Source organism: Sphingomonas sp. LT1P40 (assembly GCF_036663835.1).
Lineage (GTDB): Bacteria > Pseudomonadota > Alphaproteobacteria > Sphingomonadales > Sphingomonadaceae > Sphingomonas.
Map to the genome: position 1 here is coordinate 1,072,245 of NZ_JAXOJT010000001.1, position 114,322 is coordinate 1,186,566.

General features: G+C 64.2%; 113 protein-coding genes, 1 other RNA gene and 1 pseudogene (2 of these 115 only partly in view). 47 read left to right on the forward strand and 68 right to left on the reverse strand.

Annotated features, from left to right (window positions below):
* Positions 1-245, reverse strand: the 5' portion of a protein-coding gene (locus U1702_RS05275; protein ID WP_332724579.1) for a TIGR02300 family protein. The gene continues 70 nt to the left of window position 1, outside the view; only the first 245 of its 315 coding nucleotides appear in the window; its start codon is at positions 243-245; the stop codon falls past the left edge of the window.
* A gap of 137 nt (positions 246-382) precedes the next feature.
* Between U1702_RS05275 and aroA the strand changes: the two genes are divergently transcribed.
* The gene (gene aroA / locus U1702_RS05280) at positions 383-1,696 is read left to right on the forward strand and encodes a 3-phosphoshikimate 1-carboxyvinyltransferase (protein WP_332722696.1); all 1,314 of its coding nucleotides are present in this window, start codon (positions 383-385) and stop codon (positions 1,694-1,696) included.
* Positions 1,693-2,331: a (d)CMP kinase gene (cmk, locus tag U1702_RS05285; protein WP_332722697.1), complete on the forward strand. Its 639-nt coding sequence runs from the start codon at positions 1,693-1,695 to the stop codon at positions 2,329-2,331. Before aroA ends, cmk begins: the two co-directional genes overlap by 4 nt.
* On the opposite strand, the gene U1702_RS05290 is transcribed toward cmk, so the two are convergent.
* The 8 genes from U1702_RS05290 to rpmE form a co-directional block, all read right to left on the reverse strand.
* Entirely contained in the window at positions 2,332-2,985 is a 654-nt protein-coding gene (locus tag U1702_RS05290) for a tetratricopeptide repeat protein (RefSeq protein WP_332722699.1), read from the reverse strand. It abuts the gene before it with no gap.
* Complete coding sequence (locus tag U1702_RS05295) at positions 2,982-3,359, reverse strand: cytochrome c-type biogenesis protein (RefSeq protein ID WP_332722701.1); 378 nt, start codon at positions 3,357-3,359, stop codon at positions 2,982-2,984. Before U1702_RS05295 ends, U1702_RS05290 begins: the two co-directional genes overlap by 4 nt.
* A complete protein-coding gene (locus U1702_RS05300) occupies positions 3,356-3,883 on the reverse strand; it encodes a DsbE family thiol:disulfide interchange protein (protein ID WP_332722703.1) in 528 nt (175 codons plus the stop codon). Before U1702_RS05300 ends, U1702_RS05295 begins: the two co-directional genes overlap by 4 nt.
* Positions 3,880-5,811 (reverse strand): heme lyase CcmF/NrfE family subunit, encoded by a 1,932-nt coding sequence (locus U1702_RS05305; protein WP_332722705.1) that lies wholly within the window; start codon positions 5,809-5,811, stop codon positions 3,880-3,882. The genes U1702_RS05300 and U1702_RS05305 overlap by 4 nt, the downstream gene beginning before the upstream one ends.
* Complete coding sequence (gene ccmE / locus U1702_RS05310) at positions 5,808-6,242, reverse strand: cytochrome c maturation protein CcmE (RefSeq protein ID WP_332722707.1); 435 nt, start codon at positions 6,240-6,242, stop codon at positions 5,808-5,810. Before ccmE ends, U1702_RS05305 begins: the two co-directional genes overlap by 4 nt.
* Before the next feature lie 138 nt (positions 6,243-6,380).
* Positions 6,381-7,097, reverse strand: a complete 717-nt coding sequence (gene ccmC / locus U1702_RS05315; protein WP_332722708.1) for a heme ABC transporter permease CcmC — start codon at positions 7,095-7,097, stop codon at positions 6,381-6,383.
* 60 nt (positions 7,098-7,157) lie between these two features.
* A complete protein-coding gene (locus U1702_RS05320) occupies positions 7,158-7,487 on the reverse strand; it encodes a PilZ domain-containing protein (protein ID WP_332722710.1) in 330 nt (109 codons plus the stop codon).
* Positions 7,488-7,542: 55 nt separating this feature from the next.
* A complete protein-coding gene (gene rpmE, locus U1702_RS05325) occupies positions 7,543-7,773 on the reverse strand; it encodes a 50S ribosomal protein L31 (protein WP_332722711.1) in 231 nt (76 codons plus the stop codon).
* Between the two features lie 137 nt (positions 7,774-7,910).
* Here rpmE and U1702_RS05330 point away from each other — a divergent pair, with 137 nt between their 5' ends.
* Positions 7,911-8,351 carry a hypothetical protein gene (locus tag U1702_RS05330; protein ID WP_332722713.1) on the forward strand — a complete coding sequence of 147 codons (441 nt, stop codon included), beginning with the start codon at positions 7,911-7,913 and terminating at the stop codon, positions 8,349-8,351.
* On the opposite strand, the gene fabZ is transcribed toward U1702_RS05330, so the two are convergent.
* The 12 genes and pseudogenes from fabZ to rpsB all read right to left on the reverse strand — a co-directional run.
* The gene (gene fabZ, locus U1702_RS05335; protein WP_332722715.1) at positions 8,352-8,831 is read right to left on the reverse strand and encodes a 3-hydroxyacyl-ACP dehydratase FabZ; all 480 of its coding nucleotides are present in this window, start codon (positions 8,829-8,831) and stop codon (positions 8,352-8,354) included.
* Complete coding sequence (locus U1702_RS05340; RefSeq protein ID WP_332722717.1) at positions 8,828-9,448, reverse strand: OmpH/Skp family outer membrane protein; 621 nt, start codon at positions 9,446-9,448, stop codon at positions 8,828-8,830. The genes fabZ and U1702_RS05340 overlap by 4 nt, the downstream gene beginning before the upstream one ends.
* The gene (gene bamA, locus U1702_RS05345; RefSeq protein ID WP_443026804.1) at positions 9,448-12,216 is read right to left on the reverse strand and encodes an outer membrane protein assembly factor BamA; all 2,769 of its coding nucleotides are present in this window, start codon (positions 12,214-12,216) and stop codon (positions 9,448-9,450) included. Before bamA ends, U1702_RS05340 begins: the two co-directional genes overlap by 1 nt.
* Positions 12,217-12,289: 73 nt before the next feature.
* Entirely contained in the window at positions 12,290-13,429 is a 1,140-nt protein-coding gene (gene rseP / locus U1702_RS05350; RefSeq protein ID WP_332722719.1) for an RIP metalloprotease RseP, read from the reverse strand.
* A complete protein-coding gene (locus U1702_RS05355) occupies positions 13,426-14,583 on the reverse strand; it encodes a 1-deoxy-D-xylulose-5-phosphate reductoisomerase (protein ID WP_332722721.1) in 1,158 nt (385 codons plus the stop codon). The genes rseP and U1702_RS05355 overlap by 4 nt, the downstream gene beginning before the upstream one ends.
* Entirely contained in the window at positions 14,580-15,329 is a 750-nt protein-coding gene (locus U1702_RS05360; RefSeq protein WP_332722723.1) for a phosphatidate cytidylyltransferase, read from the reverse strand. Before U1702_RS05360 ends, U1702_RS05355 begins: the two co-directional genes overlap by 4 nt.
* Positions 15,330-15,373: 44 nt before the next feature.
* A complete protein-coding gene (locus tag U1702_RS05365) occupies positions 15,374-16,114 on the reverse strand; it encodes an isoprenyl transferase (RefSeq protein WP_332722725.1) in 741 nt (246 codons plus the stop codon).
* Positions 16,111-16,668 (reverse strand): ribosome recycling factor, encoded by a 558-nt coding sequence (gene frr, locus U1702_RS05370; RefSeq protein WP_332722726.1) that lies wholly within the window; start codon positions 16,666-16,668, stop codon positions 16,111-16,113. The genes U1702_RS05365 and frr overlap by 4 nt, the downstream gene beginning before the upstream one ends.
* Positions 16,669-16,681: 13 nt before the next feature.
* Positions 16,682-17,416, reverse strand: a complete 735-nt coding sequence (gene pyrH / locus U1702_RS05375; protein ID WP_332722728.1) for a UMP kinase — start codon at positions 17,414-17,416, stop codon at positions 16,682-16,684.
* A 107-nt stretch (positions 17,417-17,523) separates the two neighbouring features.
* The gene (locus U1702_RS05380; protein ID WP_332722730.1) at positions 17,524-17,976 is read right to left on the reverse strand and encodes a hypothetical protein; all 453 of its coding nucleotides are present in this window, start codon (positions 17,974-17,976) and stop codon (positions 17,524-17,526) included.
* A 123-nt stretch (positions 17,977-18,099) separates the two neighbouring features.
* The gene (gene tsf, locus U1702_RS05385; RefSeq protein WP_332722732.1) at positions 18,100-19,026 is read right to left on the reverse strand and encodes a translation elongation factor Ts; all 927 of its coding nucleotides are present in this window, start codon (positions 19,024-19,026) and stop codon (positions 18,100-18,102) included.
* A gap of 327 nt (positions 19,027-19,353) precedes the next feature.
* Positions 19,354-20,103, reverse strand: a pseudogene (rpsB, locus tag U1702_RS05390) (30S ribosomal protein S2); the annotation flags it as partial.
* Positions 20,104-20,385: 282 nt separating this feature from the next.
* On the opposite strand from rpsB, the gene U1702_RS05395 reads away from it, so the two are divergent.
* Complete coding sequence (locus tag U1702_RS05395) at positions 20,386-20,604, forward strand: hypothetical protein (RefSeq protein WP_332722734.1); 219 nt, start codon at positions 20,386-20,388, stop codon at positions 20,602-20,604.
* A 13-nt stretch (positions 20,605-20,617) separates the two neighbouring features.
* Here the strand turns inward: U1702_RS05395 and U1702_RS05400 are convergent, their stop codons facing one another.
* Genes U1702_RS05400 through U1702_RS05410 form a run of 3 tightly spaced genes read right to left on the reverse strand, consistent with a single transcriptional unit; the run spans position 20,618 to position 22,895 of the window.
* The gene (locus U1702_RS05400; protein ID WP_332722735.1) at positions 20,618-21,424 is read right to left on the reverse strand and encodes an energy transducer TonB family protein; all 807 of its coding nucleotides are present in this window, start codon (positions 21,422-21,424) and stop codon (positions 20,618-20,620) included.
* A gap of 2 nt (positions 21,425-21,426) precedes the next feature.
* Positions 21,427-22,164 (reverse strand): CDP-diacylglycerol--serine O-phosphatidyltransferase, encoded by a 738-nt coding sequence (pssA, locus tag U1702_RS05405; RefSeq protein ID WP_332722737.1) that lies wholly within the window; start codon positions 22,162-22,164, stop codon positions 21,427-21,429.
* A 2-nt stretch (positions 22,165-22,166) separates the two neighbouring features.
* Entirely contained in the window at positions 22,167-22,895 is a 729-nt protein-coding gene (locus U1702_RS05410) for a phosphatidylserine decarboxylase (protein WP_332722738.1), read from the reverse strand.
* Positions 22,896-23,188: 293 nt separating this feature from the next.
* Here U1702_RS05410 and U1702_RS05415 point away from each other — a divergent pair, with 293 nt between their 5' ends.
* Positions 23,189-24,412 (forward strand): NADP-dependent isocitrate dehydrogenase, encoded by a 1,224-nt coding sequence (locus tag U1702_RS05415; protein WP_332722740.1) that lies wholly within the window; start codon positions 23,189-23,191, stop codon positions 24,410-24,412.
* A 97-nt stretch (positions 24,413-24,509) separates the two neighbouring features.
* Here U1702_RS05415 and U1702_RS05420 read toward each other — a convergent pair whose 3' ends face one another.
* On the reverse strand, positions 24,510-25,712 hold the full coding sequence (locus U1702_RS05420; protein ID WP_332722741.1) for an FAD-dependent oxidoreductase: 1,203 nt from the start codon (positions 25,710-25,712) through the stop codon (positions 24,510-24,512).
* Between the two features lie 48 nt (positions 25,713-25,760).
* Here U1702_RS05420 and U1702_RS05425 point away from each other — a divergent pair, with 48 nt between their 5' ends.
* Positions 25,761-27,533, forward strand: a complete 1,773-nt coding sequence (locus U1702_RS05425; protein WP_332722743.1) for a cation:proton antiporter domain-containing protein — start codon at positions 25,761-25,763, stop codon at positions 27,531-27,533.
* A 3-nt stretch (positions 27,534-27,536) separates the two neighbouring features.
* Here U1702_RS05425 and U1702_RS05430 read toward each other — a convergent pair whose 3' ends face one another.
* The 8 genes from U1702_RS05430 to recA form a co-directional block, all read right to left on the reverse strand.
* Entirely contained in the window at positions 27,537-29,348 is a 1,812-nt protein-coding gene (locus U1702_RS05430) for a DUF885 domain-containing protein (protein WP_332722745.1), read from the reverse strand.
* A gap of 18 nt (positions 29,349-29,366) precedes the next feature.
* Positions 29,367-29,732 (reverse strand): hypothetical protein, encoded by a 366-nt coding sequence (locus U1702_RS05435; protein WP_332722746.1) that lies wholly within the window; start codon positions 29,730-29,732, stop codon positions 29,367-29,369.
* A complete protein-coding gene (gene alaS, locus U1702_RS05440; RefSeq protein WP_332722748.1) occupies positions 29,719-32,373 on the reverse strand; it encodes an alanine--tRNA ligase in 2,655 nt (884 codons plus the stop codon). Before alaS ends, U1702_RS05435 begins: the two co-directional genes overlap by 14 nt.
* Positions 32,374-32,422: 49 nt before the next feature.
* Complete coding sequence (locus U1702_RS05445; RefSeq protein ID WP_332722750.1) at positions 32,423-32,956, reverse strand: hypothetical protein; 534 nt, start codon at positions 32,954-32,956, stop codon at positions 32,423-32,425.
* Positions 32,953-34,200, reverse strand: coding sequence for a M24 family metallopeptidase (locus U1702_RS05450; protein WP_332722752.1), 1,248 nt, complete (start codon positions 34,198-34,200; stop codon positions 32,953-32,955). Before U1702_RS05450 ends, U1702_RS05445 begins: the two co-directional genes overlap by 4 nt.
* Entirely contained in the window at positions 34,200-35,507 is a 1,308-nt protein-coding gene (locus U1702_RS05455; RefSeq protein WP_332722753.1) for a dicarboxylate/amino acid:cation symporter, read from the reverse strand. Before U1702_RS05455 ends, U1702_RS05450 begins: the two co-directional genes overlap by 1 nt.
* A gap of 25 nt (positions 35,508-35,532) precedes the next feature.
* A complete protein-coding gene (locus U1702_RS05460; RefSeq protein ID WP_332722755.1) occupies positions 35,533-36,174 on the reverse strand; it encodes a glutathione S-transferase family protein in 642 nt (213 codons plus the stop codon).
* Positions 36,175-36,404: 230 nt separating this feature from the next.
* Positions 36,405-37,478, reverse strand: a complete 1,074-nt coding sequence (gene recA / locus U1702_RS05465; RefSeq protein WP_332722757.1) for a recombinase RecA — start codon at positions 37,476-37,478, stop codon at positions 36,405-36,407.
* A 139-nt stretch (positions 37,479-37,617) separates the two neighbouring features.
* On the opposite strand from recA, the gene U1702_RS05470 reads away from it, so the two are divergent.
* The 3 genes from U1702_RS05470 (at position 37,618) to U1702_RS05480 (ending at position 40,061) form a co-directional block, all read left to right on the forward strand.
* The gene (locus tag U1702_RS05470; RefSeq protein WP_332722759.1) at positions 37,618-38,175 is read left to right on the forward strand and encodes a DNA-3-methyladenine glycosylase I; all 558 of its coding nucleotides are present in this window, start codon (positions 37,618-37,620) and stop codon (positions 38,173-38,175) included.
* A 354-nt stretch (positions 38,176-38,529) separates the two neighbouring features.
* Entirely contained in the window at positions 38,530-39,543 is a 1,014-nt protein-coding gene (locus U1702_RS05475) for an adenosine deaminase (protein ID WP_332722761.1), read from the forward strand.
* On the forward strand, positions 39,543-40,061 hold the full coding sequence (locus tag U1702_RS05480) for a phosphoribosyltransferase (RefSeq protein WP_332722762.1): 519 nt from the start codon (positions 39,543-39,545) through the stop codon (positions 40,059-40,061). Before U1702_RS05475 ends, U1702_RS05480 begins: the two co-directional genes overlap by 1 nt.
* Here the strand turns inward: U1702_RS05480 and U1702_RS05485 are convergent.
* The 6 genes from U1702_RS05485 to dapA are packed head-to-tail and all read right to left on the reverse strand — an operon-like array spanning position 40,058 to position 46,963.
* Entirely contained in the window at positions 40,058-40,408 is a 351-nt protein-coding gene (locus U1702_RS05485) for a response regulator (RefSeq protein WP_332722764.1), read from the reverse strand. The two genes, U1702_RS05480 and U1702_RS05485, sit on opposite strands and share 4 nt — an antisense overlap.
* A 40-nt stretch (positions 40,409-40,448) precedes the next feature.
* Positions 40,449-42,833 (reverse strand): response regulator, encoded by a 2,385-nt coding sequence (locus U1702_RS05490; protein WP_332722766.1) that lies wholly within the window; start codon positions 42,831-42,833, stop codon positions 40,449-40,451.
* 38 nt (positions 42,834-42,871) lie between these two features.
* Complete coding sequence (locus U1702_RS05495; RefSeq protein WP_443026805.1) at positions 42,872-44,926, reverse strand: M13 family metallopeptidase; 2,055 nt, start codon at positions 44,924-44,926, stop codon at positions 42,872-42,874.
* A 56-nt stretch (positions 44,927-44,982) separates the two neighbouring features.
* Positions 44,983-45,507 carry a DUF2062 domain-containing protein gene (locus tag U1702_RS05500; RefSeq protein WP_332724585.1) on the reverse strand — a complete coding sequence of 175 codons (525 nt, stop codon included), beginning with the start codon at positions 45,505-45,507 and terminating at the stop codon, positions 44,983-44,985.
* A gap of 43 nt (positions 45,508-45,550) precedes the next feature.
* Complete coding sequence (gene smpB, locus U1702_RS05505) at positions 45,551-46,033, reverse strand: SsrA-binding protein SmpB (RefSeq protein ID WP_332722768.1); 483 nt, start codon at positions 46,031-46,033, stop codon at positions 45,551-45,553.
* A gap of 48 nt (positions 46,034-46,081) precedes the next feature.
* A complete protein-coding gene (gene dapA / locus U1702_RS05510; RefSeq protein WP_332722770.1) occupies positions 46,082-46,963 on the reverse strand; it encodes a 4-hydroxy-tetrahydrodipicolinate synthase in 882 nt (293 codons plus the stop codon).
* A gap of 70 nt (positions 46,964-47,033) precedes the next feature.
* Between dapA and U1702_RS05515 the strand changes: the two genes are divergently transcribed.
* Genes U1702_RS05515 through U1702_RS05530 form a run of 4 tightly spaced genes read left to right on the forward strand, consistent with a single transcriptional unit; the run spans position 47,034 to position 50,294 of the window.
* Positions 47,034-49,034: a lytic transglycosylase domain-containing protein gene (locus U1702_RS05515; protein WP_332722772.1), complete on the forward strand. Its 2,001-nt coding sequence runs from the start codon at positions 47,034-47,036 to the stop codon at positions 49,032-49,034.
* Positions 49,031-49,447, forward strand: a complete 417-nt coding sequence (locus tag U1702_RS05520) for a GNAT family acetyltransferase (protein WP_332722774.1) — start codon at positions 49,031-49,033, stop codon at positions 49,445-49,447. The genes U1702_RS05515 and U1702_RS05520 overlap by 4 nt, the downstream gene beginning before the upstream one ends.
* A complete protein-coding gene (locus tag U1702_RS05525) occupies positions 49,444-49,938 on the forward strand; it encodes a GreA/GreB family elongation factor (protein ID WP_332722776.1) in 495 nt (164 codons plus the stop codon). Before U1702_RS05520 ends, U1702_RS05525 begins: the two co-directional genes overlap by 4 nt.
* A complete protein-coding gene (locus tag U1702_RS05530) occupies positions 49,935-50,294 on the forward strand; it encodes a DUF2200 domain-containing protein (protein ID WP_332722778.1) in 360 nt (119 codons plus the stop codon). Before U1702_RS05525 ends, U1702_RS05530 begins: the two co-directional genes overlap by 4 nt.
* A 22-nt stretch (positions 50,295-50,316) precedes the next feature.
* On the opposite strand, the gene U1702_RS05535 is transcribed toward U1702_RS05530, so the two are convergent.
* Together U1702_RS05535 and aspS are read right to left on the reverse strand one after the other, a co-directional pair.
* Entirely contained in the window at positions 50,317-51,708 is a 1,392-nt protein-coding gene (locus U1702_RS05535; protein WP_332722780.1) for an L-serine ammonia-lyase, read from the reverse strand.
* A 6-nt stretch (positions 51,709-51,714) separates the two neighbouring features.
* Positions 51,715-53,511, reverse strand: a complete 1,797-nt coding sequence (gene aspS / locus U1702_RS05540; protein ID WP_332722782.1) for an aspartate--tRNA ligase — start codon at positions 53,509-53,511, stop codon at positions 51,715-51,717.
* A 101-nt stretch (positions 53,512-53,612) separates the two neighbouring features.
* On the opposite strand from aspS, the gene rnd reads away from it, so the two are divergent.
* On the forward strand, positions 53,613-54,791 hold the full coding sequence (gene rnd / locus U1702_RS05545; RefSeq protein WP_332722783.1) for a ribonuclease D: 1,179 nt from the start codon (positions 53,613-53,615) through the stop codon (positions 54,789-54,791).
* Positions 54,788-55,078: an I78 family peptidase inhibitor gene (locus tag U1702_RS05550; RefSeq protein ID WP_332722784.1), complete on the forward strand. Its 291-nt coding sequence runs from the start codon at positions 54,788-54,790 to the stop codon at positions 55,076-55,078. Before rnd ends, U1702_RS05550 begins: the two co-directional genes overlap by 4 nt.
* On the opposite strand, the gene U1702_RS05555 is transcribed toward U1702_RS05550, so the two are convergent.
* From U1702_RS05555 to U1702_RS05570, 4 genes are read right to left on the reverse strand one after another with little or no spacing between them, the layout of a single operon-like run.
* Positions 55,075-56,574, reverse strand: coding sequence for a Ppx/GppA phosphatase family protein (locus U1702_RS05555; RefSeq protein WP_332722785.1), 1,500 nt, complete (start codon positions 56,572-56,574; stop codon positions 55,075-55,077). The two genes, U1702_RS05550 and U1702_RS05555, sit on opposite strands and share 4 nt — an antisense overlap.
* Before the next feature lie 2 nt (positions 56,575-56,576).
* Positions 56,577-58,745, reverse strand: a complete 2,169-nt coding sequence (locus U1702_RS05560) for an RNA degradosome polyphosphate kinase (protein WP_332722787.1) — start codon at positions 58,743-58,745, stop codon at positions 56,577-56,579.
* 10 nt (positions 58,746-58,755) lie between these two features.
* Positions 58,756-59,379 carry a P-loop NTPase family protein gene (locus U1702_RS05565; protein WP_332722789.1) on the reverse strand — a complete coding sequence of 208 codons (624 nt, stop codon included), beginning with the start codon at positions 59,377-59,379 and terminating at the stop codon, positions 58,756-58,758.
* Positions 59,376-60,671, reverse strand: a complete 1,296-nt coding sequence (locus U1702_RS05570; protein ID WP_332722791.1) for a heavy-metal-associated domain-containing protein — start codon at positions 60,669-60,671, stop codon at positions 59,376-59,378. The genes U1702_RS05565 and U1702_RS05570 overlap by 4 nt, the downstream gene beginning before the upstream one ends.
* Before the next feature lie 63 nt (positions 60,672-60,734).
* Here U1702_RS05570 and purM point away from each other — a divergent pair, with 63 nt between their 5' ends.
* From purM to U1702_RS05650, 16 genes are all read left to right on the forward strand, one after another.
* Positions 60,735-61,829 (forward strand): phosphoribosylformylglycinamidine cyclo-ligase, encoded by a 1,095-nt coding sequence (gene purM / locus U1702_RS05575; RefSeq protein WP_332722793.1) that lies wholly within the window; start codon positions 60,735-60,737, stop codon positions 61,827-61,829.
* Positions 61,822-62,388 carry a phosphoribosylglycinamide formyltransferase gene (gene purN / locus U1702_RS05580; RefSeq protein ID WP_332722795.1) on the forward strand — a complete coding sequence of 189 codons (567 nt, stop codon included), beginning with the start codon at positions 61,822-61,824 and terminating at the stop codon, positions 62,386-62,388. Before purM ends, purN begins: the two co-directional genes overlap by 8 nt.
* Positions 62,373-62,762, forward strand: a complete 390-nt coding sequence (locus tag U1702_RS05585) for an MmcQ/YjbR family DNA-binding protein (protein ID WP_332722797.1) — start codon at positions 62,373-62,375, stop codon at positions 62,760-62,762. The genes purN and U1702_RS05585 overlap by 16 nt, the downstream gene beginning before the upstream one ends.
* 109 nt (positions 62,763-62,871) lie before the next feature.
* Complete coding sequence (locus U1702_RS05590; protein ID WP_332722799.1) at positions 62,872-63,069, forward strand: hypothetical protein; 198 nt, start codon at positions 62,872-62,874, stop codon at positions 63,067-63,069.
* Between the two features lie 40 nt (positions 63,070-63,109).
* Positions 63,110-63,805 (forward strand): endonuclease/exonuclease/phosphatase family protein, encoded by a 696-nt coding sequence (locus U1702_RS05595; RefSeq protein ID WP_332722801.1) that lies wholly within the window; start codon positions 63,110-63,112, stop codon positions 63,803-63,805.
* 4 nt (positions 63,806-63,809) lie between these two features.
* Positions 63,810-66,104, forward strand: a complete 2,295-nt coding sequence (locus U1702_RS05600; protein ID WP_332722803.1) for a patatin-like protein — start codon at positions 63,810-63,812, stop codon at positions 66,102-66,104.
* 62 nt (positions 66,105-66,166) lie between these two features.
* A complete protein-coding gene (locus U1702_RS05605) occupies positions 66,167-66,499 on the forward strand; it encodes a lipopolysaccharide assembly protein LapA domain-containing protein (protein WP_332722805.1) in 333 nt (110 codons plus the stop codon).
* Complete coding sequence (gene pyrF / locus U1702_RS05610; RefSeq protein ID WP_332722806.1) at positions 66,496-67,167, forward strand: orotidine-5'-phosphate decarboxylase; 672 nt, start codon at positions 66,496-66,498, stop codon at positions 67,165-67,167. The genes U1702_RS05605 and pyrF overlap by 4 nt, the downstream gene beginning before the upstream one ends.
* 429 nt (positions 67,168-67,596) lie before the next feature.
* Positions 67,597-68,103 carry a GNAT family N-acetyltransferase gene (locus U1702_RS05615; protein WP_332722808.1) on the forward strand — a complete coding sequence of 169 codons (507 nt, stop codon included), beginning with the start codon at positions 67,597-67,599 and terminating at the stop codon, positions 68,101-68,103.
* Between the two features lie 74 nt (positions 68,104-68,177).
* Positions 68,178-69,737, forward strand: a complete 1,560-nt coding sequence (locus U1702_RS05620; protein WP_332722810.1) for a leucyl aminopeptidase family protein — start codon at positions 68,178-68,180, stop codon at positions 69,735-69,737.
* 39 nt (positions 69,738-69,776) lie between these two features.
* Positions 69,777-70,415 carry a phosphoribosylanthranilate isomerase gene (locus U1702_RS05625; RefSeq protein WP_332722812.1) on the forward strand — a complete coding sequence of 213 codons (639 nt, stop codon included), beginning with the start codon at positions 69,777-69,779 and terminating at the stop codon, positions 70,413-70,415.
* 40 nt (positions 70,416-70,455) lie between these two features.
* Complete coding sequence (gene trpB / locus U1702_RS05630; protein ID WP_332722814.1) at positions 70,456-71,685, forward strand: tryptophan synthase subunit beta; 1,230 nt, start codon at positions 70,456-70,458, stop codon at positions 71,683-71,685.
* Between the two features lie 100 nt (positions 71,686-71,785).
* A complete protein-coding gene (gene trpA, locus U1702_RS05635) occupies positions 71,786-72,589 on the forward strand; it encodes a tryptophan synthase subunit alpha (protein WP_332722816.1) in 804 nt (267 codons plus the stop codon).
* Positions 72,586-73,446, forward strand: coding sequence for an acetyl-CoA carboxylase, carboxyltransferase subunit beta (accD, locus tag U1702_RS05640; protein WP_332722817.1), 861 nt, complete (start codon positions 72,586-72,588; stop codon positions 73,444-73,446). Before trpA ends, accD begins: the two co-directional genes overlap by 4 nt.
* An 11-nt stretch (positions 73,447-73,457) precedes the next feature.
* A complete protein-coding gene (locus tag U1702_RS05645; protein ID WP_332722820.1) occupies positions 73,458-74,774 on the forward strand; it encodes a bifunctional folylpolyglutamate synthase/dihydrofolate synthase in 1,317 nt (438 codons plus the stop codon).
* Between the two features lie 67 nt (positions 74,775-74,841).
* Positions 74,842-75,279, forward strand: coding sequence for a DUF6628 family protein (locus U1702_RS05650; protein ID WP_332722822.1), 438 nt, complete (start codon positions 74,842-74,844; stop codon positions 75,277-75,279).
* Here the strand turns inward: U1702_RS05650 and U1702_RS05655 are convergent.
* From U1702_RS05655 to U1702_RS05665, 3 genes are all read right to left on the reverse strand, one after another.
* A complete protein-coding gene (locus U1702_RS05655; RefSeq protein WP_332722823.1) occupies positions 75,276-76,028 on the reverse strand; it encodes a hypothetical protein in 753 nt (250 codons plus the stop codon). The two genes, U1702_RS05650 and U1702_RS05655, sit on opposite strands and share 4 nt — an antisense overlap.
* On the reverse strand, positions 76,028-77,713 hold the full coding sequence (locus tag U1702_RS05660) for an MFS transporter (RefSeq protein WP_332722825.1): 1,686 nt from the start codon (positions 77,711-77,713) through the stop codon (positions 76,028-76,030). The genes U1702_RS05655 and U1702_RS05660 overlap by 1 nt, the downstream gene beginning before the upstream one ends.
* Positions 77,714-77,794: 81 nt before the next feature.
* Positions 77,795-78,229 carry a response regulator gene (locus U1702_RS05665; protein WP_332722827.1) on the reverse strand — a complete coding sequence of 145 codons (435 nt, stop codon included), beginning with the start codon at positions 78,227-78,229 and terminating at the stop codon, positions 77,795-77,797.
* A 105-nt stretch (positions 78,230-78,334) separates the two neighbouring features.
* Here U1702_RS05665 and U1702_RS05670 point away from each other — a divergent pair, with 105 nt between their 5' ends.
* The 5 genes from U1702_RS05670 to U1702_RS17100 are packed head-to-tail and all read left to right on the forward strand — an operon-like array spanning position 78,335 to position 80,435.
* On the forward strand, positions 78,335-79,426 hold the full coding sequence (locus U1702_RS05670; RefSeq protein WP_332722828.1) for a pseudouridine synthase: 1,092 nt from the start codon (positions 78,335-78,337) through the stop codon (positions 79,424-79,426).
* Between the two features lie 11 nt (positions 79,427-79,437).
* Entirely contained in the window at positions 79,438-79,977 is a 540-nt protein-coding gene (gene rsmD / locus U1702_RS05675; protein WP_332724587.1) for a 16S rRNA (guanine(966)-N(2))-methyltransferase RsmD, read from the forward strand.
* Between the two features lie 17 nt (positions 79,978-79,994).
* Positions 79,995-80,168, forward strand: coding sequence for a type II toxin-antitoxin system RelB family antitoxin (gene relB, locus U1702_RS05680; protein ID WP_332722830.1), 174 nt, complete (start codon positions 79,995-79,997; stop codon positions 80,166-80,168).
* Positions 80,158-80,367, forward strand: coding sequence for a type II toxin-antitoxin system RelE/ParE family toxin (locus U1702_RS05685; protein ID WP_332722832.1), 210 nt, complete (start codon positions 80,158-80,160; stop codon positions 80,365-80,367). Before relB ends, U1702_RS05685 begins: the two co-directional genes overlap by 11 nt.
* Positions 80,368-80,375: 8 nt before the next feature.
* The gene (locus tag U1702_RS17100; RefSeq protein ID WP_443026829.1) at positions 80,376-80,435 is read left to right on the forward strand and encodes a hypothetical protein; all 60 of its coding nucleotides are present in this window, start codon (positions 80,376-80,378) and stop codon (positions 80,433-80,435) included.
* 40 nt (positions 80,436-80,475) lie between these two features.
* On the opposite strand, the gene U1702_RS05690 is transcribed toward U1702_RS17100, so the two are convergent.
* The 3 genes from U1702_RS05690 to U1702_RS05700 all read right to left on the reverse strand — a co-directional run bounded on the left by U1702_RS05690 (position 80,476) and on the right by U1702_RS05700 (position 84,189).
* Complete coding sequence (locus tag U1702_RS05690; RefSeq protein ID WP_332722834.1) at positions 80,476-82,578, reverse strand: catalase; 2,103 nt, start codon at positions 82,576-82,578, stop codon at positions 80,476-80,478.
* Between the two features lie 97 nt (positions 82,579-82,675).
* Positions 82,676-83,950 carry an MFS transporter gene (locus U1702_RS05695; protein ID WP_332722836.1) on the reverse strand — a complete coding sequence of 425 codons (1,275 nt, stop codon included), beginning with the start codon at positions 83,948-83,950 and terminating at the stop codon, positions 82,676-82,678.
* A 35-nt stretch (positions 83,951-83,985) separates the two neighbouring features.
* A complete protein-coding gene (locus tag U1702_RS05700) occupies positions 83,986-84,189 on the reverse strand; it encodes a hypothetical protein (protein ID WP_332722838.1) in 204 nt (67 codons plus the stop codon).
* Between the two features lie 76 nt (positions 84,190-84,265).
* Here U1702_RS05700 and U1702_RS05705 point away from each other — a divergent pair, with 76 nt between their 5' ends.
* Positions 84,266-86,551, forward strand: a complete 2,286-nt coding sequence (locus U1702_RS05705) for an ATP-dependent helicase (RefSeq protein WP_332722840.1) — start codon at positions 84,266-84,268, stop codon at positions 86,549-86,551.
* A 68-nt stretch (positions 86,552-86,619) separates the two neighbouring features.
* On the opposite strand, the gene U1702_RS05710 is transcribed toward U1702_RS05705, so the two are convergent.
* Both U1702_RS05710 and U1702_RS05715 read right to left on the reverse strand, forming a co-directional pair.
* Positions 86,620-86,931 (reverse strand): type II toxin-antitoxin system RelE/ParE family toxin, encoded by a 312-nt coding sequence (locus U1702_RS05710; RefSeq protein ID WP_332722842.1) that lies wholly within the window; start codon positions 86,929-86,931, stop codon positions 86,620-86,622.
* Entirely contained in the window at positions 86,928-87,224 is a 297-nt protein-coding gene (locus U1702_RS05715; protein WP_332722843.1) for a ribbon-helix-helix domain-containing protein, read from the reverse strand. The genes U1702_RS05710 and U1702_RS05715 overlap by 4 nt, the downstream gene beginning before the upstream one ends.
* 203 nt (positions 87,225-87,427) lie before the next feature.
* Here U1702_RS05715 and U1702_RS05720 point away from each other — a divergent pair, with 203 nt between their 5' ends.
* From U1702_RS05720 to U1702_RS05745, 6 genes are all read left to right on the forward strand, one after another.
* Positions 87,428-87,613 carry a hypothetical protein gene (locus U1702_RS05720; protein WP_332722844.1) on the forward strand — a complete coding sequence of 62 codons (186 nt, stop codon included), beginning with the start codon at positions 87,428-87,430 and terminating at the stop codon, positions 87,611-87,613.
* A gap of 122 nt (positions 87,614-87,735) precedes the next feature.
* Positions 87,736-88,605 (forward strand): CDP-alcohol phosphatidyltransferase family protein, encoded by an 870-nt coding sequence (locus tag U1702_RS05725; protein WP_332722846.1) that lies wholly within the window; start codon positions 87,736-87,738, stop codon positions 88,603-88,605.
* A complete protein-coding gene (locus U1702_RS05730) occupies positions 88,602-89,693 on the forward strand; it encodes an inositol-3-phosphate synthase (protein ID WP_332722848.1) in 1,092 nt (363 codons plus the stop codon). Before U1702_RS05725 ends, U1702_RS05730 begins: the two co-directional genes overlap by 4 nt.
* A gap of 7 nt (positions 89,694-89,700) precedes the next feature.
* Positions 89,701-90,414, forward strand: a complete 714-nt coding sequence (locus U1702_RS05735) for a phosphocholine cytidylyltransferase family protein (RefSeq protein WP_332722850.1) — start codon at positions 89,701-89,703, stop codon at positions 90,412-90,414.
* Between the two features lie 228 nt (positions 90,415-90,642).
* Positions 90,643-92,226, forward strand: a complete 1,584-nt coding sequence (locus U1702_RS05740; protein WP_332722852.1) for a YadA-like family protein — start codon at positions 90,643-90,645, stop codon at positions 92,224-92,226.
* 3 nt (positions 92,227-92,229) lie between these two features.
* Positions 92,230-92,778 carry a hypothetical protein gene (locus tag U1702_RS05745; protein ID WP_332722853.1) on the forward strand — a complete coding sequence of 183 codons (549 nt, stop codon included), beginning with the start codon at positions 92,230-92,232 and terminating at the stop codon, positions 92,776-92,778.
* Positions 92,779-92,865: 87 nt separating this feature from the next.
* Here the strand turns inward: U1702_RS05745 and U1702_RS05750 are convergent, their stop codons facing one another.
* Genes U1702_RS05750 through U1702_RS05760 form a run of 3 tightly spaced genes read right to left on the reverse strand, consistent with a single transcriptional unit; the run spans position 92,866 to position 95,138 of the window.
* Entirely contained in the window at positions 92,866-93,087 is a 222-nt protein-coding gene (locus U1702_RS05750) for a DUF2061 domain-containing protein (RefSeq protein WP_332722855.1), read from the reverse strand.
* 60 nt (positions 93,088-93,147) lie between these two features.
* Positions 93,148-94,152: a ferritin-like domain-containing protein gene (locus U1702_RS05755; protein ID WP_332722857.1), complete on the reverse strand. Its 1,005-nt coding sequence runs from the start codon at positions 94,150-94,152 to the stop codon at positions 93,148-93,150.
* Between the two features lie 29 nt (positions 94,153-94,181).
* Positions 94,182-95,138: a ferritin-like domain-containing protein gene (locus tag U1702_RS05760; protein WP_332722858.1), complete on the reverse strand. Its 957-nt coding sequence runs from the start codon at positions 95,136-95,138 to the stop codon at positions 94,182-94,184.
* A gap of 192 nt (positions 95,139-95,330) precedes the next feature.
* Here U1702_RS05760 and U1702_RS05765 point away from each other — a divergent pair, with 192 nt between their 5' ends.
* Positions 95,331-96,077, forward strand: coding sequence for a Crp/Fnr family transcriptional regulator (locus U1702_RS05765; RefSeq protein ID WP_332722860.1), 747 nt, complete (start codon positions 95,331-95,333; stop codon positions 96,075-96,077).
* A gap of 17 nt (positions 96,078-96,094) precedes the next feature.
* On the opposite strand, the gene U1702_RS05770 is transcribed toward U1702_RS05765, so the two are convergent.
* The 10 genes from U1702_RS05770 to U1702_RS05815 all read right to left on the reverse strand — a co-directional run bounded on the left by U1702_RS05770 (position 96,095) and on the right by U1702_RS05815 (position 109,609).
* A complete protein-coding gene (locus U1702_RS05770; RefSeq protein WP_332722862.1) occupies positions 96,095-100,651 on the reverse strand; it encodes a CHAT domain-containing protein in 4,557 nt (1,518 codons plus the stop codon).
* Between the two features lie 71 nt (positions 100,652-100,722).
* Positions 100,723-101,107: RNase P RNA component class A (rnpB, locus tag U1702_RS05775), an RNA gene on the reverse strand.
* A 22-nt stretch (positions 101,108-101,129) separates the two neighbouring features.
* Complete coding sequence (locus U1702_RS05780; RefSeq protein WP_332722864.1) at positions 101,130-101,762, reverse strand: DUF2306 domain-containing protein; 633 nt, start codon at positions 101,760-101,762, stop codon at positions 101,130-101,132.
* The gene (locus U1702_RS05785) at positions 101,759-102,163 is read right to left on the reverse strand and encodes a hypothetical protein (protein ID WP_332722865.1); all 405 of its coding nucleotides are present in this window, start codon (positions 102,161-102,163) and stop codon (positions 101,759-101,761) included. The genes U1702_RS05780 and U1702_RS05785 overlap by 4 nt, the downstream gene beginning before the upstream one ends.
* Positions 102,150-103,871 carry a dihydroxy-acid dehydratase gene (gene ilvD / locus U1702_RS05790; protein WP_332722867.1) on the reverse strand — a complete coding sequence of 574 codons (1,722 nt, stop codon included), beginning with the start codon at positions 103,869-103,871 and terminating at the stop codon, positions 102,150-102,152. Before ilvD ends, U1702_RS05785 begins: the two co-directional genes overlap by 14 nt.
* Before the next feature lie 8 nt (positions 103,872-103,879).
* Complete coding sequence (locus U1702_RS05795; RefSeq protein WP_332722869.1) at positions 103,880-104,611, reverse strand: N-formylglutamate amidohydrolase; 732 nt, start codon at positions 104,609-104,611, stop codon at positions 103,880-103,882.
* Positions 104,608-105,336 carry an enoyl-CoA hydratase/isomerase family protein gene (locus U1702_RS05800; RefSeq protein WP_332722871.1) on the reverse strand — a complete coding sequence of 243 codons (729 nt, stop codon included), beginning with the start codon at positions 105,334-105,336 and terminating at the stop codon, positions 104,608-104,610. Before U1702_RS05800 ends, U1702_RS05795 begins: the two co-directional genes overlap by 4 nt.
* A 187-nt stretch (positions 105,337-105,523) precedes the next feature.
* Positions 105,524-106,351 (reverse strand): 4-(cytidine 5'-diphospho)-2-C-methyl-D-erythritol kinase, encoded by an 828-nt coding sequence (locus tag U1702_RS05805; RefSeq protein ID WP_332724589.1) that lies wholly within the window; start codon positions 106,349-106,351, stop codon positions 105,524-105,526.
* The gene (locus U1702_RS05810) at positions 106,351-107,913 is read right to left on the reverse strand and encodes a tetratricopeptide repeat protein (protein ID WP_332722873.1); all 1,563 of its coding nucleotides are present in this window, start codon (positions 107,911-107,913) and stop codon (positions 106,351-106,353) included. The genes U1702_RS05805 and U1702_RS05810 overlap by 1 nt, the downstream gene beginning before the upstream one ends.
* Positions 107,914-107,947: 34 nt before the next feature.
* Positions 107,948-109,609 carry an electron transfer flavoprotein-ubiquinone oxidoreductase gene (locus U1702_RS05815; RefSeq protein ID WP_332722874.1) on the reverse strand — a complete coding sequence of 554 codons (1,662 nt, stop codon included), beginning with the start codon at positions 109,607-109,609 and terminating at the stop codon, positions 107,948-107,950.
* 135 nt (positions 109,610-109,744) lie between these two features.
* On the opposite strand from U1702_RS05815, the gene U1702_RS05820 reads away from it, so the two are divergent.
* Genes U1702_RS05820 through moaB form a run of 3 tightly spaced genes read left to right on the forward strand, consistent with a single transcriptional unit; the run spans position 109,745 to position 112,735 of the window.
* Complete coding sequence (locus U1702_RS05820; RefSeq protein ID WP_332722876.1) at positions 109,745-110,458, forward strand: uracil-DNA glycosylase family protein; 714 nt, start codon at positions 109,745-109,747, stop codon at positions 110,456-110,458.
* Complete coding sequence (locus tag U1702_RS05825; protein ID WP_332722878.1) at positions 110,455-112,221, forward strand: lytic transglycosylase domain-containing protein; 1,767 nt, start codon at positions 110,455-110,457, stop codon at positions 112,219-112,221. Before U1702_RS05820 ends, U1702_RS05825 begins: the two co-directional genes overlap by 4 nt.
* Entirely contained in the window at positions 112,211-112,735 is a 525-nt protein-coding gene (gene moaB, locus U1702_RS05830; RefSeq protein WP_332722880.1) for a molybdenum cofactor biosynthesis protein B, read from the forward strand. Before U1702_RS05825 ends, moaB begins: the two co-directional genes overlap by 11 nt.
* Positions 112,736-112,849: 114 nt before the next feature.
* Here the strand turns inward: moaB and U1702_RS05835 are convergent, their stop codons facing one another.
* Both U1702_RS05835 and U1702_RS05840 read right to left on the reverse strand, forming a co-directional pair.
* Entirely contained in the window at positions 112,850-114,046 is a 1,197-nt protein-coding gene (locus tag U1702_RS05835) for an MFS transporter (protein ID WP_332722882.1), read from the reverse strand.
* A protein-coding gene (locus U1702_RS05840; protein WP_332722884.1) for a MarR family winged helix-turn-helix transcriptional regulator crosses the window boundary here: on the reverse strand, positions 114,043-114,322 show its 3' portion. It continues 86 nt past the right edge of the window; 280 of the gene's 366 nt are visible here — the last part of the coding sequence; its start codon lies off the right edge, out of view; the stop codon is at positions 114,043-114,045. The genes U1702_RS05835 and U1702_RS05840 overlap by 4 nt, the downstream gene beginning before the upstream one ends.

Consider the following 114,322-nt stretch of genomic DNA (forward strand, 5'->3'; position numbering starts at 1 on the left):
TCGGGCGAACCCTCGGCATCCTCATCGACGTCCAGATCGTCGTCGCCCAGATCCGAATCGTCCTTCTTCTTCTCGACTTCCTTGACCGCTTCAAACGGCAAAGGCTGTTTCGATTTCAGAATCGGTTCCGGGTTCCAGTTCACGCCGCATGCGACGCAGGTCACCGGCTCGTCCTTGGTCAGGTCGTAAAAGCGCGTCGCGCATTTCGGGCAGGTCCGTTTCGTGCCCCATTCCGGCTTCGCCATAGTGCCGCTCATGCCTTTTCTTCGATTTTTAAAGGATATTCGGAGAGCAAACTCCCCGTCTGAAGTGGCGCGCGCATTGCCATAGCGCAAGGCTGCTGTCAAAGCCGCCGCCGATGCATGCCTCCCTTCCTCAGCAGATGTCCGTCCTCCCGCGTGGCCCGCTACGCGGCACCGTCACCGTGCCGGGCGACAAGTCGATCAGCCATCGCTCGCTGATGTTCGCCGGCCTTGCCGTCGGCGAAAGCCGGATCGAAGGCCTGCTGGAGGGTGAGGACGTCCTTGCCACGGCGGCTGCGATGCGGGCGATGGGCGCGACGATCGAGCGCCGCGACGATGGCGTATGGCACGTCTGGGGTGTCGGTGTCGGCGGGCTGCTCCAGCCGGAGGTTGCGCTGGAGATGGGCAATAGCGGCACCTCCACCCGCTTGCTGATGGGCCTCGTCGCCAGCCATCCGATTACCGCCACCTTCACCGGTGACGCGTCGCTGTCGAAGCGCCCGATGGGCCGGGTGATCGATCCGCTGTCGCAAATGGGCGCGGACTTCACCGCCAGCCCCGGCGGCCGCCTGCCGCTTACGATGCGCGGCCTGTGCCCCGCTGTGCCGATCGAATACACGCTCCCCGTCGCCTCGGCTCAGGTCAAGTCGGCGGTGCTGCTCGCGGGCCTGAACACCCCCGGTATCACGCGCGTCATCGAACCCGTGCCCACGCGCGATCATAGCGAGCGGATGCTGGCGGGATTCGGCGCGGACCTGACCGTCGAGGAGACGCCGCAGGGCCGCATCATCTCGATCCGGGGCGAGGCCGAGCTGAAACCGCAACACATCACCGTCCCTGGCGATCCCTCCTCCGCTGCCTTCTGGATGGTCGCCGCGTCGATCGTGCCGGGGTCGGACATCCTGATCGCCAATGTCGGCCTCAACCCCACGCGCACCGGCCTTATCGCCGCGCTGCGCATGATGGGTGCCGACATCACGGACGAAAATCCCCGAATCGTCGGGGGCGAGCCAGTCGCCGACCTGCGCGTTCGTCACGCCCCGCTCACCGCGATCGAGGTGCCGCACGACCTCGCGCCCAGTATGATCGACGAATACCCCGTGCTGTTCGTCGCCGCCGCCTTCGCACAGGGCCGTACCGTCGCGCGTGGCGCGGAGGAGCTGCGCGTCAAGGAATCGGACCGCATCGCCGCGATGGTCGCGGCGCTCGGCGGCAACGGCGTGCCGCTGGAGGAATTTGAGGACGGCCTCGCCATCACCGGCACCGGCGGCAATCCCATTCCCGGCGGCGCTCCAGTCGGCTCGAAACTCGATCATCGCATCGCTATGAGCATGGCCGTGGCTGGACTTGGCAGCCGCGCTGCTGTGAAGATCGACGATGTAAGCCCGGTCGCCACCAGCTACCCCGGCTTCTTCTCCACCCTCGACTCCTTGACCGACCGGACACCAGCATGATTATCGCCGTCGACGGCCCCGCAGCATCCGGCAAAGGCACCATCGCCCGCGCCCTCGCCCGCCATTACGAACTCCCGCATCTCGACACCGGCCTGCTCTACCGCGCCGTCGCAGCCACCGTGCTGCGCGAGGAGATGAACCCGGAGAAAGAGGCCGACGCCGTCGCCGCGTGCGGGTTCGACGATCTGCTGCTCGCCGACGAATGGCTGCGCACCGATGACGTGGGGAAGGTCGCCTCGATCGTCTCCGCCCACCCGCTGGTCCGTGCAGCGCTGCTTCAGCGCCAGAAGCGCTTTGCGCTTCAACCCGGCGGCGCGATCCTCGACGGGCGTGACATCGGCACTGTCATCGCGCCCAAGGCCGACGCCAAGCTGTTCGTGAAGGCGACCCCCACGATCCGCGCCCAGCGCCGCCATGCCGAACTCAAGCGTAACGGCACGATGGTCAGCCTCGACAAGGTTCTCGCCGATATCCGCGCCCGCGACGACCGCGATACCAAACGGTCGGAAGCACCGCTGATCGCCGCGCCGGATGCCGCCGTACTCGACACCAGTTTCCTGTCGATCGACGCCGCCGTGCAAAAGGCGATCCAGCTGGTCGAGGCGCAGCGCGCCAAAAAAGCCGCGACGGCCTAATCAGCGCGTCGGCGGTGCTTTCGCCGCCTCGGCCTCCAGCTTCAGAAATTGCTCCAGCAGCGCCAGCCGTACCGCGATATCGCGTCGATACGGTGCCCCAACCGGACTGAGTGACAGCGCCTTGCGCCACCACGGACGCGCGGCGGCGTAATCGCCCGCGCGGACATGCGCCAGCCCATAGAAAAAGGCGGGTCCCGGATGCTGCGGGGCCAGTGCCACTGCGCGCCGGAACGCAAGGCCGGCGGCGGGCGATACCGTGCGCTTGTCCGCCTCGACCATCGTCATGCCCAGCCAAGTCCACATCGCCGCATCGCCCGGCGACGACCGCACGCCGCCCAGCATCAACCGCGTCGCCTTGTCCGGATCGCCGCCGCGCACCAGCGAATCGGCGGCAAAGAAATAGCTGTCGAGATAGGAGAACCGCCCGAACATCGCGCCGCGCAGGTCGCGCAGCGCGGCATCGTCTTCCTGCGCCTTCTTCACCGTGGATACCGGTGCCCCGGACAATCCCGGATTGGCCTGCAACGCATAGCCCGCCGCGCCCAGCATCAGCGCGGCACCCGAGAACGACCCCAGCGCGCGTGGCATCCCGAACAGCCACAGCAATCCAAATGCCACGGCACCGATTGCGGCGAGCGCGATCCAGCCCATCATCGCTTCCTCCGCTTCAACGTGCCGCGCGCCAGCAACAGTCCCGCCGCAAGCAACAGGAACGGCGTCAGCCACAAGGGCGCGGTCGCCCAACTCAACGGTGGGTCATAGGTCACATAGCTGCCGTACCGCTCGATCAGCCAGTCACGCACCGCGTCCGGCTTTTCGCCCGCCGCGATCTTCTGGCGCACCACGCGGCGCATGTCGGCCGCCATATCGACATCGCTGTCCGCGATCGACTGGCCCTGACACACCAGGCAGCGCAGCGTCATCATCAGCTCCGCCGCCTCGGCTTCCTGCGCGGCATCCGGCAGCTGCGAATAGCCCAGATCAGCGGGCGCAGCCGCCGCCAGCGCAAGTGCGAACAACAGGCTCACTTCGCCGCCGCCAGCGCCGCGAGCAGCTTGGGCACATCGTCATCCCGGATATCGCCGATATGTTGCGCCGCGATCCGTCCCTGCCCGTCGATCACGAATGTCTCCGGCACGCCCGACGAACCGATCCCGATCTGCACCACGCGCTGCGCATCGTCACCGATCCGCGTATAGGGATCGCCATGCCGCGACAGGAACGCCGTGACAGCCTCGGGCGTATCCCGAATCGCCACCGCGTCGATCTGCGCGCCCGCCGCCTTCAGCTTCATCAACTGCGGCGCCTCGGCGATGCACGGCACGCACCAGCTGGCAAACACGTTGAGCAATCGCGGCTTGCCCGTCGCCAGATCGGCGCGGGTCAGGCCCGGCTTGCCCTGAACGATCCCCGGCAATGCAAACTCCGGCAACGGCTTGCCAACCAGCGCCGACTTCACCTGGGTATCCGGCGGCACGATCAGCCGCGACCCGACCAGCCCGAGCAGTGCCATGAACGCGATCAGCGGCAGCCACAGTTTCCAGCGCGTCACCACGCCTCCTCCCACCGCTTCACATTGCGCCGCGCACGCCGCACCCGCCCGATCAGCGACAACGCCCCGCCCAGCGCGATCAACCCGCCGCCGAACCAGATCAACGTTACGAACGGCTTCCACCACAGCCGCAGCTGCCAGCGCCCCTCGGCATCTTGCGTGCCCAATACTGCGTAAAGCTGCCCGTCCACCCGCGTCGCAATCGCCGCCTCGGCGGTATCGGTCGGCGGCGAGGAATAAAAGCGCCGCTGGGGTCGCAGCAAAATCATCGGCCCGTCGACCGGACCGCGCGACGCGGTCACCCGGCCCTCGACCGCCGACCAATTCTCACCGATCGTCGGCGCAACGCCGTTCAGCACTACGCGATACGGCCCGACATAATAGGGTTGCCCATAACGCGCCGCGACCAGCCGCTCGCTGGTGAACGCGCTGTCCGCCGCCATCCCCGCCAGGCTCACCGCCACGCCGAAATGCGCGACCATCATGCCCCAGGTGAACATCGGCGTGCGCAACGGATTGCGTTTCCACACCGGCGCGAAACTCGCCACCGCCAGCCCCGCCGCCAGCCCCAGCCCGACCAGTTCCATCCACCCGATCGACCCCGCGATCACGAACGTCAGCGCCATCGTCACCGCACTCACCGCCACTGGAACGGTAATCTTGCCGAGCAGCGCATTGGCATCGTCGCGCCGCCACTTCAGCAACGGCCCGACCATCATCGCCGCGACCAGTGCCAACGCAATCGGCCCCGCCGCCTTGTTGAAGAACGGCGGCCCAACCGACAATTGCTGCCCCATCGCCTGCGCCAATATCGGATACAGCGTCCCGATCAGCACGATACCCAGAATGACGGACAGCAGCAGATTATTGAGTACCAGCCCGCCCTCACGGCTCAGCAAGTCGAACCCCTGCCCCGCCTTCACCCGCCCAACGCGTGCGCCGTAAAGCACCAGTGCCCCGCCGATATAGATCGCCAGCAGCACCAGGATGAAGCTGCCCCGCGTCGGATCGACCGCAAATGCATGCACGCTGGTCAGAATGCCGGATCGGACGAGAAACGTTCCCACCATCGACATCGAAAACACGACCACCGCCAGCATCAATGTCCACGCGCGCAGCCCGTCGCGCGCCGCCAGCACGTTCACCGAATGCAGCAACGCTGTTGCCGCCAGCCACGGCATCAGCGATGCGTTCTCGACCGGGTCCCAGAACCACCAGCCGCCCCAGCCCAGTTCGTAGTACGCCCAGTAACTCCCCGCCGTGATCCCGATCGTCAGGAACACCCACGCCGCCAAAACCCACGGCCGCATCGCCCGCGCGAACACCGGCCCCACCTCGCGTGTCACCATCGCGCCTACGGCGAACGAAAACGCAATCGAAAGTCCGACATAGCCGAAATACAAGGTCGGTGGATGGAACGCCAAACCGGGATCCTGTAACAGCGGGTTCAACCCCATCCCGTCCGCCGCCGCCGGACTCAACCGCGCAAACGGATTGGAGGCGGTCAGCAGAAACGCGTAAAACCCAATCGCAATGAATGCCTGCGCGCCCAATGTTGCGGTCAGCGTCGCCCGGTCCAGCTTGCGCTCGATCAGCCCGATCGCCGCCCCGGCCAGCGCCAGAACGGTAACCCACAGCAGCATCGACCCTTCATGGTTGCCCCACGCACCGGCGAATTTGTACAGCAACGGCTTGGCCGAATGGCTGTTCGTCGCCACCAGCAGCACCGACATGTCGCTTTGCAGAAACAGGGTGACCAGCAACCCGAACGACAGCGCCGCGAGCAACCCCTGCACGATCGCGACGGGCCGCACCGCCGCGATCAGCTCATCCTGCTTCAGCCACAGCCCCAGCCCCGCCATCGCCAGCTGCAACAGCGCCAGCGCGGCGGCGAACCACAATGCGGCCAGTCCGGCTTCGGCAATCATTTCGTCAACGTTTCCGGCGCAGGCATTTTCGCGGCAATCTCCGGCGGCATGTAGCGCTCGTCATGCTTGGCAAGCAGGTTGGTGGCGACGAACCCGCCATCGCCGGTAAAGCTGCCCTCGGCGACGACGCCCGACCCTTCCTTGAACAAGTCCGGCGCCACGCCCTTGAACTGCACCGGCACGGTCGCCGTCGCATCCGCCACGACAAACCGCATCGTCACGCCGTCTGGCAAATGCTTGAGCGACCCCTTTTCGACCATCCCGCCCAGCCGCGCGGCCTTGCCGATCTCCGGCTTCCCCGTCGCAACATCGCTCGGTGTGTAGAAGAACGCCGCCTGATCCTGCAGCGCGGACAGCGCCAATGCGCTCGCCCCGCCGATCGCGACGAGTGCGGCAAGGCCCAGGAACAATCGCTGATGCTTGCGCTTCATTTCCGCTCTCTCAGCGCATCGGCCGCAGCTTCCGCGCGCCGCATAGCGACAAAGCTCGCCAGTGACAGCGCGCCAACGCCAATCACGACGACAGCATAAGCAGCGATAATGAACGGCCAGTGGTTCACGTTATCATCTTCATTGGGCCATCCGCCGCATTCGCGCCTCGACCCGCTGGCTGGCCAGGGCTGAGCGCATCCGCATCAGCATGATCCCGCCGAACAACAGCGAAAACCCCGGCAGCGTCAGCAGCAGCGGCCACAGCATCGAATCGTCGATCGTCGATTGGGTCAGCGTCAGGCTTTGTCCCTGATGCAGCGTGTTCCACCACACCACTGAGTAACGGATCACCGGCAACAACACCGTTCCCGCCATCCCGAACAGCGCCGGAATGCGCCCATCCCCGCCGCGCTCGCGGTCCGCCCGTTCCAGCGCGATCCACGCGATATAGACGAAGAACAGCAACAACATCGACGTCAGCCGCCCGTCCCATTGCCACCACGTGCCCCAGGTCGGCCGACCCCAGATCGATCCCGTAATCAGACACAATGCGGCAAACACTGCCCCCACCGGCGCAATCGAGCGTGCGGCGATGTTCGCCAGCGGATGCCGCCACACCAGAAACGCGAAACACGCGATGGCAAGGCTGCTCCATCCCCCCATCCCCAGCCACGCGGCGGGGACGTGGATATAGAGGATGCGAACGCTTTCCTTTTGCAGATAGTCCGGCGGCGTCTGCGTCAACCCGCCCCACATGCCGACAAGCACCAGCAACAGCCCGCTCCAGAACAGGATCGGGGTCAACGGGCGCGCGATCTTCAGGAAGCGCGTGGGATTGGCGAGAGCATGGATCACGGCGTTAACGTGGCCTTTAGGCGGAAACCGCGCCCAAGTCCAAACCCGTGTTAGCCCAACTTAATGTTCGGCGAGTTGCTCGAAATCCGCCTCGCTCAGCGGAATCTGGAACGCCAGTCCAGCCTCGAAATCGCTCGACCACACCACGCGCGCGGCCCAGTGGCCGACATGCGGCAATGTCAGCCAGATGACGCTGTCCTTGCGCAGTTCGGAGAAGATCGAGATTCGCGCACCGCCCAGCGACAGGTCGGTGACCTTGCACAGTGCGCGATCGAGTCCGCCGCGACCCACCTTGGCGTCCAGTGACACCGGCGCACGCGGACTGCTCCGCCGTCCGAGGACGGCGGGTTCGAATTCCGCGGCGAAATTGATTTTGCCCGATTGCATCATCTGGCAAATCTATCCGGAGATGGCTAACGGCGCATTAACGCCGTCAGCCCTCACCTCACTTCTTGCCGAGGCTGAGGCCACCGAAGCGCTTGTTGAAGCGCGCGACCTGACCACCGCTGTCGAGCATCTGGCCACGGCCACCGGTCCATGCCGGGTGCGCCAGCGGATCGATATCCAGCGTCATCGTGTCGCCTTCCTTGCCCCAGGTGGAGCGGGTTTCGTACACGGTGCCGTCGGTCATCTGCACCTTGATCATGTGATAGTCGGGGTGCGTATCTTTTTTCACGGATCGATTCCTTGGGATAAGCCACCGGTTTCCGACCGGCAGCGGACGCGGCGCAGTACACAGGAGCAGCGCGCGAGGCAACCCTCCGCTTCCCGATGCATAACGCGATATGCTATGCGGGCTCCAGGAGAGGTTGAATGGCGCATTGCCCGCAAATTGCCAGCCCCTGCCCCGTCGCCGATCGCCTGGATCGGGTGATGGACGGCAACTTCTGCAATCAGTGCCGTAAAACCGTGTTCGATCTCGACACGATGAGCAATGCCGACCGCTATCGACTGATGGCCGAGGTAGAGGAACCGTGCGTTCGTTACCGGCTGCCCGCAAGTCGCGCCTCGCTCGCGGCAGCAATAATGATCGTCGCCAGCGTCGGCGCTATGCCGGCCTTGGCGCAAGACGCGCCGGTTGCGACATCGGTCGCGGTCGATGACGGCGCCCTTGACGAGATCATTGTCGGTGGTGCCCGCAAACTCACCCGATCCGAACAAATCCAGATGCAGCGCGAGTTGCGCCGGGAAGAAAGGCGCGAACAAAGGAAGCGGCGAAAAGCGGAGAAAGCCGCTCGCACGCCGGCCACCTAATCACGCGCTCGGCGGGTCCGCGATCATCGCGGTAAACTCGCATTCGGTCGCCAGTTCGTCGCCCAGATACGCCTTGCCAGCAAACTTGCAGATGCGCGACCGCTTCTGGATGAACGATACCTCCAGCCGAAGCAGCACGCCCGGCTCCACCGGCTTGCGGAACTTCACGCCGTCGATCGACATGAAATAGACCAGCTTGCCAGAGCCAGCGAGGCCGAGGCTTTCGACCGCGAGCACGCCCGCAGCCTGCGCCAGCGCCTCGACCTGGAGCACGCCGGGCATGATCGGCCTTCCGGGGAAATGCCCCTGAAAGAACTCCTCGTTGATCGACACCGCCTTGATTGCGACGATCCGCTCGTCGATGACGAGTTCCTCGACGCGATCGACCAGCAGCATCGGGTAACGATGCGGGAGCGCCGCCATGATCCGCCCGATATCGAGCGGACCGATGGCGGTCCCCGTCTTTACCTCGTCGGTCACCGGCCCTGTGGTGCGGGGGTCGGTGCAGGTGCGGGCTGGCCCGGCTGCGCTGCTGGCGGCGGCGCGGTCACGCTGACGCTTGGCAACTGGCTGTTCAGCGTGGTCAGCACCGCAGGGGTAATGTCGATCGTTGTCGCCGCGAACAGCACGCTGTCACGCGCCACGGTGATCGATGCACCGCGCTGCTGCGAGATCTGCTGGATCACCGGGACCATCTTCTGTGCAACCTGCTGCTGCACATATTGAACGTTGCGCTGGAAGGTCTGCTCACGTTCGGACACCTGGCGCTGCGCGGTCTGCGCGCGGGTCTGGAACGCCTGCGCACGCTGTTGCAGCGCGGCGTCGGGCTTGCCCGCTGCGGCCTTGATTGCGGCTTCCAGCGCGGTCTGCTCGGTCTGCAGGGGCGCGCCCTGCTGGGATGCGAACTGCTGCAACGCAGTGCGCTGTGCCTGAAGCTGGGTGTTGGCTGCGACGCATGCGGTGCATTCGCGCATGATGCGCTCGACATCGACGACCGCGACCTTGGCATCGGTCAGCGCCTGTGCAGCGACGGTGCCGGCGCCAAGCGTGGCGCCCGCCACCGCAAGCGCGGCGAGAATGGTTTTGGTGTTACGCATCAGAAGGACGTCCCTACGTTGAAGCTGAAGAGCTTGGTGTCATCGCCTTTCTGCGTGAGAAAGGCCTTGGCAAGATCGAGCCGAAGCGGCCCGAATGGCGAGTTCCAGTTGACCCCGATGCCGACCGACAAACGCGGCCGCGGCGAATCGCCCAGGAAGCGTTCGACGAACGGATCGGTCTGGATATTATAACGGTCGTTGATCGACGTGCCGCTGCACGCGCCGCCGGCAGTGGTCGAATAGCCGACATTACACGTGGTCAGCTGCCCCGGTGCCACCGCGTCGCTGACGGGCACCTGATATATCGGGCGACCATCCGCATCGAACTGCGGCGTCTGGATCGGCAACAGCGACGGCGATCCGTCGGCGTTGAACAGGGGTACCCCGGTCGAACTGGTCGCCTGAGTGAACACCGCCGTCGGGTTCGGCCGCTTGATGTTCCAGTTCGCGCCCGCCATCACAAAGATCGACGGTCGAATCCCCATTTCGCGCGCACCGGCGCCCAGCGGGATTTCCAGCTCGAGCTTGGCCAGATAATAAGCGCGGCCACCGATCGCATCGTCGAAAATCTGCTCTTCGTCGGTAATCAGCGTCTGATTGCCGCCAGCCACGCTGCCGGTATAGCCGATGCGCTGAATGCGCGGGCCGACGCCGCGAATATCGAATCCGCGAAACTGCGGCTCGCCCAGGAAGAAGCGGTCGGTAATCCGCACCGCGTCGATGCCCGGACCGACATCGCCCTCAAGGCTGTGGATATAGCCACCCTCGGCACCGGCGGAGAAGATGAAGCCGCTGCCGATATTCCAGTATTTGTCGCCGTCGAACCGCGCGCGCGCATATTTCACGTCGCCGCCCAGACCGGCAAAGTCGCCGCCCAGCACGATCCGCTGACCCGCACTCGGGCGCACGCGATTGTTCAGGCTGTCATAGATCAGCGAGATGCCGACGCTCGACGTCCAGCGCTTGCCCAGCGATTCGCACAGGTAGCGTCCGGCCTTCAGCGGATCGCACGCGCCATTGGTGAAGAACGTGCTCTCGTCCAGGCCCACCGAATCATGGACCAGCGAATATCGCGCCGACGCCGTCCAGAATTCGGTCAGCGGGATGCCCAGCACCAGCTGTCCGCCGGTCGAAACCTGCTCGTAAGTGGTGCGACGATCGGCGCCGAGATAGTTGAACGAGTTATAGTCGCGGCGGAAGATGGTGCCGCCCAGCGCAACGTTCTGGTCGAACAGATATGGCTCGGTAAAGCCGACCTCGACCGACTTGGAATAGCTCGAATAATCCGCCGACAGCCGCAGATCCTGCCCCTTGCCGCGGAAGTTGCGCTGGCGGATCGAACCCTGGAAGATGAACCGCTCAAGGCTGGAGAAACCCGCCGAAAGCGTCAGTTCGCCGGTCGACTTCTCCTCGACATTCGCGGTCAGGATCACGCGGTCGGGAGCTGAACCCTCCTTCTGCTCGATCTCGAACTTCTCACCGAAATAGCCCAGCGAGTTGATGCGATCCTGCGACCGCTTGACCAGGAAGGTGTTGAACGCGTCGCCCTCGGCGATGCGCATTTCGCGGCGGATGACCTTGTCCTGCGTCTGCGTGTTGCCGACGATGTCGATCCGCTCGACATAGGTCCGGCGCGCTTCCGCAATGTTGAAGTTGAGCGTCATCGTCAGCGTTTCGCGGTCGCGCCGGAATTCGGGGCTGACATTGGCAAAGGCATAGCCGAACGCACCCGCCGTCTCGGACAGCTGATCGACCGTGTCCTCGACCATCTTGGCGTTATACCATTGGCCCTCCTTCATCGGCAGGTTCGCGGCGAGCGCCTTGTCGTCGAAATCACGGATGCTGCTGTCGACGGTGACCGGGCCGAATTTGTAGCGCGGCCCTTCCTCGACGACATAGGTGATGATGAAGTCTTTTTTGTCCGGGGTCAGTTCGGCCACGGCGGAGACCACGCGGAAGTCCGCATAACCCTCGGTCAAATAGAATTGACGCAGCTTTTGCTGGTCATAGGCCAGCCGATCCTGGTCATAGCTGGTGTTCGAGCTGAAAATGCTGGTCAACCGCGCCTGCTTGGTCGCCATCTCGCCACGCAGCTTGCCGTCGCCGAATTGCTCGTTGCCGATGATGTTGATCTGGCGGACCTTGGATTTCGGCCCTTCCTTGATCTCGAAGATGATATCGACGCGGTTCTGGTCGAGGCTGACCATCTTCGGCTCGACGCTCGCGGCAAAGCGGCCCTGGCGGCGATACAATTCGACGATCCGCGCGACGTCCGCGCGCACGGCGGTACGGGTGAACAACTGGCGCGGGGCCAGCTTGATTTCCTTGACGATCTTGTCGTTCTTCAGCCGCTTGTTGCCCTCCAGCACGACGCGGTTGATGACCGGGTTCTCGCGGATACGCAGTACGATATCGCCGCTCTCGACGCCCTCGATCGTCACGTCGGCCAGCAATTCGCTGGTCAGAACGTCGCGGATCGCCTGATCCAGGCTCTCGGTGGTGTAGCTCTGGCCAACGCGAAGCCGCGTGTAGGACAGCACCGTCTCCGGCTCCAGCCGCTGCGCGCCCTCGACTCGCAGCGTGCGAATCGTGCGGACGGTCAGCGGCGCCAGGGCGACCGGCGCGGGCTGTTGTGCCGCAGGCGCGGGTTGTTGAGGTGCGGGCTGCTGCTGCGCATGCGCGGCAGCCGCCAGCCCCGACAGCATCGTGCCGGCCATAAGCAATGCCGTGGCGCGCACGCCGATTTTGGTAACCTTGATCGCAGTCACATCCCACCCCAGTCGGATTTGAGAATATTCTGGCCGAAACACGGGCAGTTGCACTGCCCCTGCCCCAACCGCGTCAGCCGATCAACCCGGCCAGATTTCTCCACACGCCAAAGGCGCCCAGATCGTTAAACGTCACCAGCAGCATCAGCGCCAAAATCGCCATCACACCGCCGCGAAACGCCCATTCAACAACCTGCGGATTCACCGGCTTCCGCCGTACCGCTTCGATCGCATAGAACATAAGATGGCCGCCATCCAGCACCGGGACTGGCAGCAGGTTGATGAACCCCAGATTTATCGAGATGAACGCGACGAGTTCGATAAAGGCAGGCCATCCCAGCGCTAACCGTTCTCCGGAAACCTGCGCGATTCGCAACGGACCGCCGAGTTCCTCGACCGAACGCCGCCCGGATATGATCTGGCCTAGCCCGTCAATTGTCGCTCGAATTATCGTTCCGGTCAGCCGCACACCCTCGACGGGCGCCTCCAGAAGGGAAACTGGCGCATATACGCGCTGGTCGGGCGACGCACCTACGCCTAGCCTGCCCAGTCTGGTTTCATTGCCGAACCGGTCGCGCTCGGTTCGTACCCCGATCGTCAGATCCACACTTGCGGGCCGGCTATCCCGAACCAGATCGACTTTCACCGCCTCGCCTGGGCGCATCACGGTGAATTGCGCAAGCTGGTTGAAGGTTTCGATAGAGCGCCCGTCGATTCCGACGATCCGATCGCCGGGAACAATCCCGGCCTGGGCGGCAGGCGATCCAGGTTGGACGATCCCGATCGTCGCTGGTGTCCGATCGACGCCATAGATCGCGGCGAATCCCGCCAGAATCAGGATCGCTACAACGAAGTTCGTCAACGGCCCCGCCGCGACGACGATCGCGCGTTGCCACAATGGTTTTGCCTGAAAGGTCTGCGCGCGCTCTTCTGCGGGCAGGTGCAGCCATTCCGGGTCAGGCTGGCTCGCCGGGTTCATGTCCCCGGCGAACTTTACATAGCCGCCCAACGGCAGCCATCCGAATTTCCAGCGCGTCCCGCGCTTGTCGGTAAATCCGCCAACTTCGCGCCCGAAGCCGACCGCAAACACTTCGGCCTTAATCCCGAACCACCTTCCGGCTGCGTAATGACCCAGCTCATGGACGAAGACCAGCGGCCCGATCGCTAGGAGAAAGGCGAGTATATACAAAAAGAAACCGGGGTTATCGGTCAAACTAGGCAGTCCTTCACACGCTCGCCCGCAATGGCCCTGGCTTCCGCATCGATCGCCAACACATGATCGAGCGTCTCCGGGGCCGCCGGATCATAGCATGCCAGCGTATCCGCGACGATTGCGGCAATTTCAAGAAACCCGACACGCCCTTTCAGAAACGCTTCAACCGCCACTTCATTGGCCGCGTTCAGGATCGCCGGCCGTGCCCCACCCGCCGCCAGCGCCTCGCGCGCCAGCTTCAGGCAGGGGAAACGCTCAGTGTCCGGTGCCTCGAAATCAAGCCGCCCGATGGTGGCGAGATCAAGGCGCTGGCACGGCGTTTCCATCCGCCGCGGCCAGGCCAGCGCATGCGCGATCGGTATGCGCATGTCGGGCGATCCCAGCTGCGCCAGCACCGATCCGTCGACATATTCGACCATCGAATGAATGACCGACTGGCGATGCACGATCACGTCGAGCTGTTCGACCGTCACCGGGAACAGATGGAACGCCTCGATCAGCTCCAGCCCCTTGTTCATCATCGTCGCCGAATCGACCGAGATTTTGGCCCCCATCGACCAGTTCGGATGCGCCACCGCCTGCTCGGGCGTGATCCCGCGCATCTCCTCCAGACTGCGCTCTCGGAACGGCCCGCCGCTCGCGGTCAGAATGATTCGTGAAACTCGGTCTGCGTTCTGTTGTTCAAGACATTGAAAAATCGCGTTATGCTCTGAATCGACCGGGAGCAGCTTCGCTTTATGCCGTCGCGCCACGTCGGTCACCACGCTGCCTGCGGACACCAGCGATTCCTTATTGGCCAGCGCCACTGTGCCGCCCGCTTCAAGTGCCGCCAGCACCGGCTTCAGCCCGGCGGTCCCGACGATCGCTGCCATCGTCCAGTCCGCGCCCATTGCCGCTGCTTCGCATACGGCCCCGGCACCCGCCGCCGCCTCGGTCCCGGTCCCAGCCAGCGCGTTACGCAGCGCGCTCAGACAGCTTTCATCCGCAACCACCGCCCGCTGCGCACCAACCCGCCGCGCCGCTGCCGCCAACCCAGCGACATCGCAATTCGCCGTCAACGCAATCACCCGAAACGCGTCCCGCTCCCGCTCGATCAGATCGAGCGTCGAGGTGCCGACCGATCCGGTCGCACCCAAAATGGAAACCGTTTTCATCGCGCGATCAATAGCACAAGCAGCGCCGCAACGGGCGCCACCGGCACTAGCCCGTCGAGCCGGTCGAGCACACCGCCATGTCCAGGCAGCAAATTCCCCGAATCCTTGACCCCCGCGCGCCGCTTCAGCCAGCTTTCATAGAGATCGCCGGCCTGCGCCAGCACCGCCAGGAACGGGCTCGCCACCGCCAGCTGCCACGGCAGGCCCCAGCGCATCAGCACCCAGCCGAACAGCGCCGCCGCAATCACGCCGCCGCCAAGGCCCGCCCAGGTCTTGTTCGGGCTGACCTTCGGCAGTAATTTCGGCCCGCCGATCGCGCGCCCGGCGAAATACGCCCCGATGTCGCATGCCCACACCAACGCCATCGCCCAGAATGCCAGCAACAGCCCGGAATCCTGTTCACGCAACAGGACCAGCGCCAGCACCGGCAGCCCGACATAGACCGCGCCCGCGCCCAGCATCCCGTTGCGCGTCACGATCGCCGTGAAAAATCCTGCGCCCAAAATCAGCCCGAATGCGAAAAACCCCGGCCCGGCAGCCAGCGACGACATGATCGCCAGCGGCACCATCAACGCATATTGCGCCAGTTTTCGCTGTCCCACGGTGGCCCCGTGCAACCCGCCCCATTCATACAACATGATGAGACCGGCCACCGTCACCAGCAGCCAGAACGCAAATCCGCCCCACCACAGCGCCAGCGCGGCGACCGCGATCAGCGCTATCCCGACCACGGCGCGTGTCGGCAAATCGGCATTCTTGCGGGGCGGGACGCCGGATGGATTATCGGGATTCACAGCCCGCCGAACCGCCGCTGCCGCTGCCCGAACACCGCCACCGCCTCCGTCAGCGCCGCGCCATCGAAATCGGGCCACAGCGTATCGACGAACAGCAATTCGGCATAGGCCGCCTGCCACAACAGGAAATTGGACAGTCGCTGCTCGCCCGACGTGCGGATCAACAGGTCCAGTGGCGGCAGATCGCTGGTCGTCAGCGCCGCGTCGAACATCGCCTCGTCGATCGCCGCCGGGTCCAGCTCGCCCGCCTGCGCCGCTTTCGCAAAACCCCGCGCCGCCGCGATGATCTCCGCCTGTGCACCGTAATTCAGCGCAATCACCAGCTTGGCTCCGGTGTTCACCGACGTTCGCGCAATCGCATCGTCGATCATCGCCACCAGATCGCCCGACAGCTTGCGGTAATCGCCGATCACGCGCAGCCGGACATTCTCGTCCACCAGATCCTGGATTTCGTTCTTCAGGAAATGGCGCAGCAGTCCCATCAGGTCGCTGACCTCCTCCTCCGGCCGCCGCCAGTTCTCGGACGAAAAGGCATAGAGGGTGAGCACTTCCACACCCATCTCGCGCGCCGCCTTCGCCACGCGCCGCACCGCTTCCACGCCCTTTTTATGCCCAGCCAAACGCGGCAGCCGCCGGGCCTTCGCCCAGCGCCCGTTGCCGTCCATGATGATTGCGACATGTCTGGGGATCGCCCCGCCTGCCGGATTGGCCGGCGCGGGCGCGGGAAGCGCGGTCACTTGCCCAGAATTTCCTTTTCCTTCGCCGCCGACAGCGCGTCGATCTCGGCGATAGTCGCGTCGGTCAGCTTCTGGACTTCGGTCTCGTGCCGCTTGCGCTCGTCCTCTGAATAGACGCCCTTCTTCTCATCGACCTTCAGGCTGTCATTGCCGTCACGACGCACGTTGCGTGCGGCAATGCGAGCGTTCTCGGCATATTTGCCCGCCAGCTTGGCCAGTTCCTTGCGGCGCTCCTCGGTCAAATCGGGGATCGGCAGGCGCAAAGTCTGTCCATCGACGATCGGGTTCAGGCCCAGCCCCGCCGACCGGATCGCCTTGTCCACTGGCCCGACATTGGACTTGTCCCACACCTGAACGCTCAGCATGCGCGGCTCCGGCACCGACACCGTCGCCACCTGAACGATCGGCATGTGTGCGCCGTAAACCTCGACCGTCACCGGATCGAGCAAGGTGGTGCTCGCCCGCCCGGTGCGCAGCCCGGTCAGATCGTGCCTCAGCGATTCGACCGCGCCCGCCATGCGGCGTTCCAGGTCGGCCTTGTCGTAAGCGGCCATGGTCAGGCTCCTCTTAAACTTCTGCGGTTTGTTCGTTGCGGACGATCGTGGAGGTGCCCTCGCCCCGCAGCACGGCGGCCAGATTGCCCTCGTCGCGGATGTTGAACACCACGATCGGAATGTCGTTCTCGCGGCACAGCGCGATCGCGGTCGCGTCCATCACCTTCAAATGATCGCCCAATACGCGGTCATAGGTCAATTCGTCATAGCGCGTCGCGGTCGGGTCTTTCTTGGGATCGGCATTATACACGCCGTCGACGCTGGTCCCCTTGAACAGCGCGTCGCAATTCATCTCGGCGGCGCGCAGCGCGGCGGTGGTGTCGGTGGTAAAGAACGGCAGCCCGGTCCCGGCGGCAAAGATCACCACCCGCCCCTTCTCCATATGCCGCTCGGCGCGGCGGCGGATATAGGGTTCGCAGACCGACGCCATCGGGATCGCCGACTGCACGCGCGTATCGACGCCCAGCCGCTCCAGCGTGTTCTGCATCGCCAGCGCGTTCATCACGGTCGCCAGCATGCCCATATAATCCGCGCTCGCCCGCTCGAACCCTTGCGCTGCCCCGGCCAGCCCGCGAAAGATATTGCCCCCGCCCACGACCATGCAGACTTCCAGGCCCGTCTCCGTCGCCGCCTTCACCTCGCGCGCCACGCGCTCGCAGGTGGCGGGGTCGATGCCGAACTGGCCCTGCCCCATCAACACCTCGCCCGAGAGTTTGAGGAGGATACGTTTGAAGCGTGGCGCGGTCATCTGGCCCTTGATTCTGTTGGCTTATGGGAGCGGCGCGGACCTTAGGGGCGGCGTGAGGCGGGGACAAGCGGTGATGGGCGTGAATGACGAGCCGACTGCGGTTGCCACTAGTCGAGCAGCATATTCACATTTTCCTCTGTGTCGACAAACCTGCGCGCCACTTCAGGTTGATTCTCGACACTTAGCAATCGCTGCTCACGATAACGGAATGCGCCATGATAGGCGTCTCCCCCGTCGCCCTTGATGACATATAGTTCACCCGATTGCAGCGGCTTCGCAGCAACAATCGCCTTCCAGCCCTTCGGTAAGGAACCATAGGCAACAGGAAATATCTTGCAGTCCACGGGGCCGTTATCCGTTTCGATCTGCCAAACGATGTCGCCCGTTTCCGTCCAGACTTTAAGATACGATGGGCAAAATCCGGTTTTGCCAAAGAACCAGTCCTTGCCGTCACCATCAAAGTACAGCTTTCCCGCTTTGAAATAGGCTTTGAGCGGGTAGTCCGCTGAGCAAGCGGCAAGTGCCGGAAACGTTAAAATGAGAAATAGCCAACGCTTCATGGCTAGATCATGCGTTACCTACACAATCAGCGCAACCGACAGCCGGCTTGCTGAACCAAACAAAAAAAGGGGCGACCACCTCTCGGCAGCCGCGCCCTCTCTCTGTCAGTCCGAAAGAAAAGCCTACAGCCCAGCCGCCGTCGCCGCGACCTCAGCCGCGAAATCGCTCTCTTCCTTCTCAATGCCCTCGCCCAGCTGGAAGCGGACATAATCCGTCAGCGTGATCGTGGCACCGGCATCCTTCGCCGCCTTGGCGATGACGTCGGCGACCGGGGTCTTGTCGTTCATCACGAAAGGCTGGCTCAACAGCGCGTTTTCCTTGGCGAAGCGCTTGACCGCGCCTTCCACCATCTTGGCGACGATATCGGCTGGCTTGCCGCTCTCGGCTGCCTTTTCGGTCGCAATCGCGCGCTCGCGCTCGATCACGTCCTGGTCCAGCCCGCTCTCGTCCAGCGCCAGCGGGAATGCCGCCGCGATGTGCATCGCAATCTGCTTGCCCAAAGGCTCCAGCACATCGACACCCGCATCGCTCTCCAGCGCGACCAGCACGCCGATCTTGCCCAGGCCCGGAGCCGCAGCGTTATGGACGTACGGGATCACCGCGCCATTGGTCACTTCGACCTTCTTCGCGCGACGCAGCACCTGATTCTCGCCGATCATCGAGATGTTCGCGGTCAGTACTTCCTCGACCGTGCCGCCCTGCGCCATCGCCGTCGCCTTCAGCGCGTCGATGTCGTTGCCGGTGTCGAGCGCAAGCGCCGTCGCTTCACGAACGAAACCCTGGAAAATCTCGTTCTTGGCGACGAAATCGGTCTGCGAGTTGACTTCGACGGCCACGCCCTTGGTGCCAGCGACGGCAACGCCGACCAGACCCTCGGCCGCGGTGCGGCTCGACTTCTTGGCGGCGGCGGCCAGGCCCTTTGAGCGCAGCCAATCGCTCGCCGCTTCCATGTCGCCATTGTTCTCGGTCAGCGCCTTCTTGCAATCCATCATGCCGGCGCCGCTCTTTTCGCGCAGTTCCTTGACCGCTGCTGCAGTGATCTCTGCCATGTCTAATTCCTCGATCTGGTCTGAATATTCTGAATATGGTTCGGGCGGAACAGTGCTTCATGCCCTGCCCCGCCCGAATTACGTGTTCGTGACGGCTCAGGCGTCGATCTGGCGCTCGCCCTCGGCGGCCGTTTCCGGCTCGGTCGAGGCGGCAGGTGCCTCCGGTTCAGCCGCAGGTGCTTCCGGTGCCGCTTCAGCGACAGGCTCGGGAGCAGCTTCAGCAGGTGCCTCGGGCGCAGGCGCTTCAGCAGCAGGTGCTTCAGCGGCCGGAGCAGCTTCAGCAACCGCCGCCGCAGCAGGTGCCTCGGCAACCGGTGCCGGAGCTGGCTCGGCCAGCGCCGCTTCGACCGGCGGCACTTCGGCTGCGCCGAAATCGCCACTGCTCATCTGCGCATTCTGGTTGCCGCGCGTCGCCGCGATAGCGATCGCTTCGCAATACAGGCGGATTGCACGGCTGGCGTCGTCGTTCGCCGGCACCGGGAACGCGATACCGTCGGGCGAAACGTTCGAATCGAGGATCGCCACAACCGGAATACCCAGCGTGTTGGCTTCCTTGATCGCCAGCTCTTCCTTGTTCGCGTCGATCACGAACATGATGTCCGGCACGCCGTTCAGGTCGCGGATGCCGCCGAGCGACAGCTCGAGCTTGTCCTTCTCGCGCGTCAGGTTCAGCACTTCCTTCTTGGTCAGGCCGTGCGTGTCACCCGACAGCTGCTCTTCCAGCGTCTTCAGGCGCTTGATCGAACCGGAAATGGTCTTCCAGTTGGTGAGCATGCCGCCCAGCCAGCGATGGTTGACGAAATGCTGACCCGACTTGCGAGCGCTTTCCGCGATCGCGTCCTGCGCCTGGCGCTTGGTGCCGACGAACAGGACCTTGCCGCCACCGGCGACGGTCGATGCCACGAATTCCAGCGCGCGCGCGAACAGCGGCACGGTCTGCGACAGATCGATGATGTGGACGCCGTTACGATCGCCGAAGATGTACGGCTTCATTTTCGGGTTCCAGCGATGCGTCTGGTGGCCGAAATGCGCGCCCGATTCGAGCAATTGCTGCATGGAGACGACAGGTGCCGCCATAGGGATAAATCCTTCCGGTTGTTCCTCTGGGAAGCGAGTGACCGATAAGCCTGATGGCCTGCGGCACCGGGTTATGATGCTTCCCATGTGGGGTTGAAGCCGCGCCCTCTAGTCGAGAAGCGGATTGGGCGCAAGAGAACAAAGGCGGAAAACGCCGCTTGACAGAAGGAACGTTAATGGAACATAAAGCGATCACAGGGCGGACAGGGAACCAAGTCTCCGCTCGGGCGTCGCGGAACCTCAAGGATTCCAGTCGCTTAGATGAATCCGGGAGACTTTGTGATGGTTGCGATGTTGACTGCCCTGCTCTTCTCCGCCGCGTTCGTGGCGTCGGTCTGGTCGATCTGGATCACGGTTGCGCCGCGTCTAGGTTACATGCGCGCGTTGATCCACGCCGAAGCGATCCCGTCGATTGCCCCCTCCGTCGCCCTTCGCACCCGCGCGATCCGGCGGGCCGCAGTCACCAAGATGGGCACCTGCGCGCTTCAGGTGGCAGCCTGATCGCTCCGACGGATCAACCTGGCGTCATTACCGTGGTAACGCGAATACGCACATGCTCGAACTTCGGCGCGCGTATTGGCTGACCGGTCGAGGTTCGTGCTGGCTTAAATTTCGCCTTGGCGATAATTTTGTCGCAGAGCTTGTCGACGCGCGGATCGCCACTCTGTTTTAGCATTTCGCATTTATCGACACGACCTTCCGCCGTGATCCAATAAAGAAGCGCGAAATCCGCCTCGCCGCCCGGATATTCTACTGTATCGAACAGAAAGCCCTCTGGCTTCGTAGCGATCTTTGCGACCTCCGCTTCGTCGATGCCAAGCTTGACATACAGGTCCGACAGGCACGCTTGCGTCCTTTTCCACGCTGCAGGAAACCCGCCAAGCTGCAATTCGAAATCGCCCGCTCGCCGCGTCCAAAACCGCATCGTCCGCTTCACATCGCTCAACTTGTGCCGGTCGAGGTTGAGCATGTATTCGCGCCGTCGCTCATTCTTGTCGGGCTTGAGATTATAGTGCAGCGTGCCCGGGACGCGCTGACCGTCGATCGTCATGACCGCATCGCCGTCATTTCGCGCCCCGCCACCGCCCGCAATCGTCATGTGCAGCCAGACCGTCGGCTCTAGCGGCTCCAATATCATCTCGAATCTGGCGGGCGCACCGTTGGCGATGAGCTTTCGATGCAGGACGCACCGCCAGCTGTCATACTCGATTTCCCAACCACCATTGCTCGTGACGACGCTGGCCGGTGCCGTTGGGATGTTTTGCGCTGCCGCCGGTTGTATCAGCGTCGATGTCGCGGCGAGTCCGATCGCCCAACGCATTTCTATTTCACCCGCCGAAACGCGGCGATGCTAAACGGTATCGTCGCCAGATAACCGATGCATATCACAGTCAGCGTCTGCCACGGCGCAGTCACCAGCGCGGCGGCGAGTGCGACCACCACCACCATCGCCTCGAACCGCATATTGCGCCGCAGCCGCAGCGATTTCCAGGAATAGGTCGCAATGCTCGACACCATCAGGAACGCGATCAGCGCGACCCATGGCGTGACGATCCACGGCGAACGCGCCAGTTCCTCGCCGCTCCACAGCCAGATATACAACGGCAACATCGCCAGCCCTGCGCCCGTCGGCGCGGGAATCCCGGTAAAGAAGCCGGCCGTCTTGCGCGGCTGCTCGGCGCTGTCGATCTGGGCATTGAAACGCGCCAGCCGCAGCGCGCAGAACACGGCGTACAGCAGCGCCACGATCCAGCCGACCTTGGGAACATACATCAGCGCCCATAGATACAGGATCAGCGCGGGGGCGACCCCGAACGAGATCGCATCGGACAGGCTGTCCAGTTCCTGCCCGAACTTGCTTTCGCCTCGCACCATCCGCGCGACCTGCCCGTCGACGCCATCGAGCACGCCCGCGACGATAATCATCAGAACGGCGCGCTCCCACTCGCCCGCAATCGCAAAGCGCACGCCGGTCAGCCCGGAACACAGCGCCAGCGCGGTAATCGCATTGGGTGCAATGGTGCGTAACGGAATGCCGCGGCGCAGCGGTCGCGGCCTCATGCTCACTGCGATACACCCGTCGCAGTGGTGCCGCCTTTCAGGCCGACCAGCGTCTCGCCCGCGATGCAGCGCTGGCCAAGTGCCACTTGTGGAGCGTAATCATCGGGCAGGAACACGTCGAGACGGCTCCCGAAACGGATCAGGCCAATGCGCTGGCCACCCGCGACGATGTCGCCGGGCTTCACGAACGTGACGATCCGCCGCGCGACCAGCCCGGCAATCTGCGTAAACCCGATGCGCACGCCATCGCGGGTCTCGACCACGAAATGCTGCCGCTCATTCTCGTCGCTCGCCTTGTCCAGATCGGCATTCAGGAACTTGCCCGCGATATAGACGACCTGTTTGATCGTCCCCGCCACCGGCGTGCGATTAATATGGACGTCGAACACACTCATGAAGATCGAAACGCGTATCCGCGTCGCTTCGTTCAATCCTTCGGCTCCGGAAATTTCGCGCGGCACCGGCACGCGCTCGATCATCGTCACCAGCCCGTCGGCGGGCGAGACGATCAGCCCCTCCCCCTGCGGCGTTACGCGGATCGGATCCCGGAAAAATGCCGCGACCCAGATCGTCAGCCCGACCGCGAGATAGCCCAGCGGTGCCCAGATCACATAGAAGAGCAACATGATCGCCGCCGAAATCAGCACATATTTGCGCCCCTCGGGATGGACGGCGGGGAAGCGCCATTTGACGGTGGAGGTAAGGACGGGCGGTTTATCGAGTGAAGCCATATAACGGGCTTTAACCGCGCCCGCTTCGTCGCGCTAGTGTATTATGGTTACATTACACCGCAAGTCGGAATGGAATTTTCCTACAAACCAGTACCGTGCTAAGGCGAAACCAACGGAAATCAGGTGGTTTCCTGGTTTCATCCGCTCTCACACATGATTGTCAAACAGGCGTTTTACGTCAGGTTTGTCAAATAATCATACCCTGTCGTTCAGTTATCGCCGCCCCGCTTGATCCCCCCGCCCCTTCCCCCTAGACGCACGGCAAAACCTCCCAACGAGACAGGAAGCACAGCATGGCGAAGATCAAGGTGAAAAACCCGGTCGTCGAGATCGACGGCGACGAGATGACGCGGATCATCTGGGAATGGATCCGTGAACGCCTCATCAAGCCGTATCTCGATATCGACCTGAAATATTACGACCTCGGCGTCGAAAAGCGCGACGAGACGAACGACCAGATCACGATCGATTCGGCGAATGCGATCAAACAGTACGGCGTCGGCGTGAAGTGCGCGACGATCACCCCCGACGAGCAGCGCGTCGAGGAGTTCGGCCTCAAGGAAATGTGGAAGTCGCCCAACGGCACCATTCGCAACATCCTCGGCGGCGTCGTTTTTCGCGAACCGATCGTCATCTCCAATGTCCCCCGCCTGATCCCCGGCTGGACCAAGCCGATCGTCGTCGGCCGTCACGCGTTCGGCGATCAGTACCGCGCGACCGATTTCAAGGTCCCCGGCCCCGGCAAGCTGCGCCTGGTGTTCGAGGGTGACGACGGCGCGGTCATCGACCGCGAAGTATTCAACTTCCCCGGCTCCGGCGTCGCCATGGCGATGTACAATCTCGACGATTCGATCCGCGATTTCGCCCGCGCGTCGTTCAATTACGGCCTCAACCTGAAATGGCCGGTGTACCTGTCGACCAAGAACACGATCCTGAAAGCCTATGACGGCCGCTTCAAGGATCTGTTCCAGGAAGTATTCGAGACCGAAGGTTTCGACGCCAAGTTCAAGGAAGCCGGAATCGTTTACGAACACCGCCTGATCGACGACATGGTCGCATCGGCGCTTAAGTGGAGCGGCGAGTTCGTCTGGGCGTGCAAGAATTACGACGGCGACGTCCAGTCGGATCAGGTCGCACAGGGCTTCGGTTCGCTCGGCCTGATGACCTCGGTCCTGCTCTCGCCCGACGGCAAGACGGTCGAGGCCGAAGCCGCGCACGGCACCGTCACCCGCCATTATCGCCAGCATCAGGCAGGCAAGGCAACCTCGACCAACCCGATCGCATCGATCTTCGCCTGGACCGGCGGCCTCAAATTCCGCGGCAAGTTCGACGAGACGCCCGACGTGGTGAAGTTCGCCGAGACGCTTGAGCGCATCTGCGTCGAGACGGTCGAGAGCGGCAAGATGACCAAGGATCTGGCGCTGCTGATCGGCCCGGAACAGCCATGGATGACCACCGAGCAATTCTTCGAGGCGATCCGCGAGAACCTCGAAACCGAAATGAGCAGCTGGCAGTAAACCATTGCTCTGAAGTGACTAAGGGCCGTGACCGCAAGGTCGCGGCCCTTTTGCTTGCAATGTTGGAATTCGCTTGGGACACTGCCCAGGCTCTTTCTCAGCGTCCGATACCCGCCACTGGCGAACGAATATGTTCGCGGCGCACGCCCAGCCCGATCAGCCGCGCGGGAATACGTTGCAACAACGGAAACCGGTCGAGCAACCGCAACGGCAAGGGCGCACTGATCTCACCGCCCAGCGCCGCGCCGATCACATTCTTGTGCACGAAGCGCTGCATCCCCTGGATCACCCGCACCGGCAGCATCCGTCGTTCCTGCACCTGCACCAGATAGCGATCCGGAGTTTCGCCCCGCGTCATCCGCTCGGCCAATATGTTCGCCGCCGCCACCGCATCCTGAATCGCCAGATTGATCCCGACCCCGGCGACCGGCGACATCGCATGTGCTGCATCGCCGATCGCCAGTAACCCCGGTCGGAACCACCGCGTCAGCCGGTCGAGCGACACGCTGAGCAACTTCACATCGTCCCAACCGCCGATCGCATCGACACCGCCCGCCATCGCCGGCGCAGTCGCCGCCACCTCCCGCCGAAATACTTCGATCCCGCGTGCCCGCATCGCATCGGCGCTGCCCTTGGCGATCACCCTGGCGCCCTGAAAATAGTCGCCCCGATCGATCGCCACGATCATCTCGCCCCCCGCGATATAACCTTGAGTTAGATTATCGTCGGTCCGCGCCTTGGGCACCCGGAACCAGAACACATCGATCGGTGCGCCCAGATCTTCCAGCGGCAACCCCGCCGCCGCCCGGATCCGCGATCCCCGTCCGTCCGCCGCAATCACCAGCCGCGCGCTGATCTGCGACCCGTCCGCGAGGCGCGCGCCGGTTACGCGACCGCCATCCTCGACGATATCGACCGCCTCCGCATGCAACCGCAGATCGAATCCGGGATAGGCCTTCGCCTGATCCGCGATGAAATCGAGGAACTCCCATTGCGGCATCATCGCAATGAATTTGCCCGGTCCCGGAAGGTGGCTGAAATCCGCAATCCGGTATTCCCGTCCACCGATTACCGCCCCGATATCCGCGACCTTGTCGTGCGGGCGCATCAGAAATGCGTCGAGCAAACCCAGTTCGTCCATCAGGTTCAGCGTCGAGGGATGAACCGTATCTCCCCGGAAATCGCGCAAGAAATCGTCATGCTTCTCCAGCACGACCGTTTTCAGCCCGGCCCGGGCAAACAGCATTCCGGCCATCATCCCCGCCGGGCCGCCGCCGACGATACAAATATCGCAGTCCACCGCCGATCCCCCATGACAAATCGTTTCGCTGCTGCGTAGGGTAACGCCATGGCCCTCGATCTGACAAATAGCGGTTTCAGCGACGCGCTTGTGATCCTCGGCGCGGCGGGGCTCGTCATCCCCGCCTTTGCCCGTTTCCGCATCAGCCCGGTGATCGGTTTCATCCTCGTCGGCGCGCTGGTCGGGCCCACCGGTCTGGGGCAATTGGTGGCGCAGGCACCATGGCTCTATTACGTCACGATCACCGATCCGCATTCGATCGAACCCTTCGCCGAATTCGGCATCATCCTGCTGCTGTTCTCAATCGGCCTGGAACTGTCCTTCCGCCGCCTGTGGAGCATGCGCGGTCTCGTCTTTGGGGTCGGTGCGGCCGAACTGTTCGGTGCCGCCTTGCTGATCGGCGCGGGGCTGTTTGCGATTGGCCAGCCATGGACCGGCGCACTCGGCCTTGGCCTCGCACTTGCCTTGTCCTCGACCGCACTGGTGATCCCCATTGCAGGGACGACCAGCGCGGTCGGGCGATCGGCATTCGCCATGCTGTTGTTCGAGGATCTGGCGCTGGTCCCGATCATCTTCCTGCTCGGTGCGCTCGCCCCCGGTCCCGACGCAGGGTGGGCAGAGCTGGCCGGGACGCTCGGTCGCGGCGCGATCGTCATGGCGGTGCTGTTCGTCGGCGGGCGCTTCGTCTTGCCGCGCCTGTTCGCCCAGGCTGCACGCACTAAATCGCCCGAATTGTTCCTCGCTGCCAGCCTGCTGGTCGTGATCGTCGCCAGCATGGCCACCACCGCTGCCGGCCTCTCCCCCATCGTCGGCGCGCTGCTCGCCGGCATGCTGATCGCCGAAACCGAGTATCACAGCGAGGTCGAAGTCATCACCGCCCCGTTCAAGGGGCTGGCACTTGGTGTGTTCCTGATCACCGTGGGCATGCAGCTCGACCTGCGTATGATCGTTCAGGACTGGGGCTTTCTGCTCGCGGCGATCCTTGGCGTCATGGCGATCAAGGTCGGGGTTACGATCTCGCTGCTGAAGCTGTCGGGCGCGCGTACCGGTACTGCGGCGGAGGTCGGCGTGCTGATGGCCAGCCCGTCGGAGACGACGCTGATCGTGCTGGGTGTCGCGGCGACGGCGGGTCTGATCCAACCCTCTACCGCCGCCTTCTGGACAACCGTCACCGCGATCGGTCTCACTATCACGCCGTTGCTGGCCGAGGCAGGTCGCTTTGTCGCGCGCAAACTCGAAGATCGCGCTTTCGATACTGCAATGCCAGAGCCTCAGGCCGTGCTCGGTGGCACTGTCATCATCGGGTTCGGCCGGGTCGGGCGGACTGTCGCCGACATGCTGGCCGCGCATGGCAAAACCTATATCGCGGTCGATGCCGACATTGATGGCGTCGCGGCCGGCCGGCGCGAGGGCTATACGGTGATGTTCGGCGACGTTTCACGCAGCGAGCTGGTCGATCGCCTCAATCTCGGCCATGCCGACGCGCTGATCCTGACGATGGACGATCCCGTGCTGACGGTGCGGCTGACGCGGCGGGTGCGCAGTTGGTGCCCCGGCCTGCCGATCATCGCCCGTGCGCGCGATGCCGCGCACGCTGCCGAACTCTACAAGGCTGGGGCTACGGACGCGGTGCCCGAAACGCTGGAAAGCTCGCTCCAGCTATCGGAAGCGGCGTTGGTCGATCTCGGCGTTGCGGTCGGTCCGGTCATCGCCTCGATCCATGAGGAGCGCGACAAGATGCGCAAGTCGATCAAGGAAGCCGCCGGCCTGGAGCGTGAACCGCGCATCCGCCGGGTGCGCAAGGACGTGGCGGAAGCCTGACCGTCAGGCGAACTGCGCCCGCACCACCCGCTCCAATACCGCCAGCGGCATCCCGCCCTTCAACAGTACCGCATGGAATTTGCGCGGATCCCAATTGGCTCCAGCCTTCGCCCTGACCTCGTCGCGCAGCTTGACCCACATCGTGTGCCCGACCTTGTAGCTGCACGCCTGTCCCGGCCAGACGGTATAGCGGTCGATCTCACCCTGGCTGCGACCGCGGGCAATGCCGGTGGTGGCGATGAAATAATCGGTCGCCTTCTCCCGGCTCCAGCGCTTGGCATGCAGGCCGCTGTCGACCACAAGCCGTGTCGCCCGGAACAGGAGTGACTGGAGATAGCCGACTTGGCCTAGCGGATCGCCCTCAAACATGCCCATCTCGTCCGCCAGCTGCTCGGCATAGAGCGCCCAGCCTTCGCTATAGGCACTGAACCCGCTGCGGCGACGGATCAGCGGGATATTTTTCGACTCTAGCGCCAGCATGACCTGCAGATGATGCCCCGGCACCGCCTCATGATGGGTCAGCGTCGCCAGCCCGAATTTCGGCCGGTCGAACGTGTCGCGCAGGTTGATGTAATAGATACCGGGGCGCGATCCATCCAGCGTCGCCGCCTGATAATAGCCACCCGGAGAACCCGCCTGAATCGCGGGTGGCACGCGGCGGACCTTGACCGGTGCCTGTGGCAGCGTCCCGAATTGCTCGGGCAGCCGCTTCTCCATTGCCCGAATCTGCTTCTCCAGTTCGGCGAGCAGCGCGGACCGACCCGGATCGGTATTGGGGAAAAGCTGATCGGGACGCTCATTCAGCGCGACTAAGCGCGCGCCGACACTGCCCTGCGTCATGCCCTGCGCCTTGAGGATCGTGTCGATCCGCCCGCTGATCTCAGCGACCTGTTCAAGGCCTAGCGTGTGAATTTCGTCGCCGGTCAGGCGTGTCGTCGTGGCGGCCTCTGCCGCCCCAGCGTAATAGGCCTCGCCATCGGGCAAACGCCACACGCCTGCATCATGCGTTGCCTTGCCACGCAATTCGGTAAGCAGCGCGCGTTGGCGGTCCAGTGCCGGAAATACCTGTTCCGCAACGATCTTCGCGGCTTGTGCGGCGCGTTCGGGCGGCAAATTGGCGGCGGCCAGCTTGGCGGCATAGCCGGTCACCAGTCCGCTTTCCGCCGCCGGCTTGTCACGCAGCGCGGCGAACTGCTTCAATGCGGTGTCGAGCACATAGTCCGGCGCGAACACGCCGCGCCCCGCATCCGCCCGCTGACGAACAGTTTCCTGATCCAGCACGGCGGCAAACGCGCCGAGCCGCGCCAGATAGGCATCGGCATCGGCCGCATCCTTCACCCGATGCTGCGCATCCAGAAAATCCGGGACATCCTGATATGCCCCGGTTAACTGGCTCAGCAGATACGGGGTGAAACGCGATCCGGTGTTGCCATAGGAAAAGCGATCGCGCCCCGCGATGCTGCCTTCCAGCTGATAGGTCACGACGTCGTAATCCAGCCGCGCATCGTCACCCAGCGTCGCCGGATCGACCGCACGGATCGCCGCCAGCTCGCGTTTCGCCCGCGCCTGCTCGCGCGCCACATCAGCCGCACTACGCCCGGACAGTTGTGATTTCAGCTTCGCATTCGCGCCGATATCCAGACCCAGCGACGTCGCGCCCTCGGGGTTCTCTGCCAGACGATCGGTGAAGATGCGGTCGAGCAGCGCGCGCAACTTTGCATCGTTCGCGCCCCGCTGCGCCTGACCGGCGCGCACCGGCATTGCCCCTGCCAGCGCGGCTGCGCCAACGGAACCCACGAACGAGCGGCGGCGCATCGGTATTCTCCAGTCAGATCAATTGTCGAGCGCAGGCACCCGCGCCACACAGGCCGCCAGTGCGGTGGTCGCAGTGCCGCTCTGCGAACGGAGCTGCGGCTCGACGACCGCCGACTCGCGCGTCACTTCGGCATCGATCGCCTTGCTCGCCTTGCCGGCCGCACGGCCCGAATCCGCCGCCGCCATGCCCCAATAGATCAGCTGGTCGAACAGCGCCGATTCCTGCGGTGTGCCCTTGCCGATCTTCGACGCGGCATGCGTTAACGCGGCGCAACGCAGCGCCTCTGGATAGGGCGGCAACTTGCCCTGCGCCGAAACGCCGGGGGCAGTAAAGAGGACCGCTGCCCCAGCAGCAGTCAGGAAAACACGATTAAGCAACTTCATTCTCCTGGGCGAGAGCGCCCTTGACGGCATCGATCGCTGCGGCGGCGTTTCCGCCATCCGGGCCGCCACCCTGCGCCATGTCCGGTCGCCCGCCGCCACCCTGCCCGCCCAGCGCGGCAACACCACGCTTGACGAGTTCGACGGCATTCAGGCGTCCGGTCAGGTCATCGGTGACGCCAACCGCGATCGCTGCACGCCCTTCATTTACCGTGACAAAAGCTACGACAGCTGAACCGATCCGCCCTTTCGCCTCATCCACCGCGCCGCGCAGTTCCTTGGGATCGAGCCCGTCGAGGATCTGACCGACGAAATTGATGCCACCAATCTGTTCCGGACCGGCGGGTGCGGATGCGCCGCCGCTGCCCATGGCGAGTGCCTTTTTGGCGTCCGCCAGTTCGCGCTCCAGCCGGCGGCGATCCTCAACCAGCGCCGCCACGCGACCGGGCACATCGTCCGGGGACGTTTTCAAGGCTGATGCGATCTCGCGCAATTTCTCGTCACGGTTCACCAGCCACAACCGCGCCGCCTCACCCGTCAGCGCCTCAATCCTCCGTATGCCCGACGAAACCGCACTCTCGCTAACGATCTTGAACAACGCGATATCGCCCAGCGCATTAACATGCGTGCCGCCGCACAGTTCGACCGAATAGCTGTTCTCAGTCGCGCGACCCATTGAGAGCACGCGAACCTCGTCGCCATATTTCTCGCCGAAAAGCGCCATCGCGCCCGCCGCGACCGCATCGTCTGGTGTCATCAGCCGTGTGCCAACCGTGTCATTCTCACGAATATGGCGGTTCACATCGGCCTCAACGTCCGCAATTTCCTGTGCCGACAGCGCCGAATTGTGCGAGAAATCGAAGCGGAAGCGATCCGGCGCGACCAGACTGCCCTTCTGTGTCACATGCGCGCCCAACCGGTCGCGGAGCGCCGCGTGCAACAGGTGGGTGGCCGAATGGTTCGCGCGCACCTGATCGCGGCGCACCACGTCGATCGCCATCCGCACGGTGTCGCCCACGGCAATCTCGCCGCTCTCGATGATCGCGTTGTGCGCGTGCAGGCGTCCCAGCGGTTTCGACGTATCGTTCACGACAGCCTTGGCATTTTCGCTCTCGATGCGACCGGCATCGCCCATCTGACCGCCGCTTTCGCCATAAAATGGCGTCTGGTTGGTCAGGATCGTGACCTCTCCGGCCCCGGCGCGATCGACACGCACACCGTCCTTGACCAGTGCAACCACCTGCCCCTCGCCCTCGGTCGATGCATATCCGGTGAACTCGGTGCCGCCCAGTTCCTCGGCAATGTCGAACCAGACATCGTCCGACGCCTTCGCCCCGCTGCCTTTCCATGCGGCGCGCGCGGCGGCTTTCTGCTGCGCCATCGCCGCATCGAACCCGGCCCGGTCGACCGCCATGCCCTGTGGACGCAACGCATCTTCGGTCAAATCATAGGGGAAACCGAACGTGTCATAGAGCTTGAACGCGGTTTCGCCGGGCAACGTATCGCCATCGCCCATGCTCGCCGTCGCTTCGTCCAGCAGCTTCAGGCCGTTGGCCAGCGTCTGCCGGAAACGCGTCTCCTCCTGGAGCAACGTTGCCTCAATTGCCGCCTGTGCCCGTACCAGTTCGGGGAGGGCCGCACCCATTTCCGCAACCAGCGACGGCACCATCCGGTGCATCAACGGCTCCTTCGCACCCAGCAGATGCGCATGACGCATCGCGCGGCGCATGATCCGGCGCAGCACATAGCCACGCCCTTCGGCCGCCGGCAGCACACCATCCGCGATCAGGAAGCCCGACGTGCGGATATGATCCGCGATCACGCGGTGGCTCGCCTGATTATCGCCGGTCGTCGCCGAATGCGTCAGCGCGCCGCTCTCGGCGATCAGCGCCTTGAACGTATCTGTATCGTAATTGTCGGTCACGCCCTGCATGACTGCGGCCACTCGCTCCAGCCCCATGCCGGTATCGATGCTTGGCTTGGGCAAGTCGCTGACGATGACGTCGTTCTCTTGCAAATGCTGCATGAACACGAGATTCCAGATCTCGACGAAGCGGTCGCCATCCTCCTCCGGCGATCCCGGCGGGCCACCCCAGATATGGTCGCCATGGTCGTAGAAAATCTCCGAACATGGCCCGCACGGCCCATCCGGCCCCATCGCCCAGAAATTATCCTTGGTCGCAATGCGGATGATGCGTTCTGCGGGCAGCCCCGCGATTTTACGCCACAGGTCGAACGCCTGATCGTCGGTGTGATAGACGGTCGCGGTCAGCCGATCGGGCGACAACCCCCATTCCTTTGTCAGCAGCGTCCACGCGTGGGTGATCGCCTGCTCCTTGAAATAATCCCCGAACGAGAAATTTCCGAGCATTTCAAAGAAGGTATGATGCCGCGCGGTATAGCCGACATTGTCGAGGTCATTATGCTTGCCGCCCGCCCGCACGCACTTCTGCGACGACGTGGCGGTCTTGTATGGCCGTGTTTCCAGTCCGGTGAACACGTTCTTGAACGGCACCATGCCGGCATTCACGAACATCAGCGTGGGATCGTTGTGCGGCACCAGTGGCGCGGACGGCACGCGCGCATGCCCCTGCCCTTCAAAATAGTCGAGGAAGCTGCGGCGGATATCGTTGGTCGAGGTCATGGATGCGACTTAGGGACGCACGAGCGTTCGCTCAAGCGAAACGGTTCGATCAGGATGATTGCGTGACGGTCGTCGGGGTCAATGCTCCGAACAGCTTTTCGAGAACACCATCAAGCGAACCGAGAGCATCAAATTTACCGCGAGGTATGATCCGGTGGTTTGGCCGTTCAAACTTTATGCCATCAGCGTTCCCTTTGCTGTGTTTAGTCACGCTGAACTCACCAAGATCGGGCAACTTCACGCCGGGGCCTGAGCCAAACCAGAGAAACGATTTGAGCTCCAATTCCGGCGATACCACCATCCAGATAATGCAGCCGCTTGGCTTGTCCGCCAGCTTCAGGCTTACGCTCGTCCGCGCTGCCTTGCCTTCCTGCATCACCGATTTGAACTGAATATGCCGGATTATGCTGCCCCTGCTCATCACAAGGTCATACCCTCCAGCGTCGAACTCTGACCGGAGCACCTCGACATCGAAAATGCCAAGCTGCCAAAGACGCCGCAGCGCCTCGCCGACGAAGACGTGCTCCACGATTCTTTCGCGTAGGGTTGAATGAATATAGTGATGATCGAGCGCGACGGTCACCCGATCGGCTCCTCGATCGACCTCGGCGGCATGCTGAACCATTTCGGCCCAGTCGCCGTCATGTGAAAGCAATCCTCCAGCCGCACGCCGAATTTGCCCGGCAGATAAATCCCCGGCTCATTCGAAAAGCACATGCCCGCCGCCAGCTTCTCCCGTTCGCCCCGCACCAGGTTGATCGGCTCGTGACCGTCCATGCCGATGCCGTGGCCAGTGCGGTGCGACAGCCCAGGAAGCTTATAGTCGGGGCCATATCCCAGCGACGTGTAATAAGCCCGCACCGCGTCATCGACCGCCCCGGCAGACGCGCCTATCCTTGCGGCGGCAAAGGCGATGTCCTGCCCTCGCCGCATTTCGCCCCACACTTTGCGCTGCGCCGCACTCGGTCCCCCATGAACGAAGGTGCGCGAAATATCGGATTGATAATCATGCACCACCGCGCCGCAATCCATTAGCACGACCTCGCCCTTCGCCACCTTTTGCGGCTTGCCCGACCCGTGCGGATAGGCCGATGCCTCACCCAGAAGGATCAGGTTGAACGCGACCTCACCACCCAGCTTGCGCGTCGCGGCGGTCATCAGCGCGGCAATGTCGGGCGGGGTCATGCCGGTTTCGATACGCGGATACGTCCAGCGATACGCCGCCATCGTCACGTCCGCCGCCTTCTGCATCAGGGCGATTTCGGCGGGCGTCTTTATCATTCGACAACCCCGGATAACCGGGTTGGCGGAGACGATCCGCGCGCCGGGTAATGCGCGGGCGAGACCGTCGACGGCAAAATGTCGCACGGTTTCCTCGATCCCGATCGGGCGGTTCGCTAGCTTCTTCTCCCGCAGGAACTGGGCGATCAGCTTCAGCGGATCTTCATGCTCCTGCCACACCCGGATTTCCGCTGGGATGCCGAGCGATTCGCGGACCGACGGTTCCTCGAAGAACGGGGTGACGATCACCGGCTCGCCCTCTACGGGCAAAATCGCCGCCGTCAGACGCTCGCTGCGCCACCAGCGCACGCCGGTGAAATAGACCAGGCTCGACCCCGGCTCGATCAGCACCGCGCCGATGCCGGCTGCCTTCATCATCGCCTGTGACTTAGCAAGTCGGGCACGTCGTTCCCCGGGACTGATCGGCGTCGCATCCCCCACGATCGACTTCAGCGCCGACAGGTCCAGCTCGGCAGCGCGGACCACGGACGACAGCGCGAACGGGGCGCTCGCGCCCGCCGCCAGCAGTGCGCGACGCGACAGCATCAGGGTGCGGGCTCCACCTCTGGCTTCTCACCCGCCGACACGATCGTCGCCAGCACCAGATCGCCGATCACGTTGAGCACGGTGCGACACATGTCGAGGAAGCGATCGACGCCCAGCACCAGCCCGATGCCGGCGGGCGGCACCCCGACCATGCCCAGGATCAGCGCGATCACCGGCAACGAACCCGCCGGAACACCCGCCGTGCCGATGCCACCGAGGATGCACACCAGCATCACCGTAATCTGCTGCCCCAGTGTCAGATCGACGCCAAAAAACTGCGCGAGGAAGAGTACGGTCACCCCTTCGAACATCGCAGTGCCGTTTTGGTTCGCAGTCGCGCCGATGGTGAGGACGAAGCGGGCAACGCGCGGCGGCAGCTTCAATTTGGTTTGGGCGACGCGCAGCGAGGTGGGGAGCGTGGCGTTGGAGGACGCGGTCGAGAACGCCATCACGCTTGCTTCCTGCGTCTCCCGGAAGAACGCAATCGGGTTCTTCTTGGCGAGCAGGAGTAGCAGGATCGGGAAAACGATGAACATCTGCGTGCCAAGCGCCGCCAGCACCACGCCGACGAACGCCAGCAGCCGCACCAGCAATTCCCAGCCAAACAATGCGGCGAGGTTGAACATGAAGCAGAATACCGCGATCGGCGCGAGGCGGATGACGAGACCGATCAGCTTCATCGACACCTCGAACACGCCCTCGATCGCGCCTTTCAGCGTCTGGACGTGGGGCTTATCGATCGTCAGGAGGATGCCTATTCCGAAAAACAGCGCGAAGAACATGATGGCGAGAATGTCGTTCGCGGTCATCGCGGCGACGATATTGTTGGGTACGATGTTGAGGATCGCTTCGACGCCGCTGGGGGTCGCCGCAGTCTTTTCGAGGATCGCTCCAGCGCTGTCGCCCGACTGTGCTAGCATCCCCTGCGCCTCCGCCCGGTCCACACCCGCGCCCGGCTGAAACAGGTTCACCAGCGCCAGGCTGACGATGACCGCGATCGTCGAGACGAAGATCGTCAGGCCCAATGTGCGCAGCCCGACACGCTTGAGCGCACGGATTTCGCCCATTTCGGCGATGCCGACGACGAGTGCCGAGAAAAGCAGCGGAATGACCAGCATGAACAACAGGCGCAGGAAGATCTGGCCGATCGGCCCGGTGACATAGGTAGTGACCGTCTTGACCCAGGGCGCATCGGCCGAGGTGAAGTGGACCAGCATCCCGAGCGCCAGACCGAGTATGAACCCGCCCAGCATCTGCCATTGCAGTGTGGATTCGCGGTGTTCTTTGGTTTCCTCTGCGGTCGTCATGCTGGCCCCTTATATCCTTGTTGGCTCAGGCATAGGCATAGGGGCCGCCCTTGGCGAGCGCCGTCTGATAAGCGGGGCGGGCGTGGATCTTGTTGAGCCAGGCGATGGTCGCGGGGCGTGATGCATCGAGACCGGCACGGCTCCGTGCGGCTTCGAGCGGGAAGCTCATCATCACATCGGCGGCGGTGAAGTCGTCACCGGCGAACCACGGGCGGCTGGCAAGTTCCGATTCGATGTAATCGAGATGCACGTCGATCATCGGCTGAAGTTTCTTCTGCGCTGCCTTGCCGAACAGGGGAACGCGGGCGAGCACCAGCTTGACCAGCAAAGGTGGCATCAGCGACCCTTCCGCATAATGCAGGAACTGGCGATAACGCAGCACCGAATCACGGTGCGCGGATGGGCCAAGTTTACCATCGGCCTTCTCCACCAGATATTCGATGATCGAACCGGTTTCGGCGACCACCCTTCCCTCTCCGCTGCCAGCATCGTCGTCATCGATCACAGGGGATTTGCCGAGCGGATGGACCGCCTTCAGCTCGGGCGGGGCGAGCATCGTCTTCTTGTTCCGCTCATAGCGCTTCACCGCATAGGGCAGACCCAGTTCCTCAAGCAGCCAGAGGACGCGCTGCGAACGCGAATTTTCGAGGTGGTGGACGGTAATCATGGGCTGCCTCTCCGGCTTCTGGGTTGGCGAAGTTGACACATTTGGCGTGGTTGACAACCGTTTGCCTTACTGGCGCTCGCCGCAAATGCCCCGCACAGCGAACGCGAAAGACCCGGCGCGTGGGGAGCGCCGGGTCTTCCGGTGGGAGACTAGTCCCGTGACCGCCGCCGCCCATCAAGGTGCGGCGCGGCCCAAAATTCGGTTGAAACTCAATCCGACGACGCCAAGGCTTATTCGTCGTCGTCCTCGGCATCCGGCCCGGTCATCATCTCTTCGGCGACCTTGTCGGTGCGGGTGCGGATGGCCGCCTCGATCCGGTTGCAGATATCCGGATTTTCCTTGAGGAAGGTCTTGGAGTTTTCACGGCCTTGCCCGATGCGGATGCTGTCGTAGCTGAACCATGCGCCCGATTTCTCGACCAGCCCCGCCTTCACGCCCAGGTCGAGGATCTCGCCAATCTTCGAAATGCCTTCGCCATACATGATGTCGAATTCGACCTGCTTGAACGGCGGTGCGACCTTGTTCTTCACCACCTTCACGCGGGTGGCGTTGCCGACGATATCGTCGCGGTCCTTGATCTGGCCGGTGCGGCGGATATCGAGGCGAACCGAAGCGTAGAATTTGAGCGCATTGCCACCGGTCGTGGTTTCCGGATTGCCGTACATCACGCCGATCTTCATGCGCAGCTGGTTGATGAAGATAACCATGCAGCGCGAGCGGCTGATCGAACCGGTCAGCTTGCGCAGCGATTGCGACATTAGGCGCGCCTGAAGCCCGACATGGCTGTCGCCCATCTCGCCCTCGATCTCCGCGCGCGGCACCAGGGCTGCGACCGAATCGATCACCAGCACGTCGATCGCATTCGACCGCACCAGCGTATCGACGATTTCCAGCGCCTGTTCGCCGGTGTCGGGCTGCGACACGATCAGCTCATCGATGTTGACGCCCAGCTTCTTGGCATAGACCGGGTCGAGCGCATGTTCCGCATCGACGAACGCGGCAGTGCCGCCATTCTTTTGCGCCTCGGCGATCACATGCAGCGCCAGCGTGGTCTTGCCCGAGCTTTCCGGGCCGTAAACCTCGATCACGCGACCTCGCGGCAGGCCACCGACGCCGAGCGCGATATCCAGCCCGAGTGAGCCGGTGGAAATCGATTCGACCTGCATCGTCTCTTTCGAGCCGAGCTTCATCGCCGACCCCTTACCGAAAGCGCGGTCGATCTGTGCGAGAGCGGCGTCGAGCGCCTTCTGCTTGTCCGGAGAAAGGCCCATGGTTCCTTGGATCACCTTAAGGGAAGCTGCCATTGATAGTCTCCGTCGCTAAAGGCTTTCGGCCAGTCGTTCAATGCGGTTCACCGCCTTCATTTGCATTGCGTATGCCATTTGTTCCGATAGAACAAGTGTGGAACGATCTTTTTTTGTTCTCACGATATCGGAGCGTGAAATGAGCGAACGAACGCGATGCCGCTGGGCCGGGAACGACCCGTTGATGATCGCCTATCACGATGAGGAATGGGGCGTACCGGTACGCGATTCCCGGACGCTGTGGGAAATGCTGATGCTCGAGGGATTTCAGGCAGGCCTGTCATGGTCGATCATCCTGAAGCGGCGTGAGGGCTTTCGTGCGGCGTTCGCGGACTGGGATCCGGCAAAGGTCGCTGCATTCGACGACGCCGATATCGAGCGTCTGATGGCGGACCCCGGCATTATCCGCGCGCGGGCGAAGATCGTGGCAACGATCAACGGCGCGCGCATCTTCCTGGCGATGAAGGATGCGGGCGAGGATTTCGGCGATTGGGTGTGGGCGCTGGCGGGCGATGCACCGGTGAAAGGGGATGGCGTCACCCTGCCGGCACAGACCGCGACGTCCGAATCGGTATCGAAGGCGCTGAAGGCGCGCGGGTTCAAGTTCGTGGGACCAGTAATCGTTTATGCGTGGATGCAGGCGGTGGGAATGGTGAATGACCATAGCGTCGGCTGCTTCCGGCGGTTAGCGGTTTAGCTTTGGCTTTCGCTGTTTTTCGGAGACTGGATCAGCAACGTCTCGCACAGACAGTCGAGTAGCAAGGTGCCAAGGTCCGAGGGCGCATCTGCATATGAGGCGCGCTCGTAAAACTCGTGAGCCGAGTACCCAATGCCGAATGCGCTCAACTCAATATCGAATTCTGTGGGGTATATTCGATAGTCGGAAGTCGTGGTCATGACGATTTTCTTCGCTCGACCTGACCGACCGAGCAAGGGGAATTCGTAACGTGAGTATAGGCTGGCACTGCTTACGCCGCCTATGGTGCCTCCCTCCCCCCTATGGCGAGGGAATTGAGTTGCCCTGCCCCGCCATTCGCGCGATCTTCCCGGCATGACCAATCTCGACGCCTTCATTACCCGCCTGCCCAAGGCGGAACTGCATCTGCACATCGAGGGGAGCCTGGAGCCGGAACTGATGTTCGCGCTGGCGAAGCGGAACCGGGTGGCGATTCCGTTCGACAGTGTCGAGGCGGTGCGGGCGGCATATGAATTCAGCAACCTGCAAGATTTTCTCGACATCTATTATGCCGGGGCGGACGTGCTGCGGGTCGAGCAGGATTTTTACGATCTGGCGGATGCCTATTTCGCGCGCGCCGCCGCCGATGGCGTTGTGCACACGGAGATTTTCTTCGACCCGCAAACGCATACCGATCGCGGCATTCCGCTTCAGGTGGCGGCCGACGGATTGCTGGCGGCGATGCGCGATGCGGAGGCGCGGCATGGGTTGAGCTCGAAGCTGATCCTGTGTTTTCTGCGCCATCTGGACGAGGACGCGGCGTTCGCCACGCTGACGGCGGCGGAGCCGTGGCTGGACCGCATTACCGGCGTCGGGCTGGACTCGTCGGAGGTCGGGCATCCGCCGGAGAAGTTCGCACGCGTGTTCGCGGCGGCGGGCGATCTGGGGCTGAAGCGCGTGGCGCATGCCGGGGAAGAAGGACCGCCGGACTATGTGTGGCAGGCGCTGGATATTCTGAAGATCGACCGGCTGGATCATGGCAACCGATCGCTGGAGGATCCGGCGCTGGTGCGGCGGCTGGCGGCGGAGGGGATGACGCTGACGGTATGTCCGCTGTCCAATCTGAAACTGTGCGTGGTGCCGGACATGGATGCGCATCCGATTGACCAGATGCTGGCAGAGGGATTGCGCGCGACGATCAATTCGGACGATCCGGCCTATTTCGGCGGTTATGTCGGGGAGAATTACCGCGCGGTGGCGGCGGCGCGCGGGCTGGGCAAGGCGGAACTGGCGACGCTGGCGCGCAACAGTCTCGCCGGATCGTTTCTGGATGACGCGGCGAAAGCGGCGCATGTGGCGCGGCTCGACGCGTTTGTGGCGGCGAACTGATGCCGGTGTTCACAGCCGTGTCGCACGATCAGTTCGTGGATGACGTGCGCGCGATTGCTGCGGCGATCACGGACGATGCCGACTGGCGGGCTGACTTTATCATCGGGATCGGGCGCGGCGGGCTGGCCCCGGCGGTGTATTTGAGCCACGCTACGGGCATGTCGATGCTGTCGGTGGATCATTCGTCGCAGGTGCATGACTTTGCCGATGCGCCGCTGGAACGGCTGGCCGAGCGGACACGCGCGGGTGAGCGGTTGCTGTTCCTCGACGATATCAACGACAGCGGCGCGACGATCGCCAAGCTGCGCGCGAAGATGGCGGACGCGGGTGCGGTGATGGACGGGGTGCGGTTCGCCACATTGCTAGACAATATCGCATCGAGTCAGCGGGTTGAATATGCCGCGCGGACGATCGACCGGAACGTGACCAAGGACTGGTTCGTGTTTCCGTGGGAAGCCGTCGCGCCATCGGCCTCGCTGGAAGCGGATGCGGCGGAATTGCCAGAACGGATCGCTTAAAGCGCAGCCAGCGCCTTCTCGACCGCGTCCATCGTGAAGGGTTTCGGCAGGATCGGGCGGCCCTTATGCGCATCGGCCACGGTATCGCCGCTGCCCCCGGTCGCCAGCACGAACGGGATGCCCGCCGCCGCCAGCGCGTCCGCGATCGGCCAGCTTGTCTCGCCGCCGCGCAAATTTACGTCGAGGATCGCTGCGTCGACTTCGCCTGCGGCGACGATCGGCAGTGCGTCCGCAACGCTGTCAGCGATACCCGCAACCTGCTTGCCGAGCAGGTCCAGAAAATCTTCCAGCATCATGGCGATCAGGGGTTCGTCTTCGACGATCAGAATACGTTGGGGGGTGGTCATCGCCGGGCTATTTGCCGGATAACCCCTTCCACGCCAAGCTTTATTTCGCTGTCAGAACGGCCCTTGCGGCTTCCGCAAGCTGTTGAACCGAAAAGGGTTTGGGGAGGAACGCGACATTGTCGAGGTCGATCGACTTGCGCAATTGCTCCTCGGCATAGCCCGACATGAACAGGATCGGGAGATCGGGATAGCGTTTGCGCACGATCCGCACCATCGTCGGCCCGTCCATCGTCGGCATGACCACGTCCGAGATCAGCAGATCGGGCTTGCCCGATTTTTCGAGCAGTTCCAGCGCCGCCTCGCCATTTTCCGCTGTCAGCACGGTATAGCCCTGTCGCGTCAGCGCGCGTTCGGCAACGGCGCGGACCATCGCTTCGTCCTCGACCAGAAGCACGGTGCCGCTGCCCCACAGATCGCCCTGCACCGCCTTTACGGTCGGTGCCTTGCCGGGGGTTTCGGCGGCGGTGGTGACCGGCAAGTAGATGGTGAACACCGCCCCCTGCCCCTTCGGACTCTCCGCGAAGATGAACCCGCCCGATTGTTTGATGATGCCATAAACGGTGGAGAGACCCAGGCCGGTGCCCTTGCCGACCTCCTTGGTCGTGAAGAAGGGCTCCCAGATATGGGCGAGCGCGTCGATCGGGATGCCGCTGCCGGTGTCGGAGACGCGTAGCGCCGTGTAATCACCGATCGGCAAGACATCGTCGTCCATCGCGCGCACGTCGTTCGCGGTGACCGCGAAGGTCTCGATCGTCAGCGTGCCGCCGCCATTGGGGTTTTTCGACAGCATCGCATCACGCGCATTCACCGCGAGGTTGACGACGACCTGCTCCAGCTGCCCTGGATCAGCTCGGACGGGACCGAGGTTGCGGCCATGGCCGACAACCAGATCGACGGTCTCGCCCAGTAGTCGCTTGAGCAGGTTCGACACTTCGGAAATCACATCCGGCAATTGCAACGTTTGTGGCCGCAGCGTCTGTTGCCGGGAGAAGGCGAGCAGCTGACGGGTCAGCGCGGCGGCGCGGTTCGAGTTGAGCAGAATCTGCTGGATATCGTCATAATCGCTGTCGCCGGGGGCGTGGCGCATCAGCATCAGATCACAATGGCCGATCACCGCGGTCAGGATGTTGTTGAAATCGTGCGCGACACCGCCGGCAAGCTGGCCGACCGCCTGCATCTTGATCGCCTGTGCGACTTGGCGTTTGAGGCGGCCCTCTTCGCCGGCATCGCGCAAGGACAGCAGCACCGCCGCCTCCCCCAGTCCACGCGCGGCGGCGATCGACAGCGAAACCGCTTCGTCCGGCGCTTCGGCGAAGCGGACGGTCATGTCCGCCGAATGTGCAGCGCCGGTCGCAAAGCGCCGGATCGCGTCGGCCAGCGCGCCCTTGTCCTCACGCACCACCAGATCGCCGGGATAGAGCGGCGGGTTGGCCGAATTGACATGCGCGGCACGGACGAAGGCGTCGTTCATATGGACGAAACGCCCGTCCCCGCCGACCAGTGCGATCCCGGCGGGCAACAGCGAGATTAGCGACCGGACATGCGCGGCGGCACCGTCGCCAATCGCGGGGTGCGCGACCGCAAGTTCCTCGTCGATCAAAGCGACCAGCATCGGTGCGTTGTCGCCGTCAAGGAACGGGATTTCGAGAACGCGGAGTGGCGTACCGGACAGTCCCTCGCGCTCGAACCGGACGATGCCGATATTGTCGGTGATGAGGAAACGAGTGAAATCGCGGCCTTCGATCATGGCGCTCTCGTCACCCATTGCTCGCACCCGCAACACGCGATTGGCGGCGCGGACGCGGCCGTCGGATCCTAGCAACGCCATCATCACGCCAGCCAGCCCCAGCCGGTCGCCCGATGCGCCCGCCACCAATGCCTGCGCCTGCTTCGCGAGATCGGCGACGTCGGTGCCGGAAAAGCGCCATACCAGCATCGAATCGCCCACGCGGGTGATGTGTGCGGTCAATTTGGTGCCGGCCACGTCGAACGCGCCGCTCGACGCCTGCCCGTCACGCCACGCCGACCGGCCAGCCGACCCCAATTGCGCTCCGGCCCAATCGCCGACGATCAGGTTCGGGGGAGCGGGGTAGCCGGGAAACAGTGTACCGAAGCGATCGTTGGCGCACACCAGCCGTCCGGCGCGATCGGTGACGGCCAGCGCGTTGCTGCTCATCGACGCCAGCGTGTGCGCCACCGACCAGTCGATCGCGGCCTCATCCGTCGCAGCCGATGGGAACAGCCGGGCGGCGAGAAACATTGCGCCGGCAATCACCAGCGCGGCTGCGGCAAATCCCGCCGCCACCGCCAGCGAATCCGTGACCAGCAGCACTGTCACCGCCGCGACAACGCCCGCGCCCACCGCAATGGCGAGCGGCAGGGTCAATTGCGGCGGTTCAGGATCAGTAACGGGACGCGAAGCCATCGTTCCCCTTCCCGCCTCGCCGACCTGCGGTCAAGCACTCACCAGATGCGAACGCGCTTTGACGGTTCCAGATAGAGTTTAGCGCCCGGCTTCACGTCGAATGCGGCATACCAGGGGTCGAGGTTGCGGACGACCCAGGCGCGCTGGGTGGACGGGCTGTGCGGATCCGTCAGCAGCCGACCGCGCAGATTCGCTTCGCGGTAGTTGCGCCGCCACACTTGCGCCCAGCCGAGGTGGAAGCGCTGGTCGCCGCTGAAGCCGTCGATCACCGGCGCGGTCGCGCCGTTCAGCGAGTGTTTGTAGGCGTCATAAGCAATGGTCAGTCCGGCCAGATCGCCGATATTCTCGCCCAGCGTGAATTCGCCCTTCACATTCTCACCCGGAAAAACTTCGTAAGCGTCATATTGCGCGACCAACTGCTTGCTGGCCGCCTCGAACGCTTTGACGTCGGCGGGGGTCCACCAGTCGGACAGCTCGCCCTTCTCGTTATATTTTGCGCCCTGATCGTCGAAATGGTGGCTGATCTCATGCCCGATCACCGCCCCGATCGCGCCGTAATTCACCGCCGGATCGGCTTTCGGATCGAAGAAGGGCGGTTGCAGGATCGCGGCAGGGAACACGACCTCCATCATGCCGAAATTGGCATAGGCATTCACGGTCTGCGGCAGCATGCCCCATTCCCATTTACGCACCGGCTGACCGAGCTTGTCCATGCTGTACTGATAATCGAACTGGTTCGATCGGATGGCGTTGCCGAACAGATCGTCGGTCCTGACCTCCAACCCGGTATAATCCCGCCATTTGTCGGGATAGCCGACCTTGACGGTAAAGTTCTTCAGCTTGGCCTTGGCGCGCGCCTTGGTCTGCGGCTGCATCCATTCCAGACCGTCGATGCGGCGGCCCATCGCGTCGAGCACGTTGGCGACGAGCTTGTTCATCTCCGCCTTGTACTCGGCCGGGAAATAGCGTGCGGCATATTCCTTGCCCACGGCATCGCCCAGCGACCCCTCGGCAAAGCCGACGGCGCGCTTCCATCGCTCCTCACGCTGTGGCGTCCCCTGCAACGTGGTGCCGTAAAATGCGAAATTCTCGTTGGCGATGGCGTCGGGCAGATAGTTGGACAGACCGTTCAGGCTGCGCAGCAGCATCTGGTCCTTCAGCACTGCCAGCGGTGCCTTGTCCAGAATCTGCGCAATGCCCTTCACCGCGCTGGGCTGGCCGATCAGCACTTCGGTGATTTTCGGGCTGGACGCCTTCAGCATCGTCGGCAGGTCGAGCGTCGGGGTCGAGAACTGTGCGGTCTGTGCCAGCGTATATTTATTGTAAGTTTTGGTGGCATCGGACGCATCTTCGCGGGTCCACTGGACTTTCGCGATTTCGGTTTCCATCGCCATCACGGCCTGCGCACGCGCGGCGGCTTCTGCCTCGCCCGCCAGCGTCAGCATCCGTGTCAGATGCGCGACATAAGCGGTGCGGATCGCCACCATCTTGGGGTTGTCGAGCAGATACATGTCACGATCGGGCAATCCGGTGCCGCCCTGAAACATCGTGAAGATGTAATTTTGCGGCAGCTTGTCGTCCTGCCCGACATAGCCGCCGACGGGTCCGCCGACGCCGTTCTTAGCGGCTTCCACCACGAGCGCGGAATAGCCCGCCTTGTTCTCAAGCGCCTTGATCCGATTCAGCCATGGCTGGATCGGGGCCAGCCCCTTCGCCTCGACCGATGCGGTGTCGAGATAGCTGGAATAGGCACGACCGATCATGCTCGATTGATCGTCCTTCACCGCATCGAGAATGCCGCGCACGCGATCGTTCGACAGATCGCCGAGCGCGGTGAACATGCCGTAGTTGGATTTATCGGCGGGAATCGGCGTGTTCTTCGCCCAGCTGCCATTGGCATAGGCGTAGAAATCGTCGCCCGGTGCGACGGTCTTTTCCATCCCGGTTTCATCGAAACCGAAGCTGCCGAGCTGCGGTTTGGCGGCGGCCGGTGCCGTCGTTGGCGTGGCGGGTGCCTCTGCCGTCATGGTGGGCGCACAGGCGCTGGTCAGCGCGGTGCCAGCGAGAAGAGCGGAGACGAGGAAAAGACGCATCGGATCACCTTACACGGAGTCGGGATGCGCGTGACTTAATCCAATAATACGCCCGATCAAGTGTCGGCGGTTACTTTGGACGAACGGTCTTTGATACGCTTGCGCCATTTGCGCGCGATCCACAGCCGCCAGCCGACGACGCTGAGCAGGTAGCCCAGGATGGATGCGACGATGGTGATCGTCACCAAGCCGGTGATCAGCGACGGTCCCGCCTCTGACCACAGCCAGTTCAGCCAGCTGTCGTTGGCAACGTGGGTGGCGATCGGCTGCCCCGGCACCGTCGCGTCGAAGTGCAGGATCTTGCGCCCGACCCAATAAGCCGCGACCCACAAAGGCGGGGTCGTGAACGGATTGGTGATGAATGTGGTCAGCGCTGCCACCGGCACGTTGGCACGAAACGGCAACGCGAGAATGGCCGAGAAGACGATCTGCGCGACCGGGAGCATGATGCCGGTAATCATGCCAAGTGCCACGCCGCGCGGCACCGAACGGCGGGTGAAACGCCACAACTCCGGGGCCAGCACGCGGTGCGCAACGGGGCGGAGCCAGCGATTCTGCTCCATACCCTCCCGCGTCGGCATGTTCCGCTGCGCCCATGCGACGGCCCGACCCCAGATGGTCCGGTCAGCCACGGTCGCGCATGAGCCTTCCCTGTTCACGCTTCCAGTCCCGTTCCTTAACCGTCTCACGCTTGTCGTGATTCTTCTTGCCCTTCGCCAGCGCGAGCTCGACTTTCGCCCGGCCCTGGCTGTTAAAGTAAACGGATAGCGGCACGAGGGTCATCCCGTCGCGCGCCACCGCGCCATGGAACTTCTTTATCTGGCGTTGATGAAGGAGCAATTTACGGGGACGCTTCGGTTCGTGATTAAAGCGGTTGCCGTGGCTGAATTCGGGGATGTTGGCGTTGACCAGAAACACCTGGTCGTTCTTCACCTCGGCATAGGCCTCCGCAATCGACCCTTCGCCGCCGCGCAACGCCTTTACCTCGGTCCCCTGAAGCGCGATTCCCGCTTCATAGACGTCCTCGATAAAATACTCGAAGCGCGCGCGCCGGTTCTCGGCGACGATCTTTTTCTTGTCGAATTCTAGGGGACGGGGACGTGCCATGGGACGCGCGATGTAGGCGCGATCACGCCAAAGGGGAAGCGGACGGCTTCAGATAATCCCCGCCGCCGCCATCGCCGCATCGACCGCAGCCCTGCTCGCGTCGGACGGCGGGGCCATCGGCAGGCGCAGTTCGGCGGAGATGGCGGGGCGCAGCTTGTTGACGGCGTACTTGACCGGCCCCGGTGAGGCATCGGTGAACAGTGCCAGATGCAGCGCAAAAAGCCGGTCGTGGAGCGCCAGCGCGACGACCTCATCACCCTCCGCCCATGCCGCCTGAAACTGCGCGCACAGCTTTGGCGCGACGTTGGCGGCGACCGAGATGCACCCTGCCCCGCCCATCGCGTTGAACGCCAGCGCGGTTTCGTCATTGCCCGATAGTTGCGCGAAGCTGGCCCCCAGCGCTGCGCGATGCTTCGACACGCGGGTCAGGTCGCCGGTCGCATCCTTGATCGCGACGAACTTGCCGGGGAGGCTCTGCACGAGGCGGATGACTGTTTCCGGCTGGATGTCGGTCGCGGTGCGTGCGGGCACGTTATAGAGGATGATCGGCAGATCGCATGCCGCCGCCACTGCCTCAAAATGCAGGAAGATGCCCTCCTGGCTCGGGCGGTTGTAATAGGGCGGGACCATCAGCACCGCATCGGCACCCGCTTCCTTCGCCGCCTGCACGTTGCCGATGGCGACGCGCGTATCGTTCGATCCGGTCCCGGCGATCACCGGCACGCGCCCGTGCACCTGATCGGCACAGACGCGCACGACCTCGAAATGCTCGTCCTTCGACAGCGTCGCCGCCTCGCCAGTCGTACCTACCGGGACCAGCGCCGACGATCCTTCGGCGATCTGCCATTCGACGAAATCGCGGAATGCGGCCTCGTCGAAGCTGCCGTTACGGAATGGCGTGACCAATGCGGGGATGGAACCGGAAAACATGTGCGCCAAAATGCCCCAAATGTCGGAAATACGGGGTGGCCAATAGGGTAGCGACGCGTATCATGTCCACATGTTCGCATTTTGGTTCAGAACCGGCCTGTTGCTCGCAGGCGTGTCCGGCATCGCTGCCTCGTCCCAGGTCGTTCAGGACGGGGTCGAATGGTATCGAACGAAGTTCTTCGCGCTGGTCGGGCAGCAGCCCGCCTCCGCGTCGTCGCTGCAATATAATGTCAGCGAGTGGAAGCGGCTGCAACAGTCGGATCGCTATCCGTTCGGCGATTACGCCAATTTCATGCTCGCCCATCCGGGCTGGCCGGGCGAGATGGGGCGGCGTGCGGCGGCGGAGACCGCGCTGGGGTCCGGGCTTGAAGCGCCATCGCTGGTAGTGCGCTATTTTGATCGCTTCCCGCCGGTGACTGCTGCGGGTCGGGTTCGGTTCGCCGAAGCTTTGGCGATTTCGGGACGCCGTGCGGAGGCGGACGAGCAGGCTCGCAGGGCATGGCGTGCGGGATCGCTCCGCCCAGCGGACGAGAGCGCTGTGATTGGCAGCTTCCCCGGCGCGCTGTCGCCCGCCGATCACGACGCGCGAATGGATGCGCTGTTGTGGCAGGACGCGCGCACCGCCGCCGCGCGCCAGCTCGGCTTTACCTCGCCGCAGAACCGCACGCTGTTCGATGCGCGGCTGGCGCTGAAGGGCAATGCGCCGGATGCTTCGGCCAAGGCCGCGTCGGTCGAGGCGATCGGCATGCGCGACCCCGGCTTCATCGCCGACCGCGCAATGTGGTTTCGCGCGAATGGCAGTAGTCATTCTGCGCGTTCGCTCCTCGCCCGACCGCGCAGCCTTGCCACCCGTCCGGGCAATGTCGAGAAATGGTACGAAGTCCTCCTGATCAACGCCCGCGCGGCGGAGTCGGACGGGCAATATGGCCTGGCCTATGCCATCGCGTCGCAGGTCGATGACGCCTTTGCTCCCGGCACTGATGTATCCGACCTCGGCCTCGGCATACGCGACGATTATACCAGCCTGGTCTGGCTGGCCGGTACGGTGGCGATGCAGAAAATGCGCCGCCCCGCCGACGCGATGGCGATGTTCGACCGCTATTCGCGGGGCAGCCGCACCCCGACCACCCAGTCCAAGGGCATCTACTGGGCGGGCCGCGCGGCAGACGCCGCCGGGCAGCAGCCAACCGCGCAAGCCTATTACCAGCGCGCCGCCGCCTATTCCGATCTCTATTACGGCCAGCTCGCGGCCGAGCGCATGGGACTGCCCTTGCGCGCGCCACCCGCTTTCGACGGCACTCGCGCCACGTCCAGCGCGCGCACGGCGTTCTACAACCGCGAAGTCGTGCGCGTGGCCCAGATGCTCGGCACCACCGGCCAGTGGCAGGATCAGGGGCTGTTCCTGCGCCAGATCGCCGCGGACGCCACGACTGCTGAGGATCATCTGCTCGCGACCGAACTCTCCCGCAACATCGGTCGCCCCGATCTGGGCGTGATGGTCGGGCGCAGCGCGCTGCTCAACGGGCTGACCGACTATACCGTCGCCGGCTTCCCGACGGTGCGTGTCCCGGCGGGTGAGGAAAGCTATTTCACGATCATCCACGCAATCGCGCGGCAGGAGAGCCAGTTCGACCGCGCTGCCATGAGCCGCGTCGGTGCGCGCGGGCTGATGCAATTGATGCCCGGCACCGCGCGCGAAACGGCGGGCAAGCTGGGCCTCGGTTACAATTTGGCCGCGCTGACCACCGACACGGATTATAATATCCGGCTCGGCTCCAGCTATTTCCAGCGCATGCTCAGCTATTATGGGGGCAGCTATCCACTCGCGGTCGCCGCGTACAATGCCGGGCCGGGCAATGTGAACAAATGGATCCGCGCCAATGGCGACCCGCGCATGCCCGGTGTCGACATGCTCAACTGGGTCGAGGCGATCCCGATCTTCGAGACCAAGAATTACGTCCACCGTGTGCTGGAAAACGCCGTGGTTTACGACCTTCTCTACCCCCAACGCGCGCGGTCGCGCGGGCCAAACCATATCAGCTGGTATCTGGGCAAGAACCGCCCCGGATGATCGCGGTCGAGCCGTATCGGGAGGATCAGTTCGGTGAAGTCGATGCGCTGTGGCGTCTTATCTTCACCGAAGACCCGCCGCACAGCCATGCCGATGCGGCGATCCCGGCAAAGCTGGCGGTTCAGCGCGATCTGTTCCTGACCGCGACCGAACATGGCCATGTGCTGGGGACGGTAATGGGCGGTTATGATGGGCATCGTGGCTGGATCTACAAGCTCGCCGTGCACCCCAATGCGCGGGATTGCGGGATCGGCGAACGACTGGTGCGCGCGACCGAAGATCGGCTGACGGCGCTGGGTTGCCTGAAAATCAACCTGCAGGTGCGCCTGACCAATCAGGCGGTCTCCGCCTTCTGGAAGCGGATGGGCTATGACGTCGAACCGCTGATGAGCATGGGCAAGCGCCTGTCGTGAGCGAACCTCGCCCCAACTACATCACGCTGGCGGGCTACACCGTGCTCCGGACGGAATATGACGAATTGTTCGGTCAGGAGCGTCCGAAATTGGTCGAAACAATCGCCTGGGCGGCGGACAATGGCGATCGCAGCGAGAATGGCGATTACATCTATGGCCGCAAACGGCTGCGCGAGATCGACCGGCGGCTGGGTTGGCTGTCGAAACGGATGAAGGCGGCATATGTCGTCGATCCATCCGCGCAGGCGGATCGGACGCGGGTGTGGTTCGGCGCCACGATCACCATCGCGGACGAGGACGACCATCAGCGTGTGCTGACCCTGGTCGGCGATGACGAGGCGGATGCGGGTGCTGGTCGGATCGGCTGGAATGCCCCGATCGCCCGCGCGTTTCGCGGTGCGGCGGTGGGCGACATGCGGCGGGTCACTCTACCGGTCGGTGAGAAGGAATATGAAGTGATGGCGGTGAGCTATCCGGAACGATCCAAATGACCAGACATCGCATCTATTCGATCAGCGTCGCCAGCGTTTACCCGCACTACATCGCCAAGGCCGAGAAGAAGGGTCGGACGAAAGCGGAGGTTGATGAAATCTTTTACTGGCTCACAGGTTACAGTCAGGATACGCTGGAACACGAACTGGCGCAGAAAACAACCTTCGAGGACTTCTTCGCACAGGCACCTGCACTCAATCCGTCACGGTCGCTGATCACCGGCATGATTTGTGGCGTCCGCGTCGAAAATATCGAGGAGCCGCTGATGCGCGAACTCCGCTATCTCGACAAGCTGATCGACGAGCTTGCCAAGGGCAGAAAGATGGAAAAAATCCTGCGAAAGCCAAGGGATTAATGCGAAAAACTCGCCGTCAATCTCAACACGCCACCACATTCACCGCCAGCCCGCCCTGCGCGGTTTCTTTATACTTCGACCGCATGTCTTCGCCGGTCTGCCGCATCGTCTCGATCACCGCGTCCAGGCTGACGACATGGCTGCCGTCACCGTGCATCGCCAGATAGGCGGCGTTGATCGCCTTGATCGCGCCCATCGTGTTGCGCTCGATGCAGGGTATTTGGACAAGACCGCCGATCGGGTCGCAGGTCAGGCCCAGATTATGCTCCATGCCGATTTCGGCGGCATTCTCGATCTGCGCATTGCTCGCGCCCAGCGCCGCTGCCAGCCCCGCCGCCGCCATCGAACAAGCCACGCCGACTTCGCCCTGGCACCCCATTTCCGCTGCGGAAATCGACGCACGCTTCTTGTACAGAAAACCGATCGCCGCCGTCGTCAGCAGGAATATTCGCGCACCCGCCGGGGTCGGTGAGGCGCAAAACGTCTCGTAATAGCGCAGCACCGCCGGGATCACCCCCGCTGCGCCATTGGTCGGCGCAGTGACGACACGGCCACCCGCCGCATTCTCCTCATTCACCGCCAGCGCCCACAAACTCACCCAGTCGAACACCAAAGACGGATCGGAGCGCGGCCCGCGTGCCATCAGCCGGGCGTAGAGATCGCGGGCGCGGCGCTTGACCTTCAGCCCACCGGGCAACTCCCCCTCCCCGCGCATCCCGCGTTCGATGCAGGCCGACATCGCGCCGCGCAGCGAATCGATAAAGGCGTCGGTCTCGGTGTCGTCGCGCCATGCCGCTTCGTTGGCGCGGACGATGTCGGCGATGCTCTTGCCCTGTGCCTCGCCCACCGCCAGCAGTTCCGCGCCGGACGAGAAAGCGAACGGCAGCTTCACATTGGTCTGTGGCGGCTCGCAGCCACCCTCGACCACCGCGCCGCCGCCGATCGAGTACCAATAGGTCTCATACGGCTCGCCACCATCATAGTGCGCGACGAAGCGCATGCCGTTCGGGTGCGACGGCAGGAAGCGGTCTTCGCGGAAGATCAAATGCGTGCCCTCGACGAACGGCACGGGCACATGCCCGCCCAGCGACAGTCGCGCCTCCGCCCGGATCGTCGCGACGATCGTCGCCACCGCATCGGGATCGACCGCCTCGGGCCGATGCCCGGCCAGCCCCAGCATCACCGCCGTATCGGTCGCATGCCCCCTGCCAGTCAGCGCCAGCGATCCGAACAACTCGCACGACACCGACACCGGCACGCCGCGATCCAGTGCCGCCTCGGCAAAGGCAAACCCCGCACGCATCGGCCCCACCGTGTGCGACGATGACGGCCCGATGCCGATCGTGAACAGATCGGCCAGACCGATCGTCGCCTCGACCCGTGAGCGTGGGACTGCTGGTGAACCGTCGAGCATTTGCCCTTATTCGGTCGGCGCGACGCCCGGTGCAAGCCGGATGTGCAATTCCTTGAGCTGCTTGTCGCTGACATAGGACGGTGCCTGCATCATCAGATCCTCCGCCTTCTGGTTCATCGGGAACAGGATGACCTCACGGATGTTCGGCTGATCCGCCAGCAGCATGACGATGCGGTCGACGCCCGGTGCGGAGCCACCGTGCGGTGGCGCACCGAACTTGAACGCGTTGATCATGCCCGCGAAATTGCTGTCGACATCGGCCTGGCTGTACCCGGCAATCTCGAACGCCTTGTACATGATCTCCGGCCGGTGGTTCCGGATCGCGCCGGACGACAATTCGATGCCGTTGCAGACGATGTCATATTGCCACGCCAGAATGTCGAGCGGGTCCATGGTCTCCAACGCTTCCAGCTCGCCCTGCGGCATGCTGAAGGGGTTGTGGCTGAAGTCGATCTTGCCGGTATCCTCGTCCGCCTCGAACATCGGGAAATCGACGATCCAGCAGAATTCAAAGCGCGACTTGTCGATCAGCTCCAGACTGTCACCAACGCGCGAACGGGCCAGACCGGCCAGCTTGGTCGCCTGCGCTTCCTTGCCCGCCGCAAAGAAGATGCCGTCGTTCGGACCCAGGCCGAGCGCGTCGGCGATGGCCTGCATCCCCTCCTGCCCGTGATTGTTGGCGATCGGCCCGCCGAACACGCCGTCCTTCTGCGTGGCATAGCCCAGCCCGGGGAAGCCTTCGGACTGTGCCCAGCTGTTCATCTCGTCGAAGAATTTGCGGCTCTTCTCCGCCGTGTTCGGCGCGGGGATCGCGCGGACGACGTCGCCCGCCTCGACCATCGATGCAAAGCGCCCAAAGCCAGAGCCTTCAAACAGCTTGCTCACATCGGTTATCAGGAGCGGGTTGCGCAAATCGGGCTTGTCGTTGCCGTATTTCAGCATCGATTCACGGTAGGGAATGCGCTTGAACGGCAGAGGGCTGACAGTACGTCCCTTGCCCTGCCAGTCGGCGAATTGCTCGAACACGCCATGCAGCACCGGCTCGATCGCCGCGAACACGTCGTCCTGTGTGACATAGCTCATCTCGAAATCGAGCTGGTAAAACTCGCCCGGCGAGCGGTCGGCGCGGGCATCCTCGTCGCGGAAGCATGGCGCGATCTGGAAATAACGGTCGAACCCGGCCACCATCAACAGCTGCTTGAACATCTGCGGCGCCTGCGGGAGCGCATAGAACTTGCCGGGATGAACGCGGCTGGCAACCAGATAATCGCGTGCGCCTTCGGGCGACGATGCGGTCAGGATCGGCGTCTGGAACTCGGTAAAGCCTTGGTCGATCATCCGCTTGCGCAGCGAAGCGATGACATTCGATCGCAGCATGATGTTGGCGTGCAACTGCTCACGACGCAGGTCGAGGAAGCGGTTGCGAAGGCGGATTTCCTCGGGATATTCGGCGTCTCCGAACACCGGCAGTGGCAGCTTCTCGGCGCTCGACTGAACGACGATCGATTCGGGAAACACCTCGATCTCGCCCGTCGCCAGCTTCGTGTTCAGCGTCTCCGCCGACCGTGCCGACACCCTGCCCGTCACCGTGATGACCGATTCGGGACCGGCGGCATCGACGATCGGGAACAGCTCGGACCCAGTCTCCACCACGACCTGCGTAATTCCGTAATGATCGCGCAAATCGATGAAGAGCACGTTGGCATGCTCGCGCGTCCGGTGGATCCAGCCCGACAGGCGGACGGTTTCACCAACCTGGGCGGCGGCGAGCTGGCCGCATGTGTGCGTGCGATAGGCGTGCATGGTTCGGTTTTCTTCTTTTGAACGACAAGAAATTATAGGGGCGGCGCATCCTTCCCATACACCCCTTTGTCAACCCGCGCACACGCGGCTATGGGCCTGCGATGCATATTCACGACCTGATCTCGGACTCGGCCAGCCTCGCCAATCTCTGTGCCCGCCTCGCGCAACAGCCGTTCATCACGGTCGACACCGAATTCATGCGCGAAAACACCTTCTGGCCGGAACTTTGCCTGATCCAGATCGCCGACACGAACGAAGCGGCGGCGATCGACCCGATGGCGCCGGGAATCGACATGACCCCCCTGCTCGACCTGATGGTCAACAATGAGGACGTGCTGAAGGTCTTTCATGCCGGCGGGCAGGATCTGGAGATCGTCTATAACCTGACCGGCAAGACCCCCCACCCGCTGTTCGATACCCAGGTCGCGGCGATGGCGCTGGGGCAAGGCGAGCAGATCGGCTATTCCAATCTGGTCGAAAATTATCTGGGCATCGTGGTCGACAAGGGCGCGCGCTTTACCGACTGGTCGCGCCGTCCGCTCGATAAGCGCCAGATCGACTATGCGATTTGCGACGTCACCTATCTTTCCGAAATCTTCCCCAAGATGCTGGAAAAACTGCGCAAGACCGGGCGCGGCGACTGGCTGAACGAGGAAATGGAGCGGATCGCCGATCCGGAGAATTATCGAAACGACCCCGAACAGGCATGGCAGCGCATCCGCATTTCGAGCCGCAAGGCGGAAGTGCTGGGTCGGCTGAAAGCGCTGGCGAAATGGCGAGAGCTGGAGGCGCAGGGCAAAAATCTGCCGCGCGGGCGGATCGTGAAGGACGAAACGATCGCCGACCTCGCGGGCAATCCGCCGCGCAAGCAGGCCGATCTGACGCGCGTGCGCGGCCTGTCGGCGGCATGGGGGCATAACGATATCGGCGGGCGGCTGATGGCGGCGATCGAAGGCGCGACGGCGATGTCCGCCGACGAAATGCCGACGCGCGACGACCGGAAATTGCCGCTGGGCAAGGAGGGGTCGCTGGTCGCCGATTTGCTCAAGCTGCTTTTGAAGATTCGCTCGCGTGATATCAATGTGGCCTCGCGGTTGCTCGCCCGCTCGGACGAGCTGGAGGCGCTGGCGGCTGGGCAACGCGAGGGGCTCGCGATCCTCGAAGGCTGGCGGTTCGAGCAATTCGGCCGCGACGCGCTGGCGCTGGTCGAGGGTCAGCTTGGGTTCACCGTCCGCGGGGGTAAACTGAAAATGACTCGCACCGAGGAGCCGACCCCATGATCCGCTTCACCCTTATCCTGCTTCCCGCCGTTCTTGCTGGCTGCGTGACGTTGCCGACGCCGCTGCCCGGGCCGGGGGCGGGTGTCCGCTGCAATGCCGATCGGGTTCAGCCCTTGGTTGGGCGCGAAGCGAAGCCACAGGTCGTGGCGCGAGCGAAACAGCGTTCGGGCGCACGCCTCGTGCGGCTCATCAAGCCCGACATGGCGGTAACGATGGATTTTCGGTCGGACCGGCTGAACCTTGAGCTGGACAATGTGAACACGATCAAGGCGGCGCGCTGCGGTTAAACCTCCACTGCCGCGATCAGCGCCACGGCTCCGGCCAGCGCGCGATGGCGCTTCTCGACCGCCTCGCCATAGAGCGCAGCGTCGTCGCCTTCGAGCCGTAACACCAGTTCCTCGTCGACGACCTCCAGCGATGAGCGTCGCAGCGGCCCCGCGACGCCGCCGCTTAGCCGTTGGCCCAGCCGCATCGCCAGACCCCAGAGTTTGGCGTGCTCCAGATCGTCGAGGCTGGCGAGTTGTCCGATCGGCGGTGGCGATTCGAACCCGCCGCCAAGCGACGTGAACAGTGCCTGCGCGATCAATGCCCGGCCACGCGCGTCAACCCCGACCCAATTGCCGTGCATCGCGATTTCCATGCCGCGCTCCGCCCGAAATTCCGGGTTCGCGCGCCAGCCGACATCGGCGAGCAGGCACGCGGCATGCCGCAACCGCACCAAATCGGGCGTGTCGTCGGCAAACAATGGCGCGATCCAGCCGTCGAGCAGATCGCCATGCTCGGGAAACCGACCCGATCGCCGCGCTTCGTCCCGCGCGGCTGCGATCAGCGGATCTTCGCGGCGTTGCTCGATCGTCAGGTCGCCGAATAACAGCCCTTCGCGCAGTCCGAATGCGGACGCGACGGTGGCGCTGCTGCCCAGATGCTTCATCAGCACCGCCAGCAGGGCAGCGGCGTGCTCCAGAGTCGGGATACGTCCCGACGACAGGTTCGGCACGGCGCGGATCTTGCCCTTGCCCAACTGCGCGATCGTGCGCTGAAGCCGCGTTACCGTCCCGGCCGGCATGGTATATTCGTGGATCACCGGCAGCGGGTACCCCGTCAAATACATATCGAGCCGCGCCAATGCTCGCCACGACCCGCCAACGAGGTAAAAAGGCAAGTCATTGCCCCGCCCCGTCCAGCCCGCTTCATCGAGGAGCTTTGCCACGGTGCGATCGAGAACCCCCTTCCCCTTTGCCCGGATCGCGCCCAGCCGCAACACACCGAGCGGAAACGATACGCGATCGGTCACCGTTCCTGCGACGACGCGCACCAGTTCCAGCGATCCGCCGCCCAGATCGCCGACGATGCCATCCGCGTCGGGGATGCCGGACAGCACGCCGTAACCAGCCGCCAGCGCCTCCGCCTCGCCCGAAAGCGTTTCGACTTCCAGCCCCAGCGCGGTTGCAATCGCGATCAGCTTGTCGCCGTTCGAGGCATCGCGGACGGCAGCGGTGGCGACGGTGCGTAGTGTGTCCACGCCCATTTCGCGCGCCAGACTGCCGAATCGCGCCAGTGCAGTGGTCGCAGTGGTCAGCGCTGCCTCGTCGATAATGCCCGTTTCAGCCAGCGATCGGCCCAGCCCCGCCATCACCTTTTCATTGAACAGGATCGCGGGCAGCCGCGCCGCGCCGTCATAGACGACCAGGCGGATCGAGTTTGAACCGATATCGATGATGCCGGTGCGGCGCGACACCGGGGCCGGCGTCTCGCGCGGCTTGCGGAACAACAGGGTCGCCACGCTCACCCGCCGCGCTCGGCGCGCCAGCGCCGCAGCGACAGTTTCGGCACGGCTTCACTGGTCGCCAGTGCCGCGCCACGTCCGGACAGCGATGGATTGGTCATGAAGTAACGGTGGAGGTTGAACGGCTTCGGGCCGGGATCGTCGCGGATATATCGGCCATCGCTTTGCAGCTCCCAGCTTTGTTCGGTGTCGATCAGATTGGCGACGATGACCTGATCCAATATCTGGTCATGCACCGTCGGGTTCTCGATCGGTAGCATGAACTCGACGCGACGGTCGAAGTTTCGTGGCATCCAGTCGGCGGATGAGATGAACAGCCGCGCACCGTCGTTCGGCAGCGCCTTACCATTGCCGAACGCCCAGATGCGACTGTGCTCCAGAAAGCGCCCGACCACGGATTTCACCCGGATATTGTCGGACATCCCGGCGACGCCGGGGCGCAGACAGCAAATGCCACGGATTATCAGGTCAACCTCGACCCCGGCATTGCTGGCCTCGTACAGTTTCTCGATCAGCGCGGGATCGACCAGCGAGTTCATCTTTGCCCAGATCGCCGCAGGCTCGCCCGCCAGCGCATTAGCGATTTCGTCGTCGATCAGTTCGGCCAAACGATCGCGCAAATGTCGCGGCGATACCGTCAGTTTTTCCAGATCCTGCGGCTCGACATAGCCGGTGACGTAGTTGAAGATTTTCGCCGCATCGCGCCCGATGCGCGGATCGGCGGTGAAGAAGCTGAGATCAGTGTAAATTCGCGCCGTCACCGGGTGGTAATTGCCAGTGCCGAAATGACAGTAGGTACGAAACTCGTCGCCCTCGCGCCGGACCACCATCGACACCTTGGCGTGGGTCTTCCACGTGGTGAAACCATAAATCACCTGCACCCCCGCCCGCTCCAGTGCGGAGGCCCAGAGCAGATTTTGCTCCTCATCGAAGCGCGCCTTCAGTTCGACGACGGCGGTGACCGATTTGCCCGCCTCGGCGGCGGCGATCAGCGCCTGAATCACGGCCGATTGCTTGCCCGCGCGATACAAGGTCTGCTTGATCGCGATAACGTCCGGGTCGCTTGCCGCCTGTTTGAGGAAGGCGAGCACAACGTCGAACGTCTCGTAAGGGTGGTGGACGACAATGTCCTTCGACCGGATCGCCGCAAAGCAATCGCCGCCGAATTCGCGGACGCGCTCGGGAAAGCGCGGGGCGTAGGGGGTGAATTTCAGGTCGGGCCGGTCCTCCTCGACGATCATCGCCAGATCGCCGACGCCCAGAAACCCGCCGGTTTCGGTCAGGATCGCTTCGCTGCCGCCCAGCTCCTCTTTCAGCACCGCTTCCAGCTCGGGCGCGATGCCGTCTTCCATCTCAAGCCGGATGACGCGACCGCGGCGGCGGCGCTTGATCGCGGTGCGGAAGTAGAGGACCAGATCCTCAGCCTCCTCCTCCAGCTCGATATCGCTGTCGCGCAGCACGCGGAACGTCGCCGCACCGCGTTCTTCGAACCCCGGAAACAGCAGCCCGGAATAGCGCCTGAGCAAGGTCTCGATCGGCACGAACCGCGCCTTTTCGCCGGGAATCCGCACGAAGCGCGGACTCGCTGGCGGCAGCAGGACCAGTTCGCGGACCTCTTCCCCATCCGACTTGCGGATCAGGTCGAAGATCACGCTCAACCCTTTGTTGGGGATGAACGGGAACGGGTGCGCGGGATCGAGCGCCTGTGGGGTGAGAATCGGAAAAATCTGGCGGCGGAAATGGTCCTCGACCCATTCGGCAACCTCACCGGTGATCGCGTCGGCATCGAGCACCTCGACCGCGCGCTCACCAAGTTCGCGGCGGATATCGTTCCACACCGCCTGCTGGCTGTCGACCAGATCGCTGGCATCCTCGACGATCGCTGTCAGCTGTTGCGCCGGGGTCAGTCCGTCGGCCGAATGCGCCTCGACCTCCTGCATTTGCTGTCCCTTAAGGCCAGCCACGCGAACCATGAAGAATTCGTCGAGGTTGGAGCCGGAGATCGACAGGAAGCGCAGCCGTTCGAGCAAGGGATGTGCGGTGTTGCACGCCTCCTCCATCACCCGCCGGTTGAAACCGAGCCACGACAGCTCGCGGTTGAAATAGCGCGCGCCGGTCTGTCCGGCAGGGTCGGTGGCTTCCAGCTTGATTTGCGCGCGGCTCGACATGAATCCTCGTCTATTGGAGCGCGCCCGGCTCTTTCAACAGGCCGGACGCAGTCAATGTGGCCCGCGCCGCCGGGATCGACAAGCGCCGGTTGCGGCGGCGGCTGGCATCCTCCTCCAGCGCTTCGCCCGTGCGCAGGATCGACAAATAGCTCCGTTCGATCCGGCGCATCACCCATGCCACTACATCGGGGACTGCGACAAGTTCGTGACGGTCGAAAAACTGGCGCAAGATATCCGCCGCCAACGCATCGTCGGGCTGCTCGATCCGCGCCACCGGGCTGGTGTTCAGGCGGGATCGCAGATCGGGCAGTTTCACCGCCCATACCGGCGGCGCGTCGTCCGCCACCAGGAACAGCGGTCGCCGCTCTGCCTGTGCCGCGTTCCACGCATGGAACAGCGTGGTTTCGCTCTGCCGGTCGGCCTCGTCGATCATCGTGCCGCCGGTACGCGCCACCATCGTCCGCGCGAGCAGACTGCGACCCGATTTGCGCGGGCCGGTGATGATCGCCGTCATGACCGGCCAGGTCGCCGTGTGCTCCAGGATATGGACGGCGCGCGCATTGCCCTCGCCAATCAGGAACCTGTCCTCACGCGCACCTGCCGGACGGTCGAGCGGCAGTGGAAGCTGGCTCATCCGTCGCTGCTGTTTCCGGCTTCCGCGGGAATCGGCGACGATGTCGGGGCTGGAGCGGGAGCCGGTGCGGGTGTCCCGCCGCCACGGCGCACGCGCAGCACGCCCGCCCCCTCCTGCACCTGCCAGCCCCGCGCTTCCAGCGCGGCACGCAACGACGCCTGACTACCCTCATAGGTCACACGCATCAGCGAAACCCCGCCCAGCGCGGTGCTGGTGGTCACCGCCGAACTGACGCCCGGCACGGACTGCATCGCAATTTCGCCGCTGGTCAGCGCCGCCACGCTCGGCGTGTCGAACTGGATGGTATAGGCCGCGCCCGTCGCCACCAGCGGCGCATCGCTGGTCTCGACCGCGCCTTCCTCTTCGCCGGTCTCCTCGACGGGAACCTCCGGCCGGGGCGGTTCGGTAATCAACAGCCGGTCAGGCTTCAGGATGCCAGCGCGCAAGGCGTCCTGATACGCCTTGTCGATCCGCTGGATTCCCGCGTCGATCAGTGCAGGCAACGCGTTGCCGTCGTTCACCCGCAACACGAACTGCGCAAGCGTTCGGTTGTCCGGCCCATGTCCCGCCGTGAACACGCCGACGATCGGCCCGCCGGGGTAGCTGCGGCGCAGCTCAACCGTCGGCACCAGGATATCGCTCGCGCCATATTGGTCGATGATTGCGCGCCACCACCCGCGTCCGCGCCGCTGAATCTGCCCGGCGTTTATCAGCAGCCGGTCCGGACCGGTGCCGCCCGGCCGCACATAATCGATCGCACTGTTGCCGGTGCGGAATCGCTTCCACCCCTCGTTGAACGCACTGTCACCCTCGAACACGCGGTGCACGCCGCCCGAAACCTGCACCGGGATCAGCAGCATCGGCGGCGATCGCAGCACTTGGCCGCCCACGCCCAGCACCGACGCCGCACGTCCGCGATCGAACAGCACGCCCAGTCGCGCGACATAGCGATTGGGTCCGATCTGCTCCTTCTCGACGATGATTCCGGTGACCATCGCGTCGAGCGCCGAATCGGATAGCGACGAACCATGGCCCGCCAGCCGCTGTGCCAGCATGCCCCACGCCTTGCGCTGCGCCAGCCGCCAGCCGCCCATCCGTGCCGCCTGGGCATTCGCGCCGCGCACATCGACCTCGACGCCGCTGACCTCGAAACTGCCTGAACTGTCGCCCGCGTCGCGGCTCTGATCGGCTTTTGCCGCGCCTTTCCCGGCCTGAGCGACCGCAAAACCAGCCGTCGCCAACAGTGCGAGCGCGGCGGTGGCGGCAAAGACGGGGGAAAGGCGTTGGCGCATCTGGCGGCCCTTTTGGCGAAGGAGGCGTAGAAATCCAAGCGCGATATGGCTAGGCGGCACTTTATGACCGACCCAAAGCCCTACACCTATGCCCAGGCGGGCGTCTCGATCGACGCCGGAAACGCGCTGGTTCGCGCGATTGCGCCCCTCGCCCGCTCGACCCGCCGCCCCGGCGCGGACGCCGACCTTGGCGGGTTTGGCGGCCTGTTCGACCTGAAGGCGGCGGGCTTTACCGATCCGCTGCTGGTCGCGGCCAATGATGGTGTCGGCACCAAGCTGAAACTGGCGATCGAGCATGACGCACATGACGGCGTCGGCATCGATCTGGTGGCGATGTGCGCCAACGACCTGATCGTACAGGGTGCGGAGCCGCTGTTCTTTCTCGATTACTACGCGTCCGGCAAACTCGTCCCCGGCGTCGCCGAACGCGTCATTGCCAGTATCGCCGATGGCTGCCGTCAGGCGGGCTGTGCGCTGATCGGCGGCGAGACGGCGGAAATGCCGGGCATGTATGCCGATGGCGACTACGACCTTGCCGGATTCTGCGTCGGCGCGGTCGAGCGTGCACAGTTGCTCGACGGCACGCGGATCAAGCCCGGCGACGTGATGCTCGGCCTCGCCTCCACCGGCGTGCACAGCAACGGCTTCTCGCTGGTTCGCCGCCTTGCCGCCGACAAGGGCTGGAAGCTCAATCGCCCGGCGGTGTTCGATCAGGAGGTGATCTTGCTCGACGCGCTGATGGCCCCCACCCGCATCTATGTGCAGAGTCTGCTTCCGCAACTTCGCAACGGTGCGATCAACGGTCTGGCCCATATTACTGGCGGCGGGTTGCTCGAAAATATCCCGCGCGTCCTTCCCGAGGGCTGTCATGCCAATGTCGACGCCGATGCGTGGGAACAGCCGCGCCTGATGGCATTCCTTCAGGCACAGGGAAATATCGAGCCGGAAGAAATGGCGCGCACCTTCAACTGCGGCGTCGGCATGGTCGCGGTGGTGGATGCAGGTCGTGCAGATGCCGTGACGGCGGCGCTGGAGGCGGCGGGTGAAACCGTCCACCGCATCGGTGAAATCGTCGCGGGGCCGCGCGGCTGCACGGTTGCAGGCAGTGTGGAGACGTGGAGCGCACGTGAAGCGTGGAGCGCGATGCATAATGCCTAAGCGACTCGGCATCCTCATTTCGGGTCGTGGCTCGAACATGATGGCGCTGGTCGAAGCATCGCGTGAGGCCGACAGCCCGTACATCGTTGCGCTCGTTGCTTCCGACAAACCCGAAGCTGCGGGCCTTGTCTGGGCCGACAGCAACGGCGTCGCCACCTTTGCCCTTTCACCCAAGGGTATGCCTAAAGCCGATTACGAAGCGCAGATCGACGCCGCCCTCCGCAACGCCAACGTCGAGGCCATCGCCCTCGCCGGTTACATGCGCCTTCTCTCCGACAATTTCGTCGCGCGCTGGCGCGGGCGGATCGTCAACATCCACCCGTCACTGCTGCCCAAATATAAGGGCCTCGACACCCATGCCTGCGCAATTGCGGCCGGGGACACGCACGCCGGATGCTCGGTGCATATCGTGACCGAGGAACTCGACGGCGGCGAAGTGCTGGGACAGGCCGAGGTGCCGATCCTGCCCGGCGACACCCCCGATACGCTTGCCGCGCGCGTGCTGGCCGAGGAACATCGGCTATATCCGCGCGTCTTGCAGGCATGGCTGAGCAGATGACCCCACAGGCGGTGGCCGCGCTGGAGAAACTCCGCGCCATCGCCCTTGGGCTGCCCGAAGCGGACGAGAAGCTTTCCCACGGGATGCCCGCCTTCTTCATCACCAAAGGCAAGATGTTCGCCTATTTCTGGCACGCGCATCACGGCGACGATGTCACCGCCGCGATCGTCAAGACCAGCGGGGCGGAGGAACAGGCGATGCTGATCGAAATGGAGCCGGACCTCTATTATCGCCCTCCCTATTTCGGGCCGTCGGGCTGGGTCGGCATTCACCTCGACCGCGATGATACCGACTGGGACCGTGTCGGCGATCGCGTGGCGATCAGTTGGGAACTCGTTGCGCCGCGCCGGTTGCTGGAGGCAGGCGGTCGCTGACTGTAAATCGGCCGCCCCATTTTGGGTAGCTTCGCGTTGATCCCCCCGGATATTTTAGACCGGATCTGCGTTGGATATGGTTCAGGCGATCGCAGACAGGACCCGTGCGATGACAGCTTTTGGACGCGAACCCTTCTCCGAGCCCGGCACTGCCAGCGCCGATTCCGGGATGGTCATTCTCGATGGTCCGGGCGGCGTGGCCATTGCCATGACCCCCGACGCGGCGGAGGTTACTGCCCGCAATCTCAAGGCTGCTGCCGACGAAGCGCGCCGCCAGCCACAGCAAATGCCGCCGATTCCCGCGTGATCCCCTTGCCCTTGCTCGCCCGGACCCGCAATTAGGGCCGATGTTCAAAGTCGCCAGCTATAATATGCGCAAGTCGATCGGCACCGATCGGCGGCGGCGACCCGAGCGGACACTGGAGGTGTTGCGTGAGATCGACGCCGATGTCGTCGCCTTGCAGGAATGCGACCGCCGCTTCGGAAAGCGCGAAGGGGTTATCTCCCCGCATATGCTCGACGAGCACAGCCCGTGGAAAGCGGTGCAGTTCGGCGTCCGCACCGGCAGCATGGGTTGGCATGGCAATGCCCTGCTGGTGCGCAAGGATGCGCAAATCCTGGACTGCGAGATCATCCATCTCCCCGCGCTGGAACCGCGCGGCGCAGTCGTGGCGGACGTGCGCGTCAACGGGCACAGCTTGCGCGTCGTCGGCATGCACCTCGACCTGTCGGGCCTGTGGCGGCGGCGACAGGCACATGCGATCCTGACCCATCTGGAGTCGAGCGAACGACAGCTGCCGACGGTTATGATGGGCGATCTCAACGACTGGAGCGCCAATTCGGGCTGCCTGCGCGATTTCGGGCGCAACTTCGCCTTCGCGGACACCGGCAAGTCGTTCCACGCCCGCCGACCGGTGGCGCGGCTCGACCGCATCATGGTCTCGGCGGGCTTGCAGGTTGACGCGTGCGGCGTGCATGACAGCGCCGCATCGCGTACCGCATCCGATCATCTGCCGATCTGGGCGATGCTGGGGCGAGATTGAACGGGTGCGGGACAAGGAACTTCGGCTCGCACTCGTCTGCTATGGCGGCATCAGCCTGGCCGTCTACATGCACGGCATCACCAAGGAGATCTGGCACCTCGCCCGCGCCAGCCGCGCGCACCGCGATGGCGAAGCGTCGGTGTCGGGCAGCGAAGCGGTCTATCACGCGCTGCTCGACGAGATTGGTGAGGCGACCGGTATCCGCCTGCGCGTGATCGTCGATATCGTCGCGGGGGCCAGCGCCGGGGGCATCAACGGCGTGTTCCTGGCGCAAGCCATCGCCACCGGTCAGCCGCTCGATCCACTAACCGACCTATGGTTGGAGACGGCCGATGTCGAGGCGTTGCTGAATCCCGATCAGGGGCCGTCGCACAAGCTTGCCAAGATATGGGCACTGCCGATTGCGTGGATGTTCACGCGCGAAGGGTCGACCGTCGACGAGACCGTCGAGGCCGGTTCGCGCGCCGAAGTCCGCGCAAAGTTGGAGAAATTCGTCCGTTCGCGCTGGTTCGAACCGCCCTTTGGCGGCAAGGAACTGCTCAACATGATGCTCGACGCGTTCGATGCGATGGCACAGGCACCGTGCGGCCCGCGCCTGTTGCCGGACGGGCAACCGCTCGACCTGTTCGTCACCGTTACCGATTTTCGCGGCCATCCCGAACGGCTGAAACTCAACTCCCCACCGGAAGTGGTCGAGACCGAACACCGGCTGGTCTTCTCGTTCAGCGACCATGGCACCGGCCAGGACAGCTTGGCTGATCCCGCCGAACTCGCCTTTGCCGCGCGCGCCACCTCCAGCTTTCCCGGCGCTTTCCCGCCTGCGACGGTCACCGAACTCGATAGCGTGCTCGCAGACCGCAAGGTCGAATGGCCGGGCCGTGAAGCGTTCCTTCAGCATGTGCTGCCGCGTCAGCATGCTGCGGGCATTGCGGACAAGGCCGCGCTGATCGACGGATCGGTGCTCGCCAACGCACCGTTTCGCCCCGCAATCGATGCGCTAAAGGAACGCCCTGCCCGCCGCCAGATCGACCGCCGTTTCGTGTTCATCGACCCCACCCCGGGTCATCGGCTTGGCCTGTATAACAACGCCACCCCCGCCGCGCCGGGCTTTTTCCAGACAATTATCGGCGCGCTGACCGAATTGCCCCGGCAACAGCCGATCCGCGACAATCTGGAGTCGCTGGGCGAGCGATCGGCGCGGATCGAGCGGATGCTGGCGATCATCGAACGCATCCGCGCCGAGGTGGAGGAGCAGGTCGAATCGCTGTTCGGCTACACGCTGTTCCTTGATTATCCCACGCCAAAGCGGCTGTCCGCATGGCGCAACCGCGCGCAGATCGCCGCCGCCGCCAAGGCAGGTTACGGTCACGCCGCTTACGGCATGCTGAAGGTCGAGAGCGTCGCCGATCGAATCGCCACGCATCTGCACCAGATCGGCGATCAGTCCGGCCAGAATCGCTGGCAACAACTGCGCGACGCGATCGGCGCGGAGATCGCGCGGCGCGGCGCCGACGATTTCCCAACGAGCAATGCCCGTTCCGCCAGTCCGGCCGCGCTCGATCTGTTGCGGACGCACGATCTTGGCTTCCGTATCCGCCGATTGCGCATGCTCGCGCGGCGGATGACCGAGCTGGATCAGGCGCATGAGAGCGGCGAACTCGCGCCGATGCGCGATGCCATCTACGAATCGCTGGCCGGCTATCTCGAATGCCAGCGTGCCGATCCATTCAGCGGCCTGCGTGAAACCGTGCGCGCGGTTGATTTCGATGCAGGGGCGATCATGGACCGGCTCGCCGCGCAGATGGACCTGCGCACGCTGGATGCCGAGACCGACGAGCGCCTGTCCGTCGGGCTCAGCGCGCTATCCAGGGAGATGCGGCGACCGATGCTGCTCGCCTATCTCGGTTTTCCGTTTTTCGATATCGCCACGCTGCCGCTGTTGCAGGGCGAAGGGCTGAACGAGTTCGATCCGATCCGCGTGGACCGCATCTCTCCCGACGACGCCACCGGCATCCGCGCCGGCGGCGCACAGGCGACGCTAAAGGGCACACAGTTCAACAATTTCGGCGCATTCTTCAGCCGCGCCTATCGTGAAAACGACTATCTGTGGGGCCGACTGCATGGCGCGGAGCGATTGATCGATATCACCTTGTCAACATTGCCCCCCAACACCGGACTCGGCCCGGGACGGCTGGCCACGATCAAGCGCGACATGTTCCTCGCCATCCTCGACGAAGAAGAATCGCGCCTGAAAGCCATCCCCGCCCTCTTCGCCCAGATCCGCAAGGAAATCGGGTGAGGGTGGCATCTAGCGCGCGTCCGGCCTAAGCTGCGTCAAACCACAAAAGGCATGGACGGCGAATGCAGTTTCTGAAGGCATTATTCTGGTTCCTGATCCTCGGGCTGGTCGCGGCATTTGCGGTCACCAACTGGCATCCGGTCGAAATCCAGCTGTGGAGCGGTCTGGTCGCGGACGTGAACCTTCCTTTCCTGCTGTTCGTCGTGTTCCTCGCCGGGTTCCTGCCGATGCTGCTGCTGTTTCACACCGTGCGCTGGCGGTCGCGGCAGCGGATTGCGATGCTGGAGCGTACCGTCGAGGATCTGCGCCCGAATCCCACACCGGCTCCCCCAGCGGACATCACACCGGAGCCGCCGGTCGAAACCCCCTCCGCGCCGCCTTTGGTGGTGCCATGAGCCCGATCTACGTCGCGCTCGACACCCCCGACCTCGAACGCGCCAAGGCTATCGCCACCCGCGTCCGCCACCATGTCGGCGGGATTAAGTTGGGCCTGGAGTTCTTCATGGCCAACGGGCGTCAGGGCGTTCACGACATGGCCGAAATCGGTCTGCCGATCTTTCTCGACCTGAAATTTCACGACATTCCCAACACCGTGGGCAAGGCGGTGCAGGCGCTCCGCCCGCTCGAACCCGCGATCATCACCGTCCACGCCGCCGGCGGCCGTGCGATGCTAGAGGATGCCAAGGCCGCCGCCCCGCTCGGTACCAAGGTCGTAGCGGTGACCATGCTCACCAGCCTCGATGCAAGCGACCTCAAATCGATCGGCCTCTCGCCCGACCCGCACGAACAAGTCGTCCGATTGGCCGAACTCGCCCGGTCGGCGGGCGTCGACGGCATCGTCTGCTCGGGCGAGGAAGTGAAGGCCGCCCATGCCGCATGGAAAGACGGCTTCTTCGTCGTCCCAGGCGTCCGCCTCGCCAATGGCGCAGCGGGCGACCAGAAACGCGTCGTCACCCCCCGCGCCGCGCTGGACGCCGGTGCCTCGATCCTAGTCGTCGGTCGCCCGATCACCCAGGCGGAAGACCCTGACATGGCGGCGCGTGAGATCGAGGCGACGCTGTAATTTGCTGAGCAATACAGAGACATCGTCGAAGCGATCTGTTGCGCTTGCCCAAGGGCGGAATGGTCTTCGACTGCTGTCGTTCGGTGCTACGGTTGTCCTTGTTCTGCTAGTATTTTACGCTGGCGATCCCGACAGGCCCGACGCGTGGTTGGCTATAGTGCCGTTTGGCGTCTGGGTCGTTGGACCTGCCGTCGCGCCTTGGCTGATCGCGCGGACACGACCGACGTTAATCGTGGTTTTTTCGATGCTGGTTTTCCTGCTGGTGTCGTCAGCGGCATCAGGGTTCATATACTATGATGCGGTCTTCGTTTCGCCATCTCCGGCGGCGTCCCAAATCCTGTATTTCCTTCCGTTTGTTCAGTGGATCGCGCTGGCCGTCGTCGCATGCACCGCAATTCTGATATCGACGTGGACCAAGGGGGCCTGAGGATGGCGATCATCATTCGGCCTGCTACGTCTGTTGACCTCCCTGTCCTTCATCCCGTCGTGGAGCGTGCTTATCGCGGCGAAGCGGCGCGGGGCGGATGGACGCATGAGGCTGACCTGATCACCGGCGAACGCACCGACATAGAAACCCTCGCCAGCCTGCTCGATGGCCCCAGTCGCCTGCTGATCGCCTTAGAAGACGAGGCCATCCTTGGCTGCGTCAATGTCGCTCACAAAGGCGACGGCCTCGCCTATCTCGGCCTGCTCTGCGTCGATCCGCAGCTTCAGGCGAGTGGGATCGGCAAGCGACTGATCGCCGCCGCCGAAGCGACTGCCCGCACCGACTTCGCCGCCGACCGCATCGAGATGACGGTCATCGACCGCCGCGTCGAACTGATCGCATGGTATGTCCGCCACGGTTACCAGCCATCGGGCGAGACGCGGCCCTTTCCGATTATCCTCGATCCGCCGTTATCGATGACGGTGCTGGTCAAGAATCTTGTCACCTGAACGGGTTGCCCTGAACCGCGCGCGCCGTTACGAATGTTACATTATCTCCCAATCCCGTTCCGGAGCATTCCTTCATGCGTATCCTGTTGCTCGCCACCACCCTCCTCGCCACGCCCGCGTTCGCCCAGTCAGAACGGGTCGCAGTCGGCACCGGGGTCGTCACCAGCGAGCGTCTGAACAGCGCCGAACGCCCGATCCGCTTCGCCACTACCGCGCCGACCGACGGCGTCCTCGTCCTGCCGATGGCGGGTGCGACCGACCTGTCCCGCGTGCCCGCCACCCTGCGAGACAGCGTCACCCGCGCCGTCGCCACCGCCAACTTCAAGGCGGCGGCGGACAAGACGCTCTCGCTCTATGGCGTCGGCGGCTATGACCGCGTTGTCCTGATCGGCGTGCCCACCGGCCAGCTCGATGCGGTCGCGCTCACCGATTTCGGCGGACGCGCCGCTCAGGAGACGAAGGACAACGCCCTCCCCGTCGCAATTATGGCGGACGGTCTGAGCACCAGCGCCACCGATCCCGCAGCGCATGTCGCGCTGGGCGCGACGCTCGGCCAATATCGTTTCGATCAGCTCAAGAACCTCAAATCCACCCCCCCGAACCAGCCCGTCACCATCGTCGCGGCATCGGGCGAAGCGACCTACACGCGCGAAATGGCGGGCGTGGCACAGGGCGCGCGCATAACCCGCGACCTCATCACGCTCCCCTCCGACGCCAAACACCCCGAAAGCTTCGTCGAAGCCGTTCGCGCGCAGTTTGCTGGAGTGTCCAACATACGCATCACCGTGCTGGATGAAGCACAGATGCGTAAGCTCAACATGGGTTCGATTCTTTCGGTCTCCGCCGGATCGCGGCACCCGGCCCGCATGATGATCGTCGAATATCGCGGCGGAGGCGACGCCGCGCCGCTGGCGCTGGTCGGCAAGGGCATTACCTTCGACAGCGGCGGCATCAGCCTGAAGGCCGGCGCGGGGATGGAGGCGATGCGTGCAGACATGGCGGGGGCCGCAGCGGTGATGGGCGCGACGCTGGCAGCGGCAAAACGTGGCGCGAAAGCCAATATTGTCGGCATCGCAGCGCTGGCCGAGAACATGCCCGGCGGCAACGCCGCGCGTCCCGGTGACGTCGTGCGTACGATGAACGGCCAGACAATCGAGATCATCAGCACCGATGCCGAGGGGCGAATGGTACTGGCCGATGCCAACCAATATGCCATCGACCGCTACAAGCCCGCTGCAATCGTCAACATCGCCACGCTGACCGGTGCGGTAACGACCGCGCTGGGCGACGATTATGCCGGACTGTTCGCGCGCGACGAAGCGTTGGCGGGGCGGCTGGAAAACGCCGCGACGCGATCGGGCGAAGCGCTGTGGCGGCTGCCGCTGCACCCCAGCTATGCCGACGATATGAAGTCGCCGATCGCCGACATCGCCAACACCACGCGCAAAGCCGGCGCCGGTGCAGGTCGCGGCGCACACTTCATCGCCTTCCTGACGCCGGAGCCGACGCCATGGGCGCATATCGACATCGCTGGAGTCGACGCCACCGACGAATCGCTGCCGACCATGCCAAAGGGCGCACGCGGCTTTGGCGTCCGCCTGTTCGACGCACTGGTCCGCGAATACGAGAAGTAAGGCTTGCTAAAGTCCAGCGGCCGCACGATGGCCTCCAGCATGCCGGTCACCGCCAAAATCTGTGGCCTGTCCACCCCCGCCACCCTCGACGCGGCGGTGGCGGGCGGGGCCAGCCACGTCGGCTTCGTCTTCTTCCCGCCCTCCCCGCGCCATGTCACGTTCGATCAGGTCGCATCACTTGCAGCGAACGTGCCCGCGCATGTCGGCCGCGTCGGCGTGTTCGTCGATCCGGAAGACGCCCTGATCGACCACGCGATTCGCGCCGCTGGCCTCGACGCGATCCAGCTCCACAAGGCGACGCCGGAACGCGCCGCCGCGATCGGCACCCGCACGCGCCTGCCGGTGTGGGCCGCCGTGGCTGTCAAAACGCGCGCCGACCTCGACGCCGCCAACGCGTTTCGTGGCGCGGTTCAGCGTATTCTCTATGATGCGAAGACACCCGACGACGCCAAGCTGCCCGGCGGCATGGGCCTGCGCTTCGACTGGACACTGCTTCAGGGATTCGCTCACCCGCTCCCCTGGGCGTTGTCGGGCGGCCTCGACGCCGCCAACGTCGCCGAGGCAGTGCGGATCAGCGGCGCGCGGCTGGTAGATATCTCCTCCGGCGTCGAATCCGCACCGGGCGTGAAGGACAAGGCAAAGATCGCCGCGTTCCTGAAGATCACCGCGTCGCTGTAACGGCTTGGCGTCGGGCGCGGACCCGCCTAAACGCCACCCCATGAACGCCCCCAACTCCTTCCGCGCCCAGCCCGACGAACGCGGGCATTTCGGCCCTTATGGCGGCCGCTATGTCGCCGAAACGCTGATGCCGCTCGTCCTCGACCTCGAACGCGAATATACGGCAGCCAAGGCCGACCCGGCCTTCGCCGCACAGTTCGACGATTTGCTCGAACATTATGTCGGCCGTCCCAGCCCGCTTTATTACGCCGAACGCCTGACCGACGCGCTGCGCGAAAATGCGCCTGATGGCATGGGTGCCGAAATCTGGTTCAAGCGCGACGAGCTGAACCACACCGGCGCACACAAGATCAACAATTGCATCGGCCAGATCCTGCTGGCGATCCGCATGGGCAAGACGCGGATCATCGCGGAGACCGGCGCAGGCCAGCACGGCGTCGCCACCGCCACCGTCTGCGCGCGCTTCGGCCTGCCCTGCACCATCTTCATGGGTGCCAAGGATGTCGGGCGGCAACAGCCGAACGTGTTCCGCATGAAGCTGCTCGGTGCCGAAGTCCGCCCGGTCACCAGCGGCGCGGCCACGCTGAAGGACGCGATGAATGAGGCGATGCGGGATTGGGTCGCCAACGTCCACGACACCTTTTACATCATCGGCACCGCTGCCGGCCCGCACCCCTATCCCGAGCTCGTCCGCGATTTCCAAAGCGTGATCGGCAAGGAAGCGCGCGCGCAGATGTTGTCGCGCACCGGCAAGCTGCCAGACCTGCTCGTCGCCGCGATCGGCGGTGGCAGCAACGCGATCGGCCTGTTCCACCCGTTCCTCGACGACGCCGATGTCGCGATGCTGGGCGTCGAGGCGGCGGGCGAAGGTCTCGACGCCAAGCACGCCGCCAGCCTCGCGGGCGGTGCCCCCGGTATCCTCCACGGCAACAAGACCTATCTGCTTCAGGATCACGACGGCCAGATCGCCGAAGCGCATTCGATCAGCGCCGGGCTGGACTATCCAGGCATCGGCCCGGAGCATGCATGGCTGAAGGATTCGGGTCGCGTCGAATATACCGCGGTGACCGATACCGAGGCGCTGGATGCGTTCCAGCTGCTCTGCCGCACCGAAGGCATCATCCCCGCCCTGGAACCGGCACACGCCATCGCAGCCGTCGCAAAGCGGGCGCGTGAAATGAAACGCGATCAGGTGATCCTCGCCAATCTGTGCGGTCGCGGCGACAAGGACATCTTCACCGTCGCTGAGGCGCTGGGGGTCGAGATATGAGCAACAATCGTCATCCCATCGAAAGCTGGGATCTCCCACCGCAAGCGAACGGCCTGTGGCCAGAGACCCCAGCTTTCGCTGGGGTGACGGGGGGGCGCGCATGACCCGCATCACCTCCACCTTCGCCGCCACCGCCGCCCAACACCGCGCCGCGCTCGTCACCTTCGTCACCGCCGGTGACGGCGATACAGCCGCGATCCTCGACGCGCTGGTCGCGGGCGGTGCGGACGTGATCGAACTCGGTATGCCCTTCACCGATCCTATGGCCGACGGCCCCGCGATCCAGGCCGCGAACCTGCGCAGCCTGGCCAAAGGCACCCGCACCGCCGATGTCCTCGCCATCGCCAGCGCCTTCCGCCAGCGCCACGCCGACGTGCCGCTGGTCCTCATGGGCTATGCCAACACCATGACCCGCCCCACGCCCGAGGCGTTCGCCCAAAAGGCGGCGGACGCGGGCGTCGACGGCACGATCATCGTCGATATCCCGCCTGAGGAGGCCGACGAGATCGCGTCCTTCGCCGAGCACGGCATCGCCACCATCCGCCTCGCCACCCCCACCACCGACGCCGCGCGCCTGCCCGCCGTGCTCGATGGCGCATCCGGTTTCCTTTATTACGTCTCGGTCGCCGGGATCACCGGCCTGCAACAGGCGGCACAGGACAGCATCGAGAGCGCCGTCGCCCGCCTGAAAGCCGCAACTGACCTGCCCGTGGCAGTCGGCTTCGGCGTCCGCACCCCGGAACAGGCCGCCGCGATCGGTCGCGTCGCCGATGGCGTCGTCGTCGGCTCCGCGATCATCGACTTGATCGCAGAGCACGGCGCGGATGCACCCGCCGCCGTCCGCACCTATATCGCCACATTGTCGGCGGCTCTCGCCGACGCTCGCAAGGAAAAAGCCGCATGAGCTGGCTCACCCGCGTCCGCAACGTCCTGTCCTTCGTCGTGCCGGCCAAGGCCGAGACGCCCGACAATCTCTGGCACAAGTGCAAGGGCTGCGGGCAGATGGTGTTCGTCAAGGAACTCGAGGAGAACCAGTCGGTCTGCCCGATCTGCGACCACCACGAACGCATCGGCGGTCGCGCGCGGTTCGAGCAATTGTTCGACGAAGGCAGCTACACGGTACTGACCAACCCGCGCGTCGCCGAAGACCCGCTCAAATTCCGCGACCAGAAACCCTATGCCGCCCGCATCAAGGCCGCGCGCACCGCGACCGGCGAGCAGGATGCGTTTCTCAACGCGAGCGGCGAGATCATGGGCCATCACGCGGTGGTCGGCGTCCAGGACTTCGCCTTCATGGGCGGATCGATGGGCCAGGCCGTCGGCGAAGCCTTCATCGCCGGGGTCGAGGCCGCAATTGGCGCCCGCGCACCCTATATCGTTTTCACGGCTTCGGGCGGCGCACGCATGCAGGAGGGCATATTGTCGCTGATGCAAATGCCGCGCAGCACCGTCGCCATCTCGATGCTCCACGACGCCGGCCTGCCTTATATCGTCGTGTTGACCGATCCCACGTCGGGCGGTGTCATGGCCGCCTACGCGATGCTCGGCGACGTCCAGATTGCGGAACCCAAGGCAACGCTGGCATTCACCGGCCGCCGCGTCATCGAAAGCACGATCCGCGAAAAGCTGCCCGACGATTTCCAGACGTCCGAATATTACCTCGAACATGGCCTCATCGATATGGTCGTCCATCGCAAGGAACTGCGCGAAAAGCTGGGCCAGCTGATCGGGTTGTTAGTTGGGGAAAAGGCGGCGGCCTGACCCTCGGCGCGATGCCCGACCACGCTACCTCCACCGACGCCGCGGTTCAGCGCCAGCTCGATCGCCTCTGGGCACTCGGCCCCGGTGCAGACACGCTTGGCCTCGACCGCGTCATCCGCCTGCTCGACCGGATCGGCAACCCGCACCGCGCCCTGCCGCCCGTGCTCCATGTCGCGGGCACCAACGGCAAGGGTTCGACCTGCGCCTTCCTGCGCGCCGCGATCGAAGCTGCTGGCCTTACCGCCCACGTCTATTCCAGCCCACACCTCGTCCGCTTCAACGAACGCATCCGCCTTGCAGGGCAATTGATCGACGACGCCCAACTCGCCGCGCTGCTCGAAGAAGTGCTTGATGCAGGTGGCGATATCGGCGCGAGCTTCTTCGAGGTTACTACCGCCGCCGCCTTCCTCGCCTTTCACCGCAGCCCCGCCGATGCCTGTGTGATCGAGGTCGGCCTGGGCGGCAGGCTCGACGCCACCAACGTCGTCACGCCCGCCGCCTGCGCCATCGCTCAACTCGGCATCGATCACCAGTCGTTCCTCGGCGACACCGCCGAGGCGATTGCGGGTGAAAAGGCGGGAATCGCCAAGCTCGGCGTCCCGCTGGTGACGATGGACTATGCCGATTCCATTGCCGCCCGCGTCGCCGAAGTCGCCGCTGCCGCTGGTGCCCCCGTGTTCGCGCGCGGCACCGCCTGGGATTTCGACGTCGCGGATCGACGCCTCCACTATCGCGACGCGCAGGGCACGCTCGACACCCCGCTTCCAGCGCTCGCCGGGCCGCATCAGCCCGCCAATCTCGCACTCGCAATTGCCATGCTCCGCCACCAGCGCGCACTGACGATTCCCAACACCGCCCTCGCCATCGCTGCCACCACCGCGCGCTGGCCCGCCCGGATGCAGCGCCTGTCGCCGGGGCCGTTACTCGATCTGCTTCCGCCAGACAGCGAACTGTGGCTCGACGGCGGCCATAACGAGGCCGCCGCCCGCTCGGTCAGCGCCGCGCTGGTACAGGTCGCGCAAAGCCGCCCTGTTCACCTCGTGCTCGGCATGTTGTCGAACAAGGATGCTGCGGGCCTGCTCACCCCTTTCGCCCCGCTGGCCGCCTCGCTCACCGCCGTCCCGGTCCCCGGCCACGCGCATCACGATCCGGCGGACTTGGCGCGAATCGCCAGCAGCCTCGGCATCCCGACCACCGCCATGGCGGCCGATCCGTCGGCAGCACTCCGCCACGTCGCCGAAACTGGCCGCCCCGCGATCATCCTCATCCTCGGCTCACTCTACCTCGCCGGTGAAGCGCTCGCCGTGAACGGTGAATTCCCTGACTAACTCTTATTGCGATTGACTATCAATAACAGATGGGCAGGATAGGCACCGAACCACGGAGTCTTTCTCAATGACCGCCACCCCCGTCACCGCTGCGCTAGGCCACGCCCTCCCCCGCGTTCAGCCCGATGACGCAGGCGCGCGCCTGCTGCTGTTTGGCATCCGTCAGATCGGCGCGAACGGCCTCGCCGATGCGGCCGCCGCGCATGCCTTTGTCACCGGCTTCGGGAAAAGCTTCCGTCGCCCCCTCCTCCTCGTCCGCACGATGATGGCGGAGATGTCGGCGGCGTCGTCCGGCCCGATCCAGATCGCGCCTTGGTGCTGCCCGCGCATGACTGCGGCGGAGGGCGCGTTGCTCGACGTCATCGCTTGCGCGCCAACCGACCCGGAACGCGCGCGGTTGCTACTTGCCGATTTGCTCGGCGCGCGGCGGGTAGATGGCATTCTTGCCACCGCGCATGCGCTGTCGAACGCATTCTATGACGCCGGCCTGCCGCTGGAGGATTAGCCGCTCTTTGCCCGCAACTGCGCCAGCGCATCCGTCGCCCAGCGGTACATACCCGCCTCCGCCGCACGCTGCTGCCGGTCCAGCCGTTTCGCCCGCGCCTCGACCTCTTCCAGGATCTTCCGCGCCTTGTTTTCCCACCCCTCGGCCAACAACAGCGCGGCATAGCGGCAGCGCGCTTCCTCCCCGGGCAGGCGCGCGACGACATCGGCATAGAGCGCCAGCGCCTCGTCATTCCGCCCCAGATGCTCGAGCATCCGCGCGCGCAACAGCCCTTGACGGTCGCGGTCGCCCTGCGCCGACATCGGCTCCAGCCCGTCGAGCATCGCCAGCCCCGCCGCCGCATCGCCACTCTCGAACAATACCCGGGCCAGCTTCGCCTCGGTCCTCGCATCGGCGGGCGCACGCGACAGCGCGTCACGATAGGCCGTCACCGCCTCACTCCACCGCTGCAATTCGCTCAGCGCATCGCCCAGCCGCACGCGGTTCGCCGCCGTATCGGCCAGATCGACCGCATCCCGCGCCTCCCGCAAATCCCGCTCCGGGTCCAGCGCCGCTCGTGCCTTCGCCCCGACCGTGCGGACATGTCGATTGCCCTGCAGGCCCGGCAACACCTCGACAATGAAATAGGCGATCGCCCCGACCATCGGCAAAAAGATCAATGCCGTCAGCCACAGCGGATTGCGCCCGGTCTTCACCAGGTGAACCACGCACGCCACCTGAATGGCGATAATGCCCAGCCAGGCGATCATCAGGCAGGCTTTACGGCGCCGTGATCCCCCACCGGATCGGCACGCGCATCGCCCTCACCCTTCGTCCCCGCATCGCCCATCGATCGATCGACCAGCCCGCTCTTCATCATCCAAGCGAACAGGATCACACCGGGCAGCGCGAGGACGGTGGTGAGGACGTAGTAGTTCACATAGCCGATACCTTCGATCGCCTTGCCCGCCGAAGTGCCGCTGAGGAAGCGCCCAAGGATACTCGCGGCGGCGGACAGCATCGCAAACTGCGTCGCGGTGAAGCTGAGATTGCACAGTGAAGCGAGATACGCGCCGACGCACACGCCGCCGATCCCGCTGGCGAAATTCTCGAACGCCATTGCTCCAGCCATGCCGGCATTGGTGTGGCCCACCGCCGCCATACCCGCAAAGCTGAGGTTCGAGATCATCATCAGCACCAGTGAGATGAGTACCGATCGCTTCATGCCCAGCTTGGCGTACATGATTCCGCCGACGAAAATGCCCGCCATCAATGCCCAGAATCCGACGAACACATCGTAAAACAGGATTTCGTCGTTGGTGTAGCCCTGTTCGTTGAACAGCAACCGCAGCGTCAGGTTCGCCAGCGTATCGCCGATCTTGTGCAGCAACACGAACAACAGCACCATCATCCCGCCCTCACGACGGAAAAATTCCATCAGGGGTCCGACCTTGCCGCTTTCCACCTTGGTCATCTCGATGGGTTTGAGCGACGCGATCCACAGCAAAGTCGCGGCACCCGCCGCCACCAATATCATTGCCTCTGGCGCATCCCACCCGCGCCACAACGCGACGCCGACACCCACCACGGGCAACAGCCCCAGCCAAGTCAAGGCACTGGGCTTTCCGGCATCGCGCGCGCGGCGCGCAGTCAGGTCGAACAGCGGAAAGAGATAACCGACCAGCACCATGTTGGAGAGGATGTTCACCGCCAGCAGCGCATCGATCCACCGCGCACCAAGATAGAGCGGTGCAAAAGCCAGCACGAAGATCAGATAAGGCCGCTGCCCCATCCGTTCCGGCCATTCCCGAAATACCTTGCGCTCAGGTTCGCCGACGATCAGCCCGGCGACAACCGCCGGCAACGCGAAGATCGCGCACGCCATATAAGCGGCACTCCATCCCCAACGCGCGGCGACGTACAGCGCAAGCCCGCCCGCCGCCGCCGAACCGATCCGCCAGCCATATTGCGACATGCCCGAACCCACGCCTAACTGGCGCGGTTCGAGCAATTCGATGCGATAGGCGTCGATGACGATATCGAATGTCGCACCCGCCAGCCCGACCATGATCGCCGCCGCCGCAACCCAGCCGAGCGACGCGCGCGGGTCCAGACTGCCCAGGAAAATCACCGCCGCCGCGACCATCGCGCCCGTCACGATCAACCATGATCGCCGCGCACCCAACCGCCCGAGCACCGGCACCGTGAACTTGTCGACAATCGGCGCCCACGCCCATTTGAGATTATAGGCGAGAAACGTCAGCGCGAACGCAGTCACCGCCGATTTGGTGATTCCGTCCTGCGCCAGGCGGGTGGTCAGCGTCGCCCCGATCATTGCAAACGGAAAACCGGATGAAATGCCCAGCGCGAGTGCGGCCAGCGGCGCTTTCTCGAAATAGGGTTTGATGCCGTCGAGCAGCGTCCCCTGCCCCTCCGCCTTCAACGCCTCAGCCATACAAACCCCCAACCGAACAAGGGCAGACCCTAGCGCGAAAAAACGGGATGCAAAGCCCGCGCTCGGATTATTGGGCGCGGATTATTGAGCGGTCGTCTCGAACAGTTTCAGGCTGCCCGGGAGTCGTTTCGGCGTCTTTCCGTCCAGCAGCGCCTCGACCACCGCGATCGCGCGCAACAAATCGCGCTGCGGATAGGGTTTGGACAGGCAGCCCACCGCAATTGCCTCAACCTCGTGCAGCGATCGCCCGGTCACCAGCAGCGCCGGCACGCCCTGCGCCCGCGCGGCATGCGCGACATCCGCGCCATTGCCATCGGCCAGTCCCAGATCAACCAGCACCAAATCGATCGAATCGGGCGCGATGATGTGTCCGATCGCTTCACCCACCGAATCGGTGGTGGCGACGACGATAAAACCTTCTTCGGTTAGGAAGTGTTCGATGTCGAACGCAACCAGGGGCTCGTCCTCGACGATCAGGAGCCGTACAATCCGGCGCTTCTTCTTCGAGAACAGCATGTCCCACCCACATCATTACGGCACCACAACGCGCTAGGGCCTATCGCGGCTCCCGGCGCAGAAGATTTTTTGCGCCCGACCCCATCTGTCTGTATCGCGCCGCAAATGCCCCCGTCATCCGACAAAGAACAACAACGCATCGCCAAGCTGCTCGCCCGTGCCGGAATCGCGTCACGTCGAGAGATTGAGCGGATGATTACCGATGGGCGCATCGCGCTCGACGGCGTTGTCCTCACCACCCCCGCCACGATCCTGCCGTCGCTGCGCGGCGTCACCGTGGACGGCAATCCCGTCGCCGCCCCCACCGCCGCGCGCCTGTTCCGCTTTCACAAGCCGACCGGCGTGCTCACCGCCGAACGCGATCCGGCCGGTCGCGCGACGATCTATGACCGCTTGTCGAAGGATCTGCCCCGCCTCGTCCCCGTCGGCCGCCTCGATCTGAATACCGAAGGGCTGTTGCTGATGACCACTGACGGCGAGCTCAAGCGCCAGCTCGAACTCCCCTCGACCGGGGTCGAACGCAGCTACCGCGCCCGCGCTTATGGCCCGATCACGCAGGAGCAGCTTGAAGGGTTGATGGAAGGGATCGAGATCGAGGGCGTCCGCTACGGCTCAATCGACGCCAATCTGGAACGCCGCACCGGCACCAATACCTGGATCCAGATGCGGCTGAAGGAGGGCAAGAACCGCGAAGTCCGCCGCGTCCTCGAGCATTTCGGGCTGAAGGTCTCACGCCTTATCCGCACCAGCTATGGCCCGTTCACGTTGGGCGATCTCGCTCCGGGCGCAATCGAGGAGATCCCGCAGAACGAGCTGGTCGCGTTCCGCAAGGCGCTGGACCGCCCCGGCGGGCTACCCGAAGCCGGCGAATGGACCAAACCGTCCGCGCCGATCGCGCCCAAAAAGCCGACGCCGCCAGCGAATATGTCGCGCCGCGGGGCCGGACGCGTCACGCCGGCGAGTGACGAGCGAAAGGTGATCCGCTCTTCCGGAAGGGTCGAGGGGGGCAGACCGGTGCGCGTTGCGGGCGAACAACAGGCACGACCAACTTCGCCTCAACGCGGTGCTGCACCAGCCAAAGCGGGCGACGACATTAGCGCCGCTCGCCCACCGCGCCCGAAACCCAAACCCGGCTGGGCCAAGCCGAAGAGCAAACGCCCCGGCGCCAAGCCGGCGCCACGCGGCGGAAAGAGCTGATCATGGCGACCATCCGTATCATCGCCGGCCAGTGGCGTGGCCGCACGCTCGCCGCACCCAAGGGCGACGTCACCCGCCCCACCGCCGACCGCACGCGCGAAGCGCTGTTCTCGATGCTCGTCAGCCGCGTCGGCAGTTTCGAGGATCTGGCGGTCGCCGACCTGTTTGCAGGTTCCGGCGCGCTCGGTTTCGAGGCGCTGTCACGCGGTGCCGCATCCTGCCTGTTCGTCGAACAGGACCGCGCCGCGCTCGACGCCCTGCGCGCCAATGCGGAGAAGCTGGGCGTCCGCCCCGACATCCGCGCTGCCTCTGTGCTGTCGCTAGGCATTGCGCCAACGCCGCTCGACGTCATCATGATGGACCCGCCCTATCGAACGGGTGCCGGTGCCGTCGCGCTCGACAAGCTGGCCCGCCTCGGCTGGACCGGTCCGGCCACCTGGATTAGCATCGAAACCGCCAAGGGCGAAGTGGTCGAGGTCGACGGTTTTGAAACCGACGTCGAACGCGTCCACGGCAAGGCGATGCTGACGATCTTGCGCGCGAAGTGCTGAACGCGCATATTCGCGCTATGGGAAAGCTTGATCCGATCGTTTCGGAATTCGCAACCGAGGAAGACGCGGAAGCCTATGACAAATGGTTTCGCGCTCAGGTAGAGGCTGCGCTCAATTCGACCGAGCCGGATATCCCGCACGAGCAGATGAAAGCCGAAATCCGCGAAATTATCGAAAAGCATGGCTCGTAAGCTTGTCTGGGCGGCTGACGCCCGACGTGATCTCCGCGATCTCTTCATGTTCGTAGCGACGCGTAATCTCGCTGCTGCCGACCGGCTGGAGCAACTGATCGTGGAGGGAGCGGAGCGCGTAGCCTTGCTTCCTCTGGCATATCGACCGGGTCGCGCGCTCGATACGCGTGAGGCAATCCTGCACCCAACTACATTCTAATCTATCATGTGAATGACAGCCGCGTCCGAATTTTGCGCGTCCTTCACGCTCGTCAGCACTATCCGTGACCAATGCGGCGACTTCGCCGGGAAGCCGCCACACAGTCCGTCAGGGCAGCATCCGAACCCCAGGCTCACGATCCCAATACCGCTTCGCGGCCGCCGCCACGAACCCGTCGTCCAGCCCCATCACGCCCGCATCCGACTTCACGCCCGCCTTGTCCAGCAACGGCTTGGCCTCATCACTCGCGGCAATCGCCTTCAAATGCCCGAAAGCATCCATCACGAACTGCACCGCTGCGCCTTCGTTCAGGAGCTTCGCCGTGCCCTCCTTCGACAGAGCGATCGCCACGGCATCCGCCATCACCGACGGATAACCGGCCAATTGCGCATCGGCCTTCAACAGCGACCCGTCGGACATCTTCGCACCCCCAACCTTGGGCGCGACGATCACAGCGCGCGCGCCCGCACCCTCGATCGCCTTGGCCAGCTTTGCCACTGCCGCAGCATCCGATCCATCGGCCACCAAAATGGCGATCGAGCGCCCGACGATATCCTCCGGCTCAAGCGGCCCGTCGATGATCCGCAGCGCGGGCGACAGGTCGAAATCCTGAACCTCCGCCGCTGCCTTCGACGCTTTCGGCACCGGCATCCCGATTCCGTCCGCCACGCGTTTGGCCAGATCAGGATCGACATTCACCAGATTCGCCACCGTCCGCACTCGGATATGCTCCAGCCCGACCTTGGACAGCTCGAACACCAGCGCAAAGGCGACATGCGCCTGTTCCGGCTCAGCCAGCGAGCGATAGAACATCCGCGCCTGGCTGTAATGGTCGGCAAAGCTTTCGGGCCGCAGCCGTAGCTTGTCCCCCTGCTCCTCCTGCGCTTCGCGGCCGGGATGCGTTTCAAACCCGGTCATCGGGCATTCACGCGGCCCGGTTTCCTCGCCCGCCAGGTCCAGGCTGTTGGGTTCGTAATTCGCGCGCCCCTTTGGCACATTCATCTGCATGTGCCCATCGCGCTGAAAGTTCATCACGGGGCATTTCGCCGCGTTGATCGGCAACTGGTGGAAATTTGTCGATCCCAGCCGCTTGAGCTGCGTGTCGAGATACGAGAACAGCCGCCCTTGCAACAGCGGATCGTTGCTGAAGTCGATCCCGGGCACGATGTTCCCCGGGCAGTACGCAACCTGCTCGGTCTCCGCGAAGAAATTGTCGGGATAGCGATCGAGCACCATCCGCCCGATCGGTCGCACCGGCAGCACTTCTTCGGGAATGATCTTCGTCGGATCGAGCACGTCATAGGGGAGGCTATCGGCGAATGCCTCGTCGAACGCCTGAATGCCCAGCTCCCATTCGGGGAAATTGCCCAGGTCGATCGCCTCGAACAGGTCGCGGCGATGGAAATCAGGGTCGGCCCCGGCGATCTTCACCGCCTCGTCCCAACAGGTCGATTGCACGCCCTGTTTGGGCTTCCAGTGGAATTTGACGAAGGTCGACCTACCCTTGGCGTTGACGAGCCGGAACGTATGGACGCCAAATCCCTGCATCGTACGCAGCGAGCGCGGGATCGTGCGGTCACTCATCGCCCACATGATCATGTGCGTCGATTCCGGCATCAGGCTGATGAAGTCCCAGAACGTGTCGTGTGCCGACGCCGCCTGCGGATAACCGCGATCGGCCTCCATCTTCACCGAATGGACAAGATCGGGAAACTTCATCGCATCCTGGATGAAGAACACCGGAATGTTGTTGCCAACCAAGTCCCAATTGCCTTCTTCGGTGTAGAATTTCACGGCAAACCCACGCACGTCGCGCGGCGTATCGACCGACCCGGCCCCACCCGCGACGGTCGAGAAGCGCGTGAACACCGGCGTCCTCTTGCCCTTTTCGCTGAACAGCCCCGCCTTGGTCAGGTCGGACAAATCCTCATAGCTCTCGAAATACCCATGCGCCGCCGAACCCCGCGCATGGACGATCCGCTCTGGAATTCGCTCATGATCGAAGTGGAAAATCTTCTCCCGCAGCACGAAATCTTCCAGCAGTACCGGTCCGCGCGCACCCGCCTTCAGCTGGTTCTGATTGTCGGACACGCGAATGCCCTGATTGGTGGTCAGGTGATCGGCACCCGCGTGATCGCCCTTGGCCGGAATACGCTGATGGGTTTCGCCGCCGTTACCGTGATCGGTGTCGAATTGCGTGTCGTCTGCCATGTGCGAAGCTCCCGTGATGTGCTGCCCGCCTAACGGGCCGCACAGCATGAAGGGTCCGCCTCAATCGACGCTGCTAACCTGAATCAACACGAATGTATCAGGAGGTCGTCTCGCCATCCCGCTCTTTCAGCGCCAGTAATGCCACCAGACTGAGCACCGCCGCTGCACTTAGATACCAGCCGACCGGGGCCAGCCCGCCACCCTGCATCGCCAATGTCTGTGCAAAGAACGGGGTCAGCCCGCCGCCGATGACGCCGGCAATGTTGAACGTCATCGACGCGCCAGTATAGCGCACGCGCGGCGGGAACAGCCCCGGCAGCCACGCGCCCAGCGGCCCATAGACGAATCCCATGCCGAACAGCAGCAGCGACAGGAAAACGAACACGCCGGTAAGCCCTGCATCCATCAGCGGTGCCATCGCAAAGCCGCTCGCCGCCACCAGCACGCAGCCGCCCGCCAGCACCCGGCGCGGATCATATTTGGCGTCCGCCATCCACGCCGCCAGATAAATGCCCCCTGCCATAAACAGGATCGCTACCAGCTGAACCTGCAGGAAGTCCGACATCGAATAGCCAAGCGATTTGGTGCCATATCCCAGCAGAAATGCGGTTGCGATGTAATAGGTGGCGAAGCAGCACACCGCGCCGATCGTCCCGCCCAGCAACGCCCCGCCATGCCGCTTCGTTACTTCGCCCAGCGGCACTTTCGGCGGCGGTGCTTCCTTCAGCGATGCGGCAAACTCGGGTGTTTCGGTCAGCTTCAGCCGCACCCACAGGCCAACGGCCACCAACGCGGCCGACAGGATGAATGGAATCCGCCAGCCCCACTCGGCAAACTCCTCCGGCGTCATCCACATCAGCAGCAACAAAAACAGCCCGTTCGCGGCGATAAACCCCGCCGGCGCCCCCATCTGTGGCGCTGCACCAAAGCGCGCGCGCCAGCCCGGTGGCGCATTCTCGACCGCCAGCAATGCCGCGCCGCCCCATTCGCCGCCAAGACCAAAGCCCTGCCCGAACCGCAACAGGCACAGTAGAGCAGGCGCAACCCAGCCCGCCATCGCATAGGTCGGCAGGAACGCTACCAGCGTCGTCGAAATGCCCATCGTCAGCAGCGACGCGACCAATGTCGCCTTGCGCCCGATGCGGTCGCCATAATGGCCGAACACCGCCGCCCCCAAAGGCCGCGCAAAGAACGCGATCGACAGCGTCAGATACGCCCAAAGCTGCTTCTCGGCGTCAGTGCCCGTGAAGAACACCCCTCCGAATACCAAAGCGGCGGCGGTCGCATAGATATAGAAATCGTAGAACTCGATCCCCGTCCCAACGAAGCTCGCCCATAGCGCGCGGCGTTGCCGTGCCCGGTCAGTGTTCATCACTCCCCCCATTTCCGTGCCCGTCCCCGCAGGCTTCATTTGGTCTCGTCGAAACAGGTCGTGCGCAACACCTGCACGACCTGGCCCTTGTCGTCCTTCACCTCTTTGCGCCCTTCGACGCACGCCTTTTGCTGCGGCTGATCGGAAAAGCTGCCGGTGCGCCACGCGACATAAGCCGCGATCACAGCGATGCCGAGGACGATGCCGAGCCGCAATTTGCGCTGTCGCAGAAACTTCATCCCCGCTCACTGCCGCACTCTGCCCGCCCTTGCAATGAAACTTGCCCCCGCCCCCCACGTTCCCTAACTGTTCGCCATGAGTTTCCCCGCGCCCTCCCCCGACGATCCCCCCTATCTGCGCGGCCTCAATTCGCCGCAGCGCGAGGCCGTTCTTACCACCGACGGCCCGGTCCTCGTCCTCGCGGGGGCCGGTACCGGCAAGACCGCCGCGCTCACCGCCCGGCTCGCGCATTTGCTGTGGACGCGCAAAGCCTATCCGTCGGAAATCCTCAGTGTCACCTTCACCAACAAGGCGGCGCGCGAGATGAAGGAACGCGTTCACCGAATTATCGGCGACGCGGTAGAGGGGATGCCGTGGCTCGGCACCTTCCACGCAATCGGTGCCAAGATGCTCCGCCGCCACGCCGAGCTGGTCGGGTTGCAGTCGAACTTCACCATCCTCGACACCGACGATCAGCTACGCCTGCTCAAACAACTCATTCAGGCCAACGATCTCGACGAGAAGCGCTGGCCCGCGCGCCAGCTCGGCGGCCTGATCGACGGGTGGAAGAACAAGGGGCTGACCCCCGCCATGCTCGACGCGGGCGAGTCCGAGCATTTCGCCGCTGGCAAGGGCCAGTCGATGTATCAGCAATATCAGGACCGCCTGAAAACGCTCAACGCCTGCGATTTCGGCGACCTGCTGCTCCACGTTCTCACCATATTACGCACCCACCGTGACGTGCTGGAGCAATATCAGCAGCGCTTCCGCTACATCATGGTCGACGAGTATCAGGACACCAACAGCGTCCAGTATCTGTGGCTCCGCCTGCTCGCACAGGAGCGCAAGAATATCTGCTGCGTCGGTGACGACGATCAGTCGATCTACTCGTGGCGCGGGGCGCAGGTCGAAAATATCCTGAAGTTCGAGAAGGATTTTCCGGGCGCAAAAATCGTCCGCCTCGAACAGAATTACCGCTCCACCCCGCACATCCTCGCGGCGGCCAGCGGCGTCATCGCCAACAATGGCGGCCGTCTTGGCAAGACGCTATGGACCGAGGAAGCCGAGGGCGAGAAGGTCAAGGTCATCGGCGTGTGGGACGGCCCCGAAGAGGCGCGCCGGGTTGGCGAAGAAGTCGAATCCGCCCAACGGCATCAGGGGAGGTCGCTCGACGAATTCGCCATCCTGGTCCGCGCGCAGCATCAGACCCGCGAGTTCGAGGACCGCTTCATCGCGATCGGCCTGCCCTACCGCATCGTCGGCGGCTTCCGCTTTTACGAACGCGCCGAAATCCGAGATGCGCTCGCTTATCTCCGCATCGTCCACCAACCGTCCGACGACTTGGCGTTCGAGCGCATCGTCAACGTCCCCAAGCGTGGCCTGGGCGACAAGGCGATTGCCAAAATCCACCAACTCGCCCGCGCACAGGGCAGCCCCTTGCTCACCGCCGCCGCCCGCATCCTCGACACCGACGAACTGACGCCGCAAGCCCGCCGCGCGCTCGGCAATTTCGTCGGCGACATCGCGCGCTGGCGCGACATGGCGACGCAACTGCCGCACGCCGAACTCGCCCGGCAATTGCTCGACGAAAGCGGCTACACCGCGATGTGGCAGGTCGATCGCACCGCCGAAGCCGCCGGTCGCCTCGAAAACCTGGGCGAACTCGTCCGCGCGATGGAGGAATATGAAACCCTCGGCGCGTTCCTCGAACACGTTTCGCTCGTCATGGACAATGACGCCAACGCCGCCGAGGCCAAGGTCACGATCATGACCATCCACGCCGCCAAGGGCCTGGAATATGACACTGTATTCCTCGTCGGCTGGGAGGAAGGCTTGTTCCCGTCGCAACGCTCGCTCGATGAAGGCGGCCTCGCCTCGCTCGAGGAAGAACGCCGCCTCGCTTATGTCGCCATCACCCGCGCCCGCCGCCGCGCGCTCATCATCCACGCCGCGAACCGCCGCATCTATGGCCAATGGACCAGCAGCATCCCCAGTCGCTTTGTCGGCGAGCTGCCGGAGGCGCATGTCGATGCCGAAACCACGCTGTCCGGTGGCGCATCGCTCTGGCGCGCCAACTGGAGCGAAAACGCCGATCCCTTCGCCCATGTCGAACGCGGCACCGGCCGCGGCCCCGGCTGGCAACGCGCCGCCTCGCCGTCGTCCAGCTTCACCACCGCCCCCAAACGCATCGTCGAAAGCCGCGCCAGCGCCGTCAGCATCGGCAACAAGGGCCGCGACGACCTGTCGCTTGGCATGCGCGTCTTCCACCAGAAATTCGGTTATGGCGAAATCGTCGAGATCGAGGGCAACAAGCTGGAGATCGAGTTCGAGACGAGCGGACGAAAGCGGGTGATGGATAGTTTTGTGTCGATCCCCGCCTGACTCTATTCCCTCCACTCCGGCGTTGAGCCGGGGTCCCGCTTCTTCATTTCAACTGACACGAAGGCGGCTCAATCCGGGTCGTGAAACACCCGACTCAGATCCCGCCCGCCATAAGACACACCCACGATCGAAACGACGTTCTCGACAACCAGATAGCCAATCACCACCCGCCGCTCGAACGATAACGTCCGTAGCCCCGGCATCAGATCGTCGCGCGGTGAACCCCGCAGTGCAAAGGTGTCCAGGCGTTCGCATTGCGCCTCGATCCGCCGGACATAGCGTCTCGCCACATGCGGCCCGGACTCACCGGCGATATAACGATAGAGATCGAGCAATTGCGCCTGCGCCAGGTCCGAATAAACCACCCTATAGCGCATCATTCGCCGCGAACGGTCCGCTCATGCAACGCGTCGATCTGCGCTCGGACTTCCTCGGGCGAGTACATCCGCTCCTTGCCATCACGCACCCGTTGCGCCGTTGGCACCACCGTCTCGCGTAGCCAATGCTCGACCTCGGCATCCCAGGCCGGATCATCCTCCCGCGCCGCCAACGCGCGCAACCCCTCCTCAATCACCGCACTGACGCTCTCATACTCACCTGCACTGACCCGCGCCTCTACGGCATCGGCCACATCGTCGGGCAGTTCGACTGAAAGGCGGCGAGTGGATTCCATCGGTATCATCCTTGCGATAGGGTGCGAGGATATAGCGGAACCCGTCCGGCTTCAAGAAAGTGCTCGGTGTGCGGCAGAAACCTGCGCGATTCGACCGCTCGCCGCATCTCTGCTTAAATCCCCCGCAACCGGTCCCAGCACCGGTACAATGGGGGAGCCATGCGATGCGATGCACCAAACCATGCCCGAAATGTCAGCGCTCGATGACCGAGGGGTTCGTGATCGACAACACCTATGGCGCGCGCGGCGTCAGCAGCTGGCTGGAGGGGACGCCGGCGAAGAGTATCTGGGTGGGCGTGAAGCTGGAGGGGCGGAAACCGATCGAGATCAGGACGTGGCGCTGTGACGGGTGCGGCTTTCTGGAGAGCTATGCGCCGCCGCCACGATGAGCCGCCCTGCCACAAACGCACCGTCGCTGCCCGAAACCGGGACACCGGTTTCTCGACAGCAACCGGCGGACTGTAACAACTCGGTTGGTGACCAATGGCGAAACACTGTTTATGACGTGGCAATGACAGGCGTGTTACCGGATGGATCGCGGGATCTCCGCATCGAGGATCCGACCAATCTCTGGATCGTTCACCCGGCGGGGCGCAGGCTGCTCCCGCTGTTCGTCGCGCGTGGCATTTCGGCCAATATTGTGTCGGTCGGCGGGCTGGTTCTGGGCACGCTCGCTGCGCTTTCCTATGCCAATTGGGGCCATTGGCAGTTCGCGGTCATGGGGCTGTTGCTGTCGATCGCGTGGTTGATCGCCGACGGCCTCGACGGGATGATCGCCCGCGCCACCAACACCGCCAGCCCGCTGGGTCGCGCACTTGACGGGCTGTGCGATCATGGCGTGTTCGCACTGATCTATATCGCGCTGGCCATTTCCATCGGCACGATCGAGGGCTGGGTGTTGTCGGTCACCGCCGGGATATTCCACGCCGTGCAGTCGAACCTGTACGAGAGCGAGCGCGCGCGGTTCCATCGGCGGATCAAGGGCGTCGCCGCCGCCCCGCCCGTCCCCAGCCGCAACCCGCTGGTCCAGCTCTATGATTATGTCGCGGGCACGATCGACCGATTCGCGCAGTCGTTCGACAATGTCCTGCGCGCCGCACCCGATCCCGCGCGACTCGCCGCCGATTACGGCGTGCGGGCCGCGCGTCCGCTCCACCTAATGAGCCTGCTCAGCGCCAATGTCCGCGTCATTGCGATCTTTCTCGCTTGCGTGGGCGGCGATCCGCGCTTCTTCTGGTGGTTTGAAATCGTGCCGCTGACCGTAATCCTGGTCGTCGGCCTTATCTGGCATCGCATCGTGGAGGGTCGCCTCATCCGGGGCGGCGCCGCTGCGTATCTTCATCAACCAACACACACCCTCATAGGACAAGACAAACAATGACGAGCATCAACATCGCCCTGGTCGGCGTCGGCAATTGTTCCAGCTCGCTGGTGCAGGGCCTGTCGCATTATCGTGAAGGCGCGAACGACACGATCGGCCTGATGCACGTCGATCTGGGCGGTTACCGCCCCAGCGACATCAAGGTCGTCGCCGCATGGGACGTCGATTCGCGCAAGGTGGGCAAGGACGTGGCGGAGGCGATCTTCGCCAAACCGAATTGCACCGCGATCTTCTGCGACACGGTCGAGCCGACCGGCGCAGTGGTCCAGATGGGCCGCATCCTCGACGGCGTCGCCGAGCATATGGACGAATATAATGACGACCGTACCTTTATCGTCGCCAAAGCACGCGAAGCGACCAAGGACGAAGTCGTCGCCATGCTGCGCGCGACCAAGACCGACGTGTTGATGAACTATCTGCCCGTCGGATCGCAGAAAGCCAGCGAATTCTACGCCGAATGCGCGCTCGAAGCCGGCGTCGCGTTCGTCAACAACATTCCCGTGTTCATCGCCAGCAACCCCGAATGGGCGCAGCGCTTCATCGATGCCGGCGTGCCGATCATCGGCGACGACATCAAGGCACAGCTGGGCGCGACGATCGTCCACCGCGTGCTGACCGACCTGTTCGCCAAGCGCGGCGTGAAGCTGGAGCGGACCTACCAGCTCAACACGGGCGGCAATACCGATTTCCTGAATATGTCGAACCACCGCCGCCTGGCGTCGAAGAAGATTTCCAAGACCGAAGCGGTGCAGTCGGTTGCGGCCGAGCGGTTGGAGGACGAGAATGTCCATATCGGCCCGTCCGACTATGTGCCGTGGCAGAACGACAACAAGGTCTGCTTCCTGCGCATGGAAGGGTCGATGTTCGGCGGCGTGCCGATGAACCTGGAACTGCGCCTGTCGGTTGAAGACTCGCCCAACAGCGCCGGCGTGGCCATCGACATGATCCGTTGTGCCAAGATCGCCAAGGATCGCGGCATCGCTGGACCGATCGACGCGGCATCGGCCTATTTCTGCAAGCATCCGCGCACGCAGATGACTGACGATCTCGCGGCGCAGGCAGTCGAAGACTTCATCGCTGCCGCTTGATCGCAGCATGATCGACACCGCAATCCTGCTCGCTGCGGGCGAAGGCAGCCGCCTTCGCGCCGTGGTGCCGTCTAAGCCGCTCTGCCATGTCGCAGGGCGGCCGTTGATCGAGCATGCCATCCAAAATCTCGCGGCGGCGGGAATAAAGCGGGTCGTGGTCGTCCTCGGCTATGCGGCGGAGGTTATCGAAGCGCATCTCGACTCATGCACGCTGCCGATCCCGGTAGAGACGGTGCGGACCGACGATTACCGCAAACCCAATGGCGTTTCGCTGCTGGCTGCGGAGTGCGCCGTTGCGGGCGGTGAGGCGTTGCTGGCGATGTGCGATCATCTGGTCGAACCCGCGCTGTACCGGCGCGTGGCACAGGCCGGTGCTGGCGGCGGTGCGCGGCTGGGGGTCGACCGTAACATCGCCAGCGATCTGGTCGATCTCGACGATGTCACCCGCGTAGCGACCAATGGCGACCGCATTGTCGGCATCGGCAAGCACCTCGAACCCTATGACTGTTTCGACACCGGCGTGTTCGCGGTCGGCCCGGCGCTGTTCGCCGCGCTTCGCACGCTCAATGCACCGTCGCTGACCGAGGGCATGCGCATTCTCGCCATGCGGGGAACGGCGCGCGTGATCGATTGCGGCACGTTGGGCTGGATCGATGTCGATGACCAGCCCGCCCTCGACAAGGCGGAGGCCTGGGTCCGACAATCGGCTGAAATGATTTAAAAGACTGTCCGCCTGTACGGCACCGTACCGCGTCGTCCCGGCTTTAACGATTTATATCGCTAGAAACCGGTTGGATTCCTGTTACATCTCACGCTGATCGACGCGCAGGTCTGGCACGCCCGCGCGCCTCTCAATGTTGGAGCCTTTGCTCCCTGTAAAGCGTGCATGCCGAGTGCGTAACCGGTCGCCTTGAATGCGAGCGGGCTAACAGTTTGACAGGAGATTTCGATGCGCAAACCTGCATTGTTGACCAGCGTTGCCCTTGGCGGCGCGGCAGCACTTTTCTTCACCGCAACCCCGGCATTGGCGGACGCGACGGCACCTTGTAACGACGGCGCAGGTGTCGGTTCGACCGAGTGCGGCAGCAACAGCACCACCGGCGCGGCGACCTTCGCGACGGCGGTCGGCGCTGCGGCCACCGCAACAGGTGCAGAAAGCACCGCCGTTGGCGAGTCATCCGAAGCGATCGGCAGTCAGAGCACAGCCACCGGTTCTTTGTCGGATGCGACCGGCGCCGGTTCGACCGCAAATGGCTATAATTCCAACGCCACCGCCACCAATGCCTCATCCTATGGCAGCAATTCCAACGCCGATGGCATCGGATCGAGCGCAATCGGCGCGGGTGCAAGTGCATCCGGGCTAAATGCAACCGCAGTGGGCATCGGCGCGCAGGCGACGTTTGTAAGCGCAACCGCCGTTGGCTCAAATGCGCTGTCGAGCAGCGTGCAGTCTACCGCAGTGGGCACCGGATCGGTAGCGTCCGGTGTTGGCAGCACCGCCACGGGTAGTTTCTCGCAGGCAACCGGCGCCGCCAGCGTCGCAAACGGCTATGCAGCAACCGCTGCTGGCACGAACGCCTATGCTGGCGGACTTGGCGCCGTCGCTTCGGCCAATAATTCGATTGCGATCGGTACGGGCGCCAACACCACGACCGCAACAAACCCGACTTCGCTCGGCACGTCGGTTGCAATCGGCAACGGCGCGCGCGCAACCGATGAGGATGCGGTCGCACTGGGCGATCTTGCCAATGCCTCCGGCTTCCACTCCACCGCAATCGGCGGCGAATCGACTGCATCGGGGCGTGGTGCTCAAGCGTTCGGCTGGCAGGCTTCGGCAACCGGCAACCTATCGCTCGCGGTCGGCCATCAGGCCAATGCAGCGGGCGTGAATGCCAGCGCGATCGGCAAGAATGCGAACGCGGGCTTCGACAATTCGACCGCGGTCGGCTTCGGTGCCACCACTACGCGCGCCAATCAGGTCGTTGTCGGCGGTGCCGGCAGCTCGGTCACCGTCGGCGATCTCACCGCCAGCACCGCGGCACAGGTCGGCGCAGTCAACGTCGTGACGGCGGATGCCACCGGCACGCTGGGTCGCGGTCCGACGGTCGCCAGCCTCGCCACCGCCGCCTCGGTCACCGCATTGGGGACTCAGGTGTCCACGATCAGCGGTCAGGTCGGCACGCTGCAAACCCAGGTCGGCACGCTGAACACCCAAGTGGGCACGCTGAACACGCAGGTCGGCACCCTCAACGGTCAGGTTGCCGGGCTGATTGCATCGGATGCCTCGATCCGCAGCGAACTGCGCCGCACCAATGAAGGTGTCGCGCTGGCGCTGGCGATGGAAAGCCCGATGGTGCCCGAAGGGTCGAAATTCGCCATGTCCGGCGGCGTCGGCTATTTCAACGAACGTGCCGCCGGTTCGGTCGCACTCAGCGCCCGGATCAGTGATCGTGCAATCTTCTCCGCAGGCGTCGGTGCCGGTTTCCAGACCGGTGAGATCGGCGCGCGCGGTGGTTTCCAGGTTGCCTGGTAAACGATGAAAACCTTGTTTAAGCGTAACCGGCCGGGGCTCCTTGCCCCGGCCGTCCTTTTCCTCGCTGCTGCTGCTGCCCCCTCTATCGCACAGCAAGCGCCGTCCGGTGCGCAGGCCGCACCGCAATCCTCGCAACCGCTGCCCGACGAGCTTCAGCGCGCCAAGCTGCTATGGACAACAATGGCGGCGATCGATCATGCCAACCAGTCGGGCAATTACTCGGTGCTGCGCGATCTCTCCGCGCCCGGATTTCAACTCAACAACGATGCCGCGCGCCTCGCGCAAATCTTTGCCGGGATCCGTCAACTTAACGTCGATCTGTCGAACACGCTGCTGCTCGCGCCGACTTACGCGCGCGCGCCGGCGATCGAGGGCAACGGCCTGCTGCGCATGCAGGGGTCGTTCAACCTGCGCCCGACCGCCATCCTGTTCGACTTCAGCTATCAATGGTATGGAAATCGCTGGCGACTGATGGGCGTCTCGATCGGTGCCCGGTCAGTCGGAAGCGATCAGGCCGCGCCGCGCCCGGCGGCACCGCCGCCCAAAAAATAGCGCATGGTGGGTTCGCCCGTCATCCCACCCGGAAAAGCGAAAAGGCGGGGCCGAAACCCCGCCTTTCCTTGTCTCACAATCGCGTCATCACATCGGAGAAGACAATTCCACACTCTCCGCCGGCGTTGCCGCCCGCATCGGCGGGTTGGTCACCTTGCTCCACGCCCTGTCATGGAAGTAGAAAGCGAAGGTCTGCACAAACGGCTCGACAATCCCGATTGCCAGCGCCGCACGCCAATCCCGCGTCAACATATAGGCAACAGCGATCGCAACGACGAAATGCATCAACGCGTAGCTGCCCGTCTTCATGCACGTGATCTTCAGGCAGGGTCCGTGGCCGTGTGACATGGTATTCCTCCCTTTGCTGAACTAGTTCGCCGCGCTGAGGCGAACGGTGCCGTTGACACCGGCGGGGAAGAACCCGCCGCGATCGACCGCCATCTTGTTGAGATAGGCGATGTTAAGCACCTGTCCCGTGGTCCGGCTGAAAGCGAGGCCCGAACTGTCGGTTGGCGCGATATTCGACGCCGTAGTTGCGCCGGTACCGGTCGCCTTGACGCCCTGATCCAGGTCGCTCGCCCCGTCGAGACTGTCACGCGCGTTCGAGATCGCTTCGGTCGCGTCGATCAGCGTCGGCGTCGCAATACCCTTGCGATACAGCACCGTGCGCACCAGTCCGGCATGATAGGCTTCCGCCGCCAATATGCCCGCCGCGGCCTCCAGGAACGTCTTGTTGGTAATCAGCACCGACGCGCCCTTATATGCGGTCACACCGACATCCTCGAAGATATAGGCACCCAGCAGGAAGTTCTCATCGCTGGCATAGGGGTCGAACGATGCGCCGGCACCGATAAGTCCGGCGGCACGCGCTGCCGAGGAGAAGGCACCGGTCGGGCTCGATCCGATGTCGATCGCCGGTTGGGCGACCTTGGCGGTGCCCAGCGCGGTGCGCAAGAATGCGACATGCGCTCGTTCGTCCGCAGCGATCTCACGGGCATATTGCGCGACCAGCGGATCGGTAAAGACCACTTGTCGCCCGCCAGTGACCGCCCCCTGCGTTCCCGTCCCATCCAGCATATTCGCCGGAAGTCCCGATCCAGTTGCTGCAAACAGATAGAATTGCGCTTCCAGATATTCGAGATTGAGGGCGAAGTTCAAAACGTCGCCATCGGTTACACCGGTAGCGGGCGGGGTTGGCGTCGGAGTCGGCGCGGGCGTCACCGCACCGCTGCTGTCGGTTTTATCGCACGCTGCGAGTAGCGAGGCACCCGCAATTGCCGCGGTTGCGCCGCCAGCGGCTTTCAGGAATTTACGCCGCTCGTCCCGGCGTTGCTCGCTTGCGCCGAGCACTTCGAGGATCAGATCTTGCTTCATGGGAAACCTCCTTGGGCTATGCCCGAACCTCAGTTGGCCGCGCTCATGCGGAGTTCGCCGTTGACGCCTGCGGGGAAGAACCCGCCGCCGGTCACGGCTGCCCGGTTGAGATAGACGATGTTCAGAACCTGTCCGGGGGTGCGGCTGTACGCGATACCGTTCGCGTCAAGCGGCGCGATGTTACTCGCGGTCGTCAAGCCGGAACCCGTCGCGCGAACGCCCTGATCGAGATCGCTCGACCCGTCGAGACTGTCGCGCGCGTCTGAGATCGCCTCCGTCGCATCGATCAGGCTGGGTGTCGTCAGCCCCTTGGCATACAGCGTCGTGCGCACGATCGCGGCATGATAGGCTTCGACCGCCAGAAGTCCTGCCGCCGCTTCCAGAAACGTCTTGTTCTGCACTAGCGGCGATGCACCCTTATAGGCGGTGACGCCGACATCCTCGAAGATATAGGCGGCGAGGAGAAAATTCTCGTCATTTGCATAGGGATCGAACGACGCACCGGCACCGATCAGTCCGGCCGCGCGTGCGGCCGACGAAAAGGCTCCAGTGGGACTCGATCCGATGTCGATCGCAGGCTGGGCGACCGCGACCGTGCCCAGCGCGCTGCGCAGAAACTCAACATGCGCACGTTCATCGGCAGCGATCTCGCGCGCATATTGCGCGACCACCGGATCGGTGAACGCCACCTGCCGTCCGCCGGTCGCCGCACCCTGTGTCCCGCGCCCGGTCAGCAAACCGGCCGGAAGACCGGCACCCGTCGCAGCGAAAAGGTAGAATTGCGCTTCGAGATATTCGAGGTTCAACGCGAAGTTCAGAATGTCTGCGTCGCTGGGCGCCGTCTGCGCGCTCGCCGGCGAACCCATTTGCGTGACTGCGGCGGCGGTCGTTCCCACCAGGCCGAAAGCCATGAAGAAGTTGCGCCGGCTCTCGCGGCGTTCGCCCCGAGCCTCCAGCGCTTCGATCAGCTCGTCACTTCTTTCCATTACGTTCCTCCTCGAACAACAAGGCCGGGAACAAGGGTGGGTGCAGACCGTTCCTCATGCGGGTCCTGTCGGTCCGGCAACGTACCGACGGGAACTTGTGCCTCGATTTGGCGTAACGACGCCAAACCGGCGCAAAAGGGGAAAGCGCAGATGCGAGGATTTCCACCACAGACCGTTGCTACCAACGCGTTGGTGGATCGACTTCCCCACAATGAAGCTTCGCTACTCCAGGCGCGCGCAACGCGCGTATGGCTGGACGACCGAACCCCGATCCAGTTGCGCGAAAGCGACGGCTCGATGGGCACCTGCTTTCCCGAAACCGCGATCCTTGCCTTGTCGCAATGCGTGAGCGACCGGCATTATGAAGTCGCGCTGGTGGGTCGGGAGGGGGCGATCGGCTGGCCGGGGCTGCTCTCGGGCCTGCCGTTCCTGAACAGCGTCGTGTCCCATCGCGGCAGCGCACTGGTGCTCAGCGCACGAAGCATGGGCGCGTTGGTATCGGTCTGTCCGGACCTTCGCCAAATCCTGCTGCGCTACATCCAGTGCCTGACGGCTCAGTTGTCGACCACCATTGTCTCTAGCCTGCGCGATTCGGCCCATGCACGCGTCGCGCGGCGGTTATTGATGCTCCACGACCGGCTGGGCACACCCTCCTTTTCCGTCACGCACCGCAAGCTCGCCGACACCCTCAACCTGCGTCGCGCGACCGTTACGGAGTGTCTGCACGAGCTGGAGGGTCGATTGCTGATCCGTTCGACCCGCGCATTGATCGCGATACGCGATCGTGAAGGGCTGACGGCGGTCGCCGGCAATGCCTATGGTGCTGCGGAGCTCAGCTATGACAGCCTGATCGGTCGCCATGCAGCACGCCCCGCACCTGCTCCGGAGGGTAGCCCGGCTATAGCGCGCGCGCTATTGCCCGCGCCCGTTGCAATCTGATCGACACAGACACCCGGCTACTGCCAATTCCCCAGCAGCACGAACGGCGCCCAGTAGAATGGGTGGGCATAGCCTGTCACCGCCGGTCCGGTTGGCGCGCTGCCGGGCGGTGGCGCGCGCATCTCACCCCGGTCGCCACCGGCCTTGCCGCTCGCATCCATCAGTGCGACCTGCGCCTGCCGCAGCCCTTCGGCCTTGCTCGTCGCGCCCTTGGCCTGGATCGCATAGAAACGCTGCATTAGCACGGCGGTGGATTCGTCCGCCACTGACCACAATGATGCCAGCACCGCCGACGCGCCCGCCTTTTGCGCCATTTCCGCAAGGCTGGAATCGATCTCCGCCCCGTTCTGGTCGATCTGCGGCACGCCGGTCTGGCATGCCGATAGCGCCAGCAGGTCCACGTCGATCGCGGTAAAGCGGCCGTCGCTGATAAACTCGTTGAGCGGCAGCTGCTTACCGTCGCCGAGCAACAGGAACGATTTGGACGCGCTCCCCGGATCGAGCGAGAAGTGCGATGCGATGTGGATCACGCGATACCCGCCCGCCATCGCGGTGCCCAATGCCGCCCGGTCGAACGCCGCATCCAGCCGGACGACGCCGGGCAGCACGCCCGTTGCTATGGCCGGATCGGCGCGGACGATCCCGCTCAGTTCGGCGGGGACGGCTGGCAAAGGGCTAAGGCCACTTCCGCCCTGACTCGCGCCAAGCGCAGCGACGCGCCAGTTTTTCGCATCCGTCGGCCCGGTTTGGACTTCGTCGATCGATCGGAACGCGCTGAATGCATAGCGTTTCGCCAGCCAGTCCTTGCCGTCATGCAGCGCCGCAAACGGCAAATAGCGCAATGCGTCGTCGAGCGAGAGCATCACCTGCTTGATGCCCGCCGCCTTCAGCGCCCTGTCCACCGGCTCGAATGCCGCCTTGTACAGCTTGCTCGCGGGATCGGTAATGAACACCGCCTTGTCGCTGATCGCCTGACGATAGGCACCAACGTCCTTGCGCAGCGCGATGATGTCGACCGGCACGACGATCGATCGCTGGTAATTGGCGGTGGTCAGCAACCAGTGGATGCGGTCCGGCAGCACCACCGCATGCAGCGCGGCGACATCCTTGCCCAACCGTCGCACCGTGGTGATCAGCTTGGGCTGGATCGCCGCGACCCGGTTCGCCTTTGCCTCCAGATCGGGCGCCCGCTTTGAATCCAGCGCCGCCACCGCGGTGCCCAGCGATGTCAATTCGGTGCGGAACGCCGATTGCGCCGCGCCCAGCGCGGTCGTGGCAACCTCGAGCTCCTTTTGCTGATCGGCGGTCAGATCGCCCTTTGCCTGCAATGCGATCAGCCGGTCGCGCGCGCTTCCCGCCTGATGCAGCGCCGCCGTGGCATTGTCGAATGCCGCCAGACTCGCGGTCTGCGTCGCGTCCAGCGGCATCCGCTCGAACGCCTCGCCCTCGCGCCGCTTATCCCGCGTGTAATTATAGGTCTCGAAATCCTTGAGCATCGCCAGGACATTCTCGGCCTCGGCGAACCGCCCCATGCCCATGAAAATATCGGCGAGATAGCGATAGCGATCCTGATGCACGCGGATGAAGCATTCGCGGATCGATGGATCGAGGTCCGCGATCCGCTTGCGCGCATCCTGCAGCTTGTTCACGGCAACCTTTGCGAAGAACAGTGCCGCCTCCGGTCGACCGCCGCCATTGGCCTCCGTCGCAGCGGTCGACCAGAGGCAGGAGGCTTCGATCAGCGCGAAATAATTGTCCGTGCCGCCAAACTTCACGCGCAGCCCGGCTTCCTTCGTAGCCAGCGACCGCATCTTGGTCGCCAGATACAGGTCCATCTTGTTGTAGAGCAGATAATGCTCCTCAAGCCCGCGAAACCCTTCGAACACCGCGAATTCAGAACCTTGCTCGACGGCCGCGTCCAGCGCTTTGGTCAGCGCGGCAGCCCGGTCCTCGAACGCCGGCTCGGGTGCGATATCGGGCGTCTCCACCCCGATGGGAATCGGCGTGAAATCCTTTTGCTTCACCAAACATGCAATCGTCGCCTGCGCACCGCACGCCTCGGTCCATTTCTTCGCGTTTTCGCTGGTCCGCCGCACGCCCTCGGCGAGCCAGTAGCGCACCTGCTTCACATCGGGCGTCATGCCCCAGCCCAGCGCCGACGCGCGCACCATCGCCTCGGCACCGCCCGAAAAGCGCGGGTAAGCGGCGTGCTTGAACCAGCGCAGCGCCATTGTCGGATCCTTGGCCACGCCCACCCCGTGCAGATACGCCTCACCCATCGCCACGCGCGCGCTGTAATCGCCGCAATGCACGGCATAACGCAGCAGCCGGATGCCCTCTTTCGGATCCGCCTTGGTGCCGTTGCCGGCCATGTACATCCGCGCGAGATTGACCTGCATGGCATAGCTTGCCGACGCTGCCCGCTGCATCCACTCGAACGCCTGAACCGGATCGGGCGACGGCGCGCCCACCAGCTCAGCCTCGGTAAATTCCATGGTTCCGCCATAATAGACGGCCAGGTTATAGGCGGCATAGGACTCGCCCTGCCGATAGGCGTCTTCCCAGGCCCGAACCGCCTTCAGCGCGCTCTTCTGGCCGTCGAACCCGCGCATGTGCATATAGCCGATCGCGCGCATCGCATCGCCCGACCCCAATTTGGCACCCTGCTCGAACCAGGTGCGCGCCGCCTTCGCATCGCCCTTGCCTTCGTCCAGCAGCATCCAGGCATAGCGCGACGCCGCCTCCTTCATCCCCAGCTCCGAAAGCTGGCGCAGCAACGGCGCATGGCTCGCCGTGCGCGTGAAGTTGAAGGCAAAGGGGGTGTCGGCAACTTTCAGGAACGTCTCCCGACGCTCCGGCGTCATCGCCTTGAACTCGGCGGTCTCCGAATAGCGCGCCACCTCGCGCAGCGCCGCTTCCTGCAACTGCAGGTTGAGCATCAGCTGAATCTGAAACTGCTTGGCGGCAACCGGATCGGTCGCGGCACCCGTGTAGCGCATCGCCAAGGCGAATTGCTGCGCAGACAACCGTCCCATCTGCAACGCCTCGGCCACCCCGAGCAGCACTTTGGGATCGGTCTCACCCGCGATCCGGGCGCGCCATTTGACGCTATCGACGACCAGTCCGCGCGATTCCATCAGCGATCCGGGATGCGCCAGCGCGGCCAGCGCCCAACCCTCGTTCATCGCCGCACGCTTCTCGATCAGCGCCAGCGCATAAGCCTTATCAGCTTGTGACGGATCGTCGCGGAGCACCACTTCAACGAGCGGCCCGGCGACGTTCGGGACATCTGAGGCCAGCGCTTTCTCATAATAGCGGCGCGCTGCTTTCAGGTCGGCGGGAACCTCCTTGCCCTCGGCAAAGGCAGCGGCGGCAATCGCCGCATTGTCCGCATCCTCGTCCTCGGCCAGCTTGTGATACCATTTGACCGCAGCCGGATTATCGCTCGGCTGGCCGGTGAATTCGCTCGAACTCAGCGCACGAGCCAGCCGCTGCATGCCCCGCGCATCGCCTGCCTCTGCCGCCTTGCGATACCATTCGCGTCCGGCGCCCTCGTCGCGCGGCATGCCTTCGCCCATGCTCGCCATGTCGCCGAGTTGCACCATCGCCTCGGTCTCGTCCTCGTCAGCCGCTTTGCGATACCACAGGATCGCCTTCGGCAGGTCGCGCTCGACACCGACGCCCTGGTGGTAGTGATAGCCGAGCATGCGCATGCCGGCCGCGTCCCCGCGATCCACCGCCAGCTTCGTGAGGTTGAACGCCCCGACAGCGTCACGCGGCCCGCCACGACCGTTCCGCAGCAACAGACTCAAATTCGACGCCGCCCAGCCCGACCCCTGTTTGACGGCCAGTGCATAGAGCCGCCGCGCCTCGACATCGTCCTTCGGCGAACCATGGCCCGCCTCGGCCATATAAGCCAATGCCGCAATCGAATCGGCGTCGCCCATCGCCATTGCGCGCGAATACCATTTCCGCGCCAATGCATAGTCACGCGGCACCCCGTATTTTCCAAAGCGATAGATATCGCCCAGATCCTTCGCGCCGCCCCGGTTGCCCAGCCCAACGGCCCGCTCATACATCGCAATCCCGGCCTTCAGGTCGACCGGCGTACCAGTCCCGGCCATGTAATATTCCGCCAGCCGCCCGACGATCCACGCATAGCCGCTGCGCTCGCCCGATTTGACGATGGCAAAGGCGCGTGCGGAATCTTTGGGAACCCCCTCGCCATTTTCGTAAATGCTGGCCAGCGTGTTGAGCGCCTGCATGCTGCCGGCTGCGGCTGCCCGCTCGATATAGGGCAGTGCTTTCTTGCCCTCACCCGCCTTGGTCAGCGCACGGCCCAGATTGGCAAGCACATCACGATCGTCCGGCGCAGTCTCCAGCGCCCGGCGGCAAAGCTGGATCGCACGTTCGGCAACCATGTCATCGTAAGAGACACCGGTGGGATCATTGGGCGTCGGAAGCCGCGCTTCCTGTATGCACGCCTTGCGAAAATCGGTTTGCCGCGCCTCGGCCTGGGTCGTGACAAGTGCTGCGAACGATACACCCGCACCAAGAAGGATTCCGCGTATCATAGATCCCGCCTCCGCCCTCTTATCCTCCAACCGGCGATGCGATGACAAGCCCGTCAATTCAGACGAAATAAGTTGCCAGAGGGTCTGTAAGCCGGGTTTTGTCCATCCCCTTGCAGGGACTGTGCGACCATTCCTCTAGGCCCGCACTTGCGTGCGGGCTCAAGCAATCAACCCGGGCCGCGAGGCGGAACACCCCATATGCGGCCCCTATTCGATCTTGCTCCCGGTGGGGTTTGCCATGCCGCTTCCGTTACCGGTCGCGCGGTGCGCTCTTACCGCACCCTTTCACCCTTGCCCGTGGCCGAAGCCCGTTGGCGGTTTGCTCTCTGTGGCACTTTCCCTGACCCCGGATCAGATCCGTGGCCGCCGGGCGTTACCCGGCACCGTGTTCCCGTGGAGCCCGGACTTTCCTCGGCCCCGGACATGATCCGGGAACGCGGTCGCCCAACCCTCTGGCGAGGCGGCGATACGATGAAAGTCAGGGGCGTGCAAATGCCCGTTTCGCGGCGGGCCACCAGCTCAGCCATGCCTCGGTCACCAGCAGCGGCAGCACGAAGCTGAGCCAGCCCCGCGTCGCCGCGCGCATCTCCTCACTCTCGACAAACCCCAGCAGCATGCCGTCCCCCGCCGCCATCATCCGCACCCACACGAACGACAGTGCCAATGCCGTCCCGCGGATCACAAACGCGCGATGCACGTCGAAGCGCCGCCGCCGCGCCGCTTGCCACGCGATGACGCTGAACCCGATCCACACGACCGCGAACAGGCTCAGCGGCACCTGCGTCCCCGGCGTGGTGATCGTCAGCCCCAGATGCAGCGCTATCAGTCCCGCCACCAGCGATGCGGTCAAATACGCCCGCCCCAACCAGCGATGCACAGTCGGACGCTTGATGCGCAATGCAGCCACGAACTGGATCGGCGCGATCAGCAGCAGCGGCACCGCCAGCGCAATATGCGAATAATACCATATGCGTCGGTTGAGCAGCGTCTCCCCGGCGGGCGCATCGCGTTCCGAAACGAATGTTAGTGCCTCAGCCAGAAACCACGCAGCCGCGACACCGGTAACCAGCCAAAAGGCCGCCCATCCCCACGCGCGTGGGCTGGCGATCATTTCGTATCGGCACCCCGGACCCGCGCGGGCAGGCGATAACGCGCATCCTCGATCGCGACCTCGATCGCGTCCTTGTCGATGATCGACACCACCGCCTCGCGCGCGCCGTCCGCCGCCACTACACCGCGCCCGTCGGTGGTCACACGCAGCCGATGGAAGCCGCCCTGCGGATGCCGCACGGTCAGCATCAGCCCGTCCTGCGTCTGCGCGCGCTCGATCGTGCAGTCGGTGGTAAAGGTCGTCGTCCCGCCAATCGCGCACGGGATGCGACCCTCGGCCTCCGCGCGCGCGGCCTCGATCCGTGCCGTCTCGGCCCGATCAGCCTTGGTCTCGACCTTTGGTGCGCCACAGGCGGCAAGCGACAGTATCGCCAACAGCCCCGCCGCTTCAGATATCCGCATAGACATGCGTTTCGGAACTTGCCCCCGGATGCGTCACCGCCCCCTGATAGGCCGGTCCGACATTTTGCGCATAGCGCCACAATGCGCCCGACTGATAGTCATTCGTGCGCGGCTGCCATTTTGCGCGGCGTTCGGCGAGCACATCATCGGCGACCAGCAGGTCGATCGTGCCGAGTTCGGCGTCGATGCGGATCGTGTCGCCATCCTCGACCAGCGCGATCGGCCCGCCGTCCGCCGCCTCCGGCCCGACATGGCCGATGCAGAAACCCCGCGTCGCACCCGAAAACCGCCCATCGGTGATCAGCGCGACCTTCTCGCCCATACCAAGCCCATAGAGCGCAGCGGTGGTCGACAGCATCTCGCGCATCCCCGGCCCGCCCTTCGGCCCTTCATAGCGGATGACGATAACCTCGCCCTCGTTGATCGAGCGTGCCTCGACCGCTGCGAACGTATCTTCCTCGCAATCGAAGCAGCGCGCCGGTCCCTCGAACACTAGTCGACTCATCCCCGCGACCTTCACGATCGCGCCATCGGGTGCGAGTGATCCACGCAAGCCCACAACACCGCCGGTCGGCGTGATCGGTGTCTTCACATCGTAAATGACCTTCTGGTCCGGGTTCCACGTCACCGCGTCGATATTCTCGCCCAGCGTCTTGCCGGTCACGGTCAGACAATTGCCGTCGAGCAGGTCGTTCGCCAGCAGTGTCTTCATCAACATGTAAACGCCCCCCGCGTCATACATATCCTTCGCCACATACTTCCCACCGGGTTTCAAATCGGCCAGGTAAGGCGTTGATTTGAAGACTTCGGCGACATCGAACAGGTCGAACTCGATCCCCGCCTCATGCGCCATCGCGGGCAGATGCAGCGCGCCGTTGGTCGATCCACCGGTCGCCGCAACGATCCGCGCCGCGTTGACGAACGCCTCGCGCGTGCAGATGTCGCGCGGGCGGATGTTGCGCTCCAGCAATTCCATCACCTGATAGCCCGCGGCAACGGCGATTTGCTCACGGCTGCTGTACGGCGCGGGCACCATGTTGCTGTTCGGCAACGACAATCCGATCGCCTCGCCCACGCACGCCATCGTGTTCGCGGTATATTGCCCGCCGCATGCGCCATGACCGGGGCATGCGACCTTTTCCAGCGCATGGACTTCGCTGATCGGGCAATTCCCCGCCGCGAACTTGCCCACGACCTCGAACACATCGACCACAGTGACGTCGCGGTCCTGATAGCGGCCAGGCAGGATCGACCCGCCATAGACGAAGATTGACGGGATGTTCAGCCGCAGCATCGCCATCATCATCCCCGGCAGCGACTTGTCGCACCCGGCAAACCCGACCAGCGCGTCATAGCAATGCCCGCGCACCGACAATTCGACCGAGTCTGCAATGACCTCGCGGCTGACCAGCGAGGATTTCATCCCCTGATGCCCCATCGCGATACCGTCTGTAACCGTGATCGTGTTAAACCGGCGCGGCATGCCGCCATTACTTTCGACGCCCTTGCGCGCAGCGTCGGCCTGGTAATCCAGCGTCGTGTTGCATGGCGCAGAGTCGTTACCCGCACTCGCCAGCGCGACGAACGGGCGCGCGATCTCCTCTTCACTCAACCCCATCGCATAATAATAGCTGCGATGTGGGGCGCGTTCGGGGCCGACGGACACATGGCGCGACGGCAGGCGGGCTTTGTCGAAACGGTTGGTCATGGAAGCGCCTATGTCGCCCCACGCCCCCCTTGCGCAAGGTGATCGCGCACGGCTGATACTATCTTGGCAAGTTTTTCCGCCCAGCGTGCAGCGTCGCCATCGTCGGCGATCAGATCGTTGCGGATTTCGATGCCCAGATAGGGGATTCCGTTCGCCTCGGCATGCCGGTTCATCGTCGCGTTGAGCAGCCGTCCGGAATAGGGCTCATTGTCCCCGGTCACGATGCCCGAGGCGTTGAGCAACTCGATCCCGATCCGCGCCGCCCGCGCATCGCGGTTATAGAGAATGCCGACCTCCCACGGCCGCACCTGACCATCCGCATGTTCCAGTTGCTGCGTAAAGCTGTGGACCGACACCAGCATAGCGGGCGGTCGCGCGCGGATCGCCTCCGCGATCAGGCGATGGTACGGCGCATGAAAGCGCGCGATCCGCTCCCAGCGATCAACGCCGACATTGCCCGGAATGTGATGCCCGTCGCTCATCAGCGGGATCAGCCCCAAACTGTCCGGCTCCCGGTTCAGGTCGATCACAAGCCGCGACACGGTCGCCAGAATGGCAGAGGCGTTCTGCCGCGCGGCCAACCCCTCGGTGACCGCCGCAGCGCCGATGTCGATGGCGATATGCTTGTCGAGCAACGCTGGATTGACCTCCAGCTCGATGTCCTCCGGCACGGCATTGGACGCATGATCGCACAGGATCAGCACATTGCCCGTACCGTCGATGACTCGTGCCACGCTCATCGCGCGCCACCCAGAAACGCTTCCAGCCGCTCGGCAAATGCCTCCGACGCGAACGCATCGTCGAACGTCCGGTCATGCCCTTCCGCCGCTGGATCACGCAGTACGCATTTCAGCGCGCGAACAGCCTCGGGCACATTTTCTGCGATCCCGTGCGCCAACGCCCACGCCACGCTCAACGCATGCTCGATACGTCGCTGCGCCAGTCCAATGCGAAATGCGGCATCTGCATTCACGGGCGCGCCGCCAAACAGCATCATCGCCGCATTGGCATGTCCTATACGGGCAGCCAGTCGGGCCACATCTGCGGCAGGATATGACAGACCCAGCTTGGCCGGTGTCGTTGCGAACACCGCCTGATCCCCCGCCACGACGATATCGCACGCCAGCGTCAGCGCCACCGCCGCGCCGAAACACCCGCCATCCACCGCCGCGATCACCGGCATCGGCAGTGCCGCCACACCCTCGATCCCTGCCGCCATCGCCTCCCGAAAACGCCGTCTCATCGCCGGATCGGCGACCAGTTGGCGAAACTCGTTCAGATCAGCCCCAGCCGAGAAAATCCCGTCCATCGCCGATCGCAGGACCACCGCCCGCGCATCCGACCCCGCGATTTCTCCAGCGGCGACAGCAAGCGCCTCCCACCCCGCTATCGGAATGGCATTGCGCGCCGAACCCCTGTCGATCGTCAGGATCGCGATATGGTCTTGAAGCGCCCAGCCGATCATAGCTGACGGCCAAAGCGGGGATGGCGCCCGCTCGCCTGAAGCGGCGAAAACGGGGGCCATCCACGGACGTTTCGCTCCCGGCGCATGATCCGCATGGGAAACACCGCAAGGTTCGGGCCAACGGCGGAAAACCGCCGATCACGCTCATCGACGTCCGTACCGAGTCCCGAAACAGAACAAAAAACTGTCACGACAGCACCGTTTCGAGACACCACCATCCCGGCTGAGCGGCCCGTATGGCCATAGCCGCAACATCCCGCGTGGTCGCGTTATCGAACAATGCAAAGCATGTCGCGCCCGACCCCGACATCCGCGCCAGCCTCGCACCGCGCTGAGCCGCCAGCATTGCCAGCACCTCCCCAATCACCGGCGCAATCGCGAGCGCAGGCGGCTCAAGATCGTTGCGCCCAGCTTGCGCCACCGCCAGCACATCGCCCTCGATCAATGGCCCACGATCCACGCCATCCCAGCCCGCAAACACCGGCCCTGTCGCGACCGCCACACCCGGATTGACCAGCAAAACGGCTGTCCCAGCCGCCCCGGCAACCGGCGTTAGCAACTCGCCCCGCCCCCGCCCGATTGCCGTTCCCCCGTACAGACACGCCGGAACATCAGACCCCAGCCCATCGGCCACCGCAAACAACCACGCATCGTCCAGCGCCACCCCATGCCAGCGCGCCAGCAACCGCAACGTCGCCGCCGCATCCGCCGATCCCCCGCCCAGCCCCGACGCCACCGGCAGCCGCTTGGTCAGCGTGATCCGCCCGGGCACCGTCAGCCCGAAAACCTCAACAAACCGCGCCGCCGCCCGCGTTACCAGATTGTCGCCCTCGCCCGACAGCGCGCCGGCAAACGGCCCCTCGACCGCAAACCCCTCGCCCTCGTCCGACAGCGTCACCGTGTCGCCATCCGCCACGAACGCGAACAGCGTTTCCAGTTCGTGATAGCCGTCATCCCGCCGCCGCCGCACATGCAGCGCCAGGTTCAGTTTCGCACGCGCCTGTTCGGTGACGATCAGTTTGCCGCAACCCGTTGCGCCAGCCCATCGGCCAGCTTGCCCGACAGCCGCGTCTTCTGCTCACCCTCGGCATAGAGTGCCGCCGCGCGCCACGCATAGCGAGCCTCATACCGCCGACCCGCCCTCCAATAGGCATCGCCCAGATGTTCGTTGATCGTGGCACTACCGGGCTCGCCCTGCGCCGCCTTTTCCAGCAGCGGCAGTGCCCGGGCGACATCACCGCGCCGGAAATAGGCCCAGGCCAGCGAATCGGTGATCGCTGCATCGTCGGGCCTGAGCGCGCTCGCCCGCTCCAGCAACGCCTGCGCCGCGTCCAGATTCTCGCCACGCTCGACCTGCGCATAGCCCAGATAGTTGAGCGCGACCGGCTGTTCCGGTGCCAGTTCCACCGCCTTGAGTAAATGCGGCAATGCCGCATCCCACTGCCCCGCCCGCTCCAGCGCGCCGCCCAGTTGCAGGTAATTGACCCAGCTCGCCCCGGCCCCCGCCTGTGTCAGCGCGTCGGCATAGACTTTCGCCGCCTCGGCCTCTCGCCCCGCCGTGTCGAGCATATCGGCATAACGCTGGCGATCCGCGACCGTCGCGTCCGGCGAACCCGCCAGCGTCGCGGCCAGTGTCAGCGCGCCCGCCGGATCGCCCTGCTTGCGCCGCAAGTCGATCCGCTCACCCAGCGCGGCGGCATAAAAGGGGCTTTCCTTCGTGACCCCGTCCAGCACCGCCGACGCGCGGTCATATGCCTGTTCACCCGCCAATGCCGCCGCCAGCAACAGCCGCGCACGATCATCCGCCGGATCGAGCAGCAATGCCGAGCGCGCGAGCAGGATCGACAGCGACTGCGTCTCCTGTTCGGCCAGGTCGCTCGCCAGCCGTGTCAGCGTACGGCTGACCCCGAACGCCGCGCCCGGCTTCGGTCCGCGCTTCAGGCGTTCCCGCAGCCCCGTCATCACCGGATCGTCGCCTGACAGCAGCGACAACCCGATGTTGCGCTTGCCCTTCGCCGCCAGCAAGGTTGCGGCGTTCCAGCGCAAATCGACGCTGCCCGGGTCCGCACTCACCGCCACATGCAGTGCCGATACCCCCTCGTCCGTGCGGTTCGAAGCGATCAGCAACAGCGCACGATGCTCGGCGATATAGCGGCGACTGAGCGCACTCTCCGTGGAGGCGTCGAGCGGCGCAAACGGGTCCTCCCCGCGATCATAGGCCAGCCAGGCACGCAGGATCGGCGTCAGAAAATCGAGCGGTCCCGCACCGATCCGCCCGACCGCGTCATCCGCCGCCGTCCGATCGCGGCTGCGCAACGCATCGGCGAACATCAGGATCGACACATCCGGCGGCGCGACCCCCGATCGCGTCAGCACCCCTGCGGCCCGTTTCGCCAGCACCAGATCGCCCGCCGCGAGCGCATTGCGATACGCACGGATCGCAACCACTTCGTCGTCCGGCGCGGTCGCCATCACCACGGCATAACCCGCTGCGGCAACCCCCACTTCGCCATCCGCCGCCGCCGCCCGGGCCCGGACATAGGCCCGCGCATCGGCCAGCGCCGTCTGTGGCATCATCACCGCCAGCGCGACCAGCGGCAGGACAAACCTCTTACATGTTGGGATAATTCGGTCCTCCGCCGCCCTCCGGGACGACCCAGTTGATGTTTTGCGTCGGGTCCTTGATGTCACAGGTCTTGCAGTGAACGCAATTCTGCGCGTTGATCACGAATTTGGGCTCGCCCACATCCTCGCCCACGATCTCGTAAACGCCCGCCGGACAATAACGCTGCGCGGGCTCGTCGTACATCGGGAGGTCGTACTCGACCGGAATGTCGGGGTCTTTCAGCGTCAGATGGACCGGCTGGTCCTCCTCGTGATTGGTGTTCGAGATGAACACCGACGACAGTCGGTCGAACGTCAGCACGCCGTCGGGCTTGGGATAGTCGATCGGTTTGACCAGATCCTTTCGCCACAGGCTTTCATGGTCCGGATGATGCTTCAGCGTGAACGGCATCTTCACGCCCCAGCTTTCCAGCCACATCGTCACGTTCGCCAGCCCCGACCCGACCAGATCGCCGAATTTCTTGACCAAAGGCACGACGTTACGGACGATGCTCAGCTCCTTATAAACCCAGCTCGCCTCGAATGCCTCCGGATAGGCCGTCAGCTCATCCGATGTGCGATCCGCCTGCACCGCCGCAAAGGCCGCTTCCGCCGCCAGCATGCCGCTCTTCATCGCGGTGTGCGTGCCCTTGATCCGCGGTACGTTCAGGAACCCGGCGCTGTCACCGATCAGCGCGCCACCAGGGAACACCAGCTTCGGAATCGACTGCAAACCGCCATCGCTGATCGCCCGCGCGCCATAGCTGACCCGCTTGCCGCCCTTCAGGATTTCCGCGATCGCCGGATGCGTCTTCCAGCGCTGCATTTCCTGAAACGGCGACAGATACGGGTTGGTGTAATTCAACCATGTCACGAACCCGAGCGCGACCTGCCCGTTCGCCTGATGATAGAGGAACCCGCCGCCATTCGACCCGGCGGTCTCGTTCAATGGCCAGCCCTGCGTATGGATCACCCGCCCCGGCTGATGCAATCCAGGATCGATATCCCACAATTCCTTGACGCCCAGGCCATAGACTTGCGGGTCCGAATCCTTCGCCAGGTCGAACTGACGGATCAGCTGCTTGGTCAGATGCCCGCGCACGCCCTCGCCAAAGAAGGTGTAGCGCGCATGCAGTTCCAGCCCCGGCTGGTAATCATGCTTGTGCGTCCCGTCGCGCGCCACGCCCATGTCGCCGGTCGCGACACCCTTGACCGACCCATCCTCATTGAACAGGATTTCGGCGGCGGCGAAGCCGGGGAAAATCTCGACCCCCAGCCCTTCGGCCTGCTCTGCCAGCCAACGGCACAGACTGCCCAGGCTGCCGGTATAGGTGCCCTTGTTGTGCATGAAGCCCGGCGTAATGAAATGCGGCACGCCGATCTTGCCGGCCTTGCTCAGCATCCAATGCTGGTTGTCCGTCACCGGCACTTCGGCCAGCGGACAGCCGCTGTCGCGCCAATCGGGCAACAATTCGTCGAGCGATTTCGGATCGATTACCGCGCCCGACAGGATGTGCGCGCCGACCTCGGACCCTTTTTCCAGGACGCATACGCCGATCTCGCTGCCCGCTTCGGCGGCCAGCTGTTTCAGCCGGATCGCCGCCGACAGGCCCGCTGGCCCGGCACCGACGATCACCACGTCGTAAGGCATCGACTCGCGTTCGCTCACTTCCCGTCTCCTCCGGGGACACTCTCGTCGCATAACCATCGCGCGCGCGGGGCGTCCTGTCCTTCCCCCGATGGAGGGAAGTTGACGGTGGCGTCAAGCCGTGACTCTATGTGATTTATGGGCATAGAGGGGGCAATGGACTGGCGCGAAGCCACGATTAGCGCACTGGATTGGTGGCAGGAGGCTGGCGTCGACACGCTGGTCGATGAATTGCCGCGTGACTGGAGCGCCCGCGAAGCCGCGTCCGCCGTCCCCGGTGCAGTCCCTCCACCACCGCTGGTCGAAGTCGAAGCCCCTCTCCCCGTGACGCTGGAGGCCTTCGTCGATTGGCGTTTCGGCGGCCATGCACCCGAATCCAGCTGGGGCGAGCCGATCCTGCTACCGATGGGCAACCCCGCCGCACCGCTGATGGTGATGACCGACCTGCCCGAGCCCACCGATGCGGAGGCGGCGTCGCTGCTCACCGGCCCCTCGGGCCGGTTGCTCGACCGCATCCTCGCGGCGATCTGCTACAGCCGCGACAGCGTCTATCTAACCTCGCTCTGCGCCGCGCGCCCGGTCACCGGACAGGTGCCGCGCGATGCGGAGCCGCGACTGGCCGAACTCGCCCGCCACCACATCGCGCTCACTGCCCCCAAACAGCTGCTATTGCTGGGTCAGACGGTGAGCCGTGCCATTCTCGGGGCCGAATCCGCAAGCGGCCGTGAACGTTTGCACAAGGTTAACTATGAAGGCGGACAATCGGCAGCGGTCACGGTCCGGCATCCCCGGTTCCTGATCGACAAGCCTGCGGCGAAAGCCGACGCCTGGAAAAATCTGCAGTTGCTTATCGGGGGGCAAGACACGTGAAGTTGCCGATTATCCTGGCCGCCCTGGCCCTCACCCTGCCGGTCGTCGCGCAGGCGGATGACCGCCCGAGCGGCTTTGACAAGCGCGCCGCCGACGGCATCCCGGCCCAGCTCGATGCCGCCCAGCGTACCGGCTACCGCACCGTTTTCGCCGCGATCCGCGCGCAGAAATGGACTGACGCCCAGATCGCGCTCGATTCAATGCGCCCCGGCCCGCTCCACGCGCTCGCCCGCGCCGAACTCTATCTGGCGAAGGGTTCGCCCCGCACCGAATTGCCACAGCTGATGGCTGTGCTCGCCGAAGCCCCCGAACTGCCACAGGGCGAACAGCTAGCCCGCCTCGCCAAGACGCGCGGCGCGACCGAACTCCCGCTCCTCCCCGCCGCACAGCGCCTGATCTGGCATGATGCCGCCCCGACCCGCGTGCGCGCCCGCTCGATTCGTTCCGACACTGCCGCCGCCGAAATCGCCACCGCAATGCAGCCGTTGATCAAGGTCGATGACGCCAGCACCGCCGAAACATTGGTCGAATCCCGCTCCGCCGACCTCACCAGCGAAGCGCTGACCGAATGGCGTCAGCGCGTCGCATGGATGTATTACACGCTTGGTCGCGACAGCGATGCCCGTCGTGTCGCCGCCCGCGCGCAGACCGGCACCGGCGATTTCGCCCCGCTTGCGGATTGGGTTCAGGGTCTCGCCGCATGGCGGCAAAAGGATTGCGCCGCCGCGCAAATCGCATTCGCCTCCGTCGCCCAGCGCGCGGTCGATACCGAGAAGCGCTCGGCCGGCCTTTACTGGGCCTCGCGCGCCGACATGGCATGCGGTCGCCCCGATCTGGTAGGTCAGCGGCTCAAGGTCGCTGCGCTGCACGGTGAGACCTTCTACGGCATGCTCGCGCGACAGGCGCTGGGCCTCAAGGACATTCCCACCCGCGCCGAACGCTTCGTCGCCGCCGATTGGCGCGCGCTCGAACGCCGCCCCAATGTCCGCGTTGCCGCCGCCTTGGCCGAAATCGACGAGGATACGCTTGCGGCCGACGTTATCCGGCAACAGGCGAAGATCGGCGACGCGCGCGAACACGCCTCGCTCACGCGTCTTGCAGGTCGCCTCGGCCTCCCCTCGACTCAGCTTTGGCTAACGCACAATTGTCCGGCGGGCACGATGCCGCTTAGCGAAGCCCGTTACCCGACGCCGGACTGGACGCCAGATGGCGGCTGGCGAGTCGATAAATCCTTGGTGTTCGCCCACACGCTTCAGGAATCGAAGTTCAATCCGACAATACAAAGCCCCGCTGGCGCATACGGCCTGATGCAGATCATGCCCGCCGCCGCCACCGATATTGGCCGCAAACAGGGCCGCACGATCGTACGCGGCGACCTCTCGCGCCCCTCCACCAACATGGAGGTAGGCCAGTCCTATATCGAGCAGCTGCGAGATCAGCCCTTTACCGGCGGTCTGCTGCCCAAGGTGATCGCGGCGTACAATGCCGGCCCCACCCCGGTCACCAACTGGAACGTCCAGATCCGCGACAATGGCGACCCGCTGCTCTACATCGAGAGCATCCCATACTGGGAGACGCGCGGTTACGTCATGACCGTGCTGCGCAACTACTGGATGTACGAAAAGAAAGACGGCCGTGACGGCACCAGTCGCGCCGCATTGACTCAGGGGCTGTGGCCGCGCGTGCCCGGCACCACTGGTGCGACCTCGGTCCGCTTGCAAGCATCGGCCTCCGGTCCGGCCAGTGTCATCCGTGCCAATTGATGAAAGCATCGCGTTCCGCCCGGTGCGGATCGCGGTGCTTACCGTATCCGATACGCGCACGCTGGCTGACGACCGCTCCGGCGATACGCTGGTCGATCGCCTGACGGCGGCAGGCCATATACTGGCCGATCGCGCCATCGTGACCGACGACCCGGACCAGATCGTCGGCAAGCTTCATGCGTGGGTCGACGATGACGAGATCGACTGCATCATCACCACTGGCGGCACTGGCGTTACCGGCCGCGACGTGACGCCGGAAGCGCTGGAGCGCGTCGCCGACAAGATGATCCCCGGCTTCGGCGAGCTGTTCCGCTGGCTCAGCTACGCCAAGATCGGCACCTCGACGATACAGTCGCGTGCCACCGCCTGTGTCACGCGCGGCACCTATATCTTCGCGCTCCCCGGATCGACCGGCGCGGTGAAGGACGGCTGGGACGACATTCTCGCCACGCAACTCGATATCCGGCACCGCCCGTGCAATTTCGTCGAGTTGATGCCCCGACTTCAGGAATAGCGACTCATCCGCACCATACCAGCGCCGCGCCTAATGCGACGTCCACCCCGATCCGGCTCCACAGCCACCAGCCGCCAGCCAGCACCGCCGCCAGTGCGATAAGGCCCAGCGCCTTCACGCTTCCGCCGTCCGCAAGCGCACCACCGGCCGCTCCGAAATCGGCAAATGCAGCGCCGCCGCCGCGAACGCCAGCACCACCGACGCCACCCACACGCTATCGTAACTGCCGGTCCGATCGAACATCAGCCCCGCGCTCCATGCGCCGAAGAAACTGCCGACCTGATGGCTCAGAAACACGATGCCATAAAGCGTGGACAAGTACCGGATGCCGAAAATCTGCCCGATCAGCCCGCTCGTCAACGGCACCGTCCCCAGCCACAGCAATCCCATCGTCGCGGCAAAGACCAGTGCGGTGACCGGCGTCAGCGGTAGCACCAGGAACACGATCATCGCCACCCCGCGTGCGGCATAGAGCCCCGACAACAACCGCGTCTTGCTCCACCGGTCCGCACCCATGCCCAACAGATACGACCCGAAGATATTGAACAGCCCGACCAGCGCCAGCGCCGTCGCGCCGATGCTTAGGCCCAGCCCCATGTCCGACAGATAGGCCGGGAAATGCGTCGCCAGAAACGCGATGTGAAATCCGCAGACGAAGAAGCCGGCGTTGAGCAGCCAGAATCCGCGATGCGCCGCGGCCTCGCCAAGCGCCTCGCGCATCGACTGCGCAGGTCCTGCGGCCACCGCGGCCTGCGGCTTGCCCGCTACGCCGACTGCCAGCACCAGCATCACCGCCACGATCCCGGCCAACGCGATCAGTGCCATCCGCCAGCCCAGTTCGGCGATGAACAGCTGCCCCACCGGCACCAGCAGAAATTGCCCCAGCGATCCGCCCGCCGTGACGATGCCGAACGCCATCCCGCGTTTTGCCTCCGGCACCACCCGCCCGACCGCGCCCAGCACGGTGACGAACGTCGTCGCCGACATCGACATGCCCACCAGCAGCCCGAACGACACATAGAGCCCGAAAGCGCCCGCCGCGAACGATGCGCCGATCAGCCCGGCGACATAGAGGACCGTCCCTGCTGCCACGATCCGCCCCGCGCCATATTTGTCACCCAGCGCGCCGACGAATGGCTGTGCGAACCCGAACAACAAATTCTGCATCGCCAGCGCCAGCCCGAACTCGCTCCGTCCTATGCCCAGATCGGTGCTCATATCGGGCAGGAACAGACCGAACGACTGCCGCACGCCCATCGCAATCGTGACGATCGCGGCGGCCGCGAAGATGACAATCGAAGCGCGCTTCACGGGCGTAATTCCTCCATACGGGCAAGCAGAGTGTGGAGCGTTTCCAAATCACCGCCCATGCGCGCATGAACGCTCGCCTGCGCTTTTTCCCACAGCGGCGTGGCTCGCTTGATCGCGGCCTTGCCCGTATCACTCAGCCGAACGATGCGCGCGCGGGCATCGGTGCCGCTTCCCGACACCACAAATCCCAGATCTTCGAGTGGACGCAGCAGCCGGTTGAGCGTGGAGCGATCATAACAGGCCGCCTCGCCAAGTCCCGTCAAAGACGTTGCGCCA

Bases quoted from the DNA above. Each gene is read 5' to 3' on its own strand.
- aroA (WP_332722696.1), top strand. From the start codon at position 383: ATGTCCGTCCTCCCGCGTGGCCCGCTACGCGGCACCGTCACCGTGCCG.
- cmk (WP_332722697.1), top strand. From the start codon at position 1,693: ATGATTATCGCCGTCGACGGCCCCGCAGCATCCGGCAAAGGCACCATC.
- U1702_RS05290 (WP_332722699.1), bottom strand. From the start codon at position 2,985: ATGATGGGCTGGATCGCGCTCGCCGCAATCGGTGCCGTGGCATTTGGA.
- U1702_RS05305 (WP_332722705.1), bottom strand. From the start codon at position 5,811: ATGATTGCCGAAGCCGGACTGGCCGCATTGTGGTTCGCCGCCGCGCTG.
- ccmE (WP_332722707.1), bottom strand. From the start codon at position 6,242: ATGAAGCGCAAGCATCAGCGATTGTTCCTGGGCCTTGCCGCACTCGTC.
- U1702_RS05320 (WP_332722710.1), bottom strand. From the start codon at position 7,487: ATGATGCAATCGGGCAAAATCAATTTCGCCGCGGAATTCGAACCCGCC.
- U1702_RS05330 (WP_332722713.1), top strand. From the start codon at position 7,911: ATGGCGCATTGCCCGCAAATTGCCAGCCCCTGCCCCGTCGCCGATCGC.
- U1702_RS05340 (WP_332722717.1), bottom strand. From the start codon at position 9,448: ATGCGTAACACCAAAACCATTCTCGCCGCGCTTGCGGTGGCGGGCGCC.
- U1702_RS05355 (WP_332722721.1), bottom strand. From the start codon at position 14,583: ATGAAAACGGTTTCCATTTTGGGTGCGACCGGATCGGTCGGCACCTCG.
- frr (WP_332722726.1), bottom strand. From the start codon at position 16,668: ATGGCCGCTTACGACAAGGCCGACCTGGAACGCCGCATGGCGGGCGCG.
- pyrH (WP_332722728.1), bottom strand. From the start codon at position 17,416: ATGACCGCGCCACGCTTCAAACGTATCCTCCTCAAACTCTCGGGCGAG.
- U1702_RS05380 (WP_332722730.1), bottom strand. From the start codon at position 17,976: ATGAAGCGTTGGCTATTTCTCATTTTAACGTTTCCGGCACTTGCCGCT.
- tsf (WP_332722732.1), bottom strand. From the start codon at position 19,026: ATGGCAGAGATCACTGCAGCAGCGGTCAAGGAACTGCGCGAAAAGAGC.
- U1702_RS05395 (WP_332722734.1), top strand. From the start codon at position 20,386: ATGGTTGCGATGTTGACTGCCCTGCTCTTCTCCGCCGCGTTCGTGGCG.
- U1702_RS05400 (WP_332722735.1), bottom strand. From the start codon at position 21,424: ATGCGTTGGGCGATCGGACTCGCCGCGACATCGACGCTGATACAACCG.
- pssA (WP_332722737.1), bottom strand. From the start codon at position 22,164: ATGAGGCCGCGACCGCTGCGCCGCGGCATTCCGTTACGCACCATTGCA.
- U1702_RS05410 (WP_332722738.1), bottom strand. From the start codon at position 22,895: ATGGCTTCACTCGATAAACCGCCCGTCCTTACCTCCACCGTCAAATGG.
- U1702_RS05415 (WP_332722740.1), top strand. From the start codon at position 23,189: ATGGCGAAGATCAAGGTGAAAAACCCGGTCGTCGAGATCGACGGCGAC.
- U1702_RS05425 (WP_332722743.1), top strand. From the start codon at position 25,761: ATGGCCCTCGATCTGACAAATAGCGGTTTCAGCGACGCGCTTGTGATC.
- U1702_RS05430 (WP_332722745.1), bottom strand. From the start codon at position 29,348: ATGCGCCGCCGCTCGTTCGTGGGTTCCGTTGGCGCAGCCGCGCTGGCA.
- U1702_RS05435 (WP_332722746.1), bottom strand. From the start codon at position 29,732: ATGAAGTTGCTTAATCGTGTTTTCCTGACTGCTGCTGGGGCAGCGGTC.
- alaS (WP_332722748.1), bottom strand. From the start codon at position 32,373: ATGACCTCGACCAACGATATCCGCCGCAGCTTCCTCGACTATTTTGAA.
- U1702_RS05450 (WP_332722752.1), bottom strand. From the start codon at position 34,200: ATGCTGTCGCGTCGCGCACTGCTGGCGGCGGGCGCGAGCGCCCCGTTC.
- U1702_RS05455 (WP_332722753.1), bottom strand. From the start codon at position 35,507: ATGACGACCGCAGAGGAAACCAAAGAACACCGCGAATCCACACTGCAA.
- U1702_RS05460 (WP_332722755.1), bottom strand. From the start codon at position 36,174: ATGATTACCGTCCACCACCTCGAAAATTCGCGTTCGCAGCGCGTCCTC.
- recA (WP_332722757.1), bottom strand. From the start codon at position 37,478: ATGGCAGCTTCCCTTAAGGTGATCCAAGGAACCATGGGCCTTTCTCCG.
- U1702_RS05470 (WP_332722759.1), top strand. From the start codon at position 37,618: ATGAGCGAACGAACGCGATGCCGCTGGGCCGGGAACGACCCGTTGATG.
- U1702_RS05475 (WP_332722761.1), top strand. From the start codon at position 38,530: ATGACCAATCTCGACGCCTTCATTACCCGCCTGCCCAAGGCGGAACTG.
- U1702_RS05480 (WP_332722762.1), top strand. From the start codon at position 39,543: ATGCCGGTGTTCACAGCCGTGTCGCACGATCAGTTCGTGGATGACGTG.
- U1702_RS05485 (WP_332722764.1), bottom strand. From the start codon at position 40,408: ATGACCACCCCCCAACGTATTCTGATCGTCGAAGACGAACCCCTGATC.
- U1702_RS05490 (WP_332722766.1), bottom strand. From the start codon at position 42,833: ATGGCTTCGCGTCCCGTTACTGATCCTGAACCGCCGCAATTGACCCTG.
- U1702_RS05495 (WP_443026805.1), bottom strand. From the start codon at position 44,926: ATGCGTCTTTTCCTCGTCTCCGCTCTTCTCGCTGGCACCGCGCTGACC.
- U1702_RS05500 (WP_332724585.1), bottom strand. From the start codon at position 45,507: ATGCCGACGCGGGAGGGTATGGAGCAGAATCGCTGGCTCCGCCCCGTT.
- smpB (WP_332722768.1), bottom strand. From the start codon at position 46,033: ATGGCACGTCCCCGTCCCCTAGAATTCGACAAGAAAAAGATCGTCGCC.
- dapA (WP_332722770.1), bottom strand. From the start codon at position 46,963: ATGTTTTCCGGTTCCATCCCCGCATTGGTCACGCCATTCCGTAACGGC.
- U1702_RS05515 (WP_332722772.1), top strand. From the start codon at position 47,034: ATGTTCGCATTTTGGTTCAGAACCGGCCTGTTGCTCGCAGGCGTGTCC.
- U1702_RS05520 (WP_332722774.1), top strand. From the start codon at position 49,031: ATGATCGCGGTCGAGCCGTATCGGGAGGATCAGTTCGGTGAAGTCGAT.
- U1702_RS05530 (WP_332722778.1), top strand. From the start codon at position 49,935: ATGACCAGACATCGCATCTATTCGATCAGCGTCGCCAGCGTTTACCCG.
- U1702_RS05535 (WP_332722780.1), bottom strand. From the start codon at position 51,708: ATGCTCGACGGTTCACCAGCAGTCCCACGCTCACGGGTCGAGGCGACG.
- aspS (WP_332722782.1), bottom strand. From the start codon at position 53,511: ATGCACGCCTATCGCACGCACACATGCGGCCAGCTCGCCGCCGCCCAG.
- rnd (WP_332722783.1), top strand. From the start codon at position 53,613: ATGCATATTCACGACCTGATCTCGGACTCGGCCAGCCTCGCCAATCTC.
- U1702_RS05550 (WP_332722784.1), top strand. From the start codon at position 54,788: ATGATCCGCTTCACCCTTATCCTGCTTCCCGCCGTTCTTGCTGGCTGC.
- U1702_RS05560 (WP_332722787.1), bottom strand. From the start codon at position 58,745: ATGTCGAGCCGCGCGCAAATCAAGCTGGAAGCCACCGACCCTGCCGGA.
- U1702_RS05565 (WP_332722789.1), bottom strand. From the start codon at position 59,379: ATGAGCCAGCTTCCACTGCCGCTCGACCGTCCGGCAGGTGCGCGTGAG.
- U1702_RS05570 (WP_332722791.1), bottom strand. From the start codon at position 60,671: ATGCGCCAACGCCTTTCCCCCGTCTTTGCCGCCACCGCCGCGCTCGCA.
- purM (WP_332722793.1), top strand. From the start codon at position 60,735: ATGACCGACCCAAAGCCCTACACCTATGCCCAGGCGGGCGTCTCGATC.
- purN (WP_332722795.1), top strand. From the start codon at position 61,822: ATGCCTAAGCGACTCGGCATCCTCATTTCGGGTCGTGGCTCGAACATG.
- U1702_RS05585 (WP_332722797.1), top strand. From the start codon at position 62,373: ATGGCTGAGCAGATGACCCCACAGGCGGTGGCCGCGCTGGAGAAACTC.
- U1702_RS05590 (WP_332722799.1), top strand. From the start codon at position 62,872: ATGACAGCTTTTGGACGCGAACCCTTCTCCGAGCCCGGCACTGCCAGC.
- U1702_RS05595 (WP_332722801.1), top strand. From the start codon at position 63,110: ATGTTCAAAGTCGCCAGCTATAATATGCGCAAGTCGATCGGCACCGAT.
- U1702_RS05605 (WP_332722805.1), top strand. From the start codon at position 66,167: ATGCAGTTTCTGAAGGCATTATTCTGGTTCCTGATCCTCGGGCTGGTC.
- pyrF (WP_332722806.1), top strand. From the start codon at position 66,496: ATGAGCCCGATCTACGTCGCGCTCGACACCCCCGACCTCGAACGCGCC.
- U1702_RS05615 (WP_332722808.1), top strand. From the start codon at position 67,597: ATGGCGATCATCATTCGGCCTGCTACGTCTGTTGACCTCCCTGTCCTT.
- U1702_RS05620 (WP_332722810.1), top strand. From the start codon at position 68,178: ATGCGTATCCTGTTGCTCGCCACCACCCTCCTCGCCACGCCCGCGTTC.
- U1702_RS05625 (WP_332722812.1), top strand. From the start codon at position 69,777: ATGCCGGTCACCGCCAAAATCTGTGGCCTGTCCACCCCCGCCACCCTC.
- trpB (WP_332722814.1), top strand. From the start codon at position 70,456: ATGAACGCCCCCAACTCCTTCCGCGCCCAGCCCGACGAACGCGGGCAT.
- trpA (WP_332722816.1), top strand. From the start codon at position 71,786: ATGACCCGCATCACCTCCACCTTCGCCGCCACCGCCGCCCAACACCGC.
- accD (WP_332722817.1), top strand. From the start codon at position 72,586: ATGAGCTGGCTCACCCGCGTCCGCAACGTCCTGTCCTTCGTCGTGCCG.
- U1702_RS05645 (WP_332722820.1), top strand. From the start codon at position 73,458: ATGCCCGACCACGCTACCTCCACCGACGCCGCGGTTCAGCGCCAGCTC.
- U1702_RS05650 (WP_332722822.1), top strand. From the start codon at position 74,842: ATGACCGCCACCCCCGTCACCGCTGCGCTAGGCCACGCCCTCCCCCGC.
- U1702_RS05655 (WP_332722823.1), bottom strand. From the start codon at position 76,028: ATGATCGCCTGGCTGGGCATTATCGCCATTCAGGTGGCGTGCGTGGTT.
- U1702_RS05660 (WP_332722825.1), bottom strand. From the start codon at position 77,713: ATGGCTGAGGCGTTGAAGGCGGAGGGGCAGGGGACGCTGCTCGACGGC.
- U1702_RS05665 (WP_332722827.1), bottom strand. From the start codon at position 78,229: ATGCTGTTCTCGAAGAAGAAGCGCCGGATTGTACGGCTCCTGATCGTC.
- U1702_RS05670 (WP_332722828.1), top strand. From the start codon at position 78,335: ATGCCCCCGTCATCCGACAAAGAACAACAACGCATCGCCAAGCTGCTC.
- relB (WP_332722830.1), top strand. From the start codon at position 79,995: ATGGGAAAGCTTGATCCGATCGTTTCGGAATTCGCAACCGAGGAAGAC.
- U1702_RS05685 (WP_332722832.1), top strand. From the start codon at position 80,158: ATGGCTCGTAAGCTTGTCTGGGCGGCTGACGCCCGACGTGATCTCCGC.
- U1702_RS05690 (WP_332722834.1), bottom strand. From the start codon at position 82,578: ATGGCAGACGACACGCAATTCGACACCGATCACGGTAACGGCGGCGAA.
- U1702_RS05695 (WP_332722836.1), bottom strand. From the start codon at position 83,950: ATGAACACTGACCGGGCACGGCAACGCCGCGCGCTATGGGCGAGCTTC.
- U1702_RS05700 (WP_332722838.1), bottom strand. From the start codon at position 84,189: ATGAAGTTTCTGCGACAGCGCAAATTGCGGCTCGGCATCGTCCTCGGC.
- U1702_RS05705 (WP_332722840.1), top strand. From the start codon at position 84,266: ATGAGTTTCCCCGCGCCCTCCCCCGACGATCCCCCCTATCTGCGCGGC.
- U1702_RS05710 (WP_332722842.1), bottom strand. From the start codon at position 86,931: ATGATGCGCTATAGGGTGGTTTATTCGGACCTGGCGCAGGCGCAATTG.
- U1702_RS05715 (WP_332722843.1), bottom strand. From the start codon at position 87,224: ATGGAATCCACTCGCCGCCTTTCAGTCGAACTGCCCGACGATGTGGCC.
- U1702_RS05720 (WP_332722844.1), top strand. From the start codon at position 87,428: ATGACCGAGGGGTTCGTGATCGACAACACCTATGGCGCGCGCGGCGTC.
- U1702_RS05725 (WP_332722846.1), top strand. From the start codon at position 87,736: ATGACAGGCGTGTTACCGGATGGATCGCGGGATCTCCGCATCGAGGAT.
- U1702_RS05730 (WP_332722848.1), top strand. From the start codon at position 88,602: ATGACGAGCATCAACATCGCCCTGGTCGGCGTCGGCAATTGTTCCAGC.
- U1702_RS05735 (WP_332722850.1), top strand. From the start codon at position 89,701: ATGATCGACACCGCAATCCTGCTCGCTGCGGGCGAAGGCAGCCGCCTT.
- U1702_RS05740 (WP_332722852.1), top strand. From the start codon at position 90,643: ATGCGCAAACCTGCATTGTTGACCAGCGTTGCCCTTGGCGGCGCGGCA.
- U1702_RS05745 (WP_332722853.1), top strand. From the start codon at position 92,230: ATGAAAACCTTGTTTAAGCGTAACCGGCCGGGGCTCCTTGCCCCGGCC.
- U1702_RS05750 (WP_332722855.1), bottom strand. From the start codon at position 93,087: ATGAAGACGGGCAGCTACGCGTTGATGCATTTCGTCGTTGCGATCGCT.
- U1702_RS05755 (WP_332722857.1), bottom strand. From the start codon at position 94,152: ATGAAGCAAGATCTGATCCTCGAAGTGCTCGGCGCAAGCGAGCAACGC.
- U1702_RS05760 (WP_332722858.1), bottom strand. From the start codon at position 95,138: ATGGAAAGAAGTGACGAGCTGATCGAAGCGCTGGAGGCTCGGGGCGAA.
- U1702_RS05770 (WP_332722862.1), bottom strand. From the start codon at position 100,651: ATGATACGCGGAATCCTTCTTGGTGCGGGTGTATCGTTCGCAGCACTT.
- U1702_RS05780 (WP_332722864.1), bottom strand. From the start codon at position 101,762: ATGATCGCCAGCCCACGCGCGTGGGGATGGGCGGCCTTTTGGCTGGTT.
- U1702_RS05785 (WP_332722865.1), bottom strand. From the start codon at position 102,163: ATGCGGATATCTGAAGCGGCGGGGCTGTTGGCGATACTGTCGCTTGCC.
- ilvD (WP_332722867.1), bottom strand. From the start codon at position 103,871: ATGACCAACCGTTTCGACAAAGCCCGCCTGCCGTCGCGCCATGTGTCC.
- U1702_RS05795 (WP_332722869.1), bottom strand. From the start codon at position 104,611: ATGAGCGTGGCACGAGTCATCGACGGTACGGGCAATGTGCTGATCCTG.
- U1702_RS05800 (WP_332722871.1), bottom strand. From the start codon at position 105,336: ATGATCGGCTGGGCGCTTCAAGACCATATCGCGATCCTGACGATCGAC.
- U1702_RS05810 (WP_332722873.1), bottom strand. From the start codon at position 107,913: ATGATGCCACAGACGGCGCTGGCCGATGCGCGGGCCTATGTCCGGGCC.
- U1702_RS05820 (WP_332722876.1), top strand. From the start codon at position 109,745: ATGGACTGGCGCGAAGCCACGATTAGCGCACTGGATTGGTGGCAGGAG.